The sequence below is a fragment of the Janthinobacterium sp. 75 genome (assembly GCF_004365495.1).
Taxonomy (GTDB): domain Bacteria; phylum Pseudomonadota; class Gammaproteobacteria; order Burkholderiales; family Burkholderiaceae_D; genus Janthinobacterium.
The window spans coordinates 1,020,196-1,135,538 of sequence record NZ_SORD01000001.1 but is presented as its reverse complement, the minus strand read 5'-3'; the positions used below and the strand labels follow the sequence as shown (position 1 = coordinate 1,135,538).

91 protein-coding genes, 4 tRNA genes and 6 rRNA genes (2 of these 101 only partly in view) are annotated in these 115,343 nt (G+C 60.1%); 34 read left to right on the top strand and 67 right to left on the bottom strand.

Annotated elements, in window-relative coordinates:
- From C8C89_RS05290 to C8C89_RS05270, 5 genes are all read right to left on the bottom strand, one after another.
- Positions 1–1,447 carry the 5' portion of a YgiQ family radical SAM protein gene (locus C8C89_RS05290; RefSeq protein WP_218973501.1) on the bottom strand. Its footprint begins 815 nt before the window's first position, so the window shows 1,447 of its 2,262 coding nt (coding positions 1–1,447); the start codon lies at positions 1,445–1,447; its stop codon lies beyond the left edge, outside the window.
- Positions 1,448–1,673: 226 nt separating this feature from the next.
- Positions 1,674–1,952 (bottom strand): DUF4404 family protein, encoded by a 279-nt coding sequence (locus tag C8C89_RS05285; protein ID WP_070219601.1) that lies wholly within the window; start codon positions 1,950–1,952, stop codon positions 1,674–1,676.
- A 12-nt stretch (positions 1,953–1,964) separates the two neighbouring features.
- Positions 1,965–2,177, bottom strand: coding sequence for a VF530 family protein (locus C8C89_RS05280; protein ID WP_071326083.1), 213 nt, complete (start codon positions 2,175–2,177; stop codon positions 1,965–1,967).
- Between the two features lie 109 nt (positions 2,178–2,286).
- Positions 2,287–4,431 carry a M3 family metallopeptidase gene (locus tag C8C89_RS05275; protein ID WP_101483207.1) on the bottom strand — a complete coding sequence of 715 codons (2,145 nt, stop codon included), beginning with the start codon at positions 4,429–4,431 and terminating at the stop codon, positions 2,287–2,289.
- 227 nt (positions 4,432–4,658) lie between these two features.
- Positions 4,659–6,821: a M3 family metallopeptidase gene (locus C8C89_RS05270; protein WP_243857901.1), complete on the bottom strand. Its 2,163-nt coding sequence runs from the start codon at positions 6,819–6,821 to the stop codon at positions 4,659–4,661.
- Between the two features lie 255 nt (positions 6,822–7,076).
- On the opposite strand from C8C89_RS05270, the gene C8C89_RS05265 reads away from it, so the two are divergent.
- A complete protein-coding gene (locus tag C8C89_RS05265; protein ID WP_133989064.1) occupies positions 7,077–7,445 on the top strand; it encodes a DUF6404 family protein in 369 nt (122 codons plus the stop codon).
- Positions 7,446–7,473: 28 nt separating this feature from the next.
- Here C8C89_RS05265 and C8C89_RS05260 read toward each other — a convergent pair whose 3' ends face one another.
- On the bottom strand, positions 7,474–7,692 hold the full coding sequence (locus C8C89_RS05260) for a SlyX family protein (RefSeq protein ID WP_034753936.1): 219 nt from the start codon (positions 7,690–7,692) through the stop codon (positions 7,474–7,476).
- A 17-nt stretch (positions 7,693–7,709) separates the two neighbouring features.
- On the opposite strand from C8C89_RS05260, the gene C8C89_RS05255 reads away from it, so the two are divergent.
- Positions 7,710–8,087 (top strand): addiction module antidote protein, encoded by a 378-nt coding sequence (locus C8C89_RS05255; protein ID WP_347876604.1) that lies wholly within the window; start codon positions 7,710–7,712, stop codon positions 8,085–8,087.
- Positions 8,088–8,094: 7 nt separating this feature from the next.
- Here the strand turns inward: C8C89_RS05255 and C8C89_RS05250 are convergent, their stop codons facing one another.
- On the bottom strand, positions 8,095–10,155 hold the full coding sequence (locus C8C89_RS05250) for a UvrD-helicase domain-containing protein (protein WP_101483210.1): 2,061 nt from the start codon (positions 10,153–10,155) through the stop codon (positions 8,095–8,097).
- A 209-nt stretch (positions 10,156–10,364) separates the two neighbouring features.
- Here C8C89_RS05250 and C8C89_RS05245 point away from each other — a divergent pair, with 209 nt between their 5' ends.
- The gene (locus C8C89_RS05245) at positions 10,365–10,850 is read left to right on the top strand and encodes an SRPBCC family protein (RefSeq protein WP_133989062.1); all 486 of its coding nucleotides are present in this window, start codon (positions 10,365–10,367) and stop codon (positions 10,848–10,850) included.
- On the opposite strand, the gene C8C89_RS05240 is transcribed toward C8C89_RS05245, so the two are convergent.
- Both C8C89_RS05240 and C8C89_RS05235 read right to left on the bottom strand, forming a co-directional pair.
- The gene (locus tag C8C89_RS05240; protein WP_243857900.1) at positions 10,847–11,968 is read right to left on the bottom strand and encodes an HD domain-containing phosphohydrolase; all 1,122 of its coding nucleotides are present in this window, start codon (positions 11,966–11,968) and stop codon (positions 10,847–10,849) included. The two genes, C8C89_RS05245 and C8C89_RS05240, sit on opposite strands and share 4 nt — an antisense overlap.
- 163 nt (positions 11,969–12,131) lie before the next feature.
- A complete protein-coding gene (locus C8C89_RS05235) occupies positions 12,132–13,580 on the bottom strand; it encodes a dihydrolipoyl dehydrogenase (protein ID WP_133993149.1) in 1,449 nt (482 codons plus the stop codon).
- A gap of 129 nt (positions 13,581–13,709) precedes the next feature.
- On the opposite strand from C8C89_RS05235, the gene C8C89_RS05230 reads away from it, so the two are divergent.
- Positions 13,710–14,600 (top strand): ArgP/LysG family DNA-binding transcriptional regulator, encoded by an 891-nt coding sequence (locus C8C89_RS05230; RefSeq protein ID WP_133989061.1) that lies wholly within the window; start codon positions 13,710–13,712, stop codon positions 14,598–14,600.
- A gap of 1 nt (position 14,601) precedes the next feature.
- Here C8C89_RS05230 and C8C89_RS05225 read toward each other — a convergent pair whose 3' ends face one another.
- Complete coding sequence (locus tag C8C89_RS05225; protein WP_133989060.1) at positions 14,602–16,671, bottom strand: primosomal protein N'; 2,070 nt, start codon at positions 16,669–16,671, stop codon at positions 14,602–14,604.
- A gap of 133 nt (positions 16,672–16,804) precedes the next feature.
- On the opposite strand from C8C89_RS05225, the gene C8C89_RS26900 reads away from it, so the two are divergent.
- A complete protein-coding gene (locus C8C89_RS26900) occupies positions 16,805–16,942 on the top strand; it encodes a hypothetical protein (RefSeq protein WP_166674671.1) in 138 nt (45 codons plus the stop codon).
- 570 nt (positions 16,943–17,512) lie between these two features.
- On the opposite strand, the gene hemE is transcribed toward C8C89_RS26900, so the two are convergent.
- Entirely contained in the window at positions 17,513–18,598 is a 1,086-nt protein-coding gene (hemE, locus tag C8C89_RS05220) for a uroporphyrinogen decarboxylase (protein ID WP_101483214.1), read from the bottom strand.
- A 198-nt stretch (positions 18,599–18,796) separates the two neighbouring features.
- Here hemE and C8C89_RS05215 point away from each other — a divergent pair, with 198 nt between their 5' ends.
- The 4 genes from C8C89_RS05215 to C8C89_RS05200 all read left to right on the top strand — a co-directional run bounded on the left by C8C89_RS05215 (position 18,797) and on the right by C8C89_RS05200 (position 27,490).
- Positions 18,797–20,740 carry a prolyl oligopeptidase family serine peptidase gene (locus C8C89_RS05215; RefSeq protein WP_133989059.1) on the top strand — a complete coding sequence of 648 codons (1,944 nt, stop codon included), beginning with the start codon at positions 18,797–18,799 and terminating at the stop codon, positions 20,738–20,740.
- Positions 20,737–24,918, top strand: a complete 4,182-nt coding sequence (locus C8C89_RS05210; RefSeq protein ID WP_133989058.1) for a DEAD/DEAH box helicase — start codon at positions 20,737–20,739, stop codon at positions 24,916–24,918. Before C8C89_RS05215 ends, C8C89_RS05210 begins: the two co-directional genes overlap by 4 nt.
- 55 nt (positions 24,919–24,973) lie before the next feature.
- Complete coding sequence (locus tag C8C89_RS05205; RefSeq protein ID WP_133989057.1) at positions 24,974–25,462, top strand: hypothetical protein; 489 nt, start codon at positions 24,974–24,976, stop codon at positions 25,460–25,462.
- 168 nt (positions 25,463–25,630) lie between these two features.
- Positions 25,631–27,490 (top strand): DUF885 domain-containing protein, encoded by a 1,860-nt coding sequence (locus tag C8C89_RS05200; protein ID WP_133993147.1) that lies wholly within the window; start codon positions 25,631–25,633, stop codon positions 27,488–27,490.
- A 260-nt stretch (positions 27,491–27,750) separates the two neighbouring features.
- Here C8C89_RS05200 and tatC read toward each other — a convergent pair whose 3' ends face one another.
- The 32 genes from tatC to C8C89_RS05040 form a co-directional block, all read right to left on the bottom strand.
- A complete protein-coding gene (gene tatC, locus C8C89_RS05195) occupies positions 27,751–28,506 on the bottom strand; it encodes a twin-arginine translocase subunit TatC (RefSeq protein ID WP_101483218.1) in 756 nt (251 codons plus the stop codon).
- The gene (gene tatB, locus C8C89_RS05190; RefSeq protein WP_034780928.1) at positions 28,503–29,036 is read right to left on the bottom strand and encodes a Sec-independent protein translocase protein TatB; all 534 of its coding nucleotides are present in this window, start codon (positions 29,034–29,036) and stop codon (positions 28,503–28,505) included. Before tatB ends, tatC begins: the two co-directional genes overlap by 4 nt.
- 48 nt (positions 29,037–29,084) lie before the next feature.
- On the bottom strand, positions 29,085–29,321 hold the full coding sequence (tatA, locus tag C8C89_RS05185; RefSeq protein WP_092717368.1) for a Sec-independent protein translocase subunit TatA: 237 nt from the start codon (positions 29,319–29,321) through the stop codon (positions 29,085–29,087).
- 80 nt (positions 29,322–29,401) lie between these two features.
- The gene (locus C8C89_RS05180) at positions 29,402–29,773 is read right to left on the bottom strand and encodes a histidine triad nucleotide-binding protein (RefSeq protein ID WP_101483219.1); all 372 of its coding nucleotides are present in this window, start codon (positions 29,771–29,773) and stop codon (positions 29,402–29,404) included.
- Positions 29,774–29,788: 15 nt separating this feature from the next.
- The gene (locus tag C8C89_RS05175; protein WP_034753849.1) at positions 29,789–30,160 is read right to left on the bottom strand and encodes a phosphoribosyl-ATP diphosphatase; all 372 of its coding nucleotides are present in this window, start codon (positions 30,158–30,160) and stop codon (positions 29,789–29,791) included.
- Entirely contained in the window at positions 30,157–30,594 is a 438-nt protein-coding gene (gene hisI, locus C8C89_RS05170) for a phosphoribosyl-AMP cyclohydrolase (RefSeq protein WP_133989056.1), read from the bottom strand. The genes C8C89_RS05175 and hisI overlap by 4 nt, the downstream gene beginning before the upstream one ends.
- A 26-nt stretch (positions 30,595–30,620) precedes the next feature.
- On the bottom strand, positions 30,621–31,382 hold the full coding sequence (gene hisF / locus C8C89_RS05165) for an imidazole glycerol phosphate synthase subunit HisF (protein ID WP_070219637.1): 762 nt from the start codon (positions 31,380–31,382) through the stop codon (positions 30,621–30,623).
- Positions 31,383–31,442: 60 nt separating this feature from the next.
- The gene (hisA, locus tag C8C89_RS05160) at positions 31,443–32,216 is read right to left on the bottom strand and encodes a 1-(5-phosphoribosyl)-5-[(5-phosphoribosylamino)methylideneamino]imidazole-4-carboxamide isomerase (RefSeq protein WP_101483221.1); all 774 of its coding nucleotides are present in this window, start codon (positions 32,214–32,216) and stop codon (positions 31,443–31,445) included.
- Between the two features lie 82 nt (positions 32,217–32,298).
- Positions 32,299–32,937, bottom strand: coding sequence for an imidazole glycerol phosphate synthase subunit HisH (hisH, locus tag C8C89_RS05155; RefSeq protein WP_101483222.1), 639 nt, complete (start codon positions 32,935–32,937; stop codon positions 32,299–32,301).
- Positions 32,938–32,977: 40 nt separating this feature from the next.
- Complete coding sequence (hisB, locus tag C8C89_RS05150) at positions 32,978–33,568, bottom strand: imidazoleglycerol-phosphate dehydratase HisB (protein WP_010402123.1); 591 nt, start codon at positions 33,566–33,568, stop codon at positions 32,978–32,980.
- 19 nt (positions 33,569–33,587) lie between these two features.
- A complete protein-coding gene (hisC, locus tag C8C89_RS05145) occupies positions 33,588–34,682 on the bottom strand; it encodes a histidinol-phosphate transaminase (RefSeq protein ID WP_133989055.1) in 1,095 nt (364 codons plus the stop codon).
- Between the two features lie 33 nt (positions 34,683–34,715).
- The gene (locus C8C89_RS05140; RefSeq protein ID WP_133989054.1) at positions 34,716–35,693 is read right to left on the bottom strand and encodes a site-specific DNA-methyltransferase; all 978 of its coding nucleotides are present in this window, start codon (positions 35,691–35,693) and stop codon (positions 34,716–34,718) included.
- Positions 35,690–37,015, bottom strand: coding sequence for a histidinol dehydrogenase (gene hisD / locus C8C89_RS05135; RefSeq protein WP_133989053.1), 1,326 nt, complete (start codon positions 37,013–37,015; stop codon positions 35,690–35,692). The genes C8C89_RS05140 and hisD overlap by 4 nt, the downstream gene beginning before the upstream one ends.
- A 26-nt stretch (positions 37,016–37,041) precedes the next feature.
- Complete coding sequence (gene hisG / locus C8C89_RS05130) at positions 37,042–37,710, bottom strand: ATP phosphoribosyltransferase (RefSeq protein ID WP_101483226.1); 669 nt, start codon at positions 37,708–37,710, stop codon at positions 37,042–37,044.
- Between the two features lie 19 nt (positions 37,711–37,729).
- On the bottom strand, positions 37,730–38,980 hold the full coding sequence (murA, locus tag C8C89_RS05125; protein ID WP_070290314.1) for a UDP-N-acetylglucosamine 1-carboxyvinyltransferase: 1,251 nt from the start codon (positions 38,978–38,980) through the stop codon (positions 37,730–37,732).
- Positions 38,981–38,984: 4 nt separating this feature from the next.
- Positions 38,985–39,221, bottom strand: a complete 237-nt coding sequence (locus tag C8C89_RS05120) for a BolA/IbaG family iron-sulfur metabolism protein (RefSeq protein WP_034753824.1) — start codon at positions 39,219–39,221, stop codon at positions 38,985–38,987.
- Between the two features lie 70 nt (positions 39,222–39,291).
- Entirely contained in the window at positions 39,292–40,053 is a 762-nt protein-coding gene (locus tag C8C89_RS05115) for an ABC transporter permease (RefSeq protein WP_101483228.1), read from the bottom strand.
- The gene (locus tag C8C89_RS05110; protein WP_133989052.1) at positions 40,050–40,967 is read right to left on the bottom strand and encodes an ABC transporter ATP-binding protein; all 918 of its coding nucleotides are present in this window, start codon (positions 40,965–40,967) and stop codon (positions 40,050–40,052) included. Before C8C89_RS05110 ends, C8C89_RS05115 begins: the two co-directional genes overlap by 4 nt.
- A gap of 211 nt (positions 40,968–41,178) precedes the next feature.
- The gene (locus C8C89_RS05105; RefSeq protein ID WP_133989051.1) at positions 41,179–41,526 is read right to left on the bottom strand and encodes an STAS domain-containing protein; all 348 of its coding nucleotides are present in this window, start codon (positions 41,524–41,526) and stop codon (positions 41,179–41,181) included.
- A gap of 52 nt (positions 41,527–41,578) precedes the next feature.
- Positions 41,579–42,214, bottom strand: coding sequence for an ABC transporter substrate-binding protein (locus C8C89_RS05100; protein WP_101483231.1), 636 nt, complete (start codon positions 42,212–42,214; stop codon positions 41,579–41,581).
- A 72-nt stretch (positions 42,215–42,286) separates the two neighbouring features.
- Positions 42,287–43,171, bottom strand: a complete 885-nt coding sequence (locus tag C8C89_RS05095; protein WP_133989050.1) for a VacJ family lipoprotein — start codon at positions 43,169–43,171, stop codon at positions 42,287–42,289.
- Complete coding sequence (gene mlaD, locus C8C89_RS05090; protein ID WP_101483233.1) at positions 43,168–43,638, bottom strand: outer membrane lipid asymmetry maintenance protein MlaD; 471 nt, start codon at positions 43,636–43,638, stop codon at positions 43,168–43,170. Before mlaD ends, C8C89_RS05095 begins: the two co-directional genes overlap by 4 nt.
- 79 nt (positions 43,639–43,717) lie before the next feature.
- The gene (mlaE, locus tag C8C89_RS05085) at positions 43,718–44,503 is read right to left on the bottom strand and encodes a lipid asymmetry maintenance ABC transporter permease subunit MlaE (protein WP_101483234.1); all 786 of its coding nucleotides are present in this window, start codon (positions 44,501–44,503) and stop codon (positions 43,718–43,720) included.
- Positions 44,500–45,309: an ABC transporter ATP-binding protein gene (locus tag C8C89_RS05080; RefSeq protein WP_101484785.1), complete on the bottom strand. Its 810-nt coding sequence runs from the start codon at positions 45,307–45,309 to the stop codon at positions 44,500–44,502. Before C8C89_RS05080 ends, mlaE begins: the two co-directional genes overlap by 4 nt.
- Positions 45,310–45,569: 260 nt before the next feature.
- Positions 45,570–47,033 (bottom strand): glutamate synthase subunit beta, encoded by a 1,464-nt coding sequence (locus C8C89_RS05075; protein ID WP_101483235.1) that lies wholly within the window; start codon positions 47,031–47,033, stop codon positions 45,570–45,572.
- Between the two features lie 81 nt (positions 47,034–47,114).
- Positions 47,115–51,815 (bottom strand): glutamate synthase-related protein, encoded by a 4,701-nt coding sequence (locus C8C89_RS05070; RefSeq protein ID WP_101483236.1) that lies wholly within the window; start codon positions 51,813–51,815, stop codon positions 47,115–47,117.
- Positions 51,816–52,009: 194 nt separating this feature from the next.
- A complete protein-coding gene (locus C8C89_RS05065; RefSeq protein WP_133989049.1) occupies positions 52,010–52,717 on the bottom strand; it encodes a transposase in 708 nt (235 codons plus the stop codon).
- Positions 52,718–53,023: 306 nt separating this feature from the next.
- Complete coding sequence (locus C8C89_RS05060; RefSeq protein ID WP_034753797.1) at positions 53,024–53,704, bottom strand: response regulator transcription factor; 681 nt, start codon at positions 53,702–53,704, stop codon at positions 53,024–53,026.
- 137 nt (positions 53,705–53,841) lie between these two features.
- A complete protein-coding gene (locus C8C89_RS05055) occupies positions 53,842–54,975 on the bottom strand; it encodes a HAMP domain-containing sensor histidine kinase (RefSeq protein WP_133989048.1) in 1,134 nt (377 codons plus the stop codon).
- Between the two features lie 49 nt (positions 54,976–55,024).
- A complete protein-coding gene (locus tag C8C89_RS05050) occupies positions 55,025–58,129 on the bottom strand; it encodes a DEAD/DEAH box helicase (protein ID WP_133989047.1) in 3,105 nt (1,034 codons plus the stop codon).
- Between the two features lie 208 nt (positions 58,130–58,337).
- The gene (locus C8C89_RS05045) at positions 58,338–58,550 is read right to left on the bottom strand and encodes a hypothetical protein (RefSeq protein WP_133989046.1); all 213 of its coding nucleotides are present in this window, start codon (positions 58,548–58,550) and stop codon (positions 58,338–58,340) included.
- Positions 58,551–58,574: 24 nt separating this feature from the next.
- Complete coding sequence (locus tag C8C89_RS05040) at positions 58,575–58,883, bottom strand: hypothetical protein (protein ID WP_133989045.1); 309 nt, start codon at positions 58,881–58,883, stop codon at positions 58,575–58,577.
- Positions 58,884–59,216: 333 nt separating this feature from the next.
- On the opposite strand from C8C89_RS05040, the gene C8C89_RS05035 reads away from it, so the two are divergent.
- The 4 genes from C8C89_RS05035 to C8C89_RS05020 all read left to right on the top strand — a co-directional run bounded on the left by C8C89_RS05035 (position 59,217) and on the right by C8C89_RS05020 (position 63,064).
- Entirely contained in the window at positions 59,217–61,565 is a 2,349-nt protein-coding gene (locus C8C89_RS05035) for a Tex family protein (protein WP_133989044.1), read from the top strand.
- A 4-nt stretch (positions 61,566–61,569) separates the two neighbouring features.
- Entirely contained in the window at positions 61,570–62,040 is a 471-nt protein-coding gene (locus C8C89_RS05030; protein ID WP_133989043.1) for a GNAT family N-acetyltransferase, read from the top strand.
- A gap of 105 nt (positions 62,041–62,145) precedes the next feature.
- Entirely contained in the window at positions 62,146–62,457 is a 312-nt protein-coding gene (grxD, locus tag C8C89_RS05025; RefSeq protein WP_010402157.1) for a Grx4 family monothiol glutaredoxin, read from the top strand.
- Entirely contained in the window at positions 62,450–63,064 is a 615-nt protein-coding gene (locus C8C89_RS05020) for a UbiX family flavin prenyltransferase (protein ID WP_133989042.1), read from the top strand. Before grxD ends, C8C89_RS05020 begins: the two co-directional genes overlap by 8 nt.
- Positions 63,065–63,213: 149 nt before the next feature.
- Here the strand turns inward: C8C89_RS05020 and C8C89_RS05015 are convergent, their stop codons facing one another.
- Both C8C89_RS05015 and C8C89_RS05010 read right to left on the bottom strand, forming a co-directional pair.
- Positions 63,214–63,540 (bottom strand): hypothetical protein, encoded by a 327-nt coding sequence (locus C8C89_RS05015; protein WP_133989041.1) that lies wholly within the window; start codon positions 63,538–63,540, stop codon positions 63,214–63,216.
- An 89-nt stretch (positions 63,541–63,629) separates the two neighbouring features.
- A complete protein-coding gene (locus C8C89_RS05010; protein WP_034753756.1) occupies positions 63,630–64,037 on the bottom strand; it encodes a hypothetical protein in 408 nt (135 codons plus the stop codon).
- 244 nt (positions 64,038–64,281) lie between these two features.
- Between C8C89_RS05010 and C8C89_RS05005 the strand changes: the two genes are divergently transcribed.
- The 7 genes from C8C89_RS05005 (at position 64,282) to C8C89_RS04975 (ending at position 71,428) form a co-directional block, all read left to right on the top strand.
- Positions 64,282–64,650 (top strand): hypothetical protein, encoded by a 369-nt coding sequence (locus C8C89_RS05005; RefSeq protein ID WP_133989040.1) that lies wholly within the window; start codon positions 64,282–64,284, stop codon positions 64,648–64,650.
- A 96-nt stretch (positions 64,651–64,746) separates the two neighbouring features.
- Positions 64,747–65,151 (top strand): MerR family DNA-binding transcriptional regulator, encoded by a 405-nt coding sequence (locus C8C89_RS05000; RefSeq protein WP_034753754.1) that lies wholly within the window; start codon positions 64,747–64,749, stop codon positions 65,149–65,151.
- Between the two features lie 135 nt (positions 65,152–65,286).
- The gene (locus C8C89_RS04995) at positions 65,287–66,471 is read left to right on the top strand and encodes an isovaleryl-CoA dehydrogenase (protein WP_101483246.1); all 1,185 of its coding nucleotides are present in this window, start codon (positions 65,287–65,289) and stop codon (positions 66,469–66,471) included.
- A 53-nt stretch (positions 66,472–66,524) separates the two neighbouring features.
- Positions 66,525–68,327: a bifunctional isocitrate dehydrogenase kinase/phosphatase gene (gene aceK / locus C8C89_RS04990; RefSeq protein ID WP_133989039.1), complete on the top strand. Its 1,803-nt coding sequence runs from the start codon at positions 66,525–66,527 to the stop codon at positions 68,325–68,327.
- The gene (locus tag C8C89_RS04985) at positions 68,320–69,516 is read left to right on the top strand and encodes an acetyl-CoA C-acyltransferase (protein ID WP_101483248.1); all 1,197 of its coding nucleotides are present in this window, start codon (positions 68,320–68,322) and stop codon (positions 69,514–69,516) included. The genes aceK and C8C89_RS04985 overlap by 8 nt, the downstream gene beginning before the upstream one ends.
- A 75-nt stretch (positions 69,517–69,591) precedes the next feature.
- Entirely contained in the window at positions 69,592–70,260 is a 669-nt protein-coding gene (locus C8C89_RS04980) for an SDR family oxidoreductase (RefSeq protein ID WP_101483249.1), read from the top strand.
- A 40-nt stretch (positions 70,261–70,300) separates the two neighbouring features.
- On the top strand, positions 70,301–71,428 hold the full coding sequence (locus C8C89_RS04975; RefSeq protein ID WP_133989038.1) for an acyl-CoA dehydrogenase family protein: 1,128 nt from the start codon (positions 70,301–70,303) through the stop codon (positions 71,426–71,428).
- 464 nt (positions 71,429–71,892) lie between these two features.
- On the opposite strand, the gene C8C89_RS04970 is transcribed toward C8C89_RS04975, so the two are convergent.
- From C8C89_RS04970 to C8C89_RS04955, 4 genes are all read right to left on the bottom strand, one after another.
- Positions 71,893–72,786 carry a YihY/virulence factor BrkB family protein gene (locus tag C8C89_RS04970; RefSeq protein ID WP_101483251.1) on the bottom strand — a complete coding sequence of 298 codons (894 nt, stop codon included), beginning with the start codon at positions 72,784–72,786 and terminating at the stop codon, positions 71,893–71,895.
- An 87-nt stretch (positions 72,787–72,873) separates the two neighbouring features.
- Positions 72,874–73,953: an LD-carboxypeptidase gene (locus C8C89_RS04965; RefSeq protein WP_133989037.1), complete on the bottom strand. Its 1,080-nt coding sequence runs from the start codon at positions 73,951–73,953 to the stop codon at positions 72,874–72,876.
- Between the two features lie 89 nt (positions 73,954–74,042).
- Positions 74,043–76,796 (bottom strand): TonB-dependent receptor, encoded by a 2,754-nt coding sequence (locus tag C8C89_RS04960; RefSeq protein WP_243857899.1) that lies wholly within the window; start codon positions 76,794–76,796, stop codon positions 74,043–74,045.
- 216 nt (positions 76,797–77,012) lie between these two features.
- Complete coding sequence (locus C8C89_RS04955) at positions 77,013–78,821, bottom strand: ABC transporter substrate-binding protein (RefSeq protein WP_133993143.1); 1,809 nt, start codon at positions 78,819–78,821, stop codon at positions 77,013–77,015.
- Between the two features lie 217 nt (positions 78,822–79,038).
- On the opposite strand from C8C89_RS04955, the gene C8C89_RS04950 reads away from it, so the two are divergent.
- Positions 79,039–80,277 (top strand): nucleoside recognition domain-containing protein, encoded by a 1,239-nt coding sequence (locus C8C89_RS04950; protein WP_101483253.1) that lies wholly within the window; start codon positions 79,039–79,041, stop codon positions 80,275–80,277.
- A gap of 8 nt (positions 80,278–80,285) precedes the next feature.
- The gene (gene dacB, locus C8C89_RS04945) at positions 80,286–81,788 is read left to right on the top strand and encodes a D-alanyl-D-alanine carboxypeptidase/D-alanyl-D-alanine-endopeptidase (protein WP_133989036.1); all 1,503 of its coding nucleotides are present in this window, start codon (positions 80,286–80,288) and stop codon (positions 81,786–81,788) included.
- Between the two features lie 222 nt (positions 81,789–82,010).
- On the opposite strand, the gene rrf (C8C89_RS04940) is transcribed toward dacB, so the two are convergent.
- The 10 genes from rrf (C8C89_RS04940) to C8C89_RS04895 all read right to left on the bottom strand — a co-directional run bounded on the left by rrf (C8C89_RS04940) (position 82,011) and on the right by C8C89_RS04895 (position 93,088).
- Positions 82,011–82,123: ribosomal RNA gene (gene rrf / locus C8C89_RS04940) — 5S ribosomal RNA — on the bottom strand.
- Positions 82,124–82,261: 138 nt separating this feature from the next.
- Positions 82,262–85,151 (bottom strand): 23S ribosomal RNA (locus tag C8C89_RS04935).
- 243 nt (positions 85,152–85,394) lie between these two features.
- Positions 85,395–85,470, bottom strand: a tRNA-Ala gene (locus C8C89_RS04930).
- Between the two features lie 25 nt (positions 85,471–85,495).
- A tRNA-Ile gene (locus tag C8C89_RS04925) sits at positions 85,496–85,572 on the bottom strand.
- 79 nt (positions 85,573–85,651) lie between these two features.
- A 16S ribosomal RNA gene (locus C8C89_RS04920) occupies positions 85,652–87,182 on the bottom strand.
- A 702-nt stretch (positions 87,183–87,884) separates the two neighbouring features.
- A 5S ribosomal RNA gene (gene rrf, locus C8C89_RS04915) occupies positions 87,885–87,997 on the bottom strand.
- A 138-nt stretch (positions 87,998–88,135) separates the two neighbouring features.
- Positions 88,136–91,011, bottom strand: a 23S ribosomal RNA gene (locus C8C89_RS04910).
- Positions 91,012–91,254: 243 nt separating this feature from the next.
- Positions 91,255–91,330 (bottom strand) — tRNA-Ala (locus tag C8C89_RS04905).
- Positions 91,331–91,401: 71 nt separating this feature from the next.
- A tRNA-Ile gene (locus tag C8C89_RS04900) sits at positions 91,402–91,478 on the bottom strand.
- A 79-nt stretch (positions 91,479–91,557) separates the two neighbouring features.
- Positions 91,558–93,088 (bottom strand): 16S ribosomal RNA (locus C8C89_RS04895).
- The 16S, 23S and 5S rRNA genes sit together here with 4 tRNA genes alongside, the layout of an rRNA operon.
- A 494-nt stretch (positions 93,089–93,582) precedes the next feature.
- Here C8C89_RS04895 and C8C89_RS04890 point away from each other — a divergent pair.
- Positions 93,583–94,962, top strand: a complete 1,380-nt coding sequence (locus C8C89_RS04890; protein ID WP_101483255.1) for a sodium-dependent transporter — start codon at positions 93,583–93,585, stop codon at positions 94,960–94,962.
- 12 nt (positions 94,963–94,974) lie between these two features.
- Here the strand turns inward: C8C89_RS04890 and C8C89_RS04885 are convergent, their stop codons facing one another.
- The 7 genes from C8C89_RS04885 to C8C89_RS04855 form a co-directional block, all read right to left on the bottom strand.
- A complete protein-coding gene (locus C8C89_RS04885; RefSeq protein WP_101483256.1) occupies positions 94,975–95,589 on the bottom strand; it encodes a M15 family metallopeptidase in 615 nt (204 codons plus the stop codon).
- On the bottom strand, positions 95,589–96,491 hold the full coding sequence (locus C8C89_RS04880; protein WP_101483257.1) for a LysR substrate-binding domain-containing protein: 903 nt from the start codon (positions 96,489–96,491) through the stop codon (positions 95,589–95,591). Before C8C89_RS04880 ends, C8C89_RS04885 begins: the two co-directional genes overlap by 1 nt.
- A gap of 83 nt (positions 96,492–96,574) precedes the next feature.
- Entirely contained in the window at positions 96,575–97,375 is an 801-nt protein-coding gene (locus tag C8C89_RS04875) for an N-acetylmuramoyl-L-alanine amidase (protein WP_133989035.1), read from the bottom strand.
- A gap of 30 nt (positions 97,376–97,405) precedes the next feature.
- Positions 97,406–98,353, bottom strand: a complete 948-nt coding sequence (locus C8C89_RS04870) for a BadF/BadG/BcrA/BcrD ATPase family protein (protein WP_243857898.1) — start codon at positions 98,351–98,353, stop codon at positions 97,406–97,408.
- 94 nt (positions 98,354–98,447) lie between these two features.
- Positions 98,448–100,109, bottom strand: a complete 1,662-nt coding sequence (locus C8C89_RS04865) for a family 10 glycosylhydrolase (protein WP_133989034.1) — start codon at positions 100,107–100,109, stop codon at positions 98,448–98,450.
- Positions 100,110–100,200: 91 nt separating this feature from the next.
- Positions 100,201–101,499, bottom strand: a complete 1,299-nt coding sequence (locus C8C89_RS04860) for an MFS transporter (RefSeq protein ID WP_133989033.1) — start codon at positions 101,497–101,499, stop codon at positions 100,201–100,203.
- 45 nt (positions 101,500–101,544) lie between these two features.
- The gene (locus C8C89_RS04855) at positions 101,545–102,426 is read right to left on the bottom strand and encodes an N-acetylmuramic acid 6-phosphate etherase (RefSeq protein WP_101483262.1); all 882 of its coding nucleotides are present in this window, start codon (positions 102,424–102,426) and stop codon (positions 101,545–101,547) included.
- A 187-nt stretch (positions 102,427–102,613) separates the two neighbouring features.
- Between C8C89_RS04855 and C8C89_RS04850 the strand changes: the two genes are divergently transcribed.
- Entirely contained in the window at positions 102,614–103,672 is a 1,059-nt protein-coding gene (locus C8C89_RS04850; RefSeq protein ID WP_166674670.1) for a helix-turn-helix transcriptional regulator, read from the top strand.
- A 142-nt stretch (positions 103,673–103,814) separates the two neighbouring features.
- Positions 103,815–104,948, top strand: a complete 1,134-nt coding sequence (locus C8C89_RS04845; protein WP_133989031.1) for a nuclear transport factor 2 family protein — start codon at positions 103,815–103,817, stop codon at positions 104,946–104,948.
- A gap of 2 nt (positions 104,949–104,950) precedes the next feature.
- Here C8C89_RS04845 and C8C89_RS04840 read toward each other — a convergent pair whose 3' ends face one another.
- Complete coding sequence (locus C8C89_RS04840) at positions 104,951–105,691, bottom strand: GntR family transcriptional regulator (protein ID WP_133989030.1); 741 nt, start codon at positions 105,689–105,691, stop codon at positions 104,951–104,953.
- A 227-nt stretch (positions 105,692–105,918) separates the two neighbouring features.
- Here C8C89_RS04840 and C8C89_RS04835 point away from each other — a divergent pair, with 227 nt between their 5' ends.
- From C8C89_RS04835 to bioB, 9 genes are all read left to right on the top strand, one after another.
- Positions 105,919–107,265, top strand: coding sequence for a serine hydrolase domain-containing protein (locus C8C89_RS04835; RefSeq protein WP_243857897.1), 1,347 nt, complete (start codon positions 105,919–105,921; stop codon positions 107,263–107,265).
- Positions 107,266–107,355: 90 nt separating this feature from the next.
- Complete coding sequence (locus C8C89_RS04830; protein ID WP_133989029.1) at positions 107,356–108,642, top strand: D-amino acid dehydrogenase; 1,287 nt, start codon at positions 107,356–107,358, stop codon at positions 108,640–108,642.
- 92 nt (positions 108,643–108,734) lie between these two features.
- A complete protein-coding gene (locus C8C89_RS04825) occupies positions 108,735–109,178 on the top strand; it encodes a YchJ family metal-binding protein (protein WP_133989028.1) in 444 nt (147 codons plus the stop codon).
- Positions 109,179–109,218: 40 nt separating this feature from the next.
- Complete coding sequence (locus C8C89_RS04820; protein WP_101483268.1) at positions 109,219–110,841, top strand: carboxyl transferase domain-containing protein; 1,623 nt, start codon at positions 109,219–109,221, stop codon at positions 110,839–110,841.
- A 22-nt stretch (positions 110,842–110,863) separates the two neighbouring features.
- Entirely contained in the window at positions 110,864–111,652 is a 789-nt protein-coding gene (locus C8C89_RS04815; RefSeq protein WP_133989027.1) for an enoyl-CoA hydratase/isomerase family protein, read from the top strand.
- A gap of 31 nt (positions 111,653–111,683) precedes the next feature.
- Positions 111,684–113,012, top strand: a complete 1,329-nt coding sequence (gene bioA / locus C8C89_RS04810) for an adenosylmethionine--8-amino-7-oxononanoate transaminase (RefSeq protein WP_101483270.1) — start codon at positions 111,684–111,686, stop codon at positions 113,010–113,012.
- A gap of 1 nt (position 113,013) precedes the next feature.
- Positions 113,014–114,210 (top strand): 8-amino-7-oxononanoate synthase, encoded by a 1,197-nt coding sequence (gene bioF, locus C8C89_RS04805; protein WP_101483271.1) that lies wholly within the window; start codon positions 113,014–113,016, stop codon positions 114,208–114,210.
- Positions 114,200–114,991, top strand: a complete 792-nt coding sequence (gene bioD, locus C8C89_RS04800; protein WP_101483272.1) for a dethiobiotin synthase — start codon at positions 114,200–114,202, stop codon at positions 114,989–114,991. Before bioF ends, bioD begins: the two co-directional genes overlap by 11 nt.
- Before the next feature lie 31 nt (positions 114,992–115,022).
- Positions 115,023–115,343 carry the beginning of a biotin synthase BioB gene (gene bioB, locus C8C89_RS04795; protein ID WP_101483273.1) on the top strand. It continues 726 nt past the right edge of the window, so only the first 321 of its 1,047 coding nucleotides appear in the window; its start codon is at positions 115,023–115,025; its stop codon lies off the right edge, out of view.

Here is a 115,343-nt window from a genome sequence, read left to right as displayed (position 1 = left end):
CGGCCAGGTCGTAGCGCAAGCCCGAGCTGATCAGTACTTTCTTGATGCCGGGAATGGCACGCGCCTTGCGGTACAGGGAAATGAGCTTGCTGTGGTCCGTGCCAAGGTTGACGCAGATGGACGGATACACGCACGACAGGCGGCGACACGACACTTCGATCTCTTTTTCCTTGCAAGCGAGGCGGTACATATTCGCCGTGGGACCACCCATATCGGAAATGGTGCCCGTAAATCCTTTGGTTTTATCGCGGATATGCTCAATCTCGCGCAAGATCGACGGTTCCGAACGGCTCTGGATGATGCGCCCTTCATGCTCGGTGATCGAGCAGAAGGTGCAGCCACCGAAACAGCCGCGCATGATGTTGACGGAAAAGCGGATCATTTCCCAGGCCGGGATATGCGCCTTGCCATAGCTCGGATGCGGCGCGCGCGCGTAATTCATGTCGTACACGCCATCCATCTCGTCCATGGCCAGCGGCAGCGGCGGCGGATTGAGCCACACATCGCGTTCGCCGTGCGCCTGCACCATGGCACGGGCATTGCCGGGATTCGATTCCAGGTGGAACACGCGCGAGGCGTGCGCATACATGACGGGGTCATCCTTGACGACGTCGTAGGCGGGCAGGCGCACGACCGTCTTGTCGTGCTTTTCCTTGGCCATGGCCAGGCGCTCTTCGCGGCTCATGATGCGAATCGGCTTGATGACTTCGGCCGATTTCGAGGCATTTTCCGTGGCGCAGGCGGTCTTGTCTTCCTGCACCATCTCGTACGGGCTGTAATGCGGGTCGATCTTGCCGGGCACGTCGACACGGGTGGAATTGTGCACGCCCCAATCGTCGCCGGGCAACCAGCCGGACGGCACCATGAAGGCCGTGCCGCGCAAGTCGCGGATATCCTTGATCGATTCGCCGGCGGCGAGGCGGTGGGTCAGGTCGACCAGCGCCCGCTCGGCATTGCCGAAGATCAACAAATCAGCCTTGGAATCGGGCAGAACGGAACGGCGGACCTTGTCCGACCAGTAATCGTAATGGGCGATGCGGCGCAGGGACGCTTCGATGCTGCCGATGACGATGGGCACGTCGGAATACGCTTCGCGCGCGCGCTGGGCGTACACGGTGACGGCACGGTCCGGGCGCTTGTTCGGTTCGGCATTTGCCGTGTAGGCATCATCGGAGCGGATCTTGCGGTCGGCCGTGTACTGGTTGACCATGGAATCCATGTTGCCGGCGGTAATGCCGTAGTACAAACGCGGCTTGCCGAGGATGCGGAACGCTTCGGCCGACAGCCAGTCCGGCTGGCTGATGATGCCGACGCGGTAACCCTGCGCTTCGAGCAGGCGGCCGACGAGGGCCATGCCGAAACTCGGATGGTCGATGTAGGCGTCGCCCGTGACGAGGATGACGTCGCACTGGTCCCAGCCCAGCACGTCCATCTCGGCACGCGACATCGGCAGGAAAGGCGCCACGGCAGCGCGGGCAGACCGCTTGGGAACGGTCGCAAATAAATTGGTAGGGGAGCTCATAGGGTACGGATTGTACCGGAATTGGCCATTTCCAACCTGACGGCCTGCTTTTTACTGTTGGATTTTCGTATAAAAAACGTTTATTTTTCAATCACTTGGGGAAATGTGGCCCTTTCCCGCAGGAACGGGCCCGGCATTTCTCAAAACTTGCTTAAATGCCCATATTGGCTAAAATTTCACCCAATTCACGTAAGGCCGGCTCGAGTTTCGGATGCTTGACGGCAAACTTGGCCGACAATTCCTGGCTGCGTTCGGCCAGTCCATAAGTGGTCGACTCTTCTTCCTGTTCCTGCGCGGCGCGCTTTTCCATCAGCAACTTGATGTCGACATCAAGTTTTTGCAGCAAACCATGCAGTTCTTCATCGACGGGGCCGCTGCTTGCCAGTGTCGAATGCAGCTGTTGCAGCGATTCCTTGAGTTTGCTATCCATATCTTTTTCCTGTCAGTCAGTAAATTGCGTGTCCAGGTACAGCTGTTCCACCTTGCTTCTGGCCCACGGGGTCTTGCGCAAAAACTTCAGGCTCGACTTGATGCTGGGATCGCTGATGAAGCAATTGATATCGATGTGCTTGGCCAAGCCGTCCCAACCGTAGTGGGCGTGCAGGCGCGTCACGATACCTTCCAGGGTAATGCCATTCAAATCTTGCTGACTCATATACTCTTTCAACTGCCTTCTTATTTACATCTTACTCAATTCTACGCCGCCGGCACGGAAAGCTTGCGTGCGCCATGTCAACGCAGCGCAAGCTTCAGATGAGGACGGATTACTTCGCGTTCAAGCCCCGGCGTTCCAGCAGCGGTTCCACGGTGGCGTCGCGGCCGCGGAAGTCACGGAACAGTTGCAGCGCATCGACACTGCCGCCGCGCGACAGCAATTTGCTGCGGAACCAGTCGCCATTCTTGCGCGTCAGGCCGCCGTTTTCCTTGAACCAGTTGACCGATTCAGCGTCCAGCTTTTCCGACCACAGGTAGGCGTAATAAGCTGCCGAATAGCCGCCCGAGAAGCTGTGCGAGAAGTAGCTGGTGCGGTAGCGCGGCGGCACGGGCGCGTAGTCGACGCCCGCATCCTTCAAGGATGCCGCTTCAAAGGCCAGCACGTCCGTCGGGATCTGGCTCGGCGCCAGCTGGTGCCAGCGCTGGTCCAGCAGGGCTGCCGACAGGTATTCCGTCGTCATGAAGCCCTGGTTGAATTTCTTCGCTGCAGTGACCTTGTCGAGCAATTCCTGCGGCATGGCCGCGCCGCTCTGGTAGTGCTTGGCATAGTTTTGCAGCACTTCCGGCCAGACGGCCCACATTTCATTGACTTGCGATGGATACTCGACGAAGTCGCTCGGCACGCTGGTGCCGGCGAAGCGCGGGTATTTTACGTTCGAAAACATGCCATGCAGCGCATGGCCGAATTCGTGGAACATGGTCGTCACTTCATCGAAGGTCAGCAAGGTCGGCTGGCCGGCGGGTGGCTTCGGAATATTCAACTGGTTGGCGACGACGGGATGCGTGCCCATCAACGACGATTGCGACACGTATTCATTCATCCATGCGCCGCCATGCTTGTTGCCGCGCGCATAGAAGTCGGCGATGAACAGGGCCAGCGGCTTGCCGTTCGCATCGAGCACGTCGTAGACGCGCACGTCCGGGTTGTACACCGGTAGATCAGTACGCTGTTTGAAGCTGATGCCATACAGTTTATTGGCGGCAAAGAACACGCCGTTGTTCAGCACGCTGTTCAATTCCAGGTACGGTTTCAGCTCGTTTTCATCGAAATTGAACCGTTGCTTGCGCAGCTTGTCCGTGTAGATGGCCCAGTCGGCCGCCGCTACCTGGAAACCGCCCTTTTCCGCATCGACCACTTGTTGCAGGTCGGCTGCTTCGCGGCGCGCATTGGCGACGGCCGGTTTCGCCAGTTCCGACAGCAAGGTATTGACGGCCGTGGTGGTCTTGGCCGTCTGGTCTTCCAGCGAATACGCGGCGTAGTTGGCATAACCGAGCAGGGTGGCCCGCTCGGCGCGCAGTTTTGCCAGCTTCAGCACGATGGCGCGGTTGTCAAACTCGCCGCCCTGGCTGCCGCGGTTCAGGGACGCATCCATCAGGCGCTGGCGTGTCTTGCGATCCGTCAATACGGCCAGCGGCGGCTGGCCACTGGTGTTGACCAGGGCGATGAGGAACTTGCCCGTCAAGCCGCGTTCCTTGGCTGCCGTGGCGGCCGTATCGATATCGCTGTCCGTCATGCCGGCGAGCTCGGCGCGTGTGTCGACGACGATGCTCTTGGCATTCGTTTCCTTCAGCACGTTTTGCGCAAATGCCGTTTCCAGGCCCGCCTGCTCGGCGTTGTAGGCTTTCAATTTTTCCTTGTCCGCATCGGACAGCTTGGCGCCGGCGCGCACAAAATCGGTGTGGTAGCGTTCCAGCAAGCGCAAGGATTCGGCATCAAGGCCCAGCTTGTCGCGCTTGGCGTACAGGGTGTCGATACGGGCAAACAGTTTCGGGTTCAGGGTGATCGCGTCGCCATGCGCGGCCAGTTTTGGCGACACATCCACTTCCACAGCTTCCAGCACGCTGTTCGTGTTGGTCGACGTCATGTTGCTGAAGATGCTCTGCACGCGGTGCAGCAGCTGCCCCGTGCGCTCGAGGGCCACGACGGTGTTTTCAAACGTGGGCGCCTGGCGGTTGTTGGCGATCGCATTGACTTCGGCCAGCTGGCGTTTCATGCCTTCGGCAAACGCCGGCGCGTAGTGGCCATCCTTGATCAGGCCGAACTGCGGCATCTGGAATGGCAGCGGACTGGCTTTGAGCAAAGGATTCTGGGCGCTGATGGCGGCGGCGGGTGCGGCTGCGGCGGCCAGGGCGGAAGGAGCGGCGTGGGCCAGCATGACGCTGGCGGCGATGACGAGCAGTTGTGGACGGATCATGACATCTTTCAGGAAGCGCGGGGAAGAACCGCGATCGCGTCGCGGGCCAGTGGCAGATCATAGCAGCCTGTCACACAGGCGTCATCCAACAGGGGCGATCCTGTGGTGCATCCCGCAAAATGCGCGGTTTACCACGGTTTTCAATCAACATCGCCAAATAAAAAAGGCTGCCGATCGCTTGGCAGCCTTTTTCATTGACCCGGCTTTGAGGCCGGGAATGACGCGGTTTACTTGCCGTTCAAGCCACGGCGTTCCAGCAGCGGCTCGATCTTCGCATCACGGCCGCGGAAGTTGCGGTAGATGTCGAGCGCATCGGCACTGCCGCCGCGCGACAGCAGTTTATTGCGGAACCAGTCGCCGTTCTTGCGCGTCAGGCCGCCGTTTTCCTTGAACCACTCCACCGTATCGGCATCGAGCTTTTCCGACCACAAATACGCGTAGTAGCCGGCCGAATAGCCGCCCGCGAACGCGTGCGAGAAATACGTGGTGCGGTAGCGCGGCGGCGCCGGGGCGAAATCGACGCCCGCGTCCGTCAAGGCGGCTTTCTCAAACGCCAGCACGTCGGTGGGGATCTGTGCCGGGGTCAGCTGGTGCCAGCGCTGGTCCAGCAGGGCCGACGCCAGGTATTCTGTGGTTTTATAGCCCTGGTTGAAATTGTCTGCCGCCGTCACTTTCGCCAGCAGTTCCGCCGGAATGGCCGCGCCCGTTTGATAGTGCTTGGCGTAGTTTTGCAGCACTTCCGGCCACAGCGCCCACATTTCATTGACTTGCGACGGGTATTCGACAAAGTCGCGCGGCACGCTGGTGCCGGCGAAGCGCGGATATTTCACGTTCGAGAACATGCCGTGCAGCGCATGGCCGAATTCGTGGAACATGGTGTTGACTTCATCAAACGTCATCAGGGTCGGCTGGCCCGCTTCCGGCTTCGGAATGTTGAGATTATTCGCAATCACCGGCTTGCGGTTCAGCAAGCTTGACTGGCCCACATAGGCATTCGCCCAGGCGCCGCCGCGCTTGTTGCTGCGCGCGTAAGGATCGAGCGTAAAGATGGCCAGCTGCGTGCCGTCTTCGTTGAAGACGTCATACACCAGCATGTCGGCCGTGTAGACGGGCAAATCGGTGCGCTGTTTGAAGGTGAGTCCATACAATTTTCCAGCGGCAAAGAACACGCCCTTGGTCAATACGCTGTGCATTTCAAAGTACGGTTTTAATTGCGTCTCGTCGAAGTTGTAGCGTTCGGCGCGCACCTTGTCGCTATAAAAGGCCCAGTCGGCGGCGCCCACCTTGAAGCCGCCTTTTCCCGCATCGATGACCTTTTGGATATCGTCCGCTTCACGGCGCGCATTGACGACGGCAGGCTTGGCCAGCTCGCCCAGCAGGGCGTTCACGGCGGTGGTGTCGTGCGCCGTCTGGTCTTCCAGCGAGTAGGCAGCGTAGTTCGGGTAGCCCATCAGTGCGGCACGTTCGGCGCGCAGTTTTGCCAGTTCCAGCACTTCCTGGGTATTGTCGAACTCGCCGCCACGGCTGCCGCGCGCCTGCGAAGCGGCCATGATGCGTTCGCGCACGGCGCGGTTGGTCAGCAACGACAGCGGCGCCTGGCCCGTCGTGTTGACGAGGGCGATCACATATTTTCCATCCAGGCCGCGCTTCTTGGCCAGGCCGGCAGCCACTTCGATGGCGGCCGGCGACAGGCCGTCCAGTTCTTCACGTGTGTCGACCACAACAGCCGAAGCGTTCAATTCCTTCAGCACGTTCTGCGCGAACTTGGTCGACAGGGCGGCCAGCTGGCCGTTGTAGGCGCGCAGCTTTTCCTTGTCTGCCGCCGACAGCTTGGCGCCCGCGCGCACGAAGTCCGTGTGATAGCGCTCCAGCAGGCGTTTCGATTCGGCATCGAGACCCAGCTTGTCGCGCTTGGCGTACAGGGTGTCGATGCGTTGGAACAATTTGTCGTTGAGCATGATCGCGTCGCTGTGGGCCGCCATCTTCGGCGCCAGTTCGCGTTCCAGGCCCTGGATCGTCTCATTCGTGTTGGAGCCGGACATCACGGAAAACACGGTGCGCACGCGGCCCAGCAACTGGCCCGAGCGCTCCATGGCCACGATGGTGTTGTCGAACGTGGCCGGCTTCTTGTTATTCGCAATCGCCTTGATTTCCGCCAGGTTGGCGGCCATGCCTGCCGTAAAGGCGGGCGCGTAGTCGGCGTCCTGCACCTTGTCGAACGGTGGATAGTGGAATGGCAGGCTGCTGGCCTGCGCAAACGGATTCGAAGCGGGCAGTGCAGCCGCCGCGGTAACGGCAGTGGTTGGCGCGGTGTTGGCGGTGGCGGCAAAAGCGGCGGCTGGCGCCAGCATCAGGCTGGCGGCGATGACGAGCATTGTTGGACGGGTCATGTCTTCTTTCAAGAAACGCAAGAGAGCCGCGATTGTGTCGCGGGCCAACCTGAAATAATAACAGCCTGAAACACTTGCGTCACCAGCAACTACCGATGGTAGCGATGCGCCCATATATGAAAGGTTTTCATGCCCGATCATTCAACCAGGCCTACCGGCACGGCGGCGTCAGCGCGGCGAACGGTGAAAATGTGTGCATTTTCATCCTGCCTCCATGACGTATGCTCCATTGCTTACATTTTGAATGGATGCTCCATGAGCTTTGAATATCGCAAGACACGCGCCCTGGAGCTGTTGCACAGCACGGGCATGGCCCGCAGCCACTATGCGCCACCGCTGATGCGCCTGTTGTGGAAGGTCGGCGTACAAGTACCGCCGCCGCATTTCCAGTCCTTCCTGCGTGCCGCGCTCGGCATGGGGCTCTGGTTCGGCACGTGCTGGGGCGTGGTCATGTGGATTTTTTTCTGGTGGCGGTCCGATGCCGCCACCCCGTTATCGCCCCTGGCGGCGCTGGTGGCGGCCAGCGCCGCCGGCCTCCTGTTTGGTCTCGCCATGGCCAGCTTCTATGCGCGCGACCGGCGCAAGCACCAGTTGCCGGCATGGACCGAACTGGACGCTCAATAAGGCGGCAACGCCAGGCAAGGCCATTGCCTCAATAGTGTGGCGGGCGTTCGTTGACCAGTCCGCCATTCGCCTGCTGCGCCCCGTCGCGCACGTGTTCGCCCAGCTTGTGCAGCATCGCTTCCAGCTGGTCGATGCGCTTGCCCTGCTGGTACACCATCTGGTTCAGCGACTCGACCAGGTCTTCCTGCTGCGCCAGCTTGATTTCGATATCGACGAAACGTACTTCCATCTGTTCTGCATTGTCCATGGTGTTCTCGGTGATTCCTGACTGAAAGCGGCATTCTACCGCCGCAGCGGCGTAAGCCAGGACAAACTCCATCCATTCGCCGCCAGGCGGGTCCCGATTTCTGCGTATTCTTCCTGCATGGGCTCAACAGCAAGGCCGCCGTGGCCGCCTACATGAGCGAAATCGTCGCCACCGGCAACGCCGAACTGTTCCAGTCGGCCATGAACGACGTGGTGCGTGCCTATGGCATGGGCAAGGTGGCGGCCCGGGCCGACATCACGCGCGAAGGCGCATATAAAGCCTTGCGCGAAGGTAGCAAACCGCGCTTCGAAACCATTTTAAAGATGCTCGATGCGCTGGGCATGCAGCTGGCCATCGAGCCAAAGACCACGCCGGACGGCGCCGTGGAAGCCTGAACGCCGCTTACACTTTCGGCGTGGCCAGCAAGGCCTTCATGCGCGCCAGGCGTTCTTTCGGCGAAATGATTTCCGACTCCGTCGGCACAGCGTCGCCCACGTCAAGTTGCATTTCTTTGATGAAACGCGACGGGTCGCAATGGACTTGCTCGCCGGCCCGCTTGCGCTTCTTGCACCAGGTGACGTGCAAGGTGCGCTGGGCCCGCGTGATACCCACATACATCAGCCGGCGCTCTTCCTGGATGCGCGCGGCGATGGTTTCGGCCGGCGCGTCGGGGTCGCCCTTGTGCGGCAAAATACCCTCTTCCACGCCCACCAGAAACACGTGCGGGAATTCCAGCCCTTTCGAGGCGTGCAGGGTGGACATGCGCACGGCATCCTGCTCCTCGTCCTTGCCCTCCAGCATGGTCATCAGGGCCACCATCTGCGTCAGTTCCAGCACGTTCTTTTCTTCGCCGTCGCGGTCCTTGCCGCCCCTGCCCCGTTCCTTGAGCCAGTTGACGAATTCCAGCACGTTCTGCCACTTGCTTTGCGCTTGCCGTTCCTCGAAAGCATCGTACAGATATGACTCGTAGTGGATTTCCTTCATCATGTCGTCCAGCACTTCGGCCGCGTTGTCGCCACTGCCGGCCGCGCCGGGACGGCTGGCGCGCGATTCGAGGTCGTTGATGAAGTTGCAGAAATCGCGCAATGGCCCCAGCTGGCGGTCCGTCAGCTTGGCCTCGATGCCGCCTTTAAAGACGGCCTGGAACAGCGAACACTGCCACTGGCCAGAGAACGCGCCCAGCACCTCCAGGGTCGACTGCCCCACGCCGCGGCGCGGCGTCGTCACGGCGCGAATAAACGCCGGGTCGTCGTCTTCGTTGGCCAGCAGGCGCAGATAGCTGATGATGTCCTTGATTTCGGCCTTGTCGAAGAAACTCTGGCCGCCCGAAATCGTGTAGGGAATGCGTTCCTTGCGCAAGCATTGCTCGATGATGCGCGCCTGGTGGTTGCCACGGTACAAAATGGCGTAATCGGAAAATTTGTTCTTGCGCTCGAAATGGTCGGCCGAGATCATGATGGCCACTTGCTCCGCCTCCTGCTCGTCCGTCTGCATGCCCAGCACCTTGATCGGTTCGCCCAGGCCATGTTCCGACCACAGCGACTTTTCAAACAGTTTAGGATTGTTGCCAATCACGGCGTTGGCCGCATTGAGCACGCGCATGGTGGAGCGGTAATTCTGCTCCAGTTTGATCACGCGCAAGTCGGGGAAGTCCGTTTCCAAGGTCTTCAGATTTTCCACGGTGGCGCCGCGCCAGGCATAAATGGCCTGGTCGTCGTCGCCCACGGCCGTAAACATCGGCTTCTTGCCGATGCCCGTCACCATCAATTTCACCAGTTCGTACTGGCAGGTGTTCGTATCCTGGTATTCGTCGACGAGCAGATAGCGTAAACGGCGCTGCCACTTGTCGCGTACGGGTCCGTTGTTGCGGAACAGTTCCACGGGTAAGCGGATCAGATCGTCGAAATCGACGGCCTGGTAGGCGGAAAGCGTTGCCACATAGCTGCGGTAGATGCGCGCCGCGTTCGCTTCGTCCTCATCCTTGGCTTGCGCCAGCGCCATGTCGGGGTCGATCAAGCCGTTTTTCCACAGCGACATGGCGTTCTGGATGCCTCGGATCACCTGTTTATCAGTGGTAATGGCGAGGTCTTGCACGAGGGAAAAACAGTCGTCGCTATCCATGATGGAAAAGCGGTCTTTCAAGCCCACGCCATTGGCTTCCTGGCGCAGGATTTTCACGCCCAGCGAGTGGAAGGTCGACACCGTCAGCTGCTTGGCCTGGCGTGGTTGCTTGAGCAGCTTGGCGATGCGCTCCTGCATTTCCAGCGCCGCCTTGTTGGTAAAGGTCAGCGCGGCGATGGTGCGCGGGTCATAGCCCCGGTCTTCGATCAAATGGGCGATCTTTTGCGTGATCACGCGCGTCTTGCCCGAACCGGCGCCCGCCAGCACCAGGCAGGGGCCGTCGAGGTAGGTGACCGCTTCGCTTTGAGGCGCATTCAAACCGAACTGTGGTGCTTTGGACATCAGGGTATTTCCGCAGGGAACAGCAGCCCATTGTAACAGCGTCGCGCCCGCCATTTGCACGGCAAGGTCTGCGTGAAAAACAGGCAATGGCATTGATATCTCGCCAATTGCCGCCATCTTGGGACATGCAATGCGTGCGGCGATGCCAGCGCTGGAGTACCATTCCGCCTATATCGCCCGTGCGCGCCCACTTACCGAATGGCAGTCCCATGAAATTTGAACATTTGATTGAAATCAACGATCCGCTCAACCCGCTGATCGACACCCTGAGCCTGGAACAAGTCTGGCGCGGCCTGGTCTTGCGCGCCGAGTCGCCCAGGCTGTTCGTACCCCACCTGGACGAGTGCCAGATCAGCGAACGCAGCGATGCCGGTTTCGCGCGCAGCCTGCGCTATGGCGAACTGGTCATCAACGACAGGGTCGTGCTGGTGCCGCAACTGCAAGTGCGTTACGAAGTGCCGGCGCAACAGGATATCAGCGCCTCCTCGCTGGTGATGACCATCGAGATGCCCGACGAGGCCAGCCTGTGGGTGCGCTTCCAGTACGACGACGGCCACGACGCGGCCACCGATGCGGCCAACGCCCTGTACGACGACTTCCGCCGCTCTGCCTACAAGGAGTCCGACATCGACACCGTGCGCATCATGCGCGAGCTGGCGCTTGAGGGACGGCTGGATGCGGGCTTGCTGAATTAAGCTCGCGCGCTGCGGCCCCACAACTGGTCAGGGCGAAACTGCAGCCCCGCCTGCTCCGCGCTGAGCACTTCGCGGATGGCGTGCAAGTCCACGCGCGTATCGCGCCGCAGCGGCACATCGAGGCGCGCGCCGCGGGGGCCGATCAGCGACTGCACATGGGGCGTGGTGGCATTCAAGCCCTTGCGCGTGACAATGCCGATTTCTCCATTCAACAGTTTGACGAAGGTGCCGACGGGGTAGATACCCAGTTCGCGCACCAGCAGGGAAGCCAGCGGCGCATCCAGGGTGGCCTTGTCGGCCATCAGCATTTCGCGCAGGGCCACGTTCGGCAGCATGGGCTGGCGGTAGCTGCGCTTCGATACGCGCGCGCAATAGCGGTCAGCCAGCATGATCAGGCGGGCGCCGATGCCGATCGCCTCGCCTTGCGTGCCCAGCGGATAACCGCTGCCATCGATATTTTCATGGTGCTGCAACACGGCTTGCAGCCAGACGGCGTCCGTGACGCCGTCCGAGCGCAGCAAGTCGACACCCGCTTGCGGATGGGCACGCAAGTAGGCGCGTTCCTGTGCGTCCAGCGGGCCCGCCTTGTGCTGGAAATCCGCATGGCGTTCCAGCATGCCCACATTCATGCTCAGGGCGGCCAGCACCACGCTGCGGATCACGCCCGCATCGAGTTTCAGGGCACGCGCCAGCAGGGCCGTGATGACGGCCGTGTCGACGCTGTGGCGCACGGCAAAGTCGCCCGCGCCCTGGTTGTGCAGAATGCAGGCCAGCGCCACGTCGGCGTCCAGTACCACGGCCTCTTCCACCAGCTGCGCCAGCGACGCCAGCGATGCATGGCTGCCCGCCTGCCCGGCGGCAATGGCCGGCAAGACCAGCGCCAGTCCTGCCGTGACGAGGTTCAGCATGCGCAGGGCCGATGGCGCTTCCGTCGCCGTGCGCGGCAGGTCGGCACTGGTATCGGCGATGACGCCGCGCGCCAGCAGCAATTCGATCTGGTTCTCGCTGCTGATGACATGGCCCAGCCTGGCCAGCAAGCCGCCCGTCTCGCTATGCACGTCCCAAGGCAGAGCTACGCCCAGGGCGAGTTCTCCCGCGTAAATGCGCCGAATTTTCACATCGTCTCCGTCATCGCTAGCCGCTCCCCTTTTTACCATCGGGTGCTCGTGGGCATGAACCAATTGAAATGTTTTTTGCTTTTAATCAATATTCCAATGTGGCAGCGATCATCGCGCAATCATGTGAGCTTGTCTACAAAATTATGTAAAGAATAAAATTGCATCAGACGCCAGGCGAGCAATCGGCGCAGCCGGGCGCGTGTTCCGGGTCTTTTTCCAGGTGCAGCGCCAGCTCGCGCAAGGCCGTGCGCACGCCCTCCTCGATGACGGGGTGGTAAAACGGCATGTCGAGCATGGCCGGCACCGTCAGCTGCGCCTGGCATGCCCAGGCCAGCAAGTGGCTCAAGTGTTCCGCCCGCGGACCTATCAGCTCGGCACCGAGAAAGCGCTTGCTGCCAAACTCCGCATACACGCGCAGCAAGCCCTGGTTTTGCAGCATGACGCGACTGCGGCCCTGGTTGCCAAACGACACTGCGCCCACGGCGAAGCGGCCCGCATGGCTCAAGCACAGTTGCTGGTAAGAGGCGCCCAGGGTGGCGATCTGCGGCTCCGTGAAGGCGATGGTCAGGGGCGTGCGGCGCAAGCCCGGTATGACGTCAGGAAAGCGCGCCGCGTTGTCACCCGCGATACGGCCCTCGTCGGCTGCTTCGGGCAACAGCGGCAAGGCATTGTCGGCATCTCCGGCGATGAAGATGGCGCTCTTGCCGCACTGCATGGTATGCGGGTCATGCAGGGGAATGCCATAGCGGTCGAGCTCGATTTGCGCCGTTTCCAGGCCGATTTGATCCACATTCGGACGGCGGCCGATGGCGGCCAGCAGATACTCGAACTGCTCGGTTTTTTCCTCGCCCGCGCCATCGCGGCTGGTCAGCAGGATGCCGCTGCCATCCGGGTTTTTCGCCACATGCGCCACGCTGGTCTGGAAGCGGATGTCCAGTTCGCGCGCCAGCACGGCGCCGGCCTCTTGCAGCACCAGCGGGTCCGTCAACTGCGCGACTTTATTGCCGCGTGCAAACAGGGTCACGCGCACGCCCAGGCGGGCCAGCGCCTGGCCCAGCTCCAGGCCGATCACGCCGCTGCCGACCACGGCCACGGAGCTTGGCAAGTCCGTCCATTCGAACACGGCGTCGCTAATGATGACTCTGTCGCCCGCCGCCTGCCACTCGGGCGGCACGATGGGTGTGGAACCGGTGGCGATGACGACGCTGGTGGCCTCGACCATCGTGTGTTCATCCACCTGCAATTTGCCGGGCGCGATGAAACGCGCATGGCCGCGCAGTTTTTCTTCCTCGGGGATGGCGTTGACGCCGTCGAGCACGAAGCCCACAAAGCGGTCGCGCTCGCTGCGCACTCTGCTCATCACTTGCTGGCCGTCGATGCGCACTGGGCCCGGATGCACACCGAAGCCGGGCGCGCTAGCGACCGCATGGGCCGCCTCGGCCGCCGCGATCAAGAGTTTGCTGGGCATGCACCCCACGCGCGCGCAAGTCGTGCCGTACGGCCCGCTTTCGATCATCAGCACGCGCTTGCCCTGCATGCGCGCCGCCCTGTGCGCCGTCATGCCAGCCGTACCGCTGCCGATCACGGCCACATCCACTTGTATCGTTTTCATCGTGCCAGTCATCCCTGTCAGATTGCTCATGGCGTTCCATACTACCCGTTTGGCGAAAATAAGGTTTTACTTTGCAGCAATATATGCATTAGTATAACTAATCATTTTCAAAATTTATAAGCTGAGCTAATGGGATCACTCGATTATCGCGCACTGGCCGTGCTGGACGCCGTGGCCAGTCATGGCAGTTTCGACAAGGCTGCCCTGGCCTTGGGCATCACCCAGTCTGCCGTCTCGCAACGTATCAAGGCGCTGGAAGACACCAGCGGGCGATTGCTGATCATCCGTGGCCAGCCAGCCGTGCCGACGGGCCTGGGCCAGCGCCTGATCGTGCATCACCGCAACGTCAAGCTGATGGAAGCGTCGCTCGACATCGACCTGGGCAACAGCGTCAGCATGCCGGAAATCGCCGTCGCCATCGATACCGACAGCCTGGCCACCTGGTTCCCGGACACCTTGCCTGCCCTGCTGGCGCCGCCGCGCTGCCAGCTCGATGTGCGCCTGGCCGACAGCGATAGCGCCTTGCAAATGGTGCGCGACGGCTCCGTGTTTGGCTGCGTGGCAGCCGAGTCCGGCACAGCGCTGGACGCGGCGGCGGCCACCAGCGTCACGCCGCTGGGTACCTTGCGCTATGTCTGCGTAGCCACGCCCGTGTTTGCGGGCCACTGGTTCGGCGATGGTTTCAGTGACGAGGCGGTGCAATTGGCGCCCGCCGTGGTGGGCCAGCACGGCTTGCTGGCGCGTTTCCTCGCTGAACAATTGGGCCTGCGTGCAGCGTTTCCGCACCACACCTTGCCCGTGGAAGCAGCGCGCCGTAGCTGCATCCAGGATGGCCTGGCCTACGGCCTGATGCCGCAGCGCCTGGCCGCGCCAGCGCTGGCGACGGACAGACTCGTCGATCTGATGCCGGGCAGCACCCTGGACGTACCGCTGAGCTGGCATGCCTGGACCCTGGACACGCCATTTACCAAGCTGCTGTCGGAGCAGATCGTCAAGTCGGCGCGCGACTACCTGCAGTAATTTAAATATCCAGCGGGTCCACTTCCAGCGACCATTTCACACGCGTCTTCATGGCGCGCAACGCACTTAACCATTCTTTCAAGAACGCCTGAAGCGCGGGCCGCGAGCTCGATTCGAGCAGCAACTGGGCACGGTCCACGTTGTAGACGCGCGTCATGCTCATGGGAATCGGATCATTGATGGTCACCTGCGGGTGCGCCATGCACTCCTTGGCCGCCTGCAGGAATTCGATGGCCGTGGCCAGTTCCGGCGCCTCGGCGCGCAGCAGGGCCTGGAACAGATACGGCGGCAGCGCCGCCTGCGCCCGCTCTTCCAGCAAGGTCGTGGCGAAATGGTCGTAATCGTGGTTGACCACGGCGTCATACAACGGATGGCGTGCATAGCGCGTCTGGATCAGCACCTCGCTGACGCTGCCGCCCTCCGTCTGCGCAGCGCGCCCGGCCCGGCCCGCCACCTGCATCAATTGCGCGAACAGCCGCTCGCTGGCCCGGTAATCCTGCGAAAACAGGGCCGTGTCCGGGTTCAAAATGCCCACTAAAGTCAGCTTTTTGAAATCGTGGCCCTTGGCCACCATCTGCGTACCGATCAGAATATCCACTTCGCCCCGGTGCACGGTGTCGAACGCTTCCTGCGCACTGCCCTTCTTGCGCGTGGAATCGGCATCGATGCGCAAGATGCGCGCCTCTGGAAACAATTGCTGCAAACCCTCTTCCACCCGCTGCGTGCCCCGCCCCAGCGGTTGCAAATCGACGTTGCCGCAAGTGGGGCAATGCCGGGGAATGCGCAATTCCAGGCTGCAATGGTGGCAGCGCAAGCGGTGTTCGGGCTTGTGCAGCACCATGAACGAGGTGCAGCGCGTGCAATTGCTGATCCAGCCGCACGATTCGCAGCAGATCACCGGGGAGTAGCCGCGCCGGTTCAAGAACAGCAACGACTGCTCGCCCCGCTCCATGCGCAGCTTCAAGGCGGCTACCAGATGCGAAGTCAGCCCATCTTTCGGCCGGTCGCGTTCCATATCGAGTATCTTTACGCGCGGCAACACCGCATTCTTGACGGCCCGTTCGCGCAATTCGAGCTTGCGATAGCGCCCCGTCTGCGCGTGGTGCCAGCTTTCCAGCGAGGGCGTGGCCGAACCCAGCACGATGGGAATCTGCAATTGCCAGGCGCGCCACACAGCCAGGTCGCGCGCGGAGTAGCGCAAGCCTTCCTGCTGCTTGTAGGACGGATCGTGCTCTTCGTCGATGACGATCAACTTGAGATGCGGCAAGGAGGCGAGGATGGCCAATCGCGTGCCGAGGATGATGCGGGCCTGGCCCTGGTGAGCGGCCAGCCAGTGCAGCATGCGTTCGCCTTCGGACAGGCTGCTGTGCAGGGTCGCCAGCATGACGCCGGGAAAGCGCGCGCGGATATTGCCTTCCAGCTGGGGCGTCAGATTAATTTCCGGCACCAGGATGAGGATTTGCGCCGCCTCGTCGCGCGCCAGCACCTGGGCGCAGGCTTGCAGATACACTTCCGTCTTGCCGCTGCCCGTCACGCCGTACAGCAAGGTGGGCTTGAAGCCTTGAGCGCCGCCGATGGCGTCCGCCGCCTCTTGCTGGGCGGCATTGAGCGCCGGCATGTTCAGCGGCGTGCCGTCGTGCACGTCGGCCAGCTTGGCCAGCTTCTTGATGGCGCGGTCCAGCGCCACGGTGGTCAGCACGCGCAAGTTCTTCGGCAAGCCCGGCAAGGCCACTTCCCCCAGCGGACGCTGGTAGTAATCGGCGGCAAAGGCGGCCAGCGCCAGCCACTGCTCCGACAGCGGTGCCAGCTGGCTGCGCACGGCCAGCACGTCCTTCAATTTCGCGGCGGGCACGTCGCTACTGTCGGACACGCCGACGATCAGCCCCATCACTTCGCGCCGGCCGAACGGCACCAGCGCCAGCTGCCCCACTTGCGGCAACGCTACGGCAACGTCCGCGCCGGCGTCCGCACCTGGATCTACCGCCGCGTTCCAGCGGTAGTCGAACAGGGCGTTCAGGGGCGTGTCGAGCGCGATTTTCAGGATGCAAGACGTCAAAATGCACTGCGACATGGGGAGTTGGCCTATCTTAATAAAAAAGCGCGCAGCAAGGTCAATGGTGCGGCGGGATGTCAGGCATCAAGCCAGCGGGCCATGATACTTGTTTCGTCCTTCAAACGCCTAACGGCGGACACGACAGCGTGTCATGCTGCCAGAAGAAAATTCTGTGGATAACTTTGTGGACAAAGCAAAATTAACTTTCATAAAAATGTGGATAGAAAATTTTGATCGCCGTCAAGAGGGGCAAGCAAGAAAAATTAGCTATTTAAAATCAATGACTTAAAAATTGATGCCCGGGAGGCGATAAATCCGTGGGGCATTTCCGCCGCTGTGCATAACTGAACCATTTCTGATTTTTTTGTACAGAAATAAGCACTATTTTTTTGCATCCAAGCCGGAAAAACGCGCGCCGCATGAGGCAAAGTTGACAATTGCCGGGCAAGCGTTCGATTTTGCCTGCCCGGCGGCGAAACATTGTTTAATTATCATGCGCTGCAGCATACACTTCAGGTAAAACCTGAACATCTGCGCTAAGTATCGGTTAACAAATTACTTTTCAATTTTATCCACAGAATCTGTTGATAACTTTGTGGACAATGAAGGAATAAGGCTGACAAACGGAACAATAACCTTATCAATTGCAACAAAGTCCACCAGTCAATGAAATTTTTATTTGTTAATAATCAAGCACTTACAGAGCCTCTCCGGGCATGGCTTTTCGACTGCCTCTTATTTCCGCAGCAAAAAAAATTGTGCATAAGTCGGTATTTCCTGATATGGCGCAACAAAGAAAAAGGCAGGCTTCCGCTGGAAAGCCTGCCTTTTCTGCCCCTGCGCCAGGGGAAACGGGAACTTACTGACCGCTGCGCATGGCGCGGCTCATGCTGTGCACGGCTTCCACCATGGCTGACACCGATTCCGGCGGCGTGAACTGGGAAATGCCATGGCCCAGGTTGAACACGTGGCCCGTGCCTGCCGACGGCGCGCCAAAGGCGTTAAGCACTTTCGCCACTTCGGCGCGGATCTGATCCGGGCTGGCAAACAGGATGGCCGGGTCGAGATTGCCCTGCAAACCCACTTTATGCCCCACCAGCTGGCGCGCGCGCGTCAGGTTGACGGTCCAGTCCAGGCCCACGGCATCGGCGCCGATGTCGGCGATCTGCTCGATCCACTGACCGCCGCCCTTGGTAAACACGATGGCGGGAATCTTGACGCCATCCTTGTCGCGTTTCAATTGCGCCACCACTTGCTGCATGTAGGCCAGCGAAAATTCCTGGTAGGCGCCATCGGCCAGCGCACCGCCCCACGAGTCGAAAATCATCACGGCTTGCGCGCCGGCATCGATTTGCGCATTCAGGTACTGCGCCACGGAGGTGGCATTGATCGCCAGGATGTGGTGCATCAGGTCAGGGCGGTTGTACAGCATCTTCTTGATGGTATGGAACTCTTTCGAGCCCCCGCCTTCCACCATGTAGCACGCCAGGGTCCACGGGCTGCCGGAAAAACCGATCAGCGGCACGCGGCCATTCAATTCCGTGCGGATTTGCGTGACGGCCTTGAAGACGTAGTCGAGCGACTCCAGGTCCGGCACGCGCAACGCCTTCACATCCTGCTCCGTGCGCAGCGGGCGTTCGAACTTCGGGCCTTCGCCATCGGCGAAATACAGGCCCAGGCCCATGGCGTCGGGCACTGTCAGGATGTCGGAAAACAGGATGGCAGCGTCGAGCGGGAAGCGCGCCAGGGGCTGCAAGGTCACTTCCGTCGCGTAATCGGGATTCTTTGCCAGGCCCAGGAAGGAGCCGGCCCGCTCGCGCGTGGCGCGATATTCGGGCAGGTAGCGGCCCGCCTGGCGCATCAGCCAGACAGGGGTGTGCTCGGTCGGCTGGCGCAGCAGGGCGCGCAGGAAAGTATCATTCTGGAGCGGAGCAAATTGTGGCATGGCAGGCAATCGAGCTTGGAGAAGCGGTATTATCGCATCCAATCGCCGCCATTTCATTGATTCCAGTGCCGCTTTGCAGCATTTGCCACGCACAGCGATGACTTTCGTTGTGCCTGCCCTTCCATTATGATGATGCACGCCGCCGCGCGCCCTGACCCTGCCTGGCGGCCCTTGATCCCTACACTACACGGAGCCAGCATGACCTCGACCGCATCCAGTACCCCTTATGGCATTTGGCCATCGCCGATCAGCGCGGCCATCGTCGCCGCTGGCGCCTCGCCGCTGACGCAGCTGGCCCTGGGCGGTGCGGATGGGAACGATGTGTACTGGCTGGCCGGGCGCGCCAGCGAGGCGGGCCGCAACACCCTGCTGCGCCAGCGTGGCGCGCGTGTCGATGAATTGACGCCGGCGCCCTTCAATGTGCGCACCCGCGTGCATGAATACGGCGGCGGCGCGTATGCCGTTGCCGGCGATACCGTGTATTTTTCGCATTTCGCCGACAATTGCCTGTACCGCGTGGCCGGCGACGCCGCGCCGGAAGCGTTCACCTCGGGCGGCACCACGCGCCACGCGGACTTCGTCGTCGATGCGGCCCGTTCCCGCCTGATCGCCGTGCGCGAGCAGCATCCGGCAGAAGGCCACGCGCATCCGGAAAACTGCCTGGCGGGCGTCGGCTTCGACGGGCGCGACATGGTGCTGGCGCGCGGCCACGATTTTTATGCGGCGCCGCGCTTGTCGCCGGACGGCAGCCAGCTGGCCTGGATCAGCTGGGACCATCCGCGCCTGCCATGGCAAGGCACGGAACTGTGGCTGGCCGACGTGCATGCGGATGGCAGCCTGGGTTCGCCGCGCCTGATCGCCGGCGGCGCGCGCGAGTCCATCTGCCAGCCGGAATGGTCACCGGGCGGCGTGCTGCACTTCGTTTCCGACAGCAGCGGCTGGTGGAATCTGTACCGCCTGCACGGCGCCGACATCGAGGCGCTGTGCCCGATGGAAGCGGAATTTGCCACGCCGCACTGGACTTTCGGCGGCAGCATGTACGGTTTCCTGTCCGACGACGAGGTCGTCTGCACGTATATCCAGGCCGGCGTCAGCTACCTGGCGCAATTGAACGTGGCCGAGGCCAAGCTGGAGCCGATTTCCCACCCGTACCAGGAAATCCGCGAACTGCGCGTGGGACCCGGCTTCGTCGCACTGCTCGGTGGCAGCCCCACCATTGCGCTGGAACTGGCGCGCATCGACCTGTCGAACCATGAACTGGAAGTGCTGGCGCAATCGATCGCCCACTTGCCCGCGCTCGACTACCTGTCCGTGCCGCGCAGCTTGAGCTTTCCTAGCAGCAATGGCCGCACGGCTTACGCCTTCTTTTATCCCCCCACCAATGGCGACGTGCAGGCGCCGGCAGGAACATTGCCACCCGTCATCGTCATCAGCCACGGCGGCCCCACCAGCATGGCCAGCAATACCCTGAAACTGGCGACGCAGTACTGGACCAGCCGCGGCATCGGCGTGCTCGACGTCAACTATGGCGGCAGCAGCGGTTTCGGCCGCGAATACCGCGACGCGCTGCGCGGGCAATGGGGCATTGTCGACGTGGAAGACTGCATCGCCGGCGCGCGCTACCTGGCGGCAAACGGCCTGGCCGACCCCGAGCGCCTGATCATCCGCGGCGGCAGCGCGGGCGGCCTGACGACCCTGTGCGCCCTGACCTTCCACGACGTCTTCAAGGCGGGCGCCAGCTATTACGGCGTATCCGACCTGAAAGGCCTGGACCTCGATTCGCACAAGTTCGAATCGCACTACAACGATTACCTGATCGCCTCGCAGCCGCAAGCCGAAACCCTGTACCGCGCGCGCTCGCCCATCCACCACACGGATAAATTATCGCGCCCGATGATCTTCTTCCAGGGCCTGGACGACAAGGTGGTGCCGCCGCAGCAGTCCCAACTGATGGTCGACGCCCTGCAGGCGCGCGGCGTGCCCGTCGCATATGTACCGCTCGAAGGCGAGGGACACGGCTTCCGCAAGGCGGAAAACATCGTGCGCACGCTGGACGCGGAACTGTATTTCTACCAGCGCGTGTTCGGCCTGCCCGTGGCGGCTGGCGAGCCGCCCGTGCATATCGCCAATTTGCCCGCATGACCGACCCGCATCTCGACCAGCCCTTGCTAGACGAGTTCGCCGCCCTGGAGCAGCACGAACAGATGATCCTGGCCTTGCTGGCCATCGCGGGCGAACCGGTGGGCAAGCATGCCGTGTATGAACACTTGCAGCGCGCCAATGTCGTCGAACCGGATGGCACACCATTTGCCCTGCTCACCGTCACAGGCATGCTGCAGCATTTGACGCGGCACGCGCTGGCGTCCGAGGTGGTAGGACGGGGCTATGCCTGCGAGGCGAAGCTGCGCTGGCCCGCCATGCGCGCCGCCATCGAGCACCTGGTGTTTCGCGACCTGTGCCAGGCTATCGAGCTGATCAATCCCGTACGCCGCAACTGGGATGGCTATGTGGAATTGCGCAGCTACCGGCAAGGCGTGGCGCGCTTGCGCATCGCCCTGCTGCGCAATGACGAGGTACGCCACGTGGCCGCCATCCTGGCCGCCTGCATGGCTTGCTATGAAGCGCAGCAGCTGCATCCGCTGATCGAGATTTTCGGCCGCCCGTTCGAGCCGGAGATGTTGTCTTTCGTCATGCCGCAACTGCAGGATGACATCCTCGCCGTGCTGCTGGGCAATGCCCCGCGCGAGCCTGCCACGGCGCACGCCATTCGCGCCTACGCACGCGCCCACCACGCGCGCCAGGCGGCGGCCGGCGACCATATCGGCGCCGCCCTGCCGCTGGCCCTGGCCGAAGATGCCCTGCTGTGCGGCGAACTCGACGTGGCTGCGCGCTACCTGGCGGGCCAGCAGGGACCGCAGGCGCTGTTTGTCGACAGCAGCATCGCCCTGTTGCGCGGCGAACACGCGCACGCCGTGGCAGGCTTCGAGACAGCCTTGAAAGGACTGCGCAAGGAGGCGGGCAAGCGCAAGCTGTGCTTTACGGGCATAGGCGGCCACCTGTATGTGCTGGCCCTGCTGCGCGGCAATGACGCCAAGCTGCTGAAAAGCGCGGAGACCTACCTCGATATCGCGCTGCACGCGCAGCCCAACCACGACAGCATCGTCTACCAGCAACTGAATACCTTGCGCCTGGTGCGCGCCGGGGTGCAGCAGGCGGAAAGCATCCCCACGCGCAGCTGGGAAACGGGACTGCAGGCGCAGCTGTTCCAGGCTTTGCTGTACTACTGGCTGGCGCTACCGCAATTGAGCGAACGCAAGGATCAACTGCGATCGCTGGTGCAGCAAGCGGACGCGGCCGGCTACGACCTGATTGCGGCGCAGGCGGCCGGCTTGCTGGGCTTGATGGGCGAGCCGCAGCAGGAGCGCTATGCCACGGCCAAGCGGGCACAACACGGCCTGACGGACATGGCGCCGTGGTTCGAGCGCCAGGAAGCGTGGCAGCGCCAGCTGAGCGCCCTGATCAACCTGCAGCAGAACACGCCCGCCGAAGCGCTGGGCGGCGTCTCGCGCCTCGTGTGGCTGGTGGCGTTCGACCCGCGCTTTGGCCTCACGGCCGTGGAAGTGCGCGAGCAGAAACGCGACGCGCGCGGCGGCTGGAGCAAGGGCCGCGCCATGGGCTTGAAACGCCTGGCCGAAGAGGCGGGCGACATCGATTTCCTCACGCCGCAGGACGCGCGCGCGGCGGGCAGCATCGCGCCGTTCAAGCAATACTATTCGTCGGCACCGCGCTATGAAGTCGAGCTGGACAAGGCTGCTGTGCTGCTGGTGGGCCACCCGCTCGTCTTCTGGCTCGACAACCCCGACACGCGCGTGGAACTGATCGCCGGCGCGCCCGAACTGCTGATCAAATCGCACGAGGGGCAACTGTGGCTGGGCATGCAGCCGCCCCTGCCCGACAGCGGCAGCAATGTGGTGGTGCAACGCGAGACGCCGACGCGCTTGCGCGTGGTGCACATCCTCGACGAGCACCGGCGCATCGGCGCCATCGTGGGCCTGGGCCTGTCCGTGCCCCTGCATGCCGAGAAACAAGTCATGCAGGCGATAGGCGCCATCTCGTCCATGGTCACCGTGCAATCGGATATTGGCGGCGGCACCGGCGACGCGGAAGCGATCACGGCCGATCACCGCCTGCACGTGCACCTGCTGCCCTACCAGCAGGGTCTGAAAATGCAGATTTTAGTACGCCCGCTGCTCGACAACGGCGCCTATTACGCGCCCGGCAGCGGCGCCGAAAGCGTGTTTGCCGATGTGGCTGGCAGGGCCGTGCAGGCGCGGCGCGACTTGAACGGGGAACGCGAGGCGCAGCGCCAGCTCATCGGTCGCTGCCTGGTGCTGGAAGAGGCCGAAGAAGAGCATGGCGAGTGGCTGCTGGGCCAGCCTGCCCTGGGCCTGCAACTGCTGGTGGAATTGCAGGCGCTGGAGCCAAACGGCATCGTGCTGGCCTGGCCCGAAGGCGAAACCATGCGCGTGTCGAAACGCATCGACAGCGGCCAGATGCGATTGAATATCAAGAGCGAGAAAGACTGGTTTGCCGCCAGCGGCGAAGTGCAGATCGATGAAGACAAGGTGATGGATTTACGCGCCCTGCTGGACTTGATGCAAAACAATAAAAGCCGCTTCGTGGCCCTGGGCGACAACCAGTTCCTGGCCCTCAGCGATGAATTGCACCGCCGCCTGTCGGAACTGGCAGCGTATGGCGAAGCGCATGCCGACGGCGTGCACATCCACCCGCTGGCCGCCTTCGCGCTGGAAGAGCTGGCCAACGATGCGGGCGGCGTGAAGGCCGACAAATTGTGGCGCGAACACTTGCTGCGCCTGCGCGCCCTGGACGACTATGAGCCGCAGCTGCCCAGCACCTTGCAGGCGGACTTGCGCGACTATCAGCTGGCCGGTTTCGAATGGCTGGCGCGCCTGGCGCACTGGGGCGTGGGCGCCTGCCTGGCCGACGACATGGGACTTGGCAAGACTCTACAGGCGCTGGCCCTGATCCTGGCGCGCGCGCCCAACGGCCCCACCCTGGTGGTCGCACCCACGTCCGTGTGCATGAACTGGATCAGCGAAGCGCAGCGCTTTGCGCCGACCTTGAAGGTCAAACTGTTCGGCAGCGGCGACCGGGCCGACATGCTCGACACCTTGCAGCCGTTCGACGTGGTGGTGGCCAGCTACGGCTTGCTGCAGCAGGAAGCGGCCCTGTTTGCCGGCGTGCGCTGGCATACCATCGTGCTCGACGAAGCGCAGGCGATCAAGAATGGCGCCACCAAGCGCTCGCAAGCCGTGATGGCCTTGCAAGGGGATTTCCGCATGGTGGCCAGCGGCACACCGCTGGAAAACCACCTGGGCGAACTGTGGAATCTGTTCCGCTTCATCAACCCCGGTTTGCTGGGCACCCTCGATCAGTTCAACCTGCGCTTCGCCGGTCCCATCGAAAAGGATCAGGACAAGCGGGCGGCGGCCGGTGCGCGCCTGCGGCTGCGCCGCTTGATCGCGCCATTCATCTTGCGCCGCACGAAGACGCAAGTGCTGTCGGAATTGCCGTCGCGCACGGAAATCGTGCTGGAAGTGGAACTGTCGCCGCAGGAAACGGCGCTGTACGAATCCTTGCGCCGCGAAGCGCTGGAAAAGCTGGCCATGGTGGAAGGGCCGGCATCGAAAAAAGCCATCCAGATCCTGGCCGAGATCATGAAGTTGCGCCGCGCCTGCTGCAATCCGCAGCTGGTGGCACCCGAGCTGGGCCTGGCAAGCAGCAAGCTGGCGGCCTTCGCAGAGCTGCTGTCGGGTCTGCTGGAAAACCGCCACAAGGTACTCGTCTTCAGCCAGTTCGTCGACCATTTGACCTTGATCCGCCAGCACCTGGAACAACATGGCGTGCGCTATCAGTATCTCGACGGCAGCACGCCCATGCAGGAACGCAAGCGCCGCGTCGATGCCTTCCAGGCGGGCGAAGGCGATGTCTTCCTGATCAGCCTGAAAGCGGGCGGCATGGGCATCAACCTGACGGCGGCCGATTACGTGATCCACATGGATCCGTGGTGGAACCCGGCCGTGGAAGACCAGGCCTCGGACCGCGCCCACCGCATGGGGCAATTGCGTCCCGTCACCATTTACCGCCTGGTGGCGAAGCACACGATCGAGGAAGGAATCGTCGAATTGCACCAGCACAAGCGCGACCTGGCCGACAGTTTATTGGAAGGCAGCGACGCAGCCGCGCGCATGTCGGCCAATGACATGCTGGGCATGCTGCAGGAGGGCTTGAAAAAGTAAACGGGGAAGCCGCGTTCCATGCGATGATCGTTTTTCCCTGTTTTTATGCCACGCCATGACCGACTTTATCGCCACCACCGCCGGCCAGCGCGCCACCTTTTTGTGCGGCAAATCCTGGACCGCCTACATCAGCACTTTCGTCATTGCCGTGCTGCTGTTCTTTGCCGCCCTGCCGCTGGCCTTCAAGTACAACGCGCGCGCCGCCTTCGTGGTGCTGATCGGCTCGGCCCTGATTGTCGGCTATCGCCTGCTGACGATACGCAGCTATCAGCTGTATTACGACGAGGCAGGCGTATGGCTGGCGTCCGGCATCTTGCCGTGGAAAAAGAAACTCACGGGCGTCAAATGGCGCGACATGGATGAAGCCGTCTATGAAACCAACTTCTGGAGCTGGCTGTTCCAGTCCTACACGGTGCGCGTCAGCCAGCGCTACACGCAGGACATCGAAATCCACGCCACTGGCATGGCGCGCGGCAAGGATGCCGTGGCGACCCTGAATGCGCGCCACCAGGACATGCTGCACGGCGGCGCCATCGTCGTCTAGGCCACACGCTCCCGGCGCAAAAAACCGCGCAGCGGCGGCAATTAATGCTAATCTTTGGGCCGCCCAGGCAAGCAAGGCCAACCTTTCAATAATTGTTTGTTACTTATATTATCAGTTCATTATTTTCTGATACTAACAAACGACAAAATATTCAAGAGATAAACTATGCTGATAAAAAATAAAGTTGCGCTCGCCGCATTGATGATGGCTTTTAGCCTGACACCGGCCAGCGCCGCCAAGAAGCCGCAGAAAAGCGGCAAGGCCAGCACCAGCAGCAGCAAGAAAAAAACTGTCAGCAAGAAGGCGGCCGTCGCCACGACTGCAGCGGCCGCGACGGTAGCAGCCGTCGCCAGCGAAAACAGCAGCGACCGCTCCATGAATAACCTCAGTGGCCAATTCCTCACGGCACTGTGGCGTTTGGACCCGGAAAGCGCGATTTCGGTCGGCAAGTATGATGGCGCCGCCAACCTGAGCATTCCCGATGCGGCCAGCCGCCAGAAGCAACTGGCCTTCATCGAAGAATGGCTGGGCAAGTTCGGCAAGCTGAATGCGAGCAAAATGTCGGACAAGCAACGCACCGACCTGGCCTTGCTGACAAATAAACTGCAATCGGACCGCTGGTACCTGACCACCTTCCGCGAATTCGAATGGAATCCCGCGCAGTACAACGTGGCCGGTTCCATCGACTTCATCCTGAACACGGAATACGCATCCCAGCCGCAGCGCCTGCGCACCTTGCTCAAGCGTATCGCCACCGTGCCGCAATACTATGCGGCCGCGCGCGCCAGCATCGTCAACCCCACGCGCGAACACACGCAGCTGGCCATCGCCCAGAGCGCCGGCGTGCTCAGCGTGCTTGACGACCTGAACAAGACAGCACAGGGCTCCATCCTGACGCCGGCGGAAAAACAGCTGTACAACGCCCGCATCGCCGCAGCCCGCACGGCCGTGCAAGGCTATGCCGCCTGGCTGACGGAACAGGATGCCGCGCTGGCGCAGAACGGCAACGCGCGCTCCTTCCGCATCGGCAAAGACTTGTACGAACAGAAATTCGCCTACGATATCCAGGCCAGCGTGAGCGCCGAGCAGATGTACCAGAAAGCCCTGGCCGCGCGCGAAAAGCTGCTCGAGCACATGGATAGCCTGTCCGACGAACTGTGGGTGAAAACCATGGGTGCCACGGCCAAGCCGGCGGACCGCACGGCGAAGATCGGCATGGTGATCGACAAGCTGTCCAGCAACCACGTGGCGCCCGCCGACTTCGTGCCGGAAATTCGCCGCCAGATCCCGGAATTGCAGGAATGGGTGACCAGCCACAACCTGCTGACGATGGACCCGAAAAAGCCCCTGGTCGTGCGTGAAACCCCGGCCTACCAGCGCGGCGTGGCTGGCGCCAGCATCGAGGCGCCCGGCCCCTACCGTCCACAGGACCGCACGTATTACAACGTGACGCCGCTCGATGGCGAAACGGCAGAACAGGCGGAAAGCAGCTTGCGCGAGTACAACCACTGGATCTTGCAGATCCTCAATATCCACGAAGCCATTCCCGGCCATTACACGCAGCTCGTGTATGCCAACAAGTCGCCCTCGCTGGTCAAATCCATCTTTGGCAACGGCGCCATGATCGAAGGCTGGGCCGTGTATGGAGAGCGCATGATGCTCGAATCGGGCTATGGCAACAATGCGCCGGAAATGTGGCTGATGTACTCGAAGTGGAATTTGCGCAGCGTCACCAACACCATCCTCGACTACAGCGTGCACGTACAGGGCATGACGCAAGAGCAAGCGCTGGACCTGCTGACGCGCCAAGCCTTCCAGACCAAGCGTGAAGCAACAGAGAAATGGCGCCGCGTGCAGCTGAGCTCGGTTCAACTGACCAGCTATTTCAGCGGCTACAGCGAAATCATGGACTTGCGCGAACAGCGCAAGCAGGCTCTGGGCAACAAGTTCGTGCTGAAGGATTTCCACGAGCAATTCCTCAGCTATGGCAGCGCACCCGTGAAAGTCATCAAGGAATTGATGAATTAAGCGCTACGCTTCCTCACCTTGCAAAGGGCGCTACGGCGCCCTTTTTGCATGGGTTTGCGCCACCGCAAACCACCGGCAACCTTGCCTATCAGGCTGATGGCAAGGCAGGCACCACCGCACTTCGCACTGGCAATTGCCGATTTTCCAGCAAGCAGAAGCGCATGTAGTAAGTGCTCACCAAGCGCCTGTGCAATGAAAAAGCCGCTGCTCCCAGGGGAGGTCAGCGGCTTTTGCCTGCGTATCGTGCTTGCGCTTGCCGGCTAGGACGCCTCTTCCGGCGCCTGGGTGGCCTTGACGAAGATGGGCGCCACCAGCAGGCCCAGCTCGAACAGCAAACACATGGGGATGGCCAGCGAGAACTGGCTGACCACGTCCGGCGGCGTGACGATGGCGGCAATCACGAAGGCGCCCACGATGACGTAAGGGCGTACTTCCTTGAGCTTCGCGATAGTAACCAAGCCCATGCGCACAAGGATCACCACCACCACGGGCACTTCGAAGGTGGCGCCAAAGGCCAAACACATCGACATGACGAAATCGAGATAGTTTTCGATATCGGGCGTGACGGCGATCGAGGATGGCGAGAAGTCGCTGATGAAGTGAAACACGCGCCCAAATACAAAGAAGTAGCAGAAGGCTACGCCAGCGATGAACAGCAGGGACGAGGAAATGACCAGCGGCGCGATCAAACGCTTTTCATGCGTGTACAGGCCTGGCGCGATGAAAGCCCACATCTGGTACAGCACCCAGGGCAAGGCAACGATGAAGGCGATCACCAGGGTCACTTTCATCGGCACCAGGAACGGTGAGATCACGCCGGTGGCGATCATTTTCGAGCCGGCAGGCAGCGAGGCGATCATCGGTGCGGCAATAAAATCGTAGATCTGCGAGGGGCCGGGCCAATAGAACAGCACGGCGCAGACGACGGCGATGCCGATCGAGGCCTTGACCAGGCGGTTGCGCAGCTCGACCAGATGCGAGATAAAGGTTTCTTCCACCGGGGATTTGCTACTCATGAGTAAAAGGAGGAGGAACTGGCGCGCGGACGGAAGCGCGCCACGCGGGCGGCCGCCGACTGCACGTGCAGCTTGCCGCCATGACGCTGCTTGTACCAGCCTGGGATGGCGGAATTGCGCACCAGCTTCTTGCGGCGGAATTCGCGCGCCTTGCGGGCCAGGTCATCGTTGGTGGCGCGCAGCATGGCTTCATGGGCATCGTGATGCCCCTCATATGAGCTGGAATCGCCGCGCCAGGCGTTTTCCACCTCGGCCAGGTTGCCGGAGATCGAGTTTTCCACGCCATGCATGGATTTCTCTACGCTTTGCTTGACGGAATGGGCTGCATCCTGCACTTCCTTCTGCAGGTTTTTCAGCTCTTCCATTTCAATTTCGCGCGAGACTTCGGATTTCACCTGGTTCAGGTAGCGTTGCGCGCGGCCATACAGGGTACCGGCCATGCGTGCTACTCTCGGCAACTTTTCAGGGCCGATGACTATCAACGCAACCACGCCGATGATGGCGATTTTAGAGAGACCGAGATCGATCATAAGCGGACAAGGGCTGTTACCGGACGAGGCAAGCGCCCCGCCACGCTATCAGAACTTGCTTTTCTCTTTCGTCTCGACGTCGATGGTGCTTTTGTCGGCCACTTGCGATGGCGCAGCAGGAGGGGTGTTGGCTGCCGGAGCATCATCTTCACCCTTGACGCCATCCTTGAAGCCTTTGACGGCCTTGCCGATATCACCGCCGATATTGCCCAGTTTCTTGGTGCCGAAGACCAGCATCACAATGACCAGAACGATCAGCCAGTGCCAAATACTCAATGAACCCATCACATTCTCCTTGCGGGACGGTGCCCGAATAGCGTCAACCAATGCCGGTAGTATACACGTGAACCCGGCGCACGGCGAAATCAGTGCTGGCCGCGCCAGGGGCGGGGACCGCCGTACACATGCATGTGCAAGTGATACACCTCTTGCCCGCCGTTCGGGCCGCTGTTGATCATGGTCTTGAAGCCGCCGCCGGGCGTGCCATCGGCGTCATACGTGACGGCGCAGCCGAACTCGGCAGCGAGCCTGGGCGCCAGGCGCAGCAGCTTGCCCAGCATTTCCGTATGGCTATCGTCGCAGTCGGACAGGCTGGCCACGTGGCGCTTGGGGATCAGCAGCAAATGCACGGGGGCGGCCGGGTTGATGTCCTTGAAGGCCAGCAAGTCCTCGTCTTCATACACGATGGAAGAAGGAATTTGTTTTGCAGCAATCTTGCAAAAAATACAGTTATCCACGCACGCTCCAGTAGGTCAGTGTTTGTCTGTTTCGCCGGCGTCGCGCAGCTCATCCTTGCGCGCCGCCTTTTCTTCCAGGCCGGACAGGCCTTCGCGGCGCGCCAGCTCGTCGAGCACCTGCTGCGGCGTCAGGTCGAACTGCGCCAGCATCACCAGCGAGTGAAACCACAGGTCGGCGCATTCGTACAGGACCTTCGATGGGTCATTGTCGCGGCGCGCATCCTTGGCGGCCATCACCGTTTCCGTCGCTTCTTCGCCGATTTTTTTCAGAATGGCATCATCACCCTTGGCAAACAGGCGCGCGACATAGGAAGTGGCGGGGTCGCCGCCGTTGGCCAGCTTGCGCGATTCGATCACGGCGGCCAGTCGCTTTAAAGTTTCACTCATTTGTTCTTGGTTTCCGCGTAAATCGTGTCAGGGTCTTTCAGCACGGGGTCGGTGATTTGCCATTCGCCCGCTTTTTCATCGCCTTCGAATTTCTGGAAGAAACACGAATGGCGACCCGTATGGCAGGCGATGCCGCCGGCTTGCTCGATTTTCAGCAAGACCACGTCTTCATCGCAATCGAGGCGGATTTCCAGCACCTTTTGCGTGTGGCCCGATTCTTCGCCCTTGTGCCAGAGTTTCTTGCGCGAACGGCTCCAGTACACGGCTTCGCCCAGCTCCACCGTGCGCGCCAGCGCGTCGCGGTTCATCCAGGCAAACATCAGCACGTCATTGCTGCCCGCTTCCTGCGCGATCACGGGCACCAGGCCGTGCTCGTCCCATCTGACCTTTTTCAGCCACTTGGCATTGCTTGCTACGATGGTTCCGTTTTGCATGTTCTTTATCCTGGGTACTATTTTGTTTACGCCAGGCGCATGGGGATGCCCTGCTGCGCCATGAAACGCTTGGCTTCCTGTACCGTGTGCTGGCCATAGTGAAAGATGCTGGCGGCCAGCACGGCGTCCGCGCGGCCCACCTTGATGCCGTCGACCAGGTCTTGCAAGCCGCCCACGCCGCCCGAGGCGATGACGGGAATGCTGACGGCGTCCGACACGCCGCGCGTCAGGCCCAGGTCGAAGCCCACCTTGGTGCCATCGCGGTCCATGCTGGTGAGCAAGATTTCACCGGCGCCCAGGCTTTCCATTTTACGCGCCCATTCGAACGCGTCCAGGCCCGTCGCGGTGCGTCCGCCATGGGTAAACACTTCCCATTTTCCGGGCGACACTTGCTTGGCGTCGATGGCCACGACGATGCATTGCGAACCGTGCTTTTGCGATGCCTCAAACACCAGTTGGGGATTCGTCACGGCCGAGGTGTTGATGCTGACCTTGTCGGCGCCCGCGTTGAGCAGCCGGCGCACATCTTCCACCACGCGCACGCCGCCGCCCACGGTCAGCGGAATGAACACTTGCGACGCCACCGCTTCGATGATGTCGAAGATCAGCCCGCGGTTGTCGCTCGAAGCGGTAATGTCGAGGAAAGTGATTTCATCGGCGCCCTGCTCGTCATAACGGCGGGCAATTTCCACCGGGTCGCCGGCGTCGCGCAATTCCGTGAAATTGACACCTTTGACAACGCGGCCATTGGTCACGTCGAGGCAGGGGATGATACGTTTTGCAAGCATGATGGTATCCAGATTGTCGCCAGGCCGGGCGTGCACAGGCACGCTCCCGGCCAGGCTGGCTTAAACGGCGGCGTCGGTCAGTTCGTCGGCGCGTTCTTGCGCCTGCGCCAGGTCGATCGTGCCTTCATAGATGGAACGGCCGCAGATCACGCCTTCGATGCCTTCGGCCTGGACAGCGCACAGCGCTTCCACGTCGCCGATATTGTGCAGGCCACCCGAGGCGATGACGGGAATCTTGACGGCTTGCGCCAGCTTGACGGTGGCTTCGATATTGATGCCGCCCATCATGCCGTCGCGGCCGATGTCCGTGTAGATGATGGATTCGACGCCGTAAGCTTCGAATTTTTTCGCCAGGTCGATCACTTCGTGGCCCGACATCTTGCTCCAGCCATCCGTTGCCACTTTGCCATCCTTGGCATCGAGGCCGACGATGATGTGGCCCGGGAAGGCGCCGCAGGCGTCGTGCAGGAAGCCGGGGCTTTTCACGGCCGCCGTACCGATGATGATGTAGGTGATGCCGGCGTCGAGATAGCGCTCGATGGTGTCGAGATCACGGATGCCGCCGCCCAGCTGCACGGGGATTTCCTCAATGTCGTTTTCCACGGCGAAATCCTGCACCGCCTTCAGGATGGCCTTCACGGCGCCTTCGTTCTTCGGCTTGCCGGCAAAGGCGCCGTTCAGGTCGACCAGATGCAGCCGGCGCGCGCCTTGCATCAGCCAATGGCGGGCCATGTCGGCCGGGTCTTCGGAAAATACGGTGGCAAGTTCCATATCGCCTTGTTTCAGGCGTACGCAGTGACCGTCTTTCAGGTCGATGGCGGGAATAAGCAGCATGGTCAGTGTGGTGTCAGAGTGAGTGAGAAGCGAAGCCGGAAAGGCCACGAAGGTACATCAAAAGGTAGGTCAATACGATACGTCAGGGTTTCCAGTGAACAAAGTTCTTGTACAGCTGCAAGCCAGCGGCAGCACTTTTTTCAGGGTGAAACTGCGTCGCGAAAATATTATCACGGGCGACGGCGCAAGCGAACGGCGCGCCATAAACAGTCTCGCCCACCGTGTGCGCCGCCTCTTGAGGTTGAGCAAAATAGCTGTGCACAAAGTAAAAATACGCGTTGTCGGCGATGCCATCCCACATCGCATGGGGCGCTGTTTGCCGCACTTGGTTCCAGCCCATTTGCGGCACCTTGAAGCGCGAGCCATCCTCCTGCACCTGGCCGTCGAGCTGGAAGCGCACGACTTTTCCTGGCAGCAAGCCCAGACCGGCCGCATCACCCTCTTCGCTGCCCTCGAACAGCATTTGCTCGCCGATGCACACGCCCAGCACGGGCTTGCTGTCCGCGGCGCGCAGCAGCGCTTCGAGCACGCCCGATTCGCGCAGGCTGCGCATGCAGTCGGGCATGGCGCCCTGGCCCGGCAAGACGATGCGGTCGGCGCTGTCGATGTCGGCCGGCACGCCCGAAATGCGCACATCAGCGTCCGGCGCCACGGCACGCAGGGCCTGCGCCACCGAGCGCAGGTTGCCCATGCCGTAATCCACCACCACAATTTTATTCATGTGTTTAATCTCAGAATTGACAGTGTATCCCGGCCAGCGCTTACAGGCTGCCCTTGGTCGATGGAATGATGCCGGCCGCGCGCTCATCGAGTTCGGCAGCCATGCGCAGCGCGCGGCCAAAGGCCTTGAATACGGTTTCGCACTGATGGTGGGCATTCGTGCCGCGCAAATTGTCGATATGCAATGTTACGCCCGCATGGTTGACGAAGCCGCGGAAAAATTCCAGGGTCAGGTCAACGTCGAAGCCGGCGATCATGGCGCGCGTAAACGGGATGTGGTATTCGATGCCCGGGCGGCCCGAGAAATCGAGCACCACGCGCGACAGCGCCTCGTCCAGCGGCACATACGCATGGCCATAGCGGCGGATGCCCTTCTTGTCGCCGATGGCCTTGGCCACGGCCATGCCCAGGGTGATGCCTACGTCTTCCACCGTATGGTGGTTGTCGATATGCACGTCGCCCGTCGCTTCGATATCGAGGTCGATCAAGCCGTGGCGGGCGATCTGATCCAGCATATGATCGAGGAAGGGCACGCCGGTGTTCAGCTTTTGCTGGCCGGTGCCGTCCAGGTTGAGGGCGACGCGAACTTGCGTCTCATTGGTGTTGCGCGTGATTTCTGCGGTGCGGTTCATGGGAGGCTCTGGCGATAGGCTAAACGAGGGATGCCTTGAAGGCATCGTAAAAAAGGGAATTCTCTTCCGGGGTGCTGACGCTGATGCGCAGGCAATTGACCAGCGCAGCATGCATTTTACTCATATTTTTAATTAAAACCCTGCGGGCAAGCAGTTTTGCACAAACATCGTCGGAATCAGCCACACGAATCAGAAGAAAATTTGCCTTCGAGGGAAATACCGTCACGCCGGGCAGTTCCGCCAGGCGCAGCGCCAGTGCATCGCGCTCGCTGTTGAGCAAGTCAGCCTGGGCATTGAGCACGTCGAGGTGCTCGAGCGCGAATTCGGCTGCCGCCTGCGTCAGCACATTCACATTGTACGGCGGGCGCACTTTTTCAAACTGCGCCAGCAGGGCCGGCGCGGCCGACATATAGCCGAGGCGGATACCGGCCAGGCCCAGCTTCGACACGGTGCGCATCACCACCAGGTTCTCGAATTCGGGCAGGCGCCCCATGAAACTGTGCTGCGCGAACGGCTCGTAGGCTTCGTCGACGACGGCGATGCCCGTGTCGCCCAGGGCGGCCAGGATGCGTTCGATGTCGGCGCTGGCAAACAGATTGCCCGTCGGATTGTTCGGATAGGCGAGGAAGACCAGCGCCGGGCGGTGCTCTTCGATGGCCGCCAGCATGGCGTCCATGTCCAGGCTGAAGTCGGCCTGCAGGGGCACGCCGACGAAATCCATGCCGGCAAACTGCGCCGAGCGCGCGTACATGACGAAGGCCGGCACGGGCGCCAGCAGCACGGCGCGCTGGCCCGGCTCCTGGCGGGCGCAGGCCATGGCCAGGATGGAAATCAGTTCATCGGAACCGTTGCCCAGCATGACGTCGTAGCCGGCGGGCACGCCCAGCTTGGCGCAGATGGCCGCCTGCAGGCTGGCGTAGGACGGCGGATAGCGGTTCAGCGCCACACCGGCCAGGCGCGCGCCCAGCTCCTCGCGCAGATGCTGCGGCAGCGGATACGGGTTTTCCATCGCATCGAGTTTGATGTAACCGCTGGCATCGGCTACCTGGTAGCTTTTGACGGTCCGCACATCGGACCGCACGGTGTTGCTGATTAACTGATCGAGGAAAGACATGCTGCAAACACTCCTGATGAAATTAAATGGAGACTAAATGACGACGTCTTCCGCCACGGCGGCGCTGCGCGCCTTGCGGGCCGGCGTTTTTTTCACTGCGGACGATTTTTTCGCCGTTGCCGGCTTCTTGGCCGCCACCGGCGTCTTCACGGCCACCTTGGCGGCCTTGGGTACGGTGGCCCGGCGTTTGGCCGGCGCCTTTTTCTCTGGCTGCGGCATGGCCTCTGCGGTCAGTTCCTGCGCCAGTGCCGCCAGGCGCTGTTCAATGATGGCGCAATAATCGGGGTTCAGTTCGAAACCCACAAAATCGCGCCCGCAGCGCTTGGCCGCCAGGGCCGTGGTGCCGCTGCCCATGAACAGGTCGAGCACCACGCCGCCGGGCGGGCACGAGGCCTTGAGCATGCGCTCGATGATCTCGAGCGGCTTTTGCGTCGGGTGGTCGGCCCGTTCCGGATGTTCCTTGTGCAGGCGCGACACGCTCCACAAGTCTTTCGGGTTGTAGCCTACTTCCAGCCATTTCGCGCCGATGAAGATCGAGCGCGAACGGGCTTTCTTGGTGGCCGCGTCGTAGGCGATGCGCACCGCGTCAAGGTCGAAGTAGTAATCCTTGCGCTTGACGAAGAAGCCGATGGTGTCGTGCACCGATGAAAAGCTGCGCACACTGCCGCCCATGGATGGCACGCGGCGGTCCCAGATGATTTCATTCATCATCGCCATGCGCTGTTTCAGCATGACGAAGATCTCCGGCGAATAGCGCCAGGTCAAAAAGATATACAGGCTGCCGTTGGCTTTCAGCTTGGGCAGCGCCGCATCGATCCACGCCTCCGTCCAGCGCAGGTAGTCGGCCACCGACTGCTGGTCCGAGGAGTTTCCATAATCCTTGCCCAGGTTGTACGGCGGATCGGTCAGGATCAGGTCCACGGAGCCATCGGGAATACGCGCCAGCCCCGCCAGCGCGTCTTCGCAATAGACCCGGTTGACCCAGTCCGGCCGCTCCGCCAACTTCGTCATGGCTGCGGCTTCAAACGCAGTTCGGCGCTGCGCGCGTGCGCTTGCAATCCTTCGCCATACGCCAGGGTGGCGGCGACACGGCCCAGGGTTTGCGCACCCGCTTCGCTGACGTGAATGATGGACGAGCGCTTCTGGAAGTCGTACACGCCCAGCGGCGACGAAAAGCGCGCCGTGCGCGAGGTCGGCAGCACGTGATTGGGGCCGCAGCAATAGTCGCCCAGCGATTCGGACGAAAAGCGGCCCAGGAACATGGCGCCCGCGTGACGGATCTGCTCGGCCCACTGCTGTGGATTTTCCGCCGAAATTTCCAGGTGTTCCGCCGCGATGGCATTGGCGATTTCACACGCTTCTTCCATGCTGCGTACCTTGATCAGCGCGCCCCGGTCCTGCAGAGAAGTGCTGATGGTGGCCTGGCGCGGCATCGTCGGCAGAAGCTTGGCGATGCTCGCTTCGACCTTGGCGATATAGTCGGCATCGGGGCACAACAGGATCGCCTGCGCCAGCTCGTCGTGCTCGGCCTGCGAAAACAAGTCCATGGCGACCCAGTCCGGGTCGGTAGTGCCGTCGCAAAGGACCAGGATTTCGGACGGTCCGGCGATCATGTCGATGCCGACGATGCCGAACACGCGGCGCTTGGCGGCAGCCACATAGGCGTTGCCGGGGCCGACGATTTTATCGACGGCGGCAATCGTCTGCGTGCCGTAAGCCAGCGCGCCGACCGCTTGCGCACCGCCGATGGTGATCACGCGCGTCACGCCGGCGATTGCGGCGGCGGCCAGCACCATCTGGTTTTTCACGCCATCGGGCGTCGGCACGACCATGATGATTTCGCCCACGCCCGCCACGTGCGCGGGAATGGCGTTCATCAGCACGGATGACGGATACGCTGCCTTGCCGCCCGGGACGTAGATGCCGACCCGGTCCAGCGGCGTGATCTTCTGGCCCAGCACCGTGCCATCGGGCTCGGTGTAAGTAAAACCGCGCAATTCCTCGCGCTGGCGTTCGTGGAAGGCGCGGATGCGCTGCGCGGCGATCTGCAGCGCTTCTCGCTGCGCCGACGGCAAGCCGTTCAGCGCCGCCTGCAATTCGGCCTGCGAAATATCAAAAGCCGCCATTTCCGCCGCGCCGCCATGCGGGATGCGGTCAAAACGGTTGGTGTACTCCAGTACGGCGGCGTCGCCGCGCGTTTTCACGTCGGCCAGGATTTTCGCGACCGACGTTTCAATCGCTGCATCGGTGCCTGCCTCGAACGCCAGCAGCGTATCGAGCGATTGTTGGAAACCATCCTGGCTTGAATCGAGCTTGCGTATCTGTATCGGCATAATCGGCTTTCTGCTACTGAAGGTGTCTAGGCTTGCGAGGCGCGTTCAAACGCCTCGATAATCGGCTGCAAGCGCTCGCGCTTGAGCTTGAGCGCAGCCTGGTTGACCACCAGGCGCGACGAAATTTCCATGATGTGTTCGACCTCGACGAGGTTGTTCGCGCGCAAGGTACTGCCCGTGCTGACCAGGTCGACGATGGCGTCGGACAGGCCCACCAAAGGCGCCAGTTCCATCGAACCATACAGCTTGATCAGGTCGACGTGCACGCCCTTGGCGGCGAAATGCTCGCGCGCCGTGTGCACGAACTTGGTGGCCACGCGCAAGCGCGCGCCCTGCTGCACGGCCTTTTCGTAATCAAAACCGGCCTGCACCGCCACCGACATGCGGCAGGAGGCGATATTCAGGTCGATCGGCTGGTACAGGCCTTCGCCGCCGTGTTCGAGCAGGACATCCTTGCCCGCCACGCCGAAATCGGCCGCGCCGTACTGCACGTAGGTCGGCACGTCGCTGGCGCGCACGATGATGACGCGCACGTTCGGATCGTTAGTGGCCAAAATCAGCTTGCGCGAGGTCTCCGGGTTTTCCAGCACCTTGATGCCGGCCGCTTCCAGCAGCGGCATGGTGTCCTCAAAAATGCGGCCTTTTGAGAGCGCCAGGATCAGCTGGGAGCTGTCACCGTTGTTCGATCCGTTCATGCTCGTTCCTTTTTTGTTTTTACTTGATGCGCACGATGTTCGCGCCGACTGCCGACAATTTCACTTCCATGCGGTCGTAGCCGCGGTCGAGGTGATAGATGCGGTCGATCAGGGTTTCTCCGTCCGCCGCCAGGGCCGCGATCACCAGCGACGCCGAGGCGCGCAGGTCGGTCGCCATCACGGGCGCGCCGCGCAGCTGCTTGACGCCGGCGATGATGGCCGTATTGCCCTCGATGGTGATGTCGGCGCCCAGGCGGTTCATTTCCTGCACGTGCATGTAGCGGTTTTCGAAAATCGTCTCGGTGACGCGGCTGGCGCCGTTGGCAATCGTGTTCACAGCCATGAACTGCGCCTGCATGTCGGTCGGGAAGCCGGGATATTCCGTGGTGCGGAAGCTGACGGGGTTCGGACGGGCCGACATCTCGGCGCGGATCCAGTCGGCGCCGAAGGTCATCGTCAGGCCCATGGCGCGCAGCTTGTCGAGCGCCGCGTCGAGGATGTCCGTGCGCACGTTGCGCAGCGTGATATCGCCGCCGGTGGCCGCCACGGCGCACAGGAAAGTGCCCGTCTCGATACGGTCGGCGATGACCGCGTGCGAAGCACCGTGCAAGGCGTCGACGCCCTGAATCACCAGGCGGCTGGTGCCGATGCCGTCGATCTTCGCGCCCATGGCGACCAGCAGGTGCGCCAGGTCGGTTACTTCCGGTTCGCAGGCGGCGTTTTCCAGGATGGTCTCGCCTTCGGCCAGGGTCGCTGCCATCAGCAGGTTCTCGGTGCCAGTGACGGTGATCATGTCGGTGACGATGCGCGCGCCTTTCAGCTTGGCGCACTTGGCGTAGATGTAGCCTGCTTCGATGCGGATCTCGGCGCCCAGTGCTTCCAGGCCCTTGATGTGCTGGTCGACGGGGCGCGAGCCGATGGCGCAGCCGCCCGGCAACGAGACCTTGGCTTCGCCGAAGCGCGCCAGCATGGGGCCCAGCACCAGAATCGAGGCGCGCATGGTTTTGACCAGTTCATACGGCGCTTCCAGGGTGTCGATGGCGCTACCGTTGAGGACCACGCGGTCGCCGTCCTGCTGCACCTTCAGGCCCGTCTGGCCCAGCAGTTTCAACATGGTGGCCACGTCGTGCAGGTGCGGCACGTTCGTCAGGTCCAGGTCGCCTGCGGTCAGCAGGCCGGCGCACAGGATGGGCAAGGCGGCGTTTTTTGCGCCGGAGATGGCGATGTCGCCGTTCAGGCGGTTGCCGCCGTTGATGAGGAGTTTGTCCATGTGCTTATCCTTGGAATTCTTCAGGTGTCAGGGTTTTCATCGACAGCGCGTGGATTTCCTCGCGCATGCGGTCGCCCAGGGCGGCGTAGACGATCTGGTGGCGCTGGATCAAACGTTTGCCGGCAAACGCAGGCGAAACGATCACGGCCTGGAAGTGCTGGCCGTCGCCTTCCACTTCGAGGTGCGTGCATTCGAGGCCGGCCGACAGATAGCCGTGGATCAGTTCTGGAGTGGTGGTCACGATAAGTCCTTGATATTGAATAATGTGGTGATGTGGTGTGCCGCAATCAATGGCGCAATTAGTGTCGTAACTAGTGACGCAAGCGATAGCCGCTTTTCAGCAGTCGGATCGATGCCAGCGCCAGGATCACGAGGAAGCCGGCGACGATGGAAAGACTGAGCCAGGGGCTGACGTCGGACACGCCGAAGAAACCGTAGCGGAAGCCGTCGATCATGTAAAAGAAAGGATTCAGGTGCGATACCGACTGCCAGAACGGGGGCAGAGAGTGGATCGAGTAAAACACGCCTGACAAAAAGGTAGCCGGCATGATCAGGAAGTTCTGGAAAGCGGCCAGCTGGTCGAATTTCTCGGCCCAGATGCCGGCGATCAGGCCCATGGTGCCCAGCATGGCGGCGCCCAGGAAGGCAAAGATGACGATCCACAGGGGCGCGACAAACGACAGGTCGGCGAACCAGCAGGTGATGGCAAACACGCCAAAGCCCACGGCCAGGCCGCGCGCGACGGAAGCGAGTACATACGCCGAGAAGATTTCCCAATGCGACAGGGGAGTCAGCAGCACGAACACCAGGTTGCCCGTGATCTTGGACTGGATTAGCGAGGACGAGGAATTGGCAAACGCGTTTTGCAGCACGCTCATCATCACCAGGCCGGGAATCAAAAAGGCCGTGTAGCTGACGCCGGGGCTGGGCTCCACGCGGCCGTCGAGTACATGGCCGAACACCAGCAGGTACAGCATCGACGTGAGCACGGGTGCGGCCACGGTTTGCGTCGCCACTTTCCAGAAGCGCAGGGTCTCTTTGTAGACGAGGGTGCGAAATCCTGTCGAAATCATACGGTACCTTTATCCATGATCTGCAAGAAGATGTCTTCCAGGTCGGCTTGTTGCAATTGCATTTCATCGATCTCGACGCCCGCTTCACGCAGGCGGGCGAGGATTTTCTCGACTTCGCTGTATTCGTTGACGCGCAAGCTGAACTTGTTCGGCGCCTGCTGTTCTTCCGGGTGCAGCACCAGATGCTGCAAGTCGGCCGGCAAGCTGCCGTATTTGAGATGCACCTGCAGCTGCGAGCCGGCGATGCGACGGATCAGGGCCGACATGGTGTCGAGCGCCACCACCTTGCCCGTCTTGAGCATGGCGACGCGCTGGCACATGGCTTGCGCCTCTTCCAGGTAGTGGGTGGTCAGCACGACGGTGTGGCCGCCTTCGCGGTTCAGGCGCGAGATGAACTTCCACAGGGTCTGGCGCAGTTCCACGTCGACGCCGGCGGTCGGCTCATCGAGCACGATGACGGGCGGCTTGTGCACCAGCGCCTGGGCGACGAGCACGCGGCGCTTCATGCCGCCGGACAGGGCGCGCATATTCGTGTCGGCCTTGCCGGTCAGGTCGAGGTTTTCCATGACCTCGTCGATCCATTTGTCGTTGTTCGGCAAGCCGAAATAGCCGGACTGCAGGCGCAAGGTTTCGCGCACGGTGAAAAACGGGTCGAACACCAGCTCCTGCGGCACCACGCCAAGGTTGCGGCGCGCGTTGCGGAAGTCCGTGACCACGTCGTGGCCGTGGATCTTGACGGTGCCCGCGTCGGGACGTATCAGGCCGGCGATGATGGAAATGAGGGTGGTCTTGCCGGCGCCATTGGGGCCGAGCAGGCCAAAGAATTCGCCTTCCTCGATGGCCAGCGACACGCCGCCCAGCGCCTTGAGCGATTTATAGCTCTTTTCTACATTCGTGATTTGAATTGCGGTCATGTGCTTGTTTCAAAGGTAATGCGTCTGGTGTGATGCGCCAGTTGCCGGAAACATCCAGGCCGGCAGGCCGGTGCAGGGCGCCCCCTTCAGACGAGGACGGCGCAACAGTCAATTATAGTTGGAAAATTCGTGGAACACTTGGAGATCAATCCGGCGGCGCTGCTGGCCTGCCGGCTTGAAAACTACTGCTGATGCGGGGAGTGGGACAGGATCAATGATGATGCAGGTCGGACGGGCTGCGTTCGGCGTGGCCGTCGGCGCTGCCGCAGTCGTCGGCCGTCAACGTGCTCGAGACGAGCGAGCAGACGCCATACAGCTTGGTGAGGTTTTTCAGGTTGTTCGGCAGGTTTTTCAGTTCCAGCACGCCGCCGGCATCCTGCGCGGCGCGCTGCCACGTCAGCATGACGGAAACGGCGGCCGAATCGACAGCCTTGATGTTGCGCAAATCGAACTTGGTCTGACCCGATCGGATGGCGTCCAGACCCTGCTCCAATGCCGAGGTGGCATTGTCCACGGTCAGGGAAGTCAGGGATTGCAGGGTGTCGAGAGAGTCGGGCATGGCGTCGGGCTGCGCTGGTCTGGAGCTGGTTCAGGAGCTATATGATAGCCGATTATTTGGCTTTGACAGCGGGACGGCTGGCCAGGGCCTTGTTTTTTGCCTGCAAGGTCTTGATCAGGCCATCGATGCCGCCCTTGCTGATCTCGCTGGCAAAGCTGCTTTTATACGTTTCCACCAGCCACGCGCCCAGCACGTTGATGTCATAGATCTTCCAGCCGGATGGGGTTTTCGCCACGCGGTAGTTCAGAGGCACGGGTTCGCCGCGCGCCACGTTGACTTGCGAGCGCACTTCCACTTCCGTATCGGCCGGGTCGGCGCGCATCGGCTTGAATTCCACGGTTTCGTTCTTGATCTGCGACAGGGCGCCCGAATACGTGTAGATCAGCAAGGTGCGGAATTCTGCGGACAGCTGCTTTTGCTGCTCCGGCGTGGCGTCGCGCCAGAAGCGGCCGGCGGCCAGGGCCGTCATGCGCTGGAAATCCACATACGGCAAGATCTTGCTTTCCACCAATTCGGTGACGCGCTTGATATCGCCAGCCTGGATGGCCTTGTCGGCCTTGGCCGTGTCGATCACGTCCTGGCTGATGCGTTTGACCAATACGTCCGGTGCCTCGACAGCGGGGGCGGCCTGGGCGGCGGTGGCAAAGGCGATGGTCGCCATCGCCAGCAATTGTTTCATCAATTTCATGGTTCTACCTTTCATGGTGTTGCTATGCACCGGCTGGCGTTGATCGCAGCCGTGGTGTTTCTGTACCGGAGTTTACTCCTGGGGCCTGGCGTCGGCGGCAACGGTATTGCTACCAGATGTTACGAGGTCCACAGGCGCAACGTCGGCCGCAGCCGTGGCTGATGGGGCTTCCGCAGGGGCGGCCTGTGGTTTCGCATCGTACTGCGGCTCGTAATCACTGCTGTCGTTTTTTGGCACTTTGCGGTCGCGGCGGTCCGTATCGCCATCGAAAACCTTGCTTTCCCGCGCCTGCAGGAAGCCGTCGCGAATAAATTCATAGCGGTCCAGCGCGGCCGCTTCCATCAGGTTGGTCGCGTCGAGCAGCGCAGCGCGCTTGTCGACCACGCGCGTCACTGTGCCGATATTGCGCACCGAGGCAGGGTCCTTGTAGCGCCATGGGTCGCCCGTGATATCGAGCGGCAGGGCCGCCGTATCGCGCACGGTCGATGGGCCCAGCAGCGGCAGCATCACGTACGGACCAGGCTGGACGCCATACCAGCCCAGGGTCTGGCCAAAGTCTTCGTTATGCTTCGGAATACCCGCCTGCGAGGCGATGTCGATCAGGCCGAAAATTCCGAAAGTCGAGTTCATGCTGACGCGCACGACGTCTTGCAAACCCGCTTCACCCTTGCCTTGCAGCAAGTTGTTTACGGCGCTCCACACATCGGACAAGTTGCCGAAGAAGTTGCCTACGCCCGTTTGCACGAACGACGGCGTAACCTTCTTGTAGGCCGTGGCGACCGGTTTCAGGGCCACCTGGTCGACGGTGTCGTTGAACTTGAACATGGCGCGGTTATACCCTTCGAGCGGGTCGCGCGGATTGGTGCCGGTGGCGCAAGCGCTTACGCTGGCGGCGATGGCCAGGGCCAGGCCGATACGCGCCAGGCTGCCTTGAGATTTCTTGGTCGACTCGCTCATTTGCTGTCCTTTCCTTCCGCTGCCTTGCTGTAGATGAACTGATTGATCAGGTCTTCCAGCACTGTGGCCGATTGAGTACGGGCAATCTTGTCGCCCTCTGCCAGGTTCGCCAGATCTCCGCCTGCTTCCAGGCCGATATATTGCTCACCCAGCAAACCGGCCGTCAAAATCTTGGCCGAGCTGTCTTTCGGAAATTTGTAGCCATCTTCGATGTCGAGTTTCACCAGCGCCTGATACGTCTTGTCGTCAAAACGGATCTCCGCCACGCGCCCCACCACCACGCCAGCGCCCTTGACGGGCGCCTGCGGCTTGAGGCCGCCAATATTGTCGAACTTGGCACTAATGGTATACGTCTTGCTGAAAGACAGCGAGCTCATATTGCCGGCCTTGAGCGCTAGAAACATCAATGCCGCCACACCCAGCAAGACGAACAAGCCGACCCAGACATCCATAGATTTACGTTGCATAAACAATCCTAAATTATTTTTACTTGCCGCCGCCTGCGCAACATCCTGCCCAGGCCCGCGGTTGTTCGCTGATCGGCAATTACTTGCTAAACATCAACGCCGTCATCATGAAATCGAGCCACCACACCATTAACGACGAAATCACCACCGTGCGCGTGGTCGCGCCGGAGACATCTTCCGGCGTCGGCTGTGCCTGATACCCCTGGAACAGCGCGATGAACGTCACCGCGATGCCGAAGACCATGCTTTTAACATAGGTACCATTGGCGATATCTTTCCAAACATTCACGCCGCCCTGCATCTGCGACCAGAACGAGCCTTCATCGACGCCAATCAGCACCACGCCCACCAAATAGCTGCCGATGACGCCGACGGCCGTGAAGATGCCACCCAGGATAGGCATGGCGATCACGCCGGCCCAGAAACGGGGCGCCAGCACGCGCTGGATCGGATTGACGGCCATCATTTCCATGGCCGACAATTGCTCACCCGCCTTCATCAGGCCGATTTCCGCCGTCAGCGAAGTGCCGGCGCGGCCCGCGAACAGCAGCGCCGTGACGACCGGACCCAGTTCACGCATCAAGGACAGCGCCACCAACTGCCCCAGCGACTGCGTCGCGCCAAAGGTGCTCAGTGTGTAATAGCCTTGCAAACCCAGCACCATGCCAACGAACAGGCCGGACACGGCGATGATCAACACCGACCGGCTGCCAATGTAAAACAATTGCTCGATCAGCAAGTGTGGGCGGCGCCACAGTCCACCCGAGGAGGCGATGATAAGAAAGAACGAACGCACGGCAAAGCCGAGGTCTTGTACCGAGTTGCGCAACCATGCTCCGATCGCCGCCAGGAAACGCGCGATCATCGGCGCGCTCCCGCGTGCAAACCCAGGTCGTCGGCCAGCGACTTGCCCGGATAGTGGAACGGCACAGGGCCATCGGCCTCGGCATTGACGAACTGCTTGACGTACGGATGCGTCGACACGGCCATCTCGGCCGGCGTGCCGTGCGCCACGATCTTGCCCGATGACAGAAAATACACATAATCAGCGATGGCGAAACACTCCTTCACGTCGTGCGATACCAGGATAGACGTGGAACCCAGCGCATCGTTCAGATTGCGGATCAGATTGGCCGTCACGCCCATGGAAATCGGGTCCAGGCCGGCGAACGGCTCGTCATACATGATCAGTTCCGGGTCGAGCGCGATGGCGCGCGCCAGCGCGACGCGGCGGCCCATGCCACCGGAAATCTCGGCCGGCTTCAATTGCGCCGCGTTGCGCAAACCCACGGCGTGCAGCTTCATCAGCACCAGGGTGCGGATCAGCTCTTCATTCAAGTCCGTGTGTTCGCGCAGGGGAAACGCCACGTTCTCGAACGCCGTCAAGTCCGTAAACAGGGCGCCGTGCTGGAACAGCATGCCCATCTTGCGGCGCATTTGATATAACTCGTCGGTCTTGAGCGTATGCACGATCTGGCCGTCGATATTCACGGAGCCGGAACTGGGGCGCAGCTGCCCGCCGATCAGGCGCAATACGGTCGTCTTGCCACTGCCGGAGCCACCCATGACGGCCACAACTTTTCCGCGTGGGAAATCCATTTGGAGGCCCGATAAAATCGAACGTTCTCCATAGGCAAAGTGTAAATCACGGATCTCAACAAGATTTGGCACGACGAAGCTCACTATTTTAATGGCGTATTGTAGTGCAGAAACGCCAACCTCTGCTGAGACACCCCTTGGGACAGCCCCGGAAAGGGGAAGAATACAACACTAATGAATCGAAAGTCAGATATTGTAGTGGAAATTTGAGCTGTGCATCGCGTCCCCATCCGATGACGTTCACGGCTATTGACTTGATCAGTAAAAATAACAAAGGCCACGCCGCAATCCGCGCCGTGGCCCTGTCAAAAAAACGAACAATTGCTCGTTAATTAACGTGGCAGCAGGGATGCCCCCATCAGGAACTCATCGACGGCGCGTGCGCACTGGCGCCCTTCGCGGATGGCCCAGACCACCAGCGACTGGCCGCGGCGCATGTCGCCGGCGGCAAACACTTTGGCCACCGAGGTCTGGTAGCAAGCGGCGCCGTCCGTACTGGCCTTGACGTTGCCGCGCGCATCCGTATCAACGCCGAATGCTTCAAGCACCTGTTGCACAGGGGAAACAAAACCCATGGCCAGGAAGACCAGGTCGGCCTTCATCTCGAATTCCGAGTTCGGCACTTCGCTCATCTTGCCGTCTTTCCACTCCACGCGGCAGGCGATCAGCTTTTCCACCTTGCCGCCCTTGCCTTCGAAACGCTTGGTGGCCACGGCCCAGTCGCGCTCGCAGCCTTCCTCGTGCGAGGACGAGGTGCGCAGCTTGGTGGGCCAGTACGGCCAGACCAGCGGCTTGTTTTCCTGTTCCGGCGGCTGCGGCATCAGTTCGAACTGGGCTACCGAGGCGGCACCATGGCGGTTCGAGGTGCCCACGCAATCGGACCCCGTGTCGCCGCCGCCGATCACTACCACGTGCTTGCCTGTCGCCTTGATCTGGTCCTTGAGCTTGTCGCCCGCGTTGACCTTGTTTTGCAGCGGCAGGAAATCCATGGCGAAGTGCACGCCTTTCAAGTCGCGGCCCGGCACGGGCAAGTCGCGCGGCTGCTCGGCGCCGCCGGCCATGATGACGGCGTCAAATTCTTTTTCCAGGTCTTCCGGGAAAATGGTTTCCTTGGCCCAGTTGTTTACGTGGGCAGGGAAATCCTTGCCGACCAGCACGCTGGTGCGGAAGACCACGCCTTCGGCTTCCATCTGTTTCACGCGCAAGTCGATGTGCGACTTTTCCATCTTGAAATCGGGGATGCCATAACGCAACAAACCACCGACCCGGTCGCTCTTTTCAAACACGGTGACGGCATGGCCGGCGCGCGCCAGTTGCTGCGCCGCCGCCAGACCGGCAGGGCCGGAACCGACGATGGCCACTTTCTTGCCCGTACTAAAACCTGCCGGCTGCGGCGTGACCCAGCCGTGTTCCCAGCCCATGTCGATGATTTTGTGCTCGATGGACTTGATGCCGACCGGATCTTCGTGGATGCCCAGGGTACAGGCCGATTCACATGGCGCCGGGCAGATGCGGCCCGTAAATTCCGGAAAGTTATTCGTCGAATGCAAGATATCGAGCGCTTCGCGGTAAGCACCGCGGTACACCAGGTCATTCCAGTCGGGAATGATGTTATTCACAGGACAACCCGTGGTGCAGAAAGGGATGCCGCAATCCATGCAGCGCGCGCCCTGCACGGTCGCTTGCGCATCCGACAGGTGCAGCACGAATTCCTTGTAGTTCTTCAGGCGCGCGGCAGGCTCCAGATAGTGTTCGTCCTGGCGCTTGAATTCCATGAAGCCGGTAATTTTACCCACGATTATTCCTTTGTATTATTAGCTGGCGGGGAGCGGCCTGGCCGCTCCCGGTCATTCATCTTGGCAATGAGCTTGGCTGGCTCAGGCGGCGACGGCTTGCACTTCCATGGCAGCATCGGCAGCCATCTCGATCAACGCGCGCTTGTATTCGTTCGGGAAGACTTTCACGAACTTGCCGCGCGCCGCGGCCCAATCGTCCAGCAAGACGCGGGCGCGAGTGCTACCCGTGTGCTTGAAGTGACGCTCGATCAGGCGCTTGAGGATGACTTCATCGGCTTCCGGCACGCCATCGCGGTGCTGGGTATGCCAGGCGTCGCGGTCGAGATGCTGTTCCGCCGCGGACACGACCTTGTCCAGGCTGACCATGGCCGTGTTGCACTTGCTGGCAAAGTCGCCGGCCGGGTCATACACATAGGCGATGCCGCCCGACATGCCGGCCGCGAAGTTGCGTCCCGTGTTGCCCAGCACCACCACCGTACCGCCCGTCATGTATTCGCAGCCATGGTCGCCCAGGCCCTCGACCACCGTGGTGGCGCCCGAGTTGCGCACGGCAAAGCGTTCACCGGCCACGCCATTGAAGAAGGCTTCGCCGGCAATCGCGCCGTACAGCACCGTGTTGCCGATGATGATGTTATCCACGGCCCAGCCGCGGAATTCCGTATTCGGCCGCACGATGATGCGCCCGCCCGATAGCCCTTTACCCACGTAATCGTTGCCCTCGCCTACCAGGTCGATCGTGATGCCGTGCGCCAGGAAGGCGCAGGCCGACTGGCCCGCCGTGCCTTGCAACTGGATGTGGATGGTGTCGTCAGGCAAGCCTGCGTGGCCATATTTCTTCGCCACTTCGCCGGACAGCATGGTGCCCACCGTGCGGTTCAGGTTGCGCACGGGCGAGATGAAGGAGACGCGCTCGCCCTTTTCCAGCGCCGCGCGCGCTTGCGCGATCAGCTTGTGGTCGAGTGCTTTCTCCAGCGCATGGTCCTGGAATTCCACGTGGCGGCAGGCTTGGCCATCCAATGTTTCCGGCTTGTAGAAAATGGCCGAGAAGTCCAGGCCCTGCGCCTTCCAGTGCGAAATCGCCTTCGACTTATCGAGCAAATCGACTCTGCCGATCAGTTCGTCATACGTGCGGATGCCCAACTGCGCCATCAATTGACGCGCTTCTTCGGCAACGAAGAAGAAGTAATTGACGACATACTCGGGTTTGCCCGAGAACTTGGCGCGCAGGACGGGGTCTTGCGTGGCCACACCCACGGGGCAGGTGTTCAAATGGCATTTGCGCATCATGATGCAGCCTTCGACCACCAGCGGCGCCGTGGCGAAACCGATTTCGTCGGCGCCAAGCAGGGCGGCGATGACCACATCGCGGCCCGTCTTCATCTGGCCGTCGGCTTGCACGCGGATACGGCTGCGCAAGCCGTTCAGCACCAGGGTCTGTTGCGTTTCGGCCAGACCCAGCTCCCACGGCGTGCCTGCATGTTTCACGGACGACAATGGCGAGGCGCCCGTGCCGCCGTCGTGGCCGGCGACGACCACATGGTCGGCCTTGGCCTTGGTGACGCCGGCGGCCACCGTGCCGATGCCCACTTCCGACACCAGTTTCACGGAAATCGAGGCGCGCGGATTGGCATTCTTCAAGTCATGGATCAGCTGCGCCAGGTCTTCGATCGAATAGATATCGTGGTGCGGCGGCGGCGAAATCAGGCCCACGCCCGGCACGGAGAAGCGCAGGCTGGCGATGTATTCCGACACTTTATGGCCCGGCAACTGGCCGCCTTCGCCCGGTTTCGCGCCCTGCGCCATCTTGATCTGGATCTGGTCGGCGGAATTGAGGTAGGCAGCCGTGACGCCGAAACGTCCCGACGCCACCTGCTTGATGCGCGAGCGCATGGAATCGCCTTCCTGCAGCGGAATGTCGACGACGATCTGCTCGGCGCCCACGATGGAAGCCATGGTATCGCCCTGGCGGATCGGAATGCCTTTCAATTCCTGCGTGTAGCGGTTCGGATCTTCGCCGCCCTCGCCCGTGTTCGACTTGCCGCCGATGCGGTTCATGGCGACGGCCAGGGTGGCGTGCGCCTCCGTGCTGATCGAGCCGAGCGACATGGCGCCGGTAGCGAAACGCTTGACGATTTCCTTGGCCGGTTCCACTTCGTCCAGCGGTATCGCCTTGGTCGGGTCGAGCTTGAACTCGAACAGGCCGCGCAGGGTCAGGTGGCGACGGCTCTGGTCGTTGATGATTTGCGCGTACTCCTTATAGCTGGAGAAATTGTTGCTGCGCGTGGAGTGCTGCAACTTCGCAATCGCGTCCGGCGTCCACATGTGGTCTTCGCCGCGCACGCGGAATGCATATTCGCCGCCCGCGTCGAGCTTGTCGGCCAGCACGGGATCGTTGCCGAAGGCCAGCGCGTGCAGGCGCAGCGCTTCTTCCGCCACTTCAAACACGCCGATGCCTTCCACGTTCGAGGCCGTGCCCTTGAAGTATTTGTCGACCAGCGACTTGTTCAAGCCGATGGCTTCGAAGATTTGCGCGCCGCAGTACGACATATACGTCGAAATGCCCATCTTCGACATGACTTTCATCAAGCCTTTGCCCACCGCCTTGGTGTAGTTATAGATGGCTTTGTCGGCCGACAAGTCGCCGGGCAAACCATGCGCCATCTCGGCCAGGGTTTCCATGGCCAGATAGGGGTGGACGGCTTCCGCGCCGTAACCTGCCAGCAGCGCAAAGTGGTGCGTTTCGCGGGCAGAACCCGTTTCCACGACGAGGCCGGTGGACGCGCGCAAGCCCTTGCTCACCAGGTGCTGGTGCACGGTCGAGGTGGCCAGCAGCGCGGGGATCGCCACCTGGTCGGCGCAAATGGCGCGGTCCGAGACGATCAGAATGTTGTGGCCGGATTTGACGGCATCGACGGCTTCCGCGCACAGCGAGGCCAGGCAGGCTTCCACGCCTTCCTTGCCCCAGGCCAGCGGGTAGCAGATATCGAGTTCATACGACTTGAACTTGCCGCCCGTGTGGGCGCTGATGTTGCGCAAACGTGCCATGTCGTCAAAGCCCAGCACGGGCTGCGCCACTTCCAGGCGCATCGGCGGGTTGACGTTGTTGGTATCGAGCAAGTTCGGTTTCGGGCCGATGAAGGACACCAGCGACATCACCATCGCTTCGCGGATAGGATCGATCGGCGGGTTCGTCACTTGTGCGAACAGTTGCTTGAAGTAGTTATACAGCGGTTTCAATTTGTTCGACATGACGGCCAGCGGCGAGTCATTGCCCATCGAGCCCGTCGCCTCTTCGCCGGCCACGGCCATCGGCGCCATGAGGAATTTCAGGTCTTCCTGCGTGTAGCCGAACGCCTGCTGGCGGTCCAGCAGCGATGGCTGCTCTTTTTCGCCCTGGGCGCGGTCCTGTTTCACCTGGCCTTCGGCCATCTTGATCTCGTCGAGCTTGATACGCACCGAGTTGATCCACGCTTTATACGGCTTGGCGTTGGCGTAGGTGTTTTTGAGTTCCTGGTCGTCGATGATGCGACCCGCTTCCAGGTCGATCAGGAACATTTTGCCAGGCTGCAAGCGCCATTTCTGGATGATTTTCGATTCGGGAATCGGCAGCACGCCCGACTCAGACGCCATCACCACCAGGTCATCGTCCGTGACGATGTAGCGCGCCGGGCGCAAGCCGTTGCGGTCCAGGGTGCCGCCGATGTGGCGACCATCCGTAAACGCCATGGCTGCCGGGCCGTCCCACGGTTCCATCATGGCCGCGTGGTATTCATAGAAGGCGCGGCGGTTGTCATCCATCGTCGTGTGGTTTTCCCACGCTTCCGGGATCATCATCATCATCGCCTGGGCGATCGGATAACCGGCCATCAACAGCAGTTCCAGCGCATTGTCGAAGCACGCCGTGTCGGACTGGCCTTCATAAATCAGGGGGAACAGTTTCTGCAGGTCGTCGCCCAGCACGGCCGACTTCATCACGCCTTCGCGCGCGCGCATCCAGTTGAAGTTGCCTTTGACGGTGTTGATCTCGCCATTGTGCGCGATCAAACGGTAGGGGTGGGCCAGCGGCCATTCGGGGAAGGTATTCGTCGAGAAACGCTGGTGGACCAGGGCCAGGGCCGAGATGCAGCGCGCATCCTGCAAGTCCTTGTAGTACACGCCCACCTGGTCGGCCAGCAGCAAGCCTTTATAGACGATGGTACGGGCCGACATCGACGGCACGAAGAATTCCTTGCCGTGCAGCAGCTTCAAAGCCTGGATGGCGTGACCGGACGATTTGCGGATCACATACAGTTTGCGCTCGAGCGCGTCGGTGACCATGATGTCCGGACCGCGGCCGATGAAAATCTGGCGGATCACGGGTTCCTTGGCGCGCACGGTGGGCGACATCGGCATGTCCGTATCGATGGGCACGTTGCGCCAGCCCAGCACGACCTGGCCTTCGATGCGCACGGCGCGTTCGATTTCCTGTTCGCAGGCGATGCGCGAGGCGTGTTCCTTCGGCAGGAAGACCATGCCCACGCCGTATTCGCCAGGCGGCGGCAATTCCACGCCCTGCTTGGCCATTTCTTCGCGGTAGTACTGGTCGGGAATCTGGATCAGGATGCCGGCGCCATCGCCCATCAGCGCATCGGCGCCCACGGCGCCCCGGTGATCGAGGTTTTTCAGAATCAGCAAACCCTGTTCGACGATCGAATGGGTCTTGTTGCCCTTGATATGGGCGACGAAACCGACGCCGCAGGCATCGTGTTCATTGGCTGGGTCGTACAGGCCTTGCGCTTTCATGGGCTTCTCCGCTGCATATGACTATCGAAAAACTAGAGTAGTGCAACGCAACAAAAAACTCAACTACAACAATTAGGGTCGGAGTCGAATTAAATTTATTTGCGTCTCCCTAAAAATTTAATAGGGACATAGTCAAAGGAATCTCAATAAAACATCAGGAAGTGACGATTTTTTGTTTTAGCTGTACCTGCGTGTCAGTTGGCGTCCGCTGCGGCTGCGACTTTGCGTGGACGGCCCCGCTTGGCGGGCAGCACTTGCCGCTGCATTTTCTGCTCCAGCGCTTGCTTGAACGCTTCGGAACCCAGCGGCCAGCCCTTCAGTACAGCCTGCTCCACGGTTTTCACCTGGCTGCTGCCCAGGCCCTGCTCGCACAGACGCAGATAGGCGGCCTCTCGGTCGAATGGCGTGTTGCCCAGCGCCCAGTACAGCGCGTGGTCAGTGATGACAGGGTCGGGACGCACACCGGCATGGTGGGCATAACTGGACCAGCTGTAATCGAGCGCCTGGCCCGCCAGACCCGTTTGCACGGGCACACATTCCAGGTAGCGGCAGCAGGTAAGAAAGAAATTGTCGGGATCGATGACGGAGGTTTTGTAGCGTCCCTGCCACAAAGCACCTTCCCGGCCATATTTTTGATTGAAATACGGCACGTAATAGCGACCCAGCCACTGCATCAGCTGTCCCAGGCCCGTCGCATCGCTTGGGGTGGCCAGCAAATGTAATTGGTCTGGCAACAAAACGTAGGCATGGATGGCCACCTTGAACATTTTCGCGCCCGTTTTCAGCCAGGACAGGAACTGCGCATAGTCAAGCGCATCCTGGAACACAGGCTGGCGGTTGCTGCCGCGCTGGATCACGTAATGGGGCAGTGCGGGAATGATGAGACGGGGCAAACGGGCCATGGGAAAATCATAAAATAAAGGCTAAGGCCTTGATTTTACACACTTGCGGGTACATGGCACGACTCTGACCCTGTTTTATTGAAAATACGGAGAAAAACGATTGACTCTGTCCCTTGATTACAGGATCGGGCGCTTATGCGCGTTCGCACACGGCGAGGAGATGGTTCCAGCGACCTCCATTGTCGAGGCAGCTGTCGATTTGCCACTCGTGGCGCAGCCAAAGCCCGCCACTGGCCAAAGCCAGCAAAACGATCGCAAACAGGCCTAGCAGCAGACGTCGTTTCATCGCTGGCTGCGTCTTGGCGATCAAGACAAATTAAAACTGGCCGACAGACTGTAACCCTCGCCATACGCACTACGCAGCGGCAAGTCCTGGCCCAGGCCCGTCTTGGCTTTCTTGCGCAGGCGGTACACGAGCATGTCGACTCTGCGGCCCGCATCGGGGTCTTCGCCGCCCATGCCGGCCACGATGACGTCGCGCGGCACGGGGCGGGTGTTGATGGTCAACAGGTGCAGGAAGTTGAATTCTTTTTCCGTCAAGGCAATGACAGCGCCCATCAGTTCAAGTTGGCGTGCGCTCACTTTCAAGGTCCACTTGCCGGGTTCCGGCACAGGATCTTGCGGACCGACGCGGCGGTCGAGCGCCTCGATGTGGGCGGCCAGTTCAGGGAATTTGATCGGCTTGGTCAGGTAATGGTCAGCACCAAGGCGCAAGCCCAGGATGCGGCTGTCGAAAGCGACACGCCCCGTCAACACCAGCACGCCGATTTGTGGATATAGCTGGCGCATGCGGGGAATGACGTTGAAGCCGTCCTCGTCGGGTAAGCCCAGGTCCAGCACGACCACGCCGACATTACCATGGCTCAACGCCGTCCACATCCCGCCAGCGGAGCTGGTGATATGGACTTCGTGTTCGAGCTCAACGAGGAACTCCGCCATGTCTTCGGCGTAGTCCAGATTGTCTTCGACGATCAGTATTTTCGTCATTGCTACGCCATTCTTCCGTTAGTGAGCTACCGTGGGCAAACCATGCCATTCACTTCTGCACCATGATGGACGGCACAATAGGTTTACGTCAAGGAATTATCACGGTTGCCTTCAGCGGAAGCAAGGCTTTTCCTTGTCTAGACAGGAAGCGGCAGCCAAATGCGGAAAAGCGCGCCGCCTTCGGGCAGATTATGCCCCTGCAAACTTCCACCGTGCACCTCGACGACAGCGCGCGCCATGTACAGGCCCAGGCCCGCGCCCGGATGCGTGGCATAACTTCCACGGCTTCCTTTTTCGAACAGCTGGGCCAGTTCTTCTTCCCGCAGGCCGGGCCCCGCATCGCGCACGCACAGCGCCACGCCGCCCTCGGGCACCAGCTTGGCCGACAAGGTGATGCTGCTCCCCGGCGGGCTGAACTTGACGGCGTTGTCCAACAAGATTTTCAGGCATAAGGCCATGCCGGGCACGTCGCAGCGCAGCCTGGCCGGCAAGTCCTCGTCCAGTTCCAGCTGCACGCGGTGGCTGGCGGGTACCGTGGCGGCCGCCTGCTGCAGCAAGGCCAGCGGCGCGATGCCGTCGGCGGCCCGCTCGCGGCCGATGGCCGCCATGCGTTCGGGCGACAGATAGTCGGCTATCATGGCCAACAAACGGTCGACGGCAGTCTGGATTTTCACATAGCGCTTGCGCGTGGCCTCGTCGGCATCTTTCGATGTCGAGACCAGGCGCTGGATGGCGCCGTCGATGGTGGCCAGCGGCGTGCGGAATTCATGTGACAGCATGGAGGCGAAGCGCTTTTGTTCCTTTTCCCGCTCCGCTTCCTGCGCCTGGGCGGCGCTGACATCGCGCACCGAGCCCACCACGGTGATGCCCCGCCCCATCGCCGCCGCAGCGGGCACGATGGTGGAATGGATTTCCAGCGCCAGCAAGTGGCCGTCGGCGTGCGGCAATTCCACTTCACGCAACAGTGTCAAACGGCTGGCATCGCCGTCGTGCCAGCGCTGCAAGCGAGCCGGCACATCCGCCGCCAGGCGCGCAGCGTGCTCGCGCAAGGCAGGCAAGTCGTGACCCGTCAGGCCTTGCGCGGCGGGGCTGATGTAGAGCAATTCCAGGGTAGTAGCGTCGAGCAGGAAGGCCGCGTCGCGGCCATGTTCGGCCAGCAGGCGGAACTGCGCTTCGCCAGCCCGCGCGTGCAGCAGGGCGCGGCGCAACTGGACGAAACGCAGCGCCATGAGGATGGCGCCGGCAAGCAGCAAGAGGAGAAAGGGCAGCATGCTTTATACCTGGCAAGAAAGAATCGCCAAGTATAAGCGTGCGGTGCCCTTAATCTTCCAGTGGAGCAAAAATCTGCTGCAAGTCTTCCTGCGTCAGCGCCATCTTCTGCGCTTCGCCTTCGGCCAGGATCGATTGCGCCAGCTCCGATTTCTTTTGCTGCAGCAGCTGGATTTTTTCTTCCAGGGTGCCCTTCGCGATCAGTTTATACACGAACACGGGCTTGTCCTGGCCGATGCGCCAGGCGCGGTCGGTGGCCTGGTTTTCCGCCGCCGGATTCCACCACGGATCGTAGTGGATCACCGTGTCGGCCGCCGTCAGGTTCAGGCCCACGCCACCCGCCTTCAGGCTGATCAGGAAGATGGGCACGGCCCCCTGCTGGAAGGCCGCCACTTGCGCGCCCCGGTCCTTCGTTTCGCCCGTCAGCAAGGCGTAGGGAATGTCGCGCGATTCCAGCTCTTCCTCGATCAATTCCAGCATGCTGGTAAATTGCGAGAAAACGAGAATCTTGCGCCCTTCGTCGAGCAAGTCTTCCACCATCTGCATCAAATCAATCAGCTTGGCCGAGCCGGCCGACTGCTTCTTCGCCGGCAAAGATTTCACCAGGCGCGGGTCGCAGCAGACCTGGCGCAGTTTCAGCAGCGCTTCGAGGATGACGATCTGGCTGCGCGCCACGCCTTTCTTGTCGATTTCTTCGCGTACTTTTTGATCCATCGCAAGACGCACGGTTTCATACAGGTCGCGCTGCGGCCCCGTCAGCTCCACCTTGCGCACCATTTCCGTCTTCGGCGGTAATTCCTTGGCCACATTGTCCTTCGTGCGGCGTAGCAGGAAGGGCTTGATGCGGCGGTTCAGGAGCATGCGGCGCAGCGGGTCGTCCTGGCGCTCGATCGGATGGCGGAACTGGGTATTGAAGGTCTTCTCGTCGCCAAGCAAGCCAGGCAGCAGGAAGTGAAATTGCGACCACAGTTCACCCAGGTGGTTTTCCAGCGGCGTGCCGGACAAACACAGGCGGTGGCGCGCGCGCAACAGGCCGGCGCTTTGCGCCGCCTTGCTGCGCGTATTCTTGATGTAGTGCGATTCGTCCAGGATGACCAGGTGGAAATCATGCTCGCGCAGGGTTTCCTCGTCGCGCGGCAACAGCGCGTAGGTCGTCAGCACCAGGTCGCATTGGTCGATCTGGTCGAACTGCTGCGCGCGGTCCTTGCCCTGCAGCAGTAATACTTTCAGGCTGGGCGCGAACTTGGCCGCCTCGTCCTGCCAGTTGCCCATCAAACTCGTCGGTGCGATCACCAGAGCCGGATGCGTCAAGCGGCCCGCTTCTTTCTCTACCAGGATATGCGCCAGCGTCTGCACGGTTTTACCGAGACCCATGTCGTCGGCCAGAATACCGGCCAGGTCATGGTCGCGCAGGAATTGCATCCACGCCAGGCCATCGGCCTGATAATCGCGCAGGGTGGCTTGCAGGCCGGCTGGCGCCGCCACTTTTTGCACGGAACCGAACTGGCTCAGCTTTCGGCCCATGGCGCGCAGCTGCTCGCCACCCGTCCAGCGCAATTCCAGACCACGCGCCAGCTCTTCCAGCCGCGCCGCGTCCAGCGTCGACATGCGCACGGCATGTTTGATCTTGTCGCTGAAATACAGTTCCCCCAAGGTGTTCAGGATGGGGCGCACCCTGCCCCACGGCAAGGCGACGCGCGTGCCGTCCGGCAAGGTCGCCAGCATCTGGTCGTCGTCCGCATGGGCTTCGATGACTTTCGGATTGAAATCGTTGGGCGCATTGCGGATCAGCTGCACCAGCACGGGCAGCAACGGCACTCTTTCCTGGTTGACAACGATGCCCAGTTCCAGCTCGAACCAGGCGTTGCCGCTGTCCGGATCCTGGTCGTCGATCTCCGCATACCAGTCGCCGACCTCGCTCACCTCATAGCGGTACTTGGCCGTTTTTTCCACGATCCAGCCCTGCTCCAGCAAGCCATCGATGCCGGACTCGGCAAAACGCAGCCATTCTGCCTGCGAAGGCAGCAGCAAGGCGCCCTTCAAGCCACTCAAGGGGGCGGAGCCCGGCTTCTTGAATTGCAGCTCGGCCAGGGTGGCCAGGGCACGCGCTTCATCGACCGTATTTCTCTGGATAATTTCCGTCACCTCGCCCACTTGCCGCACCACGCGCTGCGACGGGTCGAACGAGACGCGCTCGCCATCGTAGTCGTAGGACAGCACGGCGAAATCGCTCCAGCGCTGCGCGCTGCCATCGGCCAGCATGGCGCTGTCCAACAGCAAGACCGGTTGCGCCGGCACGTCCTTGCGCAAGCGCTGCGGCAACGGTTGCGGCAGCGGCATCAAGTGCTGCAAGCCTTGCGCCAGCAGCAGTTGCGACACGCGCACCTTGTCGTTCGCGTTCAGCGGCGGCGCCTGCGCCACCAGCGCCTGCAAGTCGGCCAGTGAAATGTCGGAGCCGCCCTGGTTCAGTTCCAGCACGCCGCACGACAGGTTGTCGATGTACCACGGCGGATCGGTAGGCAGCATGTAGTCGATCTGGTCGGCGCCGTGGTGCTTCACACCTTCCGGCGGGTCCACTTGCCAGCCCAGGCGCATGGTCTTGCCTTCGTCGCGCCAGAACAGGCGCGCGGGACGCACGGGACCTTCCTTCAACGGGTACACGAGGCCATTGCCCACATCGGCCCAGGAATTGGCCCACAACAGTTTATCTTGCTCAGCCAGCATTTTCAGCAGGGCCGCGCCCACCTTGCCCTTGGGCTCCGTGGCGCTGCCCGTCTGCGAATTCTGCCCGCTGCGCATGGCCACGAAGAAACGCACGAGGTCTTCGTCTGCCGGCGTCAAAAAGGTGGGCGGCGCCGACAGCAGGGAAAAGATTTCGCTGATGGGAGACGCTGCCGCCACATCGCCATTCGGCCGCAGCCGCGCCTTGTACAGGCACAGGGCCACGTGGCGGCCACCGCTGGTGGGCGCCAGCACGTAGATCAAACGATGCTGGTTGAGTTTCGGGTCCGGCTCGGCAATGCTCAGCACAGCCTTCGGATGAGCGGCAGCCTCCACCCGCTGCAGCCAGGTGGCGACGGCATACGGCAAAGGCGCACCCGGCGCGCTGGCCGGGGCAACTGGGGTTTCACTGGTTTCGTCGCGGGTAAAATCCATGGGGCGCATTTTTGTGTAAAGGTCGTATCCAAATCGGCAACAGGCAATATTATCCGCCATACAGGCGTTGCTGGCTTGATTCACACACGCTCTTTGAGCAGTTTTAATGCGCGATGCCTAAAAAATAAGTATTTAATACGACACTTGGGACCCGCAAGCGGCAAAAAAGGCCCGTCACCGGCCATTTTCGCCGCCCGTGGACGGCTTATCAGGCCGGCACAGTTTCCTCTTCCGCCACGCTGGCGGCCGCTACTAGTGGTGCAATGCTCGTATCGGCCGGCGTAAAGTTGCGCAAGAACAAGAAGAACTGACCCATCATCTGCGTCCACAGTTGCAGATTGATATTCAGGTACTCCTTGCTGACGCCGCCGGCGACCAGCACATCCATTTCCAGGACGACGAAATCGCCATGCCGGGACATGCGGGCAAAACGCTTGCTGCGGTGTCATTTGGCCGGCAAGTCGCCGCCCTGCATGCTCAAAAGGCAGCTCAGGGTGAGGTCTGCATACAGGCCAGGCGATGCTTCGTTACGCCACAGCACCTGAAAGCCGATGCCATGGCTGGCACTGTGCAGGCTTGCCACGCCGTCGTGTTCGATGCTGATGACGGCGCAGCCGTCCGCCTTCGCTTCGGCCAGCACTTGTCCCTTGATCTCGTCGCGGTTCTGCTCGCGCACGGTTCGCGAAATAGATGGCACGCGCAGGTCGGCGCCGCTGTCGCTGACGCCTTCGAAGTTGACATTGCCCGAATGCACCGGCCTTCGGACCGGCATCGACGGTGACGGGTTTGCGCCAAGCCCAGCCGGGTTGCCGCCAGGCATGCGCCAGGCCGGGGCCAAGCGTGCCCAGGATCGTGAGCAGAAAAAGAAAACCTTGCATGGCAGTGCATCTCCGAAGAACAGTCTAAAGAAGTGCAGGCCTGGTGAGCTGGTTCGTCACGCCACAGAGGCCGGCGCCGGCGCCGTCCGCCAGCCCGCTGCTGCCTCCCCGTTGACGCTGTTGCCAACGCACAGTCCATTTGCGCTGTCAAGATTGCGCAATCGCGCCGATTGCGTATCATTCCAGGCTTGATCGCTCTGGAAACAACCATGCTGCCCACTATCGAACAACGCCTTGCCCTTGAACTTGCCGCCAAACCGGTGCAGGTTGCCGCCGCCATCGAACTGCTCGACGAAGGCGCCACCGTGCCCTTCATCGCCCGTTACCGCAAGGAAGCGACTGGCGGCCTCGACGATATCCAGCTGCGCCTGCTCGAAGAGCGCTTGCGCTACCTGCGCGAACTGGAAGAGCGGCGCGCCGCCATCGTGGCGTCGATCACGGAACAGAACAAGATGACGCCCGAGCTGCTCGACGCCGTCATGCACGCGGAAGACAAGACGCGCCTGGAAGATCTGTATCTGCCCTACAAGCAGAAGCGCCGCACGAAGGCACAGATCGCCATCGAAGCGGGCTTGATGCCGCTGGCCGACGGTTTGCTGGAGAATCCCGAACTGACGCCGGAAATGGAAGCGGGCAAGTTCCTGCGCGACGCGTTTACCAGTGCCGACGGCAACAACCCGGGCGTGGCCGACACCAAGGCGGCCTTGGACGGCGCGCGCCAGATTCTGATGGAACGTTTCGCCGAAGACGCAACCCTGCTGCAAACCTTGCGCGAATACGTGCAGGAACACGGCATCGTCGAATCGAAAGTGGTGGAAGGCAAGCAGGACGAAGGCGAAAAATTCGCCGATTATTTCGACTACTCGGAAACCATTTCGACCGTGCCATCGCACCGCGCCCTGGCCCTGCTGCGCGGCCGCCGCGAAGGCATCCTCGATGTCACCCTGCGCCTGGACACGGAAGCGGAAAAACCGAAATGGGATGCGCCGCACAACCCGTGCGAAGGCCGCATCGCCGCCCGCTTCGGCATCAAGAGCCTCGGCCGTCCGGCCGACAAATGGTTACTTGATACGGCGCGCTGGACCTGGCGCGTGAAAAGCTTCATGCACCTGGAAACAGAACTGATGGGCGCACTGCGCGAACGTTCGGAACTCGACGCCATCAACGTCTTTGCCACCAATTTGAAGGCGCTGCTGCTGGCCGCGCCAGCCGGCCAGCGCGCCACCATGGGCCTGGACCCGGGCTTGCGCACGGGCGTGAAAGTGGCTGTCGTCGATGCCACCGGTAAAGTCGTCGACACGGCCGTGATCTACCCGCACCAGCCGAAGAACGACTGGGATGGCTCCCTGCATACGCTGGGCCGTCTTGCCGCCAAGCACAATGTGTCCCTGATTTCCATCGGCAACGGCACCGCCTCGCGCGAGACGGATAAACTGGCGCAGGACCTGATCAAGCAGCACCCGGAAGCGAAGATGACGAAGATCGTCGTCTCGGAAGCGGGCGCATCGGTGTATTCCGCGTCCGAGTTCGCCTCGAAAGAATTGCCGGACATGGATGTGTCCCTGCGCGGCGCCGTGTCGATTGCGCGCCGTCTGCAAGACCCGCTGGCCGAATTGGTCAAGATTGACCCGAAATCGATCGGCGTGGGCCAGTACCAGCATGATGTGAGTCAAAGCCAGCTGGCCCGCTCACTCGATGCTGTGGTGGAAGATTGCGTGAACGCCGTCGGCGTGGACGTGAACACGGCCTCGGCGCCCCTGCTGGCGCGCGTTTCCGGCCTGTCGGCCAGCGTGGCGCAAAGCATCGTCAGCTACCGCGACATGAAGGGCGCATTCACCTCGCGCGCGGCGTTAAAGGCCGTGCCGCGCCTGGGCGATAAAACCTTCGAGCAGGCAGCCGGCTTCTTGCGCGTGATGGGCGGCGAAAACCCGCTGGACGCCTCGGCCGTCCATCCGGAATCGTACCCCCTGGTGGAAAAAATCCTGGCAGACATCAAGAAGGATATCAAGGCCGTCATCGGCGAAACCGCCTTGCTGAAAACGCTCAGCCCCGCAACGTATGCGGATGACACGTTTGGCGTGCCGACCATTTCCGACATTTTGAAGGAATTGGAAAAGCCGGGCCGCGACCCGCGTCCGGAGTTTACCACCGCCACCTTCAAGGAAGGAGTGGAAGAAATCCGCGACTTGCGCCCGGACATGATTCTCGAAGGCGTGGTCACCAACGTGGCCGCCTTTGGTGCCTTCGTCGATATCGGCGTGCACCAGGATGGCCTCGTGCACATCTCGGCCCTGTCGAACACCTTTGTGAAAGATCCGCACACGGTGGTCAAAGCCGGGCAAGTCGTGCGCGTCAAGGTGCTGGAAGTCGATGAGAAGCGCAAGCGCATCGCGCTGACCATGCGCCTGACGGACAGCGCGCCGCAGGCGGGCAGCAAGCCGGAGCAAAAAGGCGACCGCAACGACCGCCGCAGCATGGCGCAGCACCAGTCGCAGTCGCGCAACGCGCCCGAGCCGGCCGGCAGCATGGCCGCCGCGTTCGCCAAGCTGCGCGGCTAAGTCCATGGACGCCAGGCATGACCTCGTCATCCTGGCGGTGGACGCCGCCAGCCTGGATGCCAAGCTGCTGCTCGACGAATTATCGGACGTGCTGCTGCGCATCAACGGCGACAGTGGCCGCTCTTCCTTCGATGTCGAAGCGGCAACGCCGCGCGGCGGCTTTTACCTGGCCCGCGACGGCGCCGGCGCCCTGCTCGGCTGCGCCGCCCTGCGGCCGCTAGGCGAAGCGGACAGTGCCATAGGCGAACTCAAGCGCATGTATGCGCGCCCCGGCGCCACCGGTGTGGGCGCGGCCCTGCTGGCCCATGTGGAGGCGCAGGCGCGCAGGCACGGCTATCAGGCTGTGCACCTATCCACCCGCGTGGCAAATAGCCGCGCGGTGGCGTTTTATGCCAAACACGGCTACGCACCCGTCATTGCCTGGGGCAAATACGTGGGCGCGGCACAATCGGTGTGCCTGGGCAAACAGTTATAAGCGTCAGCGTGGCTGACTTGCCCGATTTATGACTTGAGCGCATACCCGTGCCGTCGTTTTCTTATAAAATGACGGCATCTATTTATTTACCCATCAGAGGCAGCTATGAGCGACGTACAAACCTGGATCAAAGAAACCGTGACGAGCACGCCAGTCGTGCTGTTCATGAAGGGCACTGCCCAGTTCCCGCAGTGCGGCTTTTCCGGCCGCGCCATCCAGATCCTGAAAGCATGCGGCGTCGAAAACATCGCCACCGTCAACGTGCTGGATGACCCGGAAGTGCGCCAAGGCATCAAGGATTACTCGAACTGGCCAACCATTCCGCAGCTGTATGTCAAAGGCGAGTTCATCGGTGGTTCCGATATCATGAATGAAATGTTTGAATCGGGCGAACTGAAGTCCCTGCTGGATGCCTGATAGCCAACAGCAGCGGCCGCGCCGTATCGTCGTGGCCATCACGGGTGCCACGGGCGCCGTGTATGGCTTGCGGCTGCTGCAATTGCTGGTCGCCATCCCCGGCGTCGAGACGCATCTGGTCTTGTCGGATGCAGCCGTACTGACCCTGCACCAGGAAACGGGCGTGGGGCGCAAGGAAATCGAAGCGCAGGCGCACGTGGTGCACAAGCTGCGCGACATCGGCGCGAGTATCGCCAGCGGCTCGTTTCAATCGGATGGCATGGTCGTCGCGCCGTGCTCGATGAAGACGCTGGCGGCCGTGGCACATGGCTTGTCGGATAATTTGATTACGCGGGCAGCCGATGTGGTGCTCAAGGAGCGCCGCCGCCTGATCCTGATGGTGCGCGAAACGCCGTTCAACCTGGCGCACCTGCGCAATATGACAGCCGTGACCGAAATGGGCGGCATCATCTTCCCACCACTCCCCAGTTTTTATCACCACCCGCACAGCATCGCGGAGATGGTCGACCATACGGTCGCGCGCGTCATCGACCTGCTCGGCATCGAGCACGGCCTGGCACCGCGGTGGAATGGTTTGAAAACCCCAGATCCATCAACAACAAACTGAAAAACTACTGAAAACTACGCACGTCACGATGCCTGACAAAAGCGTAGCGAGCGGAAGGAAGAGGTGGTCGAGAAGCGCAACCGTGCTCTAGCACGGTGAGCATCGCAGACCGCCCATGCCGACGCGCAGTAGCTTAGCTCAGGCATCCATCACCGTTTTTCGAACTGAACGGCACTGGCCTGCTTCAAATCCCTGGCTTCTTCAACCATCCTGCGGTGGGCGATCCGTTTGCGCATGACTTCCGCATGTTGCGCGGCAGTCATGGGGGGCACGGTCATCAAGTCCTTCAGCTGCGCGGTATTGCTGTAGTTACTTTTCATAAGACGGCTCAAATGCTCGGCTCCGTAGTGGATGAACTGGCTGCTTCTGATGTGATTATGCGCTGGTATTGGCCGCTGCGCCGCTGCGTACGGGATTATTGTCAAATAATTCCGCTGCAGCGCAACATGCGAGGTCTTATTGTGCGGCAGAATCATGTCTCCAGTATGACGCTGCGCAAATAAAAGGACAGGGAGAGCACCGCCAGCGAAAAGCGGACAGCGCCGGCCGTGGAGGGCCTGAATGCTTACTTTTGGTAGTTGACTCGGACCAGCATGCGAATAAATTCACGCGCAATTTGACGATGATGTTCATCTAATCTTTGCAAATCGGCAATTAATTTCACATCGGCGGACTCAAAACGCGATAAAGCGCTGCCCGCTTCGCCATTCGGCGTGGCGCTTTCCGGGCCGCCAAAACGCAACCATTCCGCCGGAACGCCCAACCATTGGGCAATCATGCGCAATTTCTCTTGCGTGGGAATTGCTTCACCTACTAACCATTTCCTAGCTGCATGCACGGTAATCGGGCGTCCGTCGAAACGGATGTTGAATTCCCGGGCCAGTCTGGTCGGGCTGTCTGGAGAGTAATGGGCGTTTTTGAGAGCCAACTGAAGTCGTTGGCTGAAGCTTTCGCGTTCGTTAGAAGAATTCATAGGTGTACTATTTCATGTTGTAACATGAAAGTCAGTTTCTTGAATGACCATACAGATTGTTACATTTGAAAAGAGTATAAATTAACAATTAACACTCCGGCCCGGCTTTTCAGGTGCAAAAGTAGGCCAAATTTTCTCTTGTGATTCTGCGTGGCTTCGGTTCAAATTCGCGGCTGGCCTTGATTTTCGCACTGCAGCACGATTCAAAGCCTCGGTTTGGCATTACAACGTACGGTATCGGATAATGCCTTCCTCTATCGATACGCGCAATGCCCATGTCATACAATTTCTTATAGACAAAGTTTTCGAAAAAGCCATCTTGTTTTCAATTTGGAAACAATCAGTACAACGTGCTCATAGTGAAACGTTGTTTTTTGATCGTGCCGACCAGAAAGAATCGGCGCTTGAAAATTTTACTGCCATCGCAGCGAAAAGAATGTCGCCGTTGTGCCAGGAAAGCTCTTTTTGGTGTCATCTTGGCCACCAACTCTCGATCTTAAGCGTGTTCGCGCAAGAAGAATCAATTTATTTTCAGCAACGGTTGTCTTATACGCCAAATCCCCTTGTCCACAGCCGCTTTTTCTTGCAGCACGGCCAGGGCACGCTACAATAGTATTGACGTTGACGTAAACGGCACTTTGCCACCCGCCTGCCCCGCAGCACCCCATTTATCGACCGATCACCCATGCAACCGACACCGCCCGCAGCAATGACGACCTATACCATTACCGAACTGGCGCGGGAATTCGACATCACGGCACGCGCCATCCGTTTCTATGAAGACCAGGGCTTGCTCAGCCCGAAACGCGAAGGCGCAGGCGGACGCAGCCGCGTCTACACGCCGCGCGACCGCACCCGCCTCAAACTGACCCTGCGCGGCAAGCGCCTGGGCCTGGCGCTATCGGAGATCAAGAGCCTGGTCGACATGTACGAGTCGCCGAAAGATACGCGCGCTCAGATGGACCGCTTCCTGGGCGTGCTGGCGCAGCACCGGCAAACCCTGGAGCAGCAGCGCATCGATATCGAAATGGCACTGGCGGAAATCAGCGCGCATGAAGATGCCTGCGCGCGCATGTTGGCGGACTTGAACCTTGATAAGGCGCAAACAAACTAGGTGCCCACGCGGCGACACTTGCCGCGCAGAGCGCTTTACGCGCCTCACTTTACGTTTACGTAAACGTCACAACTGAGTATCATAGCTTTACTGACCCGGCATCCATGACCGCCACACTATAACGACGAGGACGACATGCTCCATCTCCCAGGCTTGACCTTTGACCACGGCGACGACATCGCCTCCTTAAGAGTAGCGATCCAACAATTTGCCGCCGCCGAAATCGCGCCGCGCGCGGCTGAAATCGACCGCACCGACCAGTTCCCCATGGACCTGTGGCGCAAGATGGGCGACATGGGCTTGCTCGGTATCACCGTCAGCGAAGAATACGGCGGCGCCGGCATGGGCTACCTGGCGCACATCATCGCCATGGAAGAAATCTCGCGCGCCTCGGCCTCCGTTGGCCTGTCCTACGGCGCCCACTCGAACCTGTGCGTGAATCAGATCAAGCGCAACGGCACGGCCGAGCAAAAGGCCAAGTACCTGCCGAAACTGATCACGGGCGAGCACATTGGCGCCCTGGCCATGTCGGAACCGAACGCGGGCTCGGATGTCGTCAGCATGAAACTGCGCGCCGACTTCAAGGGCGACCGCTGGGTCTTGAACGGCACCAAGATGTGGATCACCAATGGCCCCGATGCGGACGTGCTGGTGGTGTACGCGAAAAACGACCTGGAAGCGGGTCCGCGCGGCATGACGGCTTTCCTGATCGAAAAGAATTTCAAGGGATTTTCCATCGCGCAAAAGCTCGACAAGCTGGGCATGCGCGGCTCGCACACGGGCGAGCTGGTATTCCAGGATTGCGAAGTGCCGGCCGAAAACGTGCTCGGTGGTTTGGGCAAGGGTGTCAACGTGCTGATGTCGGGCCTCGACTTCGAGCGCACCGTGCTGTCCGGCGGCCCGCTGGGCATCATGCAAGCATGCATGGACCTGGTCGTACCCTACGTGCATGACCGCAAGCAATTCGGCCAGGCCATCGGCGAGTTCCAATTGATGCAAGGCAAACTGGCCGATATGTATTCGACCATGATGGCGTGCAAGGCCTATGTGTATGCAGTGGGCCAGGCTTGCGACCGCGCCACCACGCCGGAAGCCGTGCGCCAGTTGCGCAAGGATGCGGCCGGCGCCATTCTGTATAGTGCGGAGAAGGCGACCTGGATGGCAGGTGAAGCGATCCAGGCCCTGGGCGGCAACGGCTACATCAACGAGTATCCGGCCGGCCGCCTGTGGCGCGATGCCAAGCTGTATGAAATCGGCGCCGGGACCAGCGAAATCCGCCGCATGCTGATAGGCCGTGAACTGTTTGCGGAAACCAAGTAAGCACGGGCGCGCGGTTATCGACTGGGTGATGAGCTATTCATGCGAGTACAGATATGACGCAAATTGCCTTCCCCAAATTGCTCTCTTCCCAGATTGCATTCGATATCGCGCGCACCATCCGCGATGGCTTTGACAAGCATTACCGTTTATTCCGTGAAACGAGCCAGCACGCCAAGCGCTATTTCGAGCAAGGCGCCTGGAGCGCGGCACAGACGGCGGCCCGCGAACGCATCGACTTTTATGACAAGCGCGTGCAGGAATGCGTGCAGATGCTCGAAGATGAGTACGAAGAGTCGGAGTTGAGCGACGAAGTGTGGCGCGAACTCAAGTTGCACTACATTGGCATGCTGACGGAACACAAGCAGCCGGAACTGGCGGAAACCTTCTTCAATTCCGTCTGCTGCAACATTTTGCACCGCACTTATTTCAATAACGACTATATTTTCGTGCGTCCCGTCGTTTCCACGGAATACATCGACACGCAAGACCCGGTGCCCACCTACCGCGTGTATTACCCGGGCAAAGATGGTTTGCGCCCCACCCTGACGCGCATGGTGAATAACTTCCAGCTGGACTGCGCATTTGCCAACCTGGAGCGTGACGTGGCCCAGGTGGAAGTGCGCTTGCAGCAGCTGTTCGGCGGCGACAGGCTGGAGCCGAACCACCAGCTCCAGGTCTTGACCAGTTTGTTCTACCGCAACAAGGGTGCCTATCTGGTCGGCAAGGGCATCAACGGCAACCGCGAATACCCGTTTGTCGTACCCATCCTGCACAACCGCCACGGCAAGCTGGTGCTCGATACGGTGCTGTTCGAGCAGCAGCAGATTGCCGTGCTGTTTTCGTTTACGCGCGCGTATTTCCTGGTGGATATGGAAGTACCGTCGGCCTATGTGCAATTCCTGCGCAGCTTGCTGCCGCGCAAACCGCGCAGCGAAATTTATACGATACTTGGCCTGCAAAAACAGGGCAAGACCCTGTTTTACCGCGACTACCTGCAGCATCTGAGACACTCGTCGGACCACTTTGAAAGCGCGCCCGGCATCCGCGGCCTGGTGATGCTGGTGTTTGCCCTGCCGTCGTTTCCGTATGTCTTCAAGGTCATCAAGGATTTTTTCCCGCCACCCAAGGAAACCACGCGCGCGCAAGTCCAGCAAAAGTATTTGCTGGTGAAACACCACGACAGAGTGGGCCGCATGGCCGACACGCTCGAGTACTCCAACGTGGCCTTTCCCCGCGCCCGCTTTGCCGAGGAACTGCTGGCCGAGCTCAAGCAGTTCGCCCCCTCGCTGGTCGAGGAAGACCAGGAGCAGATCATCATCCGCCATCTGTACATCGAACGGCGCATGGTGCCGCTGAACATGTGGCTGAGCAATGCAGAAAAGGAAGGCCGCGATGACCTGGTCGAACACGGCATCGTCGAGTACGGCAACGCCATCAAGGAGCTGGTGGCGGCGAATATCTTTCCGGGCGACATGCTGTATAAAAACTTTGGCGTGACCCGTCATCAACGTGTCGTTTTTTACGATTACGATGAGATCGAGTACATCACCGATTGCCAGTTCCGCGTCATCCCCCAGGCGCGCACGGAGGAGGAAGAAATGTCGGCCGAACCGTGGTATCCCATCGGAAAGCACGATGTGTTTCCCGAACAATTCGGCACCTTTCTGCTGGGCAATCCCCGCATCCGCGCCTATTTCATGCAGCACCATGCCGACCTGCTGACGGCGCAATATTGGCAGGCGCGCAAGCAGCGCATCGAAGACGGCCATATCGAGGACGTCTTCCCGTATCCGCAGCACATGCGTTTTTGTAAGCAGTCACCATCCTCAACCCAACCGGAGATCCAACATGAATGATCCAGTCGTAATCGTCGGTGCCGCACGCACCCCCATGGGCGCCTTCCAGGGCGATTTTGCCAACGTGACCGCCAGCGACCTGGGCGCCGTGGCCATCCGCGCCGCAGTGGAACGGGCCGGCGTGGCGCCGGAAGCCGTTGAGCACGTGTTTTTCGGCAATTGCCTGATGGCTGGCCAAGGCCAGGCGCCTGCCCGCCAAGCCTTGCGCAAGGCTGGCTTGCCCGACTCCACGGGCGCCGTGACGCTGTCGAAAATGTGCGGCTCGGCCATGCAGACAACCATGTTCGCGCATGACACCTTGCTCGCCGGCAGTGCCGACGTGGTGGTAGCGGGTGGCATGGAATCGATGACCAACGCCCCCTACCTGGTGCCGAAGGCGCGCGGCGGCTACCGCATCGGCCACGGCATGATTTATGACCACATGATGATGGATGGCCTGGAAGACGCCTACAGCCGTGATGAAAAGGGCAATGCACGCTCGATGGGTACGTTTGCAGAAGAGTGCGCCAGCCAGTACAGCTTCACGCGCGAAGCGCAGGATGCATTTGCCATCGAATCAGTGAAACGCGCCCAAGCGGCCACCAAGGATGGCAGTTTCGAATGGGAAATCGTACCCGTGACCGTTTCCGGCCGCGGCGGCGACACCATCGTCAGCATCGATGAAGGCCCGCAAAAGGCTCGCCTGGAAAAAATCCCGACCTTGAAAGCCGCCTTCAAGAAGGATGGCACCATCACGGCCGCCTCGTCTTCGTCCATCAACGATGGCGCGGCAGCCCTGGTGCTGATGCGCGAATCGACGGCGAAAAAGCTCGGCTGCACCGTCATCGCAAAAATTCACGGCCACGCCACGCACGCGCAGGCGCCGAACGAGTTCACCACGGCCCCCATCGGCGCCATCAAGAAGCTGTACGCCAAAACGGGCTGGAGCAGCAGCAAGGTAGACTTGTTCGAGATTAATGAAGCGTTCGCCGCCGTGCCGATGGCCGCCATGCACGACCTCGACATTCCACACAGCAAGATCAACATCCACGGCGGCGCGTGCGCGCTGGGCCACCCGATCGGCGCCTCGGGCGCGCGCATCATCGTCACCCTGCTGGGTGCACTGAAGAAAACCGGCGGCAAGCGCGGCGTGGCGGCCCTGTGCATCGGCGGCGGCGAAGCGACGGCGATGGCGATCGAACTGGTATAAGCTGTTCCTGAGCACGGGCGCGCACGGGCAATCATTGTCAGGGGCGCGCCTTTTCATTCATTCCAGGGAGAACACATGCCTACCGCACTAATCATCGGCGCCTCGCGTGGCATCGGCCACGAAATCGTCCGTCAATACCGCCACGATGGCTGGAGAGTGATCGCCACGGCGCGCACACCGGACGCTTGCGATACGCTCAGGCAACTGGGCGCGGAAGCGCACCAGCTCGACGTGACGGATGTGGAAGGCTGTGCCGGCCTGGGCTGGAAGCTCGACGATGAAAAGCTCGATGTGGCCATCCTCAATGCGGGCGTATATGGCCCCCGTCACGACGGTTTTCCGGCACAAGCAGATTTTGATCTCGTCATGCACACGAACGTGCTGGCAGCCATGCGCCTGCTGCCGATACTGGCGCCGCTGGTAGCGAATGCCAAGGGTAAACTGGCCGTGCTGTCCTCGCACATGGGTTCCTTGAGCGAGCGCGGCAACCCCAGCGGTTCACTGTACCGCGCCAGCAAGGCCGCCTTGAATTCCGTGCTGATCGACACGGCCCTCGTGCATGGCCCGCAAGGCGTCAGCTGCGTGGCTTTCCATCCGGGCTGGGTACGCACGGACATGGGTGGCGCCGGCGCCGATATTTCACCAGAGGAAAGCGCTGCCGGCATCCGCGCCACCCTGGCCAGCCTGCCGGCCACGGACAAGGCCGTGTTCCGCAACTATGATGGCAAGCCCATCGCCTGGTAATTGCCTGTATCCACTATAAAAATATACGAGACGACGTCCCATGATACTCAATGAAGAACAATCGATGATCCAGGAAGCGCTGCGCAGTTTTTCGCGCGAGCGCCTGGCGCCCCATGCGGCCCGCTGGGACAAGGAACATCATTTCCCCAAAGAAGAATTGCAGGAACTGGCCGCGCTGGGCGCCTTTGGCGTGGCCGTGCCGGAAGCGCTGGGCGGTGCCGGCCTCGACTACGTGTCGCTGGCCCTCGTACTGGAAGAAATCGCCGCCGGTGATGGCGGCACCTCGACCATCATTTCCGTGAATAATTGCCCCGTGTGCAGCATCGCCATGATGTACGCCAACGACGCACAAAAGGAACAGTGGCTGCGGCCGCTGGCACAAGGCGCCATGCTGGGGGCATTTTGCCTGACGGAACCGCACACGGGCAGCGACGCCTCGGCCCTGCGCACCACAGCCACGCGCGACGGCAATGAGTACGTCATCAACGGCACGAAACAATTCATTACCAGCGGCAAGTATGCGGACGTGGCCATCGTCATGGCCGTAACCGACAAGGCCGCCGGCAAGCGCGGCATCAGCGCGTTCTGGGTGCCGACGAACACGCCTGGCTACATCGTGGCGGGACTGGAACAGAAGATGGGCCAGCACTCGTCGGATACGGCGCAAATCCTGTTCGACAACTGCCGCATCCCGGCGGAAAATCTGATAGGCGAAGAAGGACAAGGCTACAAGATCGCCCTGTCCGGCCTGGAAGGCGGACGCATCGGCATCGCTTCGCAAGCTGTGGGCATGGCGCGCGCCGCCTACGAGGCGGCCTTGAGCTATGCGCGCGAGCGCGAAAGTTTCGGCAAACCCATCTATGAACACCAGGCCGTGCAATTCCGCCTGGCTGACATGGCCACGCAAATCGAAGCGGCGCGCCAGTTGATACGCCACGCGGCGTCGATGAAGGATGCGGGCCTGCCATGCCTGAAGGAAGCGGCCATGGCCAAGCTGTTCGCGTCGGAAATGGCGGAAAAAGTGTGCTCGGACGCTATCCAGGTGCACGGTGGCTACGGTTATGTGTCCGACTTCCCCGTCGAACGCATCTACCGCGACGTGCGTGTATGCCAGATCTACGAGGGCACCAGCGATATCCAGAAAATCCTGATCGCCAGGGCCTTGTAAAAGTATTTGGAAGTAACAGTCTCAGCGCTTTTAGAAACCGTAGCGAGCAAGCCCGATATCGGATTGAGTAACGCAGCCGTACTTCGGTACGGCGAGTAACGCCGATTCGAGAGCGGGCTGCGCAGTAGGTTTATAAACGCGCCCACCAGACGAAAAAAAAGCCCGCTAGCGCGGGCTTTGTTCCAATGTATTACCAATGCTTTAATCGTGTCATGGACGCCAGTGCTATCTGCAAAGTGCCTCCTGATTTTCGGACTCCCATGCTATCTGCATGGTGACTCCAAGGTGTAAATCGACCATCGTATCCGGAATTACAAAATCCATTTCTTCGCACTGTCACGCCATCGACATTACACCTGTCGGTCGCCGCGCTGAAACTGGATGGTGAGATCATTTGCTGCCAAATCTCAATCACTGAACGGAGTATAGCACAGCTTTTTGTGCGATGCAATAATCTTTTTAAATCAAGTCCTTAGCGCCAGCGGCTTGTCCTCTTCGCCGCCACGGGCCACTCTTTCGTACTCGGAAATCACTTGTGCGCCCAACAGCAGCAGGGTGGCGCCGATTTCCAGGCTGAACATGACGACGATGGCCGTCGTCATCGATCCATACACGACATTGACCTGCGACAAAGTGGAAAAATACCAGACCAGCACATGGCGGGCGATTTCCCACAGCAGGGCCGCCGTCACGCCGCCGATCAGCGCATGCGTGATCGACAGCCGCCCGACGGGCATGACCAGGTAAATCGAGCTCAATACGAGGATTTCCCCTCCCAGCCCGAGCAAGTACAGCAGCACGCCTGACACGCCTTCCAGGCCCCAGTCATGGCGCAAGAAACGCACGCTTTCCTCGCCCATCACCTGCAGGCCGCCCGCCACCAGGGTAATGAGCAAGATGCCCACGCCCAGGCACAGGATGTAGCAGTACGGCAGCACGGCGGAAATGAGGAAATGGCGGCGGCGGATGGCCACGCGGTGAATGAAAATCACGCTCATGGCGTTTTCCAGCACGGTAAACGCCAAGGAACTGAAAAACAGCATGGTCAGCAGCAGCAGCCAGCCGATCACGCCCCGGTTATTGAGAAAATGCGCGACTTCCGCCACGATGGCCTTCGATTGCCCCGGCACCAGCCACTCCAGGTAATGGCCTATGGTTTGCAGCAATTCGTCCTGCGCGATTACGTGCGACAGGGCCACCACCACCAGCATCAGCAGGGGCACGATGGACAGCAGCGAGTAATACGCGACGGCGCCCGCCAGCAGCAAGCCCTGGTTGGCGCGGAATCCCTTCAGCACCTGCAGCGCGAAGGCCAGCGGATGGCTGAGGATGTAGGTACTGGCGTGGCGGTTGATCATGTCGGGTGTGGTGAAGAAGGCGGCGCGGCCTCGTGCCACGCCTGCAATCACACTAGCATACTGACAATCCCCCTGCTGCACCGTACGCTAGCAGACGGCCGGCTCCAGCAAGGTCAAGGTTTGCCGGTCCGCATCCAGGGTCGCCAATATACCCATCGGTATGGTGAACTGGTGGCGGATGTGGCCAAACGAATAGCCGCTGACGGCCGGCACCGTCAATGGCAGCAGATGCTGGTCCAGGGTGGCATCCAGGGTCAGCGCGGTATCGCCCTCGGCCGCCTCGCAATGCTCGAAGATGCCCAGCATCAATGCCGCCGCATGCTTGAAACCGATGGACAGGTCGAGCTGGCACAGCATGCGGTCGATGCGGTATGGCACTTCATTGATTTCTTCGAGGAACAAAATATGCTCGCGGAAATCGGCCGCATACGGTGTGCCGGCCAGCGCGCTGACCATGCACAGGTTGCCGCCCGTCAAGCGTCCCGTCGCCTGGCCGCCATGCACGGTGCGGATGGCGAAGTTGGGCTGCGTCTGCGCACGGCGGTGGTTGTCCAGCGCCATCGGGATCGTGTAACTGTCTTGCGGCGTCATCAGCACATTGCGCAGCTGCGTCACCGTGTACTCGGAAAACGTGGACGAGGCCACGGGGCCGTGGAAGGTCACCAGGCCCGTCTGGCGTCTGATGGCCAGGTGCAGGGCCGTGATGTCGGAATAGCCGACCAGCACTTTCGGATTGCGCTGGATCAAGGCGTAGTCGAGCAGCGCCAGCAGCGAGATGCAGCCGGAGCCGCCACGGATGGCCCAGATCGCCTTGACCTCGGGATCGGCGAAAGCCCCATGCAGATCGTCGAGGCGCTGCTGCACCGTGCCCGCATAGTTGCCGTGCACGGCGCGGATGTTGGTGCCCAGGCTGGCGCGCAAGCCCAGCGATTCGATATTGCGCACCGCCTTGGCGATGGCATCCTCATCCGTAAAACCGCCCGGTGCGATGATGGCCACCAAGTCGCCGTCGCGCAGGCGCGCCGGTTTGATCAATGCGTGTTGCTGTTGCATGCGTTTGCCCTTCCCTTGCGTGGCCGCCGCCCACGCCGGTGTGCCTGCCGCCCCCAGAGTGGCGGCCAGTACGCCGCCGAAGCGGCGCCGGCTGAGATTGGTCTGACTGGACATGCGGCCCTTTCCTGGAATAAAAAACGGCGACGCCAGGCGCCGCCGCACGAGAGTAGCATGCCGACAATCTTGCCGCCGGCAGCGCTGCCTTACATGAACTTGTACTTCAGCTGGAACGACAGCGAACGGCCGCGCGGATCGGCCACGCGCGGGTCCCAGCCGGCGCCCACCACTTCATCCACGTTGTGCGCGGTGAACGGTGGATCGCGGTCGAACAGGTTCTGGATACCCACAGTGATGGTGGTATCTTTGAAGCCCGTGTAGGTGCCCGACAAGTTATACGTAGTGTAGCTGGACACGTCGGGCTTGAAGCCCGGTGGTGGCGTGCCCTTGCCGCCATTTGGCACCTGGTCCTTGTAGCCCGACGAAAAACTCTGGATCAGCAAGCCGCTCCAGTCGCCACGCGACACGCCAAAGCTGGCATTGTGTTTCCAGCGCAGGTACAGATCGCGCGTATAAAACTTGCCGACCAGTTCCTGGTATTCCTGGCCTTGATACTCCGCAAACTTGAAGCTGTCCATATACGTGCCGTCCAGGGTCGCCGTCCATTTCGCGTCCTGGATCTTGCCTTCGCCGCGCAAGCCCACGTCGAGGCCGCGCACGCGGCTGCCTGCCGCATTGATCCAGCCCGCCTGCACGTACTCGATGGTGCCATCCGGATTGCGGTGGATGTACTGGTTCAGCGCCTGGTAATTGGCCAGCACGATTTGCGGCGTGCGGTTCAGGATGCGGTCCTTGGTATTGATGGCCCAGTAGTCGAACGAGGCGGAATATCCCTTGAATGGCTCAATGACAAAACCGACGCTGCCCTGCTTCGACGTTTCCGGCTTCAGATTGGTATTACCGCCCGTCTTGTAGTCGAGATGGTCGATAGCGCAGTATTCGGGCACGCCCGGATGCTTGGCGCAGCCTTCCTGGTCAACCACGCCGTTCGGCAATTCCTGGCTCAGCGAACCGGAATACAGCTGCTGGAAGCTTGGCGCAAGGAAACCCTTGCTGGCCGAGCCACGGAACAGCAGGAAGTCGGCCGGCTGGTAGCGGAAGGCCACTTTCGGATTCGTCGTCGCGCCCACCAGGCTGTAATCGTCGCGGCGGATGGCCAGCTGCATTTCCAGGTCCTTCGTGACCGGCACCAGCAGCTCGGCATATACGGCCTTGACGGTACGGCTGGCATCTTTTAATGCGGCATTCCCCGGCGCCAGCAGGATCTGGATGGCATCGACGTCCTGCCCGAAACTGTAGCCTTCGCGGCGCAAGTCAAAACCGGCCGCCATAGCCAGCGCACCGGCCGGCAGCTGGAACAGCTCACCCGACACGGAACCGTCGATCTGCGTCAGGGTTGTCTTGCCGTGCTGGAAGTCGCCACGGAACTTGGTCGATTCGATCAATTGCTTGGCCGCTTCCGTCTGGCTCTGGCCAGCGCCCACCCACGGATTGATGATGCCCGTCGCCAGGGCCGCGTACAGCTTGTCCGTGTAGGAATAGCCATCCGTCAGCTTGGTCTTGGTGCTGCTTTCGGCGCGCGAAATGCCGGCCTTGTAATCCCACTTGCCGAAGTTGCCTTCAAAGCCCACCAGCACGCGGGCATTGTCGGTGGTATTTTCCTGCGTGCGGTTGCCCACGTCATTGGCGCGCCATTTGTAGGAAATCGGCTTGGTCTTGTCGAAAGTAGGGATATAGGCCGACAGGTCCTGGTAATACGCGCCACCGACCGGATACAAATTCTTGTTGGCGACAGTCGCCTGCACCTGCATCGGCGTCAAGATGGCCGTGGCCTTGGTGCGTGAACCGAGCACTTCGACAAACATGCGGTGGTCGGGCGCCAGCTGGAAGGTGCCGCGCGACAGCAGATTGGCCCGTTCGACAGGAAATTGCAGCACATAGTCGGCGCCATAGTCATACGCGCACGAATACCTGGTGCGCAGCGGCGAGGTCACGTCTTTCCACAGTTCCGTCTGGTATTGCGACATGCCGGCGACGGTGTCGCACTTGCCCTGGAAGCTCAGCGGATTGGCTTGCAGGTATTTGGTCGCATCGCCAGGCAGCTGGAACGACGTGCCCAGTGCCGTGCCGGTCCCTGCCATCTGGTTGGCAAACGGCGTGCCCGTGGTATCGGGCGACAGGCCGCGGCCCGGCTGGAAGCCGTTGACGAAGGAGCGGTCGCTGCCGTTCAGGCGCTCGGCCTTGTCGACGGTCAGGCTGGCCATGATGTTGTAGCGGTCCGACTCCAGCGAACCCGTGCCGGCCAGAAGGGATGCGCGGCGCGTGGCGCCGCCGCCCGCTTGCGTGTCGTTGGTGGAGACGGATGCTTCCACGCCGCTGTAATTGGTTTTCAGAATGAAATTGATCACGCCGCCGATGGCGTCCGTGCCATAGATCGCCGAGGCGCCATCCTTGAGGATTTCCACGCGCGAAATCGCGCCCAGCGGGATCGAGTTCAGGTCGACCGACTTGCCGCTGGCGCCGTGCGTGGCGATGCGGCGGCCGTTCAACAGCACCAGGGTGCTCGACGGTCCCAGGCCGCGCAGCGAGGCGAACGAGGCGCCACCACTGACGCGGTCGGCATCGGCGCCAAACACGTTATTGCCCGACGTCATGTTATCGGCGCCCGTGCCATTCGCCGACAAGGTGCGCACCAATTGCTCGGTCGACGTGATGCCCTGTTTTTCGATCTGGTCAAAGGTGATGACTTGCACCGGCAGCGCGCCTTCCTTGGCCACGCGCTTGATACTGCTGCCCGTGACTTCGACCCGTTGCAGCGCTGGCGCCGCCGCTTCCTGTGCCATTACCGGCCCCACCACCCCCATCAATGCCACCAACTGCGCTAGCTTCTTCAATTTCACAGGTCTTCTCCTTGTTGGGCAATCGAAACTTGAGTCATCAAGTCAGGCTGTTAGATATGTCGCAACGTCTGTCTCGCGGTACATTTTTTTATGACATTTGCGCATGACTTTATTTATTTTCATTTTCAGAGTAGCGCGATGCATCCGCAGCCAGCCAATGAAAAATGCTTTCCTAACCATAACTTTTTGGAATGAATGCCCTTTTCAACCGCCTGCTCACTTGCCTGCAGGGCGGCCCTTGGCGGGATCGACGTCCAGGTAGCGCCAGGACGTGAATTCCACGGGGTGGCGCCTGTAGTTTTTTAGCCACGGTTGCTGCAGGTCGGCAGAGATGGGATGTGTCAGCAGCACCCACGGCGTGTATGCGTGGATCAGCTGAAACAGGTCGAAGTACAGACTGCGTCGGCGCGGCGTATCGGATAGCAGGCGCGCCTCCTCATAGCGTTTATTGTAATCGGGCAAGTTGAAGCGGGCATAGTTGGCACGGCCAACGTTGCCGCCATACAACAATTGCATAAAGTTATCGCCATCGGGGAAGTCGGCGATCCAGTTGGTCTCGAACATCTGCACCTTGCCCAGGCGCGACGCCTTGATGATTTCCGTCTTCTTGTCGCTTTTAAATTCCACCCGCAAGCCGATTGCGTTCAGGTTGCGCCGCCACAGTTCATCGCGCAGGCGTCCCACCGTGCTCGGCTCCGTGTGCATGGTCAAGGTCAAGGGCCTGCCATCGGGCTGCGTGCGGAAACCGTCGGCGCCCGCCTTGTAGCCAAAGCGATCCAGCAGGGCGCGCGCCAGCACGGGATCGTAGCCGACCGGGCTGCGGTAGCTCCTATCGTAACCGAGCACATTGGGCGGCAGCGGCGACTGCGCCGGCAAGGCCAGGCCTTTCTTCAACAGCGCGATGTCTTCGCGGCTGTTGTAGCTGAGGGCAATGGCGCGCCGCAGGGCCAGCTTGTCCTTGCTCGTGCCGCCCAACACGGGATCGTCCATATTCATCCACATATAATATGTTTGCAGCACGGGAAAACGCGTCAGCTGCAAGCCCTTGGCGGCCAGCGCCGGCTTCAGCGCGCCATTTTCCAGCACCATGTCCGTCATCGATTCCGGCACTTGCTCCAGGTAGTCGAATTCGCCTTTCAGGAAACCCAGCATGCGCGATTGATATTCTTCAACGATGCGCACCTCGATACGCTCGACCAGGGGCAAGCGCTGGCCTTCCAGCGAAGCGGCGATGGCGCGCGCGTCGACCGGCAAGGCGGCCAGCGCCCTGGCTTCCGTATGGAACACGGTGGCACGGAAAGTCGGATTGGCTTGCAGCACGATCTTGTCGCTGCGCTTCCATTCCTTCACCAGGAACGGCCCCGTGCCCACGGGATGGTTGCCGATCTGTCCCGGCGCCGCATACGCGTCGGCCACTTCGCGTGCCACCACGCCGGTGGCCGGCATGGCCAGGTAAAACAGAAAGTTCGGGTCGACGCCGTTCAGGCGGATGCGCAGGGTGTATTTGTCCAGCGCCTGCAAGCCGGCGATCGGCGTGTCGTAGCTAAATTTGGCTTTCAGGGTCGCATCGCCCACCAGCTTGTCTTCCAGCAAGAACAACCACGGCGACTTCAGGCTAGGGTCATACAGCCGCGTCAGGCTGTAGACATAATCCTGCGCCGTCACTTCGCGCGGCTTGCCCTTGAAGGCGGGATCGGGGGTAAAGAAAATACCGGGCTGCAAATGGAAGATATACGTGCGCCCACCATCTTCCACCGTCGGCAAGCCCCGCACCGTATTGCCCTGCAGCTGCACCGGTCGCGCCAGGTAGTCGTAGCGCAGCAAGGGGTCGAAGATATTTTCCATCAGGTTCAGGCTGGCCAGGTCGGACGCCACGGCCGGGTCCAGGCCCGTCTCGCTGGTGCTCAAAAACAAGTGCAGGGTCTTGTTCGCCCGGGCGGCCACATCGGTGGCAGCAATGCCCGGTGCGGTGAACAGCGTCAACAGTGCCAGGCCGGCGGCGCAGGCGGTTTTGCGTAAAAACATCATCAGTGATCCAGTGCAGACAGGGCTAACAAACAAACGTGAAGAACAGGCATCACCGAGACTACTCGGGCACAGTACGGGGCGCCAATGAAAACAGGCTGCCAGCTTATAACTTTTTGGCATGTGATTGCTGCATTCTTTCATCAACTCGTATCGGGCTGCCCCTATACTTTGTATGCAGACATTTTTCACTCCCGACATACAGAACTGATCGAATATGGCACTTAATTACATCTGGTCCGGCTTTTTCCTCGTTGGCTTCCTGGCCGCAGTGCTGCAGTGGCTATTTCTCGGCGATACCGATATCTTCAAACGCATCATCGATGGCACGTTCGAAACGGCGCGCATGGGCGTGATGGATATCGCCCTGCCGCTGGCGGGCGTGATGACCTTGTGGCTGGGCATCATGAACATCGGTGAAAAGGCAGGCATCGTAGGCTGGCTGGCGAAAGTGATCGCGCCCTTCTTTTCGCGCATCTTCCCGGAAATTCCCAAGGACCATCCAGCGACCGGCCACATGGTGATGAATTTTTCGGCCAACCTGCTGGGACTGGACAATGCGGCCACGCCCTTCGGCTTGAAGGCCATGGAAAGCCTGCAGACCTTGAACCCGAACAAGGAAGAGGCGACGAATGCACAAATCATGTTTCTGGTGCTGCACACCTCGGGCCTGACCCTGATCCCGCTGGCCATCATGGCGCAGCGCTCCATCCTCGGCGCGGCCGACCCGTCCGACATCTTTATCCCCTGCATGATCGCCACCTATGTCGCCACCATGGTCGGCATCATCACGGTGTCTATCAAGCAACGCATCAACTTGCTCAACAGGGTCGTGCTGGGCTGGATGGGCGGCATGACGAGCGCTATCGTGGCCATGATCTGGTACTTCACGCAATACCTGACGAAACAGGAAATCGAGCTGGTGTCGAAAGTGGTCAGCAACCTGGTATTAATCAGCGTCATCGCCATTTTCATCATCGGCGCCCTGCGCAAGAAAGTGAACGTGTATGACGCCTTCATCGAAGGGGCGAAGGGCGGCATCCAGACCTCGATTACCGTGATTCCCTACCTGGTCGGCATGCTGGTGGCCATCAGCGTGATCCGCAATGCAGGCGTATTCAATTTCATGATGAGCGGCATGAACTGGTTCTTCGCCAACCTGGGCATCAATACGGATTTCGTGCCCGCCCTGCCGACGGCCATGATGAAGCCGCTCAGCGGCTCCGGCTCGAAAGCCATGATGATCGATGCCATGAATACCTACGGCGTCGACTCCTTCGTCGGCCGCCTGGCCTGCGTGTTCCAGGGCTCGGCCGACACCACCTTCTATATTGTGGCCCTGTACTTCGGCTCGGTGGGCATCCGCAAGACGCGCTATGCGATCACGGCCGGCCTCATCGCGGATCTCGCTGGCGTGGTCACGGCCGTCTTTGTCGCCTACGTCTTTTTCCACTAAGGAGCGCCATGTTTCGTCCCATCCTCATCGCCGCCTTGCTGGCTGGCATCGGCCTGTCCAATGCACAGGCGCAATTGCCCGAATCCGTCAGCCTGCTGCTGCGCAGCGCGAGTATCCCCGAAGACGCCATGGGCGCCATCGTCTTGCGCGGCAACACCACCGTGCTGTCGCACGGCGCCGGGCGCAGCATGCAGCCCGCGTCCACCATGAAGCTGGTGACGACGGCCGTGGGCCTGGAGCAATTGGGTCCCATCTTCCGCGGCCGCACCGAGTTGCGCACCAGCGCCGACGTCATCAATGGCGTGCTGAAGGGCGACTTGATCCTGCGCGGCGGCGCCGACACGGATTTCAACGCGGACGTGCTGGCACACATGCTGCAAACCCTGCGCAACCAGGGCATCGTAAAAATCAAGGGTGACCTGATCCTGGACCGCCAGCTATTCCAGCCGGCCCGGCCGGACATTGGCGCACTGCCCTTCGACGAGTCGGCCGAGTTCCGCTACAACGTCATTCCCGATGCCTTATTGCTGAACACCAATTTGCTCGATATCAACATGAACTCAACGGATCGGCAATTGAGCATCCTCATGCAGCCGCCGCTCGAGAATGTCAGCATCACCAGCGACATGAAGCTGGTCAAGGGCAGCTGCGCCCGGTGGGAAGATGGCTGGCGCCCGCCCGAATATCGGCGCGATGCGAGCGGCAAGCTGCAGGTGATACTGCACGGCACCTTCCCGCAAAATTGCAACAAGGCCACCAGCATCAATGTGCTTGATCGCAACGACTATGCGGACCGGCTGTTCCGTGCGACCTGGAAACGCCTGGGTGGCACGATCACGGGCACGGTGCGCGAAGCGCCGTTTACGGGCTTGCCGCCGACGGCCGAACCGGTCGGCACGCGCATGCTGGCCGACCATGTGGCACGCGCCTTGCCAGAGGTCTTGCGAGATATCAATAAGACGTCCGATAACACCCTGGCCCGCACCTTGTTCCTGAGCCTGGGCAGCTTGCAAAGCGATGGCTGGCTGGGCAGCCGTCCCGTTGCCATGGCAGCGCCGGAAGATACGGCCAGCCGGGCGCGGCTAGTCATCCAGGAATGGTTCCAGCGACACAATATCGATACCCAGGGCATGCTGGTCGACAACGGTTCCGGCCTGTCGCGCACGGGACGCATTGCGCCGGCGCAACTGGCTGGCGTGCTGCAAGCGATGCAGCAAAGTCCGTGGGCGCCCGAGTTCCAGTCCAGCCTGCCCATCGTGGCGCTGGACGGCACCATGCGCAAGCGCCTGTTGAACAGCCAGGCCGCCGCGCGCGCGCGCATCAAGACGGGCACATTAAAAAATGTGGTGGCCATCGCCGGCTATGTACCCGATGCCAACAACCAGCTGTGCATAGTGGTTGCCATGATCAATAGCGACCTGGTGGGCAATGGCAATGGCCGCGCCGCCGTCGATGCGCTGATCGAGTGGGTGGCCAGGAGCGGTGCCACGCCGGTGGTCGCCGGCCAATAAAAGGAAAGCAAAGACAGAAAGGCAGCGCGCAGCGCTGCCTTTTTTTCGGCTTTTGCATTGGCAGCTGATGAACAGCCGGGGTCAGACCCTCAATGCCGCTAACGCAAAAGTCATTGCTAACGAGCGAGGGGGTCTGACCCCAGCCTTCGCTTGGGGCTAACCACCAGACGAAAAAAAACCCCACCGGAGTCCGGTGGGGTTTTCTTCTACTACGAATAACAAGCCTGACGATAACCTACTTTCACACTGGTTGCAGCACTATCATCGGCGCAAAGTTGTTTCACGGTCCTGTTCGGGATGGGAAGGGGTGGGACCAACTTGCTATGGTCATCAGGCATAACTTGTACTGGCATTTGTCCTCAATTGAGCGACAAAGCCTGAATCTGGAAGAAGCAAAGATTGGGGTAATGAATAGTAGTATCAACAAACTCACAACGTTGTACCGTCTTATCCTCTGTACCTGCTAAGGTTATAGGGACAAGCCGTACGGGCAATTAGTACTGGTTAGCTTAATGCATTACTGCACTTCCACACCCAGCCTATCAACGTCCTGGTCTCGAACGACCCTTCAAAGAGCTCAAGGCTCTGGGAAATCTCATCTCAAGGCAAGTTTCCCGCTTAGATGCTTTCAGCGGTTATCTCTTCCGAACTTAGCTACCCGGCAATGCCACTGGCGTGACAACCGGTACACCAGAGGTTCGTCCACTCCGGTCCTCTCGTACTAGGAGCAGCCCCCTTCAAATTTCCAACGCCCACGGCAGATAGGGACCAAACTGTCTCACGACGTTTTAAACCCAGCTCACGTACCACTTTAAATGGCGAACAGCCATACCCTTGGGACCGGCTACAGCCCCAGGATGTGATGAGCCGACATCGAGGTGCCAAACTCCCCCGTCGATATGAACTCTTGGGAGGAATCAGCCTGTTATCCCCAGAGTACCTTTTATCCGTTGAGCGATGGCCCTTCCATACAGAACCACCGGATCACTATGTCCTACTTTCGTACCTGCTCGACTTGTCAGTCTCGCAGTTAAGCACGCTTATGCCATTGCACTATCAACACGATGTCCGACCGTATCTAGCGTACCTTCGAACTCCTCCGTTACACTTTAGGAGGAGACCGCCCCAGTCAAACTGCCTACCATGCACTGTCCCCGATCCGGATAACGGACCAAGGTTAGAACCTCAAACAAACCAGGGTGGTATTTCAAGGTTGGCTCCACGAGAACTAGCGTCCCCGCTTCAAAGCCTCCCACCTATCCTACACAGATTGGTTCAAAGTCCAATGCAAAGCTACAGTAAAGGTTCATGGGGTCTTTCCGTCTAGCCGCGGGTAGATTGCATCATCACAAACATTTCAACTTCGCTGAGTCTCGGGAGGAGACAGTGTGGCCATCGTTACGCCATTCGTGCAGGTCGGAACTTACCCGACAAGGAATTTCGCTACCTTAGGACCGTTATAGTTACGGCCGCCGTTTACTGGGACTTCAATCAAGAGCTTGCACCCCATCATTTAATCTTCCAGCACCGGGCAGGCGTCACACCCTATACGTCCACTTTCGTGTTTGCAGAGTGCTGTGTTTTTATTAAACAGTCGCAGCCACCAGTTTATTGCAACCCTTTCACCCTCATGGAGTAAACCAATCAAGCTACCGGGGCGTACCTTTTCCCGAAGTTACGGTACCAATTTGCCGAGTTCCTTCTCCCGAGTTCTCTCAAGCGCCTTAGAATACTCATCTCGCCCACCTGTGTCGGTTTGCGGTACGGTCTCGTATGACTGAAGCTTAGAGGCTTTTCTTGGAACCACTTCCGATTGCTTCGTGAACAAGTTCACTCGTCCCATCCCCTTGAATTCCGCGCCCGGATTTGCCTAAGCGCCTTCTATGAGACAGAAACTGACTATTCCAACAGTCAGACAACCTTCCGCGATCCGTCCCCCCATCGCATCATACGACGGTGCAGGAATATTAACCTGCTTCCCATCAGCTACGCATCTCTGCCTCGCCTTAGGGGCCGACTCACCCTGCTCCGATGAACGTTGAACAGGAAACCTTGGGCTTACGGCGTGGAGGCTTTTCACCCCCATTATCGCTACTCATGTCAGCATTCGCACTTCTGATACCTCCAGCATCCTTTACAAGACACCTTCGCAGGCTTACAGAACGCTCTCCTACCATATATATCTGTGATAAATCACAGAACAATATCCGCAGCTTCGGTGACTGGCTTAGCCCCGTTACATCTTCCGCGCAGGACGACTCGATCAGTGAGCTATTACGCTTTCTTTAAATGATGGCTGCTTCTAAGCCAACATCCTGACTGTTTTAGCCTTCCCACTTCGTTTTCCACTTAGCCAATCTTTGGGACCTTAGCTGGCGGTCTGGGTTGTTTCCCTCTTGACGCCGGACGTTAGCACCCGACGTCTGTCTCCCAAGCTCGCACTCATCGGTATTCGGAGTTTGCAATGGTTTGGTAAGTCGCAATGACCCCCTAGCCATAACAGTGCTCTACCCCCGATGGTGATACTTGAGGCACTACCTAAATAGTTTTCGGAGAGAACCAGCTATTTCCAAGTTTGTTTAGCCTTTCACCCCTACCCACAGCTCATCCCCTAATTTTTCAACATTAGTGGGTTCGGACCTCCAGGGCGTGTTACCGCACCTTCATCCTGGCCATGAGTAGATCACTTGGTTTCGGGTCTACACCCAGCGACTGATCGCCCTATTCGGACTCGATTTCTCTACGGCTTCCCTATTCGGTTAACCTTGCCACTGAATGTAAGTCGCTGACCCATTATACAAAAGGTACGCAGTCACGGAACAAGTCCGCTCCTACTGTTTGTATGCACACGGTTTCAGGATCTATTTCACTCCCCTTCCGGGGTTCTTTTCGCCTTTCCCTCACGGTACTGGTTCACTATCGGTCGATTACGAGTATTTAGCCTTGGAGGATGGTCCCCCCATATTCAGACAGGATGTCACGTGTCCCGCCCTACTTGTCGTACGCTTAGTATCACCGGTCTGATTTCGAATACGGGACTATCACCCGCTACGGTTCCTATTTCCAGAGGATTCTTCTATCAGTCCGACTATCACGTACAGGCTCTTCCCATTTCGCTCGCCGCTACTTTGGGAATCTCGGTTGATTTCTTTTCCTGCAGCTACTTAGATGTTTCAGTTCGCCGCGTTCGCCTTGCATACCTATGTATTCAGTATGCAATACCCTAAAAGGGTGGGTTGCCCCATTCGGAAATCTGCGGATCAAAGTGTGTTTGCTCACTCCCCGCAGCTTATCGCAAGCTACTACGTCCTTCATCGCCTGTAATCGCCAAGGCATCCACCATGTGCACTTATTCGCTTGTCCCTATAACGTTAGCCTCTCATCATTTGCATAATGAAAGAGCGCTACAGGGATAAGAAAGTACAACGTTGTTGCTTGTTTGTTGATACATACAATCATTACCCATCGATTTGCTTTTTACGGCAAACCAATCAATAAATAATCTTTACTTCTTCCAGATTGTTAAAGAACATACAGCACTTGATCTCGAAAAGACCAAACCTAAATCCCGGTGCATTAATCAGCACTGATTTACGTTTGAACTTTTGGTGGAGGATGACGGGATCGAACCGACGACCCCCTGCTTGCAAAGCAGGTGCTCTCCCAGCTGAGCTAATCCCCCTAGGGTATTTCCAGACTGCAAAAACTGGTAGGGCTGGTTGGACTCGAACCAACGACCCCCGCGTTATCAACACGGTGCTCTAACCAGCTGAGCTACAGCCCCAAATGCTGTTCTTTATATTAACAGCCGATAAGTGTGAACATTTGATGCGTGAATCATTACTGATTCGTGCAAACTCTAGAAAGGAGGTGATCCAGCCGCACCTTCCGATACGGCTACCTTGTTACGACTTCACCCCAGTCACGAATCCTACCGTGGTAAGCGCCCTCCTTACGGTTAAGCTACCTACTTCTGGTAAAACCCGCTCCCATGGTGTGACGGGCGGTGTGTACAAGACCCGGGAACGTATTCACCGCGACATGCTGATCCGCGATTACTAGCGATTCCAACTTCATGCAGTCGAGTTGCAGACTACAATCCGGACTACGATACACTTTCTGCGATTAGCTCCCCCTCGCGGGTTGGCGGCGCTCTGTATGTACCATTGTATGACGTGTGAAGCCCTACCCATAAGGGCCATGAGGACTTGACGTCATCCCCACCTTCCTCCGGTTTGTCACCGGCAGTCTCATTAGAGTGCCCTTTCGTAGCAACTAATGACAAGGGTTGCGCTCGTTGCGGGACTTAACCCAACATCTCACGACACGAGCTGACGACAGCCATGCAGCACCTGTGTACTGGTTCTCTTTCGAGCACTCCCAAATCTCTCCGGGATTCCAGCCATGTCAAGGGTAGGTAAGGTTTTTCGCGTTGCATCGAATTAATCCACATCATCCACCGCTTGTGCGGGTCCCCGTCAATTCCTTTGAGTTTTAATCTTGCGACCGTACTCCCCAGGCGGTCTACTTCACGCGTTAGCTGCGTTACCAAGTCAATTAAGACCCGACAACTAGTAGACATCGTTTAGGGCGTGGACTACCAGGGTATCTAATCCTGTTTGCTCCCCACGCTTTCGTGCATGAGCGTCAATCTTGACCCAGGGGGCTGCCTTCGCCATCGGTGTTCCTCCACATATCTACGCATTTCACTGCTACACGTGGAATTCTACCCCCCTCTGCCAGATTCTAGCCTTGCAGTCTCCAATGCAATTCCCAGGTTGAGCCCGGGGATTTCACATCAGACTTACAAAACCGCCTGCGCACGCTTTACGCCCAGTAATTCCGATTAACGCTTGCACCCTACGTATTACCGCGGCTGCTGGCACGTAGTTAGCCGGTGCTTATTCTTCAGGTACCGTCATTAGCAAGAGATATTAGCTCTCACCGTTTCTTCCCTGACAAAAGAGCTTTACAACCCGAAGGCCTTCTTCACTCACGCGGCATTGCTGGATCAGGCTTTCGCCCATTGTCCAAAATTCCCCACTGCTGCCTCCCGTAGGAGTCTGGACCGTGTCTCAGTTCCAGTGTGGCTGGTCGTCCTCTCAGACCAGCTACTGATCGATGCCTTGGTAGGCTTTTACCCTACCAACTAGCTAATCAGATATCGGCCGCTCCACGAGCATGAGGTCTTGCGATCCCCCACTTTCATCCTTAGATCGTATGCGGTATTAGCGTAACTTTCGCTACGTTATCCCCCACTCTAGGGTACGTTCCGATATATTACTCACCCGTTCGCCACTCGCCACCAGAGCAAGCTCCGTGCTGCCGTTCGACTTGCATGTGTAAGGCATGCCGCCAGCGTTCAATCTGAGCCAGGATCAAACTCTTCAGTTTAATCTCTGTTACTTTGCCATTTTATTGGCACCGTCTTGCGACGGGTCGCTCACTCAAAAAACTGACAGGCTACTTCCGAAGAAGTATCCTATTTCATTATTTCTTGTGAACATTTGATATTTTAAGTTAGACGCCAATCCGAAGATTGGCGCTGCACTTACATCAAATGCCCACACTTATCGACTGTTAATTGTTAAAGAACTGTAATCGGTTACTGCTTTCGCGCTATCGACAAAGCGTTGTGTTTGTCAGCTGCGAAGAAGGAAGAGTATGAAGCATTTCACTACATCCGTCAACCTTCTTTTTTACTACCCTCACCGTTTCCAGTGATCCCTTTGTTTCGCAAACTGCAGCGTCTCATTGGGGAGGCGAACTATAGCAAAGCTATACGCAGGCAGCAAGGTTTATTCTACGAAAGTGTGAAATTTAATTATGCGATGCCATATCGCCATCAAATTGACCAGGTAATACCATCCGGAACGCCCTGGTGCCCGTTGACGCTTGCATATGAACGGGCTGATCTACATGCAACTGCACCAGCCCCGCGCCGGCCAGGCAACTGCAGCAGCATCGACAAGGAAGATAACAGCAGTTGACGGCAGCATTAGCAGTAATTTGCCAGTAATGCCTGGAGAATAAATCTCCAGACGAAAAAAAACCCCACCGGAGTCCGGTGGGGTTTTCTTCTACTGCGAATAACAAGCCTGACGATAACCTACTTTCACACTGGTTGCAGCACTATCATCGGCGCAAAGTTGTTTCACGGTCCTGTTCGGGATGGGAAGGGGTGGGACCAACTTGCTATGGTCATCAGGCATAACTTGTACTGGCATTTGTCCTCAATTGAGCGACAAAGCCTGAATCTGGAAGAAGCAAAGATTGGGGTAATGAATAGTAGTATCAACAAACTCACAACGTTGTACCGTCTCATCCTCTGTACCTGCTAAGGTTATAGGGACAAGCCGTACGGGCAATTAGTACTGGTTAGCTTAATGCATTACTGCACTTCCACACCCAGCCTATCAACGTCCTGGTCTCGAACGACCCTTCAAAGAGCTCAAGGCTCTGGGAAATCTCATCTCAAGGCAAGTTTCCCGCTTAGATGCTTTCAGCGGTTATCTCTTCCGAACTTAGCTACCCGGCAATGCCACTGGCGTGACAACCGGTACACCAGAGGTTCGTCCACTCCGGTCCTCTCGTACTAGGAGCAGCCCCCTTCAAATTTCCAACGCCCACGGCAGATAGGGACCAAACTGTCTCACGACGTTTTAAACCCAGCTCACGTACCACTTTAAATGGCGAACAGCCATACCCTTGGGACCGGCTACAGCCCCAGGATGTGATGAGCCGACATCGAGGTGCCAAACTCCCCCGTCGATATGAACTCTTGGGAGGAATCAGCCTGTTATCCCCAGAGTACCTTTTATCCGTTGAGCGATGGCCCTTCCATACAGAACCACCGGATCACTATGTCCTACTTTCGTACCTGCTCGACTTGTCAGTCTCGCAGTTAAGCACGCTTATGCCATTGCACTATCAACACGATGTCCGACCGTATCTAGCGTACCTTCGAACTCCTCCGTTACACTTTAGGAGGAGACCGCCCCAGTCAAACTGCCTACCATGCACTGTCCCCGATCCGGATAACGGACCAAGGTTAGAACCTCAAACAAACCAGGGTGGTATTTCAAGGTTGGCTCCACGAGAACTAGCGTCCCCGCTTCAAAGCCTCCCACCTATCCTACACAGATTGGTTCAAAGTCCAATGCAAAGCTACAGTAAAGGTTCATGGGGTCTTTCCGTCTAGCCGCGGGTAGATTGCATCATCACAAACATTTCAACTTCGCTGAGTCTCGGGAGGAGACAGTGTGGCCATCGTTACGCCATTCGTGCAGGTCGGAACTTACCCGACAAGGAATTTCGCTACCTTAGGACCGTTATAGTTACGGCCGCCGTTTACTGGGACTTCAATCAAGAGCTTGCACCCCATCATTTAATCTTCCAGCACCGGGCAGGCGTCACACCCTATACGTCCACTTTCGTGTTTGCAGAGTGCTGTGTTTTTATTAAACAGTCGCAGCCACCAGTTTATTGCAACCCTTTCACCCTCATGGAGTAAACCAATCAAGCTACCGGGGCGTACCTTTTCCCGAAGTTACGGTACCAATTTGCCGAGTTCCTTCTCCCGAGTTCTCTCAAGCGCCTTAGAATACTCATCTCGCCCACCTGTGTCGGTTTGCGGTACGGTCTCGTATGACTGAAGCTTAGAGGCTTTTCTTGGAACCACTTCCGATTGCTTCGTGAACAAGTTCACTCGTCTCAACCCCTTGAATTCCGCACCCGGATTTGCCTAAGTGCCTTCTATGAGCCAAAAACCAACTATTCCAACAGTTGGACAACCTTCCGCGATCCGTCCCCCCATCGCATCATACGACGGTGCAGGAATATTAACCTGCTTCCCATCAGCTACGCATCTCTGCCTCGCCTTAGGGGCCGACTCACCCTGCTCCGATGAACGTTGAACAGGAAACCTTGGGCTTACGGCGTGGAGGCTTTTCACCCCCATTATCGCTACTCATGTCAGCATTCGCACTTCTGATACCTCCAGCATCCTTTACAAGACACCTTCGCAGGCTTACAGAACGCTCTCCTACCATATCCAATAAAGGATATCCGCAGCTTCGGTGACTGGCTTAGCCCCGTTACATCTTCCGCGCAGGACGACTCGATCAGTGAGCTATTACGCTTTCTTTAAATGATGGCTGCTTCTAAGCCAACATCCTGACTGTTTTAGCCTTCCCACTTCGTTTTCCACTTAGCCAATCTTTGGGACCTTAGCTGGCGGTCTGGGTTGTTTCCCTCTTGACGCCGGACGTTAGCACCCGACGTCTGTCTCCCAAGCTCGCACTCATCGGTATTCGGAGTTTGCAATGGTTTGGTAAGTCGCAATGACCCCCTAGCCATAACAGTGCTCTACCCCCGATGGTGATACTTGAGGCACTACCTAAATAGTTTTCGGAGAGAACCAGCTATTTCCAAGTTTGTTTAGCCTTTCACCCCTACCCACAGCTCATCCCCTAATTTTTCAACATTAGTGGGTTCGGACCTCCAGGGCGTGTTACCGCACCTTCATCCTGGCCATGAGTAGATCACTTGGTTTCGGGTCTACACCCAGCGACTGATCGCCCTATTCGGACTCGATTTCTCTACGGCTTCCCTATATGGTTAACCTTGCCACTGAATGTAAGTCGCTGACCCATTATACAAAAGGTACGCAGTCACGGAACAAGTCCGCTCCTACTGTTTGTATGCACACGGTTTCAGGATCTATTTCACTCCCCTTCCGGGGTTCTTTTCGCCTTTCCCTCACGGTACTGGTTCACTATCGGTCGATTACGAGTATTTAGCCTTGGAGGATGGTCCCCCCATATTCAGACAGGATGTCACGTGTCCCGCCCTACTTGTCGTACGCTTAGTATCACCGGTCTGATTTCGAATACGGGACTATCACCCGCTACGGTTCCTATTTCCAGAGGATTCTTCTATCAGTCCGACTATCACGTACAGGCTCCTCCCATTTCGCTCGCCGCTACTTTGGGAATCTCGGTTGATTTCTTTTCCTGCAGCTACTTAGATGTTTCAGTTCGCCGCGTTCGCCTTGCATACCTATGTATTCAGTATGCAATACCCTAAAAGGGTGGGTTGCCCCATTCGGAAATCTGCGGATCAAAGTGTGTTTGCTCACTCCCCGCAGCTTATCGCAAGCTACTACGTCCTTCATCGCCTGTAATCGCCAAGGCATCCACCATGTGCACTTATTCGCTTGTCCCTATAACGTTAGCCTCTCATCATTTGCATAATGAAAGAGCGCTACAGGGATAAGAAAGTACAACGTTGTTGCTTGTTTGTTGATACATACAATCATTACCCATCGATTTGCTTTTTACGGCAAATCAATCAATAAATAATCTTTACTTCTTCCAAATTTTTAAAGAACATACAGCACTTGATCTCGAAAAGACCAAACCTAAATCCCCGTGCATTAATCAGCACTGATTTACGTTTGAACTTTTGGTGGAGGATGACGGGATCGAACCGACGACCCCCTGCTTGCAAAGCAGGTGCTCTCCCAGCTGAGCTAATCCCCCTAGGGTATTTCCAGACTGCAGAAACTGGTAGGGCTGCTTGGACTAGCGTCCACCTTACCCCCAGTTTTTTCTGGTAGGGCTGGTTGGACTCGAACCAACGACCCCCGCGTTATCAACACGGTGCTCTAACCAGCTGAGCTACAGCCCCAAATGCTGTTCTTTATATTAACAGCCGATAAGTGTGAACATTTGATGCGTGAATCATTACTGACTCGTGCAAACTCTAGAAAGGAGGTGATCCAGCCGCACCTTCCGATACGGCTACCTTGTTACGACTTCACCCCAGTCACGAATCCTACCGTGGTAAGCGCCCTCCTTACGGTTAAGCTACCTACTTCTGGTAAAACCCGCTCCCATGGTGTGACGGGCGGTGTGTACAAGACCCGGGAACGTATTCACCGCGACATGCTGATCCGCGATTACTAGCGATTCCAACTTCATGCAGTCGAGTTGCAGACTACAATCCGGACTACGATACACTTTCTGCGATTAGCTCCCCCTCGCGGGTTGGCGGCGCTCTGTATGTACCATTGTATGACGTGTGAAGCCCTACCCATAAGGGCCATGAGGACTTGACGTCATCCCCACCTTCCTCCGGTTTGTCACCGGCAGTCTCATTAGAGTGCCCTTTCGTAGCAACTAATGACAAGGGTTGCGCTCGTTGCGGGACTTAACCCAACATCTCACGACACGAGCTGACGACAGCCATGCAGCACCTGTGTACTGGTTCTCTTTCGAGCACTCCCAAATCTCTTCAGGATTCCAGCCATGTCAAGGGTAGGTAAGGTTTTTCGCGTTGCATCGAATTAATCCACATCATCCACCGCTTGTGCGGGTCCCCGTCAATTCCTTTGAGTTTTAATCTTGCGACCGTACTCCCCAGGCGGTCTACTTCACGCGTTAGCTGCGTTACCAAGTCAATTAAGACCCGACAACTAGTAGACATCGTTTAGGGCGTGGACTACCAGGGTATCTAATCCTGTTTGCTCCCCACGCTTTCGTGCATGAGCGTCAATCTTGACCCAGGGGGCTGCCTTCGCCATCGGTGTTCCTCCACATATCTACGCATTTCACTGCTACACGTGGAATTCTACCCCCCTCTGCCAGATTCTAGCCTTGCAGTCTCCAATGCAATTCCCAGGTTGAGCCCGGGGATTTCACATCAGACTTACAAAACCGCCTGCGCACGCTTTACGCCCAGTAATTCCGATTAACGCTTGCACCCTACGTATTACCGCGGCTGCTGGCACGTAGTTAGCCGGTGCTTATTCTTCAGGTACCGTCATTAGCAAGAGATATTAGCTCTCACCGTTTCTTCCCTGACAAAAGAGCTTTACAACCCGAAGGCCTTCTTCACTCACGCGGCATTGCTGGATCAGGCTTTCGCCCATTGTCCAAAATTCCCCACTGCTGCCTCCCGTAGGAGTCTGGACCGTGTCTCAGTTCCAGTGTGGCTGGTCGTCCTCTCAGACCAGCTACTGATCGATGCCTTGGTAGGCTTTTACCCTACCAACTAGCTAATCAGATATCGGCCGCTCCACGAGCATGAGGTCTTGCGATCCCCCACTTTCATCCTTAGATCGTATGCGGTATTAGCGTAACTTTCGCTACGTTATCCCCCACTCTAGGGTACGTTCCGATATATTACTCACCCGTTCGCCACTCGCCACCAGAGCAAGCTCCGTGCTGCCGTTCGACTTGCATGTGTAAGGCATGCCGCCAGCGTTCAATCTGAGCCAGGATCAAACTCTTCAGTTTAATCTCTGTTACTTTGCCATTTTATTGGCACCGTCTTGCGACGGGTCGCTCACTCAAAAAACTGACAGGCTACTTCCGAAGAAGTATCCTATTTCATTATTTCTTGTGAACATTTGATATTTTAAGTTAGACGCCAATCCGAAGATTGACGCTGCACTTACATCAAATGCCCACACTTATCGACTGTTAATTGTTAAAGAACTGTGATCGGTACTGCTTTCGCGCTATCGACAAAGCGTTGTGTTTGTCAGCTGCGAAGAAGGAAGAGTATGAAGCATTTCAGCACAATCGTCAACTCCTTCTTTTACTGCCCAGCCCCTGAAGGCTGTCCCTTTTGTGCCGCAAACCAGTGCGTCTCATCGGGGAGGCGAACTATAGCAAAGCGCCCCAGTAGTAGCAAGGCTTTTCCGGAGCTTTTGCATGCAACTGCTACAATTTCGCCCCCTTCGCGCCAAACGGCGCTTGCCTATATATAGAAACATAGAAGATTCACCATGAAACAACAAGCTCAAGGATCAGGCCTGACCCTGAAACGAGCTGGCTTTACCACTGGCTTCGGCGTGCTCGCCGCCACCCTCGGCTCCGCAGTCGGTCTCGGCAACATCTGGAAATTCCCCTATCTGACGGGCGCCAATGGGGGCGCCGGCTTCCTGCTCATCTATTTGCTCGCCACCCTATTAGTGGGATTGCCCGTGATGATCGCGGAAATTACCCTGGGGCGCCGGGCCAAGGTCAATCCCATCTCGACCATGGAACAGCTGGCACCGAAGGGCAAGCCCTGGTGGCTGGTTGGCGTGATCGGCATGGTCGCAGCCTTCCTGATCGTCGCGTTCTACTCGGAAGTGGTCGGCTGGGTGTTTGCCTATATCGCCAAGGCCATCGATGGCTCCATCCTCAGCAGCGACAAGCTGGTGACGGAAGCGGCCTTCGCTTCACTGATCAGCAATCCCCTGCAATCGCTGTTGTGGCAATGGGGCGTGCTGCTGTTTATCGGCGGCATCCTGATGCTGGGCGTGACCAAAGGCATCGAAGCGATCGCCAAGAAGCTGATGCCGTTGCTATTTCTGTTACTACTGCTGCTATGTGCGGTCAGCCTGTCGCTGGATAAAGCGGGCGAAGGCCTGGCCTTTTTGTTCCGCCCGGACTTCAGCAAGCTGACGGCTTCCGTCGTGCTGACCGCGATGGGCCTGGCCTTCTTCAAGTTATCTGTCGGCATGGGCACGATGATGACCTACGGCAGCTATTTCCGCGATGACCAGAATATCCCCGTCACGACTTTGCGCGTGATGGCTGCAGACCTCGGTGTATCGATGCTGGCTGGCATCGCCATCTTCCCCGCCGTGTTCACGTTTGGCTTCGCCCCCAGCGCGGGACCGTCGCTGGTGTTCATCACCATCCCCGCCGTGTTTTCACAAATTCCCATGGGGCAAGTTCTGATGGTGGTGTTCTTCATCCTGGCCGCAGTCGCCGCAACGGGCGCGATGCTGTCGCTGATGGAAGTGCCCGTGGTGATCTTCCATGAACGCTTTGGCTGGACACGTGCCAAGGCTACGGTTGTGACCATGCTGCTGCTGGCCATGCTCGGTTCCGTATGCGCGCTGAGTAACAGCACCCTGGCGGACTTCAAGCTGTTTAATTTGAATATGTTTAATCTGTTCGACTTTGTCTCGTCGAATATCTTCCTGCCCGTGGGTGGGATCGCGATTGCCTTGTTCACAGGCTGGGCCTGGGGCAAGCAACATTTCATCGATGCGATCGGCAATCACGGACAGTTGCAGAACAAGGCCCTGGCGCATGTGCTGCTGTTCCTGCTGCGCTTTGTCTCGCCCGTGCTGATCCTGATCGTGATGCTGAAAGGTTTGAAGGTTTTCTAACTGCTTCAGTAACTAGAGCACCCGGGTGTAGGTCTGGCGCACCAGCACCCGGTCGCCGCAATCGAAATGCCACCATTCGCTGTTGATGCCAAAGAAGCCCGCCTGGAACATGGCGTCCCGCAACAAGCGGCGGTGTTCTACTTGCTCCTGCGTAATTTCCCCTTTTTCCAGCAAAACCAGTTCCAGCGCTGGATGCGAGCGCTCACTGAGGTCATCAAAGCCCGTGCCCATGTCCAGTTCCTGCCCGTCAGGTCCGACGATGGTGATGTCGAGCGCCATGCCGAACGAGTGGATCGAGCCGCGCGACGGTTCAGCGATATAGCCGAGCAACTCCGTTCCCTGCAGCGCATCCCACAGTTGCTGCTGCACCCGCTGCGGACGCAGGGCGTCGAGCACCAATAAATGATGATCGGGGCGATGCGCGGCCAGCCAGGCCACGGCCTGTTCCAGTGCCGCGGCCGCATCGCGATGCAGCCAGGCGCAATCGATGGGGTTATATAAATCGCGGCCGACAAAATTGTCGGGCGTAGCGTAGCGCAAGTCGACGGCGATGCCGTCAATACTGCTCAGGTGGCGAAATTGCGGATCGCTGCCGACCGCTTCCAATTGCAAACTTGCAACAGACATCAGACTCCTCTTTCCAGGCAGTTGCGCGCCGCCACGCCAATGCTGTCGGCCAGCCGCCGCGCGCCATGGGACAGCGGCGAGTGGCTCGCCGTCAATAAATACAGTTGGATGGGGATGCTCGGCGCCCAAGGACGGCGCTGCAGGCGATCGGGCGAGCCGGAGGCGGCCGTAAACGGGTCGACCACGGCCATGCCGGCGCCCGCTTCCACCAGGGAGCGGGCAATTTGATAGGTTTGCACCACGGTACTGAAGACAGGGTGGATATCCTGCGCCTCGCAAGCGGCCACCACCAGTTCGCCCAGCGGATCGTTGTCCGCATGGCCGATCAGCTCGCCATTCAGGCCATGCGCCGTCAACGGCGTGCCGCAATCTGCCCCCTGCCAGGTGCCGGTCGGCGCAATCACCGTCATGACACCGTGCGCAATCGGTTCGGCCACGATGCCCGGATGGCGCGGGTCTTGCAGCGATACGGCCAGGTCCGCTTCACCCAGGCGCAGGGTATTGACGATCTCGCCCGTGTGGTGGGTGGCCAGTTGGCAACGCGTGTGGGGAAAGTCGCGGCGCCACTCCGTCATGGCAAACGGCAAGACGCTGATGGCGAGCGTCGGCGTGGACACCAAACGGATGGTTTCCACCGCATGGCCCTTCAGGCTGGCCGCCAGGCGGCGGATGCCCAATAAATCGCGGTTGAGCTTTTCCGTCTCGACAAACAGGCGGTGCGCCTCCGGTTTCGGGTACAGCTTGCCCCGCACGCGCTCGAACAGTGGCATGCCCAGTTGCAACTCACAGTGCTGCAAGACCTTGGTCACGGCCGGCTGCGAAATATGCAGCACCTGGGCCGCGCCGCTGATGGTGCCAACTTGCATGATGGCATGAAACACTTCGATATGACGCAGCCGCATGAGCTATTCCTTTACCTTGCCGTGACCACTTGGGCCGTCAACGTTCAGCATATAAGAAAAAGTCATGGGTTGGAACGGCCGTGCTACTTTGTTGCAACAGCTGGCGCCGGCGTCGTCAGCACTTCCAGCAAGGCCGCCGTTTCGCCATCGGGCGTGCCGTCAAACAATGTGTTGCGGTATTTCATCTGGAAGGCGATCAGCACATTGCGCGTCGCTTCGTCGAAGATACCCGTATTCGGCGTCGCGTAACCGTGCTGGGCCAGCTTCTTCTGGAACCAGACGGCGTCCGGCACTTGCTGCTCAAAAATAAGGCGCTGCGCGGCAACACGGTTGGCATCGGGCCAGACGATCAGGCCCGCATCGGCCAGCTGGCGCCATGGGAACAGGGGGCCCGGATCCTGCTTGCGCTGCGGGGCGATTTCGTTGTGGCCGAGGATATTTTCCGGCGCGATGTTGTAGCGTGCCTGGATATCTTTCAACAACGGAATCAACTCATCAATCTGTGCCTGCGGGAAGGGATACCAGAGGCGGCCTTCCGGCGTGTCCTTGTAGCCGGGGTTGACGATCTCGATGCCGATCGAGCTGACATTCAACTGTGTATAAGTCTTCCAGTTACTCACACCCGCGTGATTGGCCTGGCGCGATTCGTCGACCAGCACGTAAAACTTCGGCTTGTCCGTGTCGGTCAACAAATAATGGCTGCTGACTACTTGTTCTGTCAGGATCTTGATCGAACGCGGCAAGTCGCTGACCGTGTAATGGAGGACGATGAATTTCACGCGCGGGCTCTGGCTGCGCGCCGTCAGGCTATGGTCGAGGTGCGGCGCGGGCGTGGTACAGGCGGAGAGCAGGGCCACCAGCAGGGCGAGGGCGATTTTTTTCATGCAAGATCCATGGTCGGGTTAATAAAATAATCAGTCTTTGCCGGCATACAAGCTGGCCGTCCTGGCTGCCAACTTGGCTGCGGCCTCATGCGAACGGGCAACTTTTTGCTCCATCATCAACGATACCGGCAAAGCAGCGCGCATGGCAACCGCGATGGCTGGGTGCAATTGCGCCGCCCGCCCCGCCAGCACCACGGGACGGGGGCCGTAACGCGCCGTCAGGGCCAGCACCAGGCGCGCCAGTTCCCGCCCCGCGCACTGCAAGATATCCAGCGCGAACGGGTCGCTTTCCGCACTGGCGGCCACGGCGAGCGCCAGCCGGCCGATAGCGCCCCGGTCCTGGCCATACATGAAGGCGCGCGACAATGACCAGTCGCTGCCGCCCAGTTGCGCAAACACGGCTTGGGCCATGGGCGAACTTTGCCAGCTGCCGGGCGCCTCGTCTTCGCGGCGCCAGATATGGCGCAAGGCTTCGCGGGCGATCCAGTAACCGCCGCCGCCATCGTCGAGCAGCACGCCGCGCCCGCCCGCGCGATGAAACCCGCCATCCGCATCGATCCAGGCGGCAATCGAACCCGTGCCAGCGTAGACCAGATAACCTTCGCCCGGTTCAAAACTGTCGCGATAAGCAATGTCGATATCGTTACCCACGCTGACGTGGGCGGCGTCCAGCGCCAGCAAGGTGGCCAGCATTTGCGCCAGGACAACATCGTCGCCGCCAAAGCCCGTCAAGCCAGCCACCACGGCGCGCGGCTGGCCAACAGCCAGCACGGCCTGGCACAGCCGGGCAAACGTGGCGTGCACGGCTGAGCGGCCCGCATCGCTGCTCATTTGCAAAGCAGACAAGCCTTCCACTGTGCCGTCGGCCACAATGGCGCCGTCAACGGTGGCCAGAGCCCAGCGCGTCTGCGTGCCGCCCGCGTCGATGCCCAGGCCCAGCACGGGCACTGCATTATTGGCTGTAGGGAAGGAAATCATGGCATGAGTGTAAAGCCAAGCGAAGCTTGCAGGCATGAAAGCTTGCGCATGTTTCATGCCTGCAGGTTATGGACTGCCGGTGCGCCGGCAACAATTACTTGGCGGGGGCCGTAAACGGTTCGCGCACGGTGACGCGGGGGCTTTCATTGCCGAGACGGTCCACGGCGCTGACCACCACCGCGTTGACTTTACCAGTGGCGTCATCGACCAGGGTCAGCTCGCCCTGTACGCCTGTGACCACGGTAAAGCGCCAGTCTTCGCCGTAGCGGGCCCAGACGGCGTACTGGGCCACGGGTTTGCCGCCGCCCGCCGCCAATTTGACGTTCAGGCTGCTGGAAGCGCGGCGCAAGGCCAGCACAGGCGTGCCCGGTGCTTCCTTGCCCAGCCACGGCGTAGCGGGAATCAGGGCTGGGCTTTGATACACGGTCGCTTTGAGTTGCTCGCTGACACCCTTGCGGTTCTGCATCAACGGCACCATGCTGAAATGCACTTGTCCATTCGCGCCGGGGCGCGTGCGCGTCACTTCGATCTGCTTGATAATCTCTTGCGGCGTGAAGGACTTGGCGGAATTGTCGATCCGGCTCGTATATAAACCCGGCCACACGTGGCGGCCATACGGGTTTTGCGCCAGCCAATAGTCGAGCAGCACGCCAAACGCTTGCGGCGCCTGCGCCACGGGCCAGTACAGCTGCGGCGACAGGTAATCGAGCCAGCCCTTGGCCAGCCACAGTTCCGCATCCGCATACAATTTGTCGTACTGGCTGAAGCCGACGATGCCGGCAGGGCGGCGGTCGGGACGGCCGATGCCGAACGGACTGATGCCGAAGCGCACCCAGCTCTTTTCGCGGTGGATGCCTGTGTATAACGCTTCGATCAGCTGGTTGACGTTCTGGCGGCGCCAGGAAGGGCGGTCCAGCTGGCCACCGGCCAGCAGATATTGCTGCCAGGAAGGTTCATCGGGAAACGGCAGTTCGCGCTTGGCGCCGCCATTGCCCGCATCCAGCGCGGCCGTCTCGGCACCGGCGCCGGCGCCAGGCGCGTCGATCGGATACGGATAAAAGTAATCGTCGATGTGCACGCCATCAATATCGTAGCGGCGCACCACGTCGAGCACCACGTCCGTCGTGTGTTTCGAGGCGGCGGCATCGCCCGGGTCCATCCACAGATAGCGGCCGTATTGCTTGACGGATGCCGGGTTGGTGGAAGCGAAGCTGTCGCGTGCCAGCGGCGACTTGGCTGTCGCGTGACGGGCCCGGTACGGGTTGAACCAGGCGTGCAATTCGAGGCCCCGCGCATGCGCCTGCGCCACCCAGAAAGCCAGCGGATCATACAGGGGCAGTGGTGGCTGGCCTTGCTTGCCGGTCAGGTATTCAGACCATGGCTCCAGTTGCGATGGGTAAATCGTGTCCGCGCTGGGCCGTACCTGCAGCACAATCGCGTTCAGATTCAAGGACTTGGCACGATCGAGGATGGCAATCGCCTCGGCTTGCTGCTTGGCTACCGGCAAATTGTTGCGGCTGGGCCAGTCGATATTGGCGACCGTCGAGACCCAGGCGGCACGGAATTCGCGCGGCGCCGGCGGCGGCACTTCGCCCGTGATGTGCTGCACGGGCGGCGTGGCAGGCAAACCCGCTTCGCCTGGCGTCACTGCGGAGGGCAGCTTGGTGCTGGTACAGCTGCTAAGCAATGTGGCGGTGGCCAGCGCGGCCAGCACGCCAGCCGTGGTGCCCAGGCGTTTTTTGAAAGTAGACAACAAAACAATTCCTTGCAGTGGTGAAGCGCAGGTCTATCGGTGCGGGCATTTTACTGTGCGCCCGCCATCCTTGCGGGCGCACGGTTCAAAAGAATCAGGCCTCGGCCTTCTTGCCGAATTCGGGATCGATCTTGACCAGCGCTGCCATGATGAAAGCAGGAATGGTGGCGATGCAAACCCAGATGAAGAAATGCTGGTAGCCAAGCATTTGCTGTATCCAGCCGCTCGCCATACCTGGCAGCATCATGCCCAGGGCCATGAAACCCGTGCAAATGGCGTAATGGGCCGTTTTATGCGCGCCGTCAGAAACCATGATCATGTACAACATATAGGAAGCGAAACCGAAGCCATAGCCAAATTGCTCGAGCGCAATGCCACTGGCGATCACATAGATGCTGCTGGGCAAGGCGCTGGCCAGGTAGACAAACACCAGATCGGGCAAGTGAACGGACAGCACCATGATCCACAGGCAGCGTTTCAAGCCGAAGCGGGAAATGATGTAACCGCCCAGCAAGCCACCCAGGGTCAGGGCGATTACGCCGATGGTGCCGTAGACGAGGCCCACCTGTTCCGTGCTGAGGCCCAGGCCCCCCTTGGCGACGGGGTCAAGCAGGAAGGGTGCGGCCAACTTCAACAGTTGCGCTTCGCCGAGGCGGAACAGCAGCAAAAAGCCCAGGATGACGAGAATATCCTTCTTCCTGAAGAAGGCGGCAAAAGTGGCGACGAACTCTTGCATAGGAGAAATACCGACGCCCTGGATGCTGGGGCGGTCCTCCTTCGGTTTCGGCAAGACAAAATAGTGATACAGGAAGAGGGCGATGAACAGGCCGGCCAAAATCGCAAACACGACGGACCAGGCCAGCTGCACATTGCCCGTCGCATGCGTCAAATAGCCGGCCAGAAACACGAGACCACCCTGGCCCGCAATCATCGCCAGACGGTAAAACGTGCTGCGCACGCCGACGAAGGCCGCTTGCTGGTGTTCTTCCAGGCCCAGCATGTAAAAGCCGTCGGCGGCAATATCATGCGTGGCGGAACTGAAGGCCATCAGCCAGAAGATGGCTAGGCTGATCTGGAAAAAATGCGGCAGGGACGTCGTCAGGGCCACCAGCGCCAGCGCAGCGCCGATCACCAGTTGCAAGCCGACGATCCAGAAGCGCTTGGTGCGGTACATATCGATGAAGGGCGACCACAGGGGCTTGATGACCCAGGGCAAATACAGCCAGCTGGTATACAGCGCGATATCCGTATTGGAAAAACCATAGTTCTTGTACATGATCACGGACAAGGTCATGACCACTACATAGGGAATGCCCTGGCCGAAATACAGGGAGGGGATCCACAGCCACGGCTTATTCGTGCGCGCCGGGGCGGTTTGTTTCGCTAGCTCCATACATCCTTCTTTGTCTCCCAGACAGAAGAATGCCGCGCCATCGGATCAGGCCGCCAGTGCCGCCCGCACACTGCCGTCCGCGCCGGCCAACAATGCCTGTGCCTGGTTTGTATTGATTTTTTTGATCAAGGCAACAATCGCTACCTTGACGTGATAGTGGCATTGCTCGAGCACGGTCCTGGCCTGCGCCTCACTGGCGCCGGTGGCATGCATGGTCAGACGCACCGCCCGCCAGATCAGCTTGGCGTTGGTCGGCTTCAAGTCTACCATCAAGTTTCCGTAAGTTTTATGCAAACCCACCATCAGGGCGCTGGAAATCGTGTTCAGGGTGATTTTTTGTGCCGTGCCCGCTTTCAAACGCGTACTGCCGGAAATGACTTCCATGCCCGTGTCGAGCACGATGCCGCATTGCGCCTCGTGCGCCACGGGCGCATCCACATTATTGGCGATGCCGATGGTCAGGGCGCCCGCCGTGCGCGCAGCCAGCAGCGCGCCCAGCACATACGGCGTGGCGCCGGAGGCGGCCAGCAGGATCACCACATCATTGGCCTGCGGCTGCAGGGCCAGCAAATCCCGCTCGCCTTGCTCCACATCATCTTCCGCCCCTTCGACGGCCGCAAACATGGCACCCGCCCCGCCGGCCAGGATGGCGACGGCCCGCTCGGGCGGCCAGGAAAAGGTGGGATTGAGTTCAACGCTGTCGAGTACGCCCAGGCGGCCCGATGTGCCCGCACCCACATACAGCAGGCGTCCGCCAGCGGCGATGCGGGGCAGGGCGGCCGTGATGGCGGCCCCGATTTGCGGCGACGCCAGACGCACGGCTTCGACGGCCCAGAACTGATCATCGACCAGGGCCGCCACCAATTGCTCTACCGGGTACAGATCCAGATCCGGATGCCGCCGGCTCGGGGTTTCAGTTTTCAACATGATTTCAGAACATGGTTGAAGGTGAAACCAGTTTAATACCAACCAGCGACATCAACCATGAAAGCTTGGCAGGTGGGCATAACGGGAGCTTATGGCTAGTGCAGGAAGGTGGGGTGCTACTTGTACTTCGATACGCTCCCGTTTGTGTCTATACTTCAGCTCGACGCCAACATCCACGACACGCCCCATGATCGCTCGCCAATTGCTGTTCCTGTTTAGCGCTCTTGGCGCCATCAACGGTATTTTCCTGGCCGTCTATTTTTTCAGCCGCCGGCCTCGCTGCCTCGCCGACTGCATGCTGGGTGCATTGCTGCTTGCCGTCGGGGTGCGCACCGCCAAATCCGCCTTCCTCTTCTTCAACCCTGCGATCGCCATTGAATTCCGCCAGCTGGGCCTGTCGGCCTGCCTGCTGATCGGTCCCTTGACCTATCTCTATGTGCGCTCTTTCCTGGCCGGGCTGGCGCAGTTGCCTGCCGGCCAACAATGGCGTTGGCATCTCGGCTTGTCCTTCCTGCTGATAGGCATAGGCGTTGCCTTTCCGTATTCCGCGTATCGTCCCGTGTGGGACCTGTCGAGCCATGCCATTCATGTGTTCTGGCTATGCTACCTGCTGGCAACTGCCAAGTTGCTCTGGCAAAGCCGCCATGCGTGGTTGAACGACGGACAGCGGATGGCCACCAGCAGCGTGCTCCCGCTGAGCGTCTTTGCAGGCAGCTGTGTCATGCTGGCGGCGTACGCGAGCACGCCGTTCACGTCCTATATTGTCGGCGCCTTGTCGTTCACCTTCTCGCTGCATGTCGCGGTCATGGTCTTTCTGCTGAGAAAGGAAACCTCGACGTCTGCCGACCCGAAGCAGAAGTACCAGAATAGCCGCCTGACGCACGAAGATGCGCTTGCCGTGCTCGCTGCGCTGGAACAGCAGATGAGCGGGCAGAAATCCTATCTGAATCCGAACCTCACCCTGCCCCAACTGGCCAAGCGGGCGGGATGCACGCAGGCGCAGGTATCGCAGGTGCTGAATGACAAGCTGAGCAAGAGCTTCACTACCTACGTCAACGAATACCGTATCGCCGAAGCGAAACAGGTATTGACCGACGAGCCGCAACTGAACCTGGATATCGTTGCCGAGCGCTGCGGATTCAATTCCAGTTCCACCTTCTACTCTACCTTCAAGAAAGTTGCCGGGCAGACGCCCGCCAGCTTCCGGGTCCAATCTGGCCAGGCGGCCAGGGCCATTTCCGCGTAAATCCTCTCCGGAATCGCCATTCCGGAGTCTGAAATCATGTTTGGCGACATCAATTCCCCTGCATTTCGATAACTTATCGACCAGCAACGATCTGAAATAGTCGTTGCTCCGATAAACGCAGTTCTTCACTCAGGGTAAAGTCATGATTCAGTTTTTATTGCGCACGGTACTCGCCTGTTACTTGCTAAGTATCGCCGCCATCGGTACCGCCGCAACCGCAGACCAGGACGACATTGCCATCCGGGAAACCGTGCGCTTGTATCTGCATGGCACCAGCTTCAACGTACAGGACGAGATCAACCAGGCCTTCCATGCAACTTCCCGCCTTTACCTCGACGGCAAAAATGATGCGGAATGGGAGTTGAGCGGTCCGGAATACGCAAAACTCTTTTCCCAAGAGAAAATAGGGCAATTCAATGGACGCCACGGGCGACTGATCAAGGTGGATGTGAGCGGCAAGGTGGCCACCGCCAAGGCCGAGATCCACATTCCCCAGCAAGGGGTCCGCTATGTGGATGTATTCCTGCTGAAAAAGATCGCCGGCAACTGGAAGATCATCAGCAAGTCGGCCCATCGCGAACCAGCGGCCCCGCGCCAGGCACGCAAGGTGCTGCTGGTCGTGTCGAATGTCCATCAATATCCCGGCACGAAAATTAACGCAGGCAATAATTTTCCCGAGCTTGCCTATACCTATGATGTCTTTCGCAAAGCAGGGTACGCGGTCGACTTCGTCAGTCCCGAGGGTGGCGCCATTCCGCTGGAAATGATCGTCACGTCGGATGAGTTATTAAAAAGGCATCTGTACGACAGTGATTTCATGTGGGCACTGGCCCATACCATGCCTGTCTCCGAGGTCAGGGCAGACGAGTATGCGGGCATGGCGTTCGTCGGCGGCGGCGCGGCCATCGTCGGCATCCCGGAAAACAAGCCGCTCCAGGACATCGCCTTGCGTATTTACGAACAACAAGGCGGGGTGATCGCGGCCATCTGCCATGGCACCGAGGGCATCAAGAACCTGAAGCTCAGTGACGGTACTTTCCTGATCCAGGGCAAGGTGCTCACCTCCTTCCCCGATGCGTATCTCAACAAGGAATCGCCGGTATACAAGGCCTATCCCTTTTCGGCAGAAGCCAGTATCAAGCGCCATGGCGGCATCTTCAGGCATGGCGCCAACGGCAAGAGTCACGTCGAGGTCGATGGCCGGCTGGTGACCGGCATGAGCTGGGAGTCGTCCGTCGGCGTGGCGGAATCCATGATCCGCCTGTTCCAGCAGTAGATTTATGGAGCGCGGCGCATTTCCGCGACAAAATCGTAATGATCGCTGCGGCAATACGAATGCGTCAGTTCCACCGCTTCGCCCGAATCCAGGTAGGCGATGCGCGTGATGAACAGCACGGCCTGGCCATCGGGGATGCCCAGCTGCTTGGCAAGTACGTCCGTCGCATTCATCGCACGGATGTGCTGCAAGGCGCGCACGGGGGCCTTCCTGATACTGCTCAAGTACTCGTACAGCGAATCGCCCACGGCGCCCGGGTCCGGCACCACGCTGAAGGGCAGCACGCTCACTTCATACGCCATCACCACGTCGTCGGCCAGGCGCAAGCGCTCCAGGCGCGCCACTTTCGTATTCTGCGCCAGGCCCAGGCTCAGCTGTTCATCGCTGCTGGCGATGACGACTTCACGCTTGAGCCAGCGCGAGCCGGGACGATAGCCGCGCTGCTGCAGTTGCTCGGAAAAGCTCGACAGGTTCGATAACGGCTGCTCGATGCGCGGGGCAATATAGTTGCCCGACCCACGGCGGCGCACGACGAGGCCTTGCTCGACGAGCTGGTCGATGGCCTTGCGGGCAGTCACGCGCGATACGTCAAGCAGTTCGGACAGGGTACGTTCAGAGGGCAGGGCCTGGTCTACCTGGTAGCGGCCGTTGCGTACGTCATCGCTCAGCTTGCGGGCGATCTGCATATATAAAGGCGAATTGTCATTTAAATCGACCTTGAGTTCTACGCTGGTCTGGCTCATACAGTTCTCCTTGTCCTCCTAGTGTAATAGCGATGGCGCTTGCGCGTAGCCCGTCCACCCATGAATAAATGGAAAATGACCATAAATAACGGTTATACACTTAAAAAAACAATGTTTTACCGTAGGTATAGCTTTGCATTATAGATAAATAAGCAATTTTCATTAGCGTGGCAAACCATCCCACCCTATGCTGGCAAGGCGTCCATCCACCATGACATAGGGAAAGCATGATCAACAAAATGACGGGATTGCTGGGCTTGCTGCTGCTGGGTACGACCTGGACGGCGCTGGCCGCCCCGCTTGGCAACAGCACCAGCACGATGCGACAAGACGGGCAGCAGCGTGCGCTCGATGCAGCGCTGTCGGCCATCGTCGATGACCCGGCCCACCCGCTGGCCAGCCTGTCCGTGCTGGCCATTCGCCACGGCAAGGTATCGTATCAGCAACAATTTGGCTACCGGCACATCGGCGCTACGCCAGCGGACAGCTTGCCCGTGACGCCGGCCACCCTGTTTCGCATCGCCTCCGTATCGAAGATGATGACCGCGCTGGGCCTGATGCGGCTGGTCGAGCAAGGCAAGCTGAGCCTGGACCAGGACGTGGGCATCTATTTGGGCTTTTCCCTTCGCAACCCGCATTTCCCCCAGCAAGCCGTGACCCTGCGCAGCTTGCTCAGCCACACGTCCTCGCTGCGCGACGCGGGAGGATACTCATGGGGCCCCGAACGCAGGCTGCGTGACGTGTTTACGGCTGGCAACGACAGCATGTGGGACAAGCACACCGCGCCGTGCCGCTATTTTACGTATGCCAACTTGAACTGGGGCGTGATCGGCACCGTGATGGAAAAAGTCACGGGTGAACGCTTCGACCTGCTGATGCGGCGGCTGGTGCTCGATCCACTCGATGTGCGCGGCGGTTATTATCCGGCGGCATTTTCCACGGACGAGGTGGAGAATACGGCCACGCTGTACCGCAAGCGCACGCTGGAGACGGAAATATGGCAAGCGCAAGGGCCGTGGATCGCCCAGGCCGATGATTTTTACAAGCGCCCACCTGCCGGCCTGGCCAACTATGTCATAGGCAGCAACGCCACCGTCTTCAGTCCCACGGGCGGCTTGCGCATTTCCGCTGCGGGACTGGGCACCGTCATGCAGATGCTGCTCGACGGTGGCCGCCATCAAGGCAAGCAACTGCTGCAGCCGACCAGCCTCGCGCTGATGTTTGGCCGCCAATGGCAGCTGGCGCCCGATGGCGACAATGGCAGCAATGGCGACAGCGAGCGGGGCCTGTACCGCGCCTGGGGCCTGGGCAACCAGCAATTCGATGCGGTGGAGGGGCAGGGCAACGGCCTGGTCGAGGGCGCCAGTTTCTCCGCCGTGGGACATCTGGGTGAGGCGTACGGCCTCGTCTCCGCCTTCGTGCTTGATTTCAAGAACAACAACGGCATGGTGGTCCTGGTGGGTGGCACGGGCAGCGACCCGGAACGCTATCCGGGCACCTATTCCGCCATGGGGCGCAGCGAGGAATTGATACTCACCACCTTATACCGTGGTGCGATCGACAAGCATGAATGATCTCACTGAAACAGTGCATTCCTGAAAGTTATGGCTGCACCATGATGTTTCATTGGCTCCCTGAACGGCCAGCCTCTAAGCTCTTCCCGAATGCTCCCGCACCATGGGAGCGCAACGCAGCGAGGCAACATGCAGCAACAAGTCATCATCATCGGCGGCGGCGTCGTCGGTCTGACATCGGCCTGGTGGCTGGCCGAGGCCGGCTACAAGGTCACTGTATTGGAACGCAATGAACAAGTGGCCATTGCCGCCAGCTACCGCAATGGCGGCCAGCTCAGCTATCGCTATGTGGCGCCCCTGGCCGACGCGGGCGTGCCCTTCAAAGCCCTGCAATGGCTGCTGCAGAAAGATGGCCCGCTGCGCTTCCGTCCCGAGGCGGACTGGCGCCAATGGCGCTGGATGGCCAGTTTCTTGCGCAATTGCAACGGCGCCAGCAATGCCCGCACGACGGCCAAGCTGCTGCAACTGGGAGAATTAAGCCGCACCGGCATGGCGCAGCTGGAATTGACGGTCCCGCCGGAAGCGTATGCCTGGCGCGATGCGGGCAAGCTCATCGTCTACCGTTCGCCCGCCATCTTCCAGCGGGCCGTGGCCCGGCCCGAATCGGAAGAGGCGCGCATCGTCTTGTCTCCCGCAGAAGCGGTACAGCGCGAACCGGCGCTGGCCGCCTTGCAGGGCGCCCTGGCGGGCGGCATCTTTACCGAAGGTGAAGCGGTGGCCGATTGCCACGCCTTTTGCCTGGCGCTGGAAGCGCGCTTGCTGCAGCACCCGAATTGTTCACTGCTATTAAAAGGCGAGGCGCGCCGCCTCGTCACGCACAAGGGCAAGATCACGGGTATCGACACCAGCCTGGGCCTGTTGCAGGCAGATCACTATGTGCTGGCGGCCGGCATCCAAAGCCGCGACCTGGCCGCCACGGCGGGCATTTACCTGCCCCTGTATCCGCTGAAAGGCTACAGCCTGACGGCCCCCATCCGTGCGCAAGACCAGGCGCCCGAGATCAGCATCACGGATTTCGAGCGCAAGGTGCTGTATGCGCGCATCGGTGGCGACCTGCGCGTGGCCGCCATGGTCGACATGGTGGGCGCCGACAACAGCATAGACTGGGGCCGCATCGCCGGCCTGACGCGCCTGGCGCGCGAAGCCATGCCGCACGGCGCCGATTACGAGCAGGCCACAGCCTGGGCCGGCCTGCGCCCTGCCACGCCGAACAGCGCACCGCTGGTGGGAGCCAGCAAATATGCGAACTTGTGGCTGAATGTGGGCCATGGCCCGCTGGGCTTTACCTTTGCCGCCGGCACGGCGCGCATCCTCGCCGATGTCATGGCCGGCAAGGCGCCACCGTTCGCGCTGGACTTCCTCAGCCCGAAAAAATAGCAGGCCAAGACGGCGCGCACGCGCCGCTGCCGATATGGCGGATAATTGCGGAACTTTCCTGATCCCTCTTTTCTGTTCCTTATTGCCAGCGCATGCCCACACCCTCGACATCTGCCGCCTGCCCCTGTGGCGGCGCCTCCTACGCCAGTTGCTGCGGCCCGTATATCACGGGCGACGCCTTGCCGCCCACGGCCGAAGCCCTGATGCGCTCGCGCTACACGGCGTTTACCTTGCGCAATGAGCCATACCTGCGCGCCACCTGGCATGCCAGCACCCGCCCTGCCGACGCTTTATTTGCCGACGAAGAAAAAGTCCACTGGCTGGGACTTGAGGTAAAATCTGCTTTACGTTTACGTCAACGTAAAGCAGAATCAGCAGATCAAGCCGAAGAGATACACCGCGACAGCGTGGAATTCGTGGCCCGCTACAAGGTCAATGGCCGCGCGCACCGCCTGCATGAAGTGAGCCGCTTCGTGCGCGAAGCTGGTGACGGTGGCATGCGCTGGTTTTATCTCGACGGCAGTTTTCCCGAATAGCGCGACCCGAGAGACCGGGCGATCATAAAAAGGAACCGCAATGCCGCACATCGAAAGCAAACTCAATCCCCGCAGTGAAGATTTCAAGGCTAATGCCGCGGCCATGCAAGCCATCGTCGACGATTTGCGCGACAAGGTCGAGAAAATCGCGGCCGGTGGCGGCGAGGCGGCGGCCGCCAAGCACCTGGCGCGCGGAAAACTGTTGCCGCGCGACCGCGTGCAGATGCTGCTCGATCCCGGCACGCCCTTCCTCGAGTTTTCCCAGATGGCCGCCTACGCCATGTACCAGGACGCCAAAGGCGTCGATGCGGCGCCTTCCGCCGGCATCATCACTGGCATTGGCCGCGTCTCGGGCCAGGAATGCGTCATCGTCTGCAACGACGCCACCGTCAAGGGCGGCACCTACTACCCGATGACGGTGAAAAAGCATTTGCGCGCCCAGGAAATCGCCGACCAGAATAACCTGCCTTGCATCTACCTGGTCGACTCGGGCGGTGCCAACCTGCCGAACCAGGACGACGTCTTCCCTGACCGCGACCATTTCGGCCGCATCTTCTACAACCAGGCGAACCTGTCGGCCAAGGGGATTCCGCAAATCGCCGTGGTGATGGGTTCTTGCACTGCCGGCGGCGCCTATGTGCCGGCCATGAGCGACGAATCGATCATCGTCAAGGAGCAGGGCACGATTTTCCTCGGCGGCCCGCCGCTGGTCAAAGCGGCCACCGGTGAAGTGGTGACGGCCGAAGACTTGGGCGGCGGCGACGTGCACACGCGCTTGTCCGGCGTGGTCGACCACCTGGCGCAAAACGATCTGCACGCGCTGTCGCTGGCGCGCACCATCGTCTCGAACCTGAACCGCACGAAGCCGCAGCAGATGGCGCTACGCGAGTCCGTCGAGCCGAAATACCCGACGCAGGAACTGTATGGCGTGATCCCCGTCGACACACGCAAGCCCTTCGATGTACGCGAAGTGATCGCGCGCATCGTCGACGGCAGCGATTTCGACGAATTCAAGGCGCGCTACGGCACCACCCTGATCTGCGGCTTTGCGCATATCTATGGCGTCAAGGTGGGCATCATCGCCAATAACGGCATCTTGTTCTCCGAATCGGCGCTGAAAGGCACGCATTTCATCGAATTGTGCTGCCAGCGCAAGATCCCGCTCGTCTTCCTGCAAAACATCACCGGCTTCATGGTAGGCCGCAAGTACGAAAACGAGGGCATCGCCCGCAATGGCGCCAAGATGGTGACCGCTGTGGCCACGGCCGCCGTGCCGAAATTCACTGTGATCATCGGCGGCAGCTTCGGCGCCGGAAATTACGGCATGTGCGGCCGCGCGTTTTCTCCCCGTTTCATGTGGATGTGGCCCAACGCGCGCATTTCCGTCATGGGCGGCGACCAGGCGGCTTCCGTGCTGGCGACCGTCAAGCGCGACGGCATCGAGGGCAAGGGCGGCGAATGGAGCGCGGACGAGGAAGCTGCCTTCAAGCAGCCGATCAAGGATCAATATGAACACCAGGGCCACCCCTACTATGCCACCGCGCGCCTGTGGGACGATGGCGTGATCGACCCGGCCGATACCCGCATGGTGCTGGGCCTGGGCCTGTCGGCTGCGCTCAACGCCGACATCCCGGACACGAAGTTCGGCGTGTTTCGTATGTAACCGGCATGTCAGGGAGAAGAGCATGGAATTTGAAACCTTAAAACTGGTCATCGAGGGCAATGTCGCCACCGTGACCCTGAACCGACCCGACGTGCGCAATGCCTTCAACGAGACGACGATCGCCGAACTGGCGCGCGCCTTCGAAGGCCTGGGGCGCAGCGACATGGTGCGCGCCATCGTGCTGGCGGCCAATGGCGTGGCCTTTTGCGCCGGTGCGGACCTGAACTGGATGAAGAAGATGGCCGGCTACACGCATGCCGAAAACCAGGCCGACGCGCTGCAGCTGGCGCAGATGCTGCGCACGATTTACCTGTGTCCCAAGCCCGTCGTGGCGAAGATCCAGGGCGACTGTTATGCGGGCGGCATGGGCCTGGTCGCCGCATGCGATATCATTCTGGTTGCGGAAGACGTGCATTTCTGCCTGAGCGAAGTGCGGCTGGGACTGATCCCGGCCACTATTTCACCGTATGTCATCAAGGCCATGGGCGAAAACGCGGCACGCCGCTATTTCCTGACCGCAGAGCGATTCTCTGCGCAGGAAGCGCTGCGCATCGGCTTTGCCCACGAGGTAGTCGCTGGCGACGCGCTGGACGCGAAAACAGCCGAGGTGCTCAAAGCGCTGACGGGCAACAGCCCGCACGCCGTGGCGCAAGCGAAAACGCTGGTGCGCGAGATCGTTGGCCAGCCGGTCGATGACGCACTGCTGGCGGACACCGCCGAGCGCATCGCGCAGATCCGCGCCTCGGAGCAGGGACGCGAAGGCGTGCAATCGTTCCTCGACAAGCGCAAGCCGGGTTGGCTCATGGGCTAGCGCATGGACTAAGAAAATCATTGGAGCAGTTTTGAAAGCAGAAAAACAATCGGGCTGGGTCGAACGCAGTCTGCGCAGCGTGTGGCACCCTTGCACGCAAATGCAGCATCACGAGACGGTTCCGCTCATCCCCGTCAGCCACGGCCGCGGCGCCTGGCTGTATGACCACGAAGGCCGACGCTACCTGGACGCCATCAGCTCCTGGTGGGTGAACCTGTTCGGCCATGCGAATCCGCGCATCAATGCGGAACTGAAGGATCAGCTGGACCGCCTGGAGCACGCGATGCTGGCCGGTTTTACGCATGAACCGGTGGTCGAACTGTCGGAAAAGCTGTCGGCATTGACCAACGGCGTGCTCGGTCACAGTTTTTACGCGTCCGACGGCGCCTCGGCCGTGGAAATCGCCCTGAAAATGAGCTTTCACGCGTGGCGCAACAGCGGCAAAAGTGACAAACAGGAATTCGTCTGCCTGAAAGGCAGCTACCACGGCGAAACCATCGGCGCGCTGGCCGTCACCGACGTCGCCCTGTTCAAGGATGCCTACGGCCCTTTATTGCGCGCCTCGCAGACGGTGATGTCGCCTGACTTCCGCCAGGCGGCAGAGGGAGAGTCCGCCGAGGATGTGGCGCACCGCGCCGCCGCCGACGTGGAACGACTGTTCCAGGAAAAAGCCGACAAGATCGCCGCCATCATCATCGAACCGCTGGTGCAGTGCGCCACCGGCATGGCCATGCACGACCCGCTGTACCTGTCGCTGGTGCGCGCCCTGTGCGACCGCTACCAGGTGCATCTGATCCTCGATGAAATTGCCGTCGGCTGCGGCCGCACGGGCACCTTCTTTGCCTGCGAACAGGCCGGCATCTGGCCCGACTTCGTCTGCCTGTCGAAAGGCATCAGCGGCGGCTACCTGCCGCTATCGCTGGTGATGACGCGCGAAGATATCTATCAAGCCTTCTACAGCACCGATGTGCGTCGCGGCTTTTTGCATTCGCACTCGTACACTGGCAACCCGCTGGCCTGCCGCGCGGCGCTGGCGACCCTGTCGATTTTCGAGGAAGACGATGTGCTGGTGGCCAACCGGGTGCGCGCCGAAAAAATCACGCGCGCCCTGGCGCCGCTGGCGCAGCATGAAAAAGCGCACAATTTCCGCCAGCAGGGCATGATCTGGGCCTTTGACGCCGTCGATGCGGCGCCCGATTTTTCGCGCCGCTTCTTCAGCACGGCGCTGGAACACGAACTGCTGATGCGCCCCATCGGCTCCACCGTCTACCTGATGCCGCCCTACATCCTCGACGACGACGAGATCGCGGGCCTGGGCCAGCAAACCCTGGCCGTTTTCAATCATGTGATCGGGGCCTGAGATGGAACTGATCGCGCGATTACAACAGCAACTGCAAGGACTGGAAGAGCGTAGCCTGATCCGCCGCCGCCGCACCGTCGACACGCCATGCGCGCCGCGCCTGACGGTGGACGGGCGTGACATACTGGCCTTTTGCAGCAATGACTACCTGGGCCTGGCCTCGCATCCGCGCATCGTGGAAGCGCTCAAAGAGGGCGCCGACCTGTATGGCGCCGGCAGCGGCGCTTCGCACCTGATCAGCGGCCACAGCCGCGCCCACGCACAGCTGGAAGAGCGCCTGGCCGCTTTTGTCGGCGCCAACCTGGAACAGGCGCGCGCGCTGTATTTTTGCACCGGCTACATGGCCAACCTGGCCGTGCTCACAGCCCTGGCGGTGGGCGACGCGGAGACCGAGATCTTCTCGGAAGCACTGAACCATGCCTCGCTGATCGACGGCACGCGCCTGGCGCGTGTGAAAACGCGCGTGTATCCGCACGCCGACCTCGATGCCTTGGCGGCCCTGCTGGCGGCCAGCACGGCAACAACCAGGATCGTCGTCACCGACAGCGTCTTCAGCATGGATGGCGACCTGGCGCCGCTGCCCGCGCTGCTGGCCCTGTGCGAGCAATATGGCGCCTGGCTGGTGGTCGACGATGCACACGGCTTCGGCGCGCTGGGCGAGAATGGCCGTGGCGCACTGGAACACTTCGACCTGCATTCGCCATACCTCGTGTATGTAGGCACCTTGGGCAAATCGGCTGGCGTGGGCGGCGCCTTTGTTTGCGCGCATGAGGCAGTGATCGACACGCTGATCCAGAAGGCGCGTCCGTACATCTTCACCACGGCGGCGGCGCCCGCGCTCGCGCATGCGCTGCTGGCCAGCCTGGACATCATCGCCGGCGACGAAGGCCGGCAGCGCCGCACCCACCTGGCGGCGCTGGTGGCGCAATGGAACGACGGCCTGCGGCTGCAGCGCTGGCAAGCCTTGCCGTCATCGAGCGCCATCCAGCCCGTCATCATCGGCGAGAACGCAGAAATGATGGCTATCGCCGCCCAACTGTACCAGCAAGGCCTGTGGGTCGGCGCCATCCGCCCACCCACCGTCCCTGTCGGCACGGCGCGCCTGCGCGTAACCCTGTCGGCCGGCCACACGGCGCAGGAAGTGGCGCAATTGATCAACGCAGTCAACACCCTGGAAAGGACACGCCATGAGCCTTGATGACCCCATCGTGGCCGAAGTGCTGGCGGACCTGGCACCGGCCGTGCAGCCGGCACCGGCCACTGCCGGCCTGCCATCGCGCTTTGCCTGTTTCGTCACCGGCACCGATACGGAAATCGGCAAGACCTTGACCTCGTCGGCCCTGCTGCACGCGCTGGTCGCGCGCGGTGTGCGCGCCTGCGGCATGAAACCCGTGGCCGCCGGCGCCGAGATGCGCGACGGCGAACTGCATAATGAAGACGCCGACAGCCTGATCGCCGCCGGCAACGTCACCATGCTGCGCAGCCTGACCACGCCCTACATGCTGAAAGAGGCGGCGGCACCGCACATCGCCGCCGCCCTCGAAGGCGTGAGCATCGAATCGGTGCCCATCCTGGCCGCCTACCTGGAAATCGCCGCCGCCTCGGACGCCGTGGTGGTCGAAGGCGTGGGCGGATTCCGCGTGCCGCTGTCGCCCGGTTTCGATTCAGCCGACCTGGCGCAGCAGCTCGACCTGCCGGTGATCCTGGTGGTGGGCATGCGTCTGGGCTGCATCAGCCAGGCCTTGCTGACGGTGGAAGCCATCGAAGCGCGCGGCCTGACGGTAATCGGCTGGGTCGCCAACACCCTGGAAGTGGAAATGCGCTTCCTCGAAGAAAATATTGAAGCGCTGATCGAGCGCATCCCGGCGCCGCTGCTGGGCAGGGTGCCGCGCCTGGCGCAACCCGGCGCGGAAGCGGCGGCGGCCTATCTCGATTTCACCGGCTTGCCCAACTGGCCGGCGCAGCATCCAAACACTTAATGTAGCTAAAAAATAGAAATGAAGGAATCACATGTCTCACGTCCAAGAAGCAGCAAAAACCGTCGAACTGCACCGCCCTGCGGCGCGCATCACCGTGCCGGAAGCGGCCACCTGGCCCGTCGCCGATGTGCTGGCCCTGTTCGACCTGCCATTCAATGAGCTGATGTTCAAGGCCCAGCAAACGCACCGCATCAACTTCCCCGATGGCGACGTGGAGCTGGCGACCTTGTTGTCGATCAAGACGGGTGGCTGCGAAGAAGACTGCGGCTATTGCCCGCAGGCGGCCCGCTACGACACGGGCGTGGAAGCGAAGAAAATCCTCGACATCGATACGGTGCTCGACGCGGCCCGC

What these genes read in the sequence shown, in the direction of transcription:
- C8C89_RS05285 (WP_070219601.1), bottom strand. Translation starts at nt 1,952, where the DNA reads ATGGATAGCAAACTCAAGGAATCGCTGCAACAGCTGCATTCGACACTG.
- C8C89_RS05280 (WP_071326083.1), bottom strand. Translation starts at nt 2,177, where the DNA reads ATGAGTCAGCAAGATTTGAATGGCATTACCCTGGAAGGTATCGTGACG.
- C8C89_RS05275 (WP_101483207.1), bottom strand. Translation starts at nt 4,431, where the DNA reads ATGATCCGTCCACAACTGCTCGTCATCGCCGCCAGCGTCATGCTGGCC.
- C8C89_RS05270 (WP_243857901.1), bottom strand. Translation starts at nt 6,821, where the DNA reads ATGACCCGTCCAACAATGCTCGTCATCGCCGCCAGCCTGATGCTGGCG.
- C8C89_RS05265 (WP_133989064.1), top strand. Translation starts at nt 7,077, where the DNA reads ATGAGCTTTGAATATCGCAAGACACGCGCCCTGGAGCTGTTGCACAGC.
- C8C89_RS05260 (WP_034753936.1), bottom strand. Translation starts at nt 7,692, where the DNA reads ATGGACAATGCAGAACAGATGGAAGTACGTTTCGTCGATATCGAAATC.
- C8C89_RS05250 (WP_101483210.1), bottom strand. Translation starts at nt 10,155, where the DNA reads ATGTCCAAAGCACCACAGTTCGGTTTGAATGCGCCTCAAAGCGAAGCG.
- C8C89_RS05245 (WP_133989062.1), top strand. Translation starts at nt 10,365, where the DNA reads ATGAAATTTGAACATTTGATTGAAATCAACGATCCGCTCAACCCGCTG.
- C8C89_RS05235 (WP_133993149.1), bottom strand. Translation starts at nt 13,580, where the DNA reads ATGAAAACGATACAAGTGGATGTGGCCGTGATCGGCAGCGGTACGGCT.
- C8C89_RS05230 (WP_133989061.1), top strand. Translation starts at nt 13,710, where the DNA reads ATGGGATCACTCGATTATCGCGCACTGGCCGTGCTGGACGCCGTGGCC.
- C8C89_RS05225 (WP_133989060.1), bottom strand. Translation starts at nt 16,671, where the DNA reads ATGTCGCAGTGCATTTTGACGTCTTGCATCCTGAAAATCGCGCTCGAC.
- C8C89_RS26900 (WP_166674671.1), top strand. Translation starts at nt 16,805, where the DNA reads ATGCTGCCAGAAGAAAATTCTGTGGATAACTTTGTGGACAAAGCAAAA.
- hemE (WP_101483214.1), bottom strand. Translation starts at nt 18,598, where the DNA reads ATGCCACAATTTGCTCCGCTCCAGAATGATACTTTCCTGCGCGCCCTG.
- C8C89_RS05215 (WP_133989059.1), top strand. Translation starts at nt 18,797, where the DNA reads ATGACCTCGACCGCATCCAGTACCCCTTATGGCATTTGGCCATCGCCG.
- C8C89_RS05210 (WP_133989058.1), top strand. Translation starts at nt 20,737, where the DNA reads ATGACCGACCCGCATCTCGACCAGCCCTTGCTAGACGAGTTCGCCGCC.
- C8C89_RS05205 (WP_133989057.1), top strand. Translation starts at nt 24,974, where the DNA reads ATGACCGACTTTATCGCCACCACCGCCGGCCAGCGCGCCACCTTTTTG.
- tatC (WP_101483218.1), bottom strand. Translation starts at nt 28,506, where the DNA reads ATGAGTAGCAAATCCCCGGTGGAAGAAACCTTTATCTCGCATCTGGTC.
- tatB (WP_034780928.1), bottom strand. Translation starts at nt 29,036, where the DNA reads ATGATCGATCTCGGTCTCTCTAAAATCGCCATCATCGGCGTGGTTGCG.
- tatA (WP_092717368.1), bottom strand. Translation starts at nt 29,321, where the DNA reads ATGGGTTCATTGAGTATTTGGCACTGGCTGATCGTTCTGGTCATTGTG.
- C8C89_RS05175 (WP_034753849.1), bottom strand. Translation starts at nt 30,160, where the DNA reads ATGAGTGAAACTTTAAAGCGACTGGCCGCCGTGATCGAATCGCGCAAG.
- hisI (WP_133989056.1), bottom strand. Translation starts at nt 30,594, where the DNA reads ATGCAAAACGGAACCATCGTAGCAAGCAATGCCAAGTGGCTGAAAAAG.
- hisF (WP_070219637.1), bottom strand. Translation starts at nt 31,382, where the DNA reads ATGCTTGCAAAACGTATCATCCCCTGCCTCGACGTGACCAATGGCCGC.
- hisA (WP_101483221.1), bottom strand. Translation starts at nt 32,216, where the DNA reads ATGCTGCTTATTCCCGCCATCGACCTGAAAGACGGTCACTGCGTACGC.
- hisH (WP_101483222.1), bottom strand. Translation starts at nt 32,937, where the DNA reads ATGAATAAAATTGTGGTGGTGGATTACGGCATGGGCAACCTGCGCTCG.
- hisB (WP_010402123.1), bottom strand. Translation starts at nt 33,568, where the DNA reads ATGAACCGCACCGCAGAAATCACGCGCAACACCAATGAGACGCAAGTT.
- hisC (WP_133989055.1), bottom strand. Translation starts at nt 34,682, where the DNA reads ATGTCTTTCCTCGATCAGTTAATCAGCAACACCGTGCGGTCCGATGTG.
- C8C89_RS05140 (WP_133989054.1), bottom strand. Translation starts at nt 35,693, where the DNA reads ATGACGAAGTTGGCGGAGCGGCCGGACTGGGTCAACCGGGTCTATTGC.
- hisD (WP_133989053.1), bottom strand. Translation starts at nt 37,015, where the DNA reads ATGCCGATACAGATACGCAAGCTCGATTCAAGCCAGGATGGTTTCCAA.
- hisG (WP_101483226.1), bottom strand. Translation starts at nt 37,710, where the DNA reads ATGAACGGATCGAACAACGGTGACAGCTCCCAGCTGATCCTGGCGCTC.
- murA (WP_070290314.1), bottom strand. Translation starts at nt 38,980, where the DNA reads ATGGACAAACTCCTCATCAACGGCGGCAACCGCCTGAACGGCGACATC.
- C8C89_RS05115 (WP_101483228.1), bottom strand. Translation starts at nt 40,053, where the DNA reads ATGATTTCGACAGGATTTCGCACCCTCGTCTACAAAGAGACCCTGCGC.
- C8C89_RS05110 (WP_133989052.1), bottom strand. Translation starts at nt 40,967, where the DNA reads ATGACCGCAATTCAAATCACGAATGTAGAAAAGAGCTATAAATCGCTC.
- C8C89_RS05105 (WP_133989051.1), bottom strand. Translation starts at nt 41,526, where the DNA reads ATGCCCGACTCTCTCGACACCCTGCAATCCCTGACTTCCCTGACCGTG.
- C8C89_RS05100 (WP_101483231.1), bottom strand. Translation starts at nt 42,214, where the DNA reads ATGAAATTGATGAAACAATTGCTGGCGATGGCGACCATCGCCTTTGCC.
- C8C89_RS05095 (WP_133989050.1), bottom strand. Translation starts at nt 43,171, where the DNA reads ATGAGCGAGTCGACCAAGAAATCTCAAGGCAGCCTGGCGCGTATCGGC.
- mlaD (WP_101483233.1), bottom strand. Translation starts at nt 43,638, where the DNA reads ATGCAACGTAAATCTATGGATGTCTGGGTCGGCTTGTTCGTCTTGCTG.
- mlaE (WP_101483234.1), bottom strand. Translation starts at nt 44,503, where the DNA reads ATGATCGCGCGTTTCCTGGCGGCGATCGGAGCATGGTTGCGCAACTCG.
- C8C89_RS05070 (WP_101483236.1), bottom strand. Translation starts at nt 51,815, where the DNA reads ATGAAAGCGCAAGGCCTGTACGACCCAGCCAATGAACACGATGCCTGC.
- C8C89_RS05065 (WP_133989049.1), bottom strand. Translation starts at nt 52,717, where the DNA reads ATGGCCCGTTTGCCCCGTCTCATCATTCCCGCACTGCCCCATTACGTG.
- C8C89_RS05060 (WP_034753797.1), bottom strand. Translation starts at nt 53,704, where the DNA reads ATGACGAAAATACTGATCGTCGAAGACAATCTGGACTACGCCGAAGAC.
- C8C89_RS05055 (WP_133989048.1), bottom strand. Translation starts at nt 54,975, where the DNA reads ATGCTGCCCTTTCTCCTCTTGCTGCTTGCCGGCGCCATCCTCATGGCG.
- C8C89_RS05050 (WP_133989047.1), bottom strand. Translation starts at nt 58,129, where the DNA reads ATGGATTTTACCCGCGACGAAACCAGTGAAACCCCAGTTGCCCCGGCC.
- C8C89_RS05045 (WP_133989046.1), bottom strand. Translation starts at nt 58,550, where the DNA reads ATGTCCCGGCATGGCGATTTCGTCGTCCTGGAAATGGATGTGCTGGTC.
- C8C89_RS05035 (WP_133989044.1), top strand. Translation starts at nt 59,217, where the DNA reads ATGCTGCCCACTATCGAACAACGCCTTGCCCTTGAACTTGCCGCCAAA.
- C8C89_RS05030 (WP_133989043.1), top strand. Translation starts at nt 61,570, where the DNA reads ATGGACGCCAGGCATGACCTCGTCATCCTGGCGGTGGACGCCGCCAGC.
- grxD (WP_010402157.1), top strand. Translation starts at nt 62,146, where the DNA reads ATGAGCGACGTACAAACCTGGATCAAAGAAACCGTGACGAGCACGCCA.
- C8C89_RS05020 (WP_133989042.1), top strand. Translation starts at nt 62,450, where the DNA reads ATGCCTGATAGCCAACAGCAGCGGCCGCGCCGTATCGTCGTGGCCATC.
- C8C89_RS05015 (WP_133989041.1), bottom strand. Translation starts at nt 63,540, where the DNA reads ATGATTCTGCCGCACAATAAGACCTCGCATGTTGCGCTGCAGCGGAAT.
- C8C89_RS05010 (WP_034753756.1), bottom strand. Translation starts at nt 64,037, where the DNA reads ATGAATTCTTCTAACGAACGCGAAAGCTTCAGCCAACGACTTCAGTTG.
- C8C89_RS05005 (WP_133989040.1), top strand. Translation starts at nt 64,282, where the DNA reads ATGCCTTCCTCTATCGATACGCGCAATGCCCATGTCATACAATTTCTT.
- C8C89_RS05000 (WP_034753754.1), top strand. Translation starts at nt 64,747, where the DNA reads ATGACGACCTATACCATTACCGAACTGGCGCGGGAATTCGACATCACG.
- C8C89_RS04995 (WP_101483246.1), top strand. Translation starts at nt 65,287, where the DNA reads ATGCTCCATCTCCCAGGCTTGACCTTTGACCACGGCGACGACATCGCC.
- aceK (WP_133989039.1), top strand. Translation starts at nt 66,525, where the DNA reads ATGACGCAAATTGCCTTCCCCAAATTGCTCTCTTCCCAGATTGCATTC.
- C8C89_RS04985 (WP_101483248.1), top strand. Translation starts at nt 68,320, where the DNA reads ATGAATGATCCAGTCGTAATCGTCGGTGCCGCACGCACCCCCATGGGC.
- C8C89_RS04980 (WP_101483249.1), top strand. Translation starts at nt 69,592, where the DNA reads ATGCCTACCGCACTAATCATCGGCGCCTCGCGTGGCATCGGCCACGAA.
- C8C89_RS04975 (WP_133989038.1), top strand. Translation starts at nt 70,301, where the DNA reads ATGATACTCAATGAAGAACAATCGATGATCCAGGAAGCGCTGCGCAGT.
- C8C89_RS04970 (WP_101483251.1), bottom strand. Translation starts at nt 72,786, where the DNA reads ATGATCAACCGCCACGCCAGTACCTACATCCTCAGCCATCCGCTGGCC.
- C8C89_RS04965 (WP_133989037.1), bottom strand. Translation starts at nt 73,953, where the DNA reads ATGTCCAGTCAGACCAATCTCAGCCGGCGCCGCTTCGGCGGCGTACTG.
- C8C89_RS04955 (WP_133993143.1), bottom strand. Translation starts at nt 78,821, where the DNA reads ATGTTTTTACGCAAAACCGCCTGCGCCGCCGGCCTGGCACTGTTGACG.
- C8C89_RS04950 (WP_101483253.1), top strand. Translation starts at nt 79,039, where the DNA reads ATGGCACTTAATTACATCTGGTCCGGCTTTTTCCTCGTTGGCTTCCTG.
- dacB (WP_133989036.1), top strand. Translation starts at nt 80,286, where the DNA reads ATGTTTCGTCCCATCCTCATCGCCGCCTTGCTGGCTGGCATCGGCCTG.
- C8C89_RS04890 (WP_101483255.1), top strand. Translation starts at nt 93,583, where the DNA reads ATGAAACAACAAGCTCAAGGATCAGGCCTGACCCTGAAACGAGCTGGC.
- C8C89_RS04885 (WP_101483256.1), bottom strand. Translation starts at nt 95,589, where the DNA reads ATGTCTGTTGCAAGTTTGCAATTGGAAGCGGTCGGCAGCGATCCGCAA.
- C8C89_RS04880 (WP_101483257.1), bottom strand. Translation starts at nt 96,491, where the DNA reads ATGCGGCTGCGTCATATCGAAGTGTTTCATGCCATCATGCAAGTTGGC.
- C8C89_RS04875 (WP_133989035.1), bottom strand. Translation starts at nt 97,375, where the DNA reads ATGAAAAAAATCGCCCTCGCCCTGCTGGTGGCCCTGCTCTCCGCCTGT.
- C8C89_RS04870 (WP_243857898.1), bottom strand. Translation starts at nt 98,353, where the DNA reads ATGATTTCCTTCCCTACAGCCAATAATGCAGTGCCCGTGCTGGGCCTG.
- C8C89_RS04860 (WP_133989033.1), bottom strand. Translation starts at nt 101,499, where the DNA reads ATGGAGCTAGCGAAACAAACCGCCCCGGCGCGCACGAATAAGCCGTGG.
- C8C89_RS04855 (WP_101483262.1), bottom strand. Translation starts at nt 102,426, where the DNA reads ATGTTGAAAACTGAAACCCCGAGCCGGCGGCATCCGGATCTGGATCTG.
- C8C89_RS04850 (WP_166674670.1), top strand. Translation starts at nt 102,614, where the DNA reads ATGATCGCTCGCCAATTGCTGTTCCTGTTTAGCGCTCTTGGCGCCATC.
- C8C89_RS04845 (WP_133989031.1), top strand. Translation starts at nt 103,815, where the DNA reads ATGATTCAGTTTTTATTGCGCACGGTACTCGCCTGTTACTTGCTAAGT.
- C8C89_RS04840 (WP_133989030.1), bottom strand. Translation starts at nt 105,691, where the DNA reads ATGAGCCAGACCAGCGTAGAACTCAAGGTCGATTTAAATGACAATTCG.
- C8C89_RS04835 (WP_243857897.1), top strand. Translation starts at nt 105,919, where the DNA reads ATGATCAACAAAATGACGGGATTGCTGGGCTTGCTGCTGCTGGGTACG.
- C8C89_RS04830 (WP_133989029.1), top strand. Translation starts at nt 107,356, where the DNA reads ATGCTCCCGCACCATGGGAGCGCAACGCAGCGAGGCAACATGCAGCAA.
- C8C89_RS04825 (WP_133989028.1), top strand. Translation starts at nt 108,735, where the DNA reads ATGCCCACACCCTCGACATCTGCCGCCTGCCCCTGTGGCGGCGCCTCC.
- C8C89_RS04820 (WP_101483268.1), top strand. Translation starts at nt 109,219, where the DNA reads ATGCCGCACATCGAAAGCAAACTCAATCCCCGCAGTGAAGATTTCAAG.
- C8C89_RS04815 (WP_133989027.1), top strand. Translation starts at nt 110,864, where the DNA reads ATGGAATTTGAAACCTTAAAACTGGTCATCGAGGGCAATGTCGCCACC.
- bioF (WP_101483271.1), top strand. Translation starts at nt 113,014, where the DNA reads ATGGAACTGATCGCGCGATTACAACAGCAACTGCAAGGACTGGAAGAG.
- bioD (WP_101483272.1), top strand. Translation starts at nt 114,200, where the DNA reads ATGAGCCTTGATGACCCCATCGTGGCCGAAGTGCTGGCGGACCTGGCA.